This is a genomic window from Vibrio sp. 10N.286.51.B11, from assembly GCF_041469245.1.
GTDB lineage: Bacteria > Pseudomonadota > Gammaproteobacteria > Enterobacterales > Vibrionaceae > Vibrio > Vibrio crassostreae_C.
This window is the reverse complement of the sequence record NZ_JBFRKI010000021.1, coordinates 1-115,343: the sequence shown is the minus strand read 5'-3', so window position 1 is coordinate 115,343 and position 115,343 is coordinate 1. Positions and strand designations below refer to the sequence as shown.

At 44.4% G+C, this 115,343-nt stretch carries 112 protein-coding genes, 4 pseudogenes and 1 riboswitch (1 of these 117 running past the window's edge); of the genes and pseudogenes, 40 read left to right on the top strand and 76 right to left on the bottom strand.

Translation table 11 applies throughout. The annotated features are described in order from the left end of the window. From AB4154_RS11620 to AB4154_RS11575, 10 genes are all read right to left on the bottom strand, one after another. Positions 1-178: the 5' portion of a phage tail assembly protein gene (locus AB4154_RS11620; RefSeq protein ID WP_102550667.1), read on the bottom strand. 107 nt of this gene lie to the left of the window's left edge; only the first 178 of its 285 coding nucleotides appear in the window; its start codon is at positions 176-178; its stop codon lies beyond the left edge, outside the window. After that, the gene (gene gpM, locus AB4154_RS11615; protein WP_372123095.1) at positions 162-878 is read right to left on the bottom strand and encodes a phage terminase small subunit; all 717 of its coding nucleotides are present in this window, start codon (positions 876-878) and stop codon (positions 162-164) included. Before gpM ends, AB4154_RS11620 begins: the two co-directional genes overlap by 17 nt. Positions 879-889: 11 nt before the next feature. Further along, entirely contained in the window at positions 890-1,255 is a 366-nt protein-coding gene (locus AB4154_RS11610; RefSeq protein ID WP_061016063.1) for a phage tail tube protein, read from the bottom strand. 3 nt (positions 1,256-1,258) lie between these two features. Further along, positions 1,259-2,395, bottom strand: coding sequence for a phage tail sheath subtilisin-like domain-containing protein (locus AB4154_RS11605; protein WP_102312161.1), 1,137 nt, complete (start codon positions 2,393-2,395; stop codon positions 1,259-1,261). Beyond that, positions 2,395-2,613, bottom strand: a complete 219-nt coding sequence (locus AB4154_RS11600; protein WP_017109408.1) for a DUF2635 domain-containing protein — start codon at positions 2,611-2,613, stop codon at positions 2,395-2,397. Before AB4154_RS11600 ends, AB4154_RS11605 begins: the two co-directional genes overlap by 1 nt. Beyond that, positions 2,613-3,152, bottom strand: a complete 540-nt coding sequence (locus AB4154_RS11595) for a phage virion morphogenesis protein (RefSeq protein WP_017109409.1) — start codon at positions 3,150-3,152, stop codon at positions 2,613-2,615. The genes AB4154_RS11600 and AB4154_RS11595 overlap by 1 nt, the downstream gene beginning before the upstream one ends. After that, on the bottom strand, positions 3,149-3,613 hold the full coding sequence (locus tag AB4154_RS11590; protein WP_102312160.1) for a phage tail protein: 465 nt from the start codon (positions 3,611-3,613) through the stop codon (positions 3,149-3,151). The genes AB4154_RS11595 and AB4154_RS11590 overlap by 4 nt, the downstream gene beginning before the upstream one ends. Next, positions 3,613-4,062, bottom strand: a complete 450-nt coding sequence (locus AB4154_RS11585) for a head completion/stabilization protein (protein ID WP_372123092.1) — start codon at positions 4,060-4,062, stop codon at positions 3,613-3,615. The genes AB4154_RS11590 and AB4154_RS11585 overlap by 1 nt, the downstream gene beginning before the upstream one ends. 121 nt (positions 4,063-4,183) lie before the next feature. Further along, positions 4,184-5,221 carry a phage major capsid protein, P2 family gene (locus AB4154_RS11580; RefSeq protein ID WP_372123090.1) on the bottom strand — a complete coding sequence of 346 codons (1,038 nt, stop codon included), beginning with the start codon at positions 5,219-5,221 and terminating at the stop codon, positions 4,184-4,186. Positions 5,222-5,267: 46 nt separating this feature from the next. Then, positions 5,268-6,101, bottom strand: coding sequence for a GPO family capsid scaffolding protein (locus AB4154_RS11575; RefSeq protein WP_372123088.1), 834 nt, complete (start codon positions 6,099-6,101; stop codon positions 5,268-5,270). Between the two features lie 134 nt (positions 6,102-6,235). Between AB4154_RS11575 and AB4154_RS11570 the strand changes: the two genes are divergently transcribed. Then, positions 6,236-7,987 (top strand): terminase large subunit domain-containing protein, encoded by a 1,752-nt coding sequence (locus AB4154_RS11570; RefSeq protein WP_372123085.1) that lies wholly within the window; start codon positions 6,236-6,238, stop codon positions 7,985-7,987. A 20-nt stretch (positions 7,988-8,007) separates the two neighbouring features. Beyond that, positions 8,008-8,976: a phage portal protein gene (locus AB4154_RS11565; RefSeq protein WP_108110994.1), complete on the top strand. Its 969-nt coding sequence runs from the start codon at positions 8,008-8,010 to the stop codon at positions 8,974-8,976. Positions 8,977-9,000: 24 nt separating this feature from the next. Here the strand turns inward: AB4154_RS11565 and AB4154_RS11560 are convergent, their stop codons facing one another. The 22 genes from AB4154_RS11560 to AB4154_RS11455 all read right to left on the bottom strand — a co-directional run bounded on the left by AB4154_RS11560 (position 9,001) and on the right by AB4154_RS11455 (position 23,465). Beyond that, entirely contained in the window at positions 9,001-9,522 is a 522-nt protein-coding gene (locus tag AB4154_RS11560; protein WP_108110993.1) for a hypothetical protein, read from the bottom strand. A 2-nt stretch (positions 9,523-9,524) separates the two neighbouring features. Continuing rightward, entirely contained in the window at positions 9,525-10,061 is a 537-nt protein-coding gene (locus AB4154_RS11555) for a lysozyme (RefSeq protein WP_372123083.1), read from the bottom strand. After that, positions 10,058-10,300, bottom strand: a complete 243-nt coding sequence (locus AB4154_RS11550) for a hypothetical protein (RefSeq protein ID WP_017109419.1) — start codon at positions 10,298-10,300, stop codon at positions 10,058-10,060. The genes AB4154_RS11555 and AB4154_RS11550 overlap by 4 nt, the downstream gene beginning before the upstream one ends. 151 nt (positions 10,301-10,451) lie before the next feature. Then, a complete protein-coding gene (locus tag AB4154_RS11545) occupies positions 10,452-11,009 on the bottom strand; it encodes a hypothetical protein (RefSeq protein ID WP_372123081.1) in 558 nt (185 codons plus the stop codon). Between the two features lie 9 nt (positions 11,010-11,018). Then, positions 11,019-12,197, bottom strand: a complete 1,179-nt coding sequence (locus AB4154_RS11540; RefSeq protein WP_372123079.1) for a hypothetical protein — start codon at positions 12,195-12,197, stop codon at positions 11,019-11,021. Next, positions 12,194-12,673, bottom strand: coding sequence for a hypothetical protein (locus AB4154_RS11535; protein WP_372123077.1), 480 nt, complete (start codon positions 12,671-12,673; stop codon positions 12,194-12,196). The genes AB4154_RS11540 and AB4154_RS11535 overlap by 4 nt, the downstream gene beginning before the upstream one ends. Beyond that, positions 12,655-13,698 carry a baseplate J/gp47 family protein gene (locus AB4154_RS11530; RefSeq protein WP_372123075.1) on the bottom strand — a complete coding sequence of 348 codons (1,044 nt, stop codon included), beginning with the start codon at positions 13,696-13,698 and terminating at the stop codon, positions 12,655-12,657. The genes AB4154_RS11535 and AB4154_RS11530 overlap by 19 nt, the downstream gene beginning before the upstream one ends. Further along, a complete protein-coding gene (locus AB4154_RS11525; RefSeq protein ID WP_372123073.1) occupies positions 13,695-14,096 on the bottom strand; it encodes a phage GP46 family protein in 402 nt (133 codons plus the stop codon). The genes AB4154_RS11530 and AB4154_RS11525 overlap by 4 nt, the downstream gene beginning before the upstream one ends. Continuing rightward, complete coding sequence (locus AB4154_RS11520; RefSeq protein ID WP_372123071.1) at positions 14,093-14,692, bottom strand: phage baseplate assembly protein V; 600 nt, start codon at positions 14,690-14,692, stop codon at positions 14,093-14,095. Before AB4154_RS11520 ends, AB4154_RS11525 begins: the two co-directional genes overlap by 4 nt. Continuing rightward, positions 14,685-15,623, bottom strand: coding sequence for a phage tail protein (locus AB4154_RS11515; protein ID WP_372123069.1), 939 nt, complete (start codon positions 15,621-15,623; stop codon positions 14,685-14,687). Before AB4154_RS11515 ends, AB4154_RS11520 begins: the two co-directional genes overlap by 8 nt. Further along, positions 15,620-16,810, bottom strand: coding sequence for a DNA circularization N-terminal domain-containing protein (locus tag AB4154_RS11510; protein WP_102371035.1), 1,191 nt, complete (start codon positions 16,808-16,810; stop codon positions 15,620-15,622). The genes AB4154_RS11515 and AB4154_RS11510 overlap by 4 nt, the downstream gene beginning before the upstream one ends. A 277-nt stretch (positions 16,811-17,087) precedes the next feature. After that, positions 17,088-17,768 (bottom strand): DUF6710 family protein, encoded by a 681-nt coding sequence (locus tag AB4154_RS11505; RefSeq protein WP_102312881.1) that lies wholly within the window; start codon positions 17,766-17,768, stop codon positions 17,088-17,090. 26 nt (positions 17,769-17,794) lie between these two features. Next, entirely contained in the window at positions 17,795-18,025 is a 231-nt protein-coding gene (locus AB4154_RS11500; protein WP_102312880.1) for a hypothetical protein, read from the bottom strand. 33 nt (positions 18,026-18,058) lie between these two features. Beyond that, a complete protein-coding gene (locus AB4154_RS11495) occupies positions 18,059-18,310 on the bottom strand; it encodes an ogr/Delta-like zinc finger family protein (protein ID WP_102312879.1) in 252 nt (83 codons plus the stop codon). Between the two features lie 77 nt (positions 18,311-18,387). Beyond that, on the bottom strand, positions 18,388-18,603 hold the full coding sequence (locus tag AB4154_RS11490) for a hypothetical protein (protein WP_102312878.1): 216 nt from the start codon (positions 18,601-18,603) through the stop codon (positions 18,388-18,390). Between the two features lie 110 nt (positions 18,604-18,713). Further along, entirely contained in the window at positions 18,714-21,365 is a 2,652-nt protein-coding gene (locus AB4154_RS11485; protein ID WP_372123066.1) for a replication endonuclease, read from the bottom strand. Continuing rightward, a complete protein-coding gene (locus tag AB4154_RS11480) occupies positions 21,365-21,550 on the bottom strand; it encodes a hypothetical protein (RefSeq protein ID WP_248391747.1) in 186 nt (61 codons plus the stop codon). Before AB4154_RS11480 ends, AB4154_RS11485 begins: the two co-directional genes overlap by 1 nt. Next, the gene (locus AB4154_RS11475) at positions 21,547-21,777 is read right to left on the bottom strand and encodes a hypothetical protein (protein WP_372123064.1); all 231 of its coding nucleotides are present in this window, start codon (positions 21,775-21,777) and stop codon (positions 21,547-21,549) included. The genes AB4154_RS11480 and AB4154_RS11475 overlap by 4 nt, the downstream gene beginning before the upstream one ends. After that, positions 21,777-22,184, bottom strand: a complete 408-nt coding sequence (locus tag AB4154_RS11470; RefSeq protein WP_372123062.1) for a hypothetical protein — start codon at positions 22,182-22,184, stop codon at positions 21,777-21,779. Before AB4154_RS11470 ends, AB4154_RS11475 begins: the two co-directional genes overlap by 1 nt. A gap of 109 nt (positions 22,185-22,293) precedes the next feature. After that, a complete protein-coding gene (locus tag AB4154_RS11465; protein ID WP_017079692.1) occupies positions 22,294-22,587 on the bottom strand; it encodes a hypothetical protein in 294 nt (97 codons plus the stop codon). Positions 22,588-22,598: 11 nt separating this feature from the next. After that, positions 22,599-23,138 (bottom strand): phage regulatory CII family protein, encoded by a 540-nt coding sequence (locus AB4154_RS11460; RefSeq protein WP_372123060.1) that lies wholly within the window; start codon positions 23,136-23,138, stop codon positions 22,599-22,601. Between the two features lie 114 nt (positions 23,139-23,252). Next, positions 23,253-23,465 carry a hypothetical protein gene (locus AB4154_RS11455; RefSeq protein ID WP_004742462.1) on the bottom strand — a complete coding sequence of 71 codons (213 nt, stop codon included), beginning with the start codon at positions 23,463-23,465 and terminating at the stop codon, positions 23,253-23,255. A 97-nt stretch (positions 23,466-23,562) separates the two neighbouring features. Between AB4154_RS11455 and AB4154_RS11450 the strand changes: the two genes are divergently transcribed. Further along, positions 23,563-24,189: a phage repressor protein CI gene (locus AB4154_RS11450; protein ID WP_372123058.1), complete on the top strand. Its 627-nt coding sequence runs from the start codon at positions 23,563-23,565 to the stop codon at positions 24,187-24,189. Next, positions 24,189-25,745: a hypothetical protein gene (locus AB4154_RS11445; RefSeq protein WP_372123057.1), complete on the top strand. Its 1,557-nt coding sequence runs from the start codon at positions 24,189-24,191 to the stop codon at positions 25,743-25,745. Before AB4154_RS11450 ends, AB4154_RS11445 begins: the two co-directional genes overlap by 1 nt. 145 nt (positions 25,746-25,890) lie before the next feature. On the opposite strand, the gene dcm is transcribed toward AB4154_RS11445, so the two are convergent. After that, positions 25,891-27,186, bottom strand: coding sequence for a DNA (cytosine-5-)-methyltransferase (gene dcm / locus AB4154_RS11440; protein ID WP_372123116.1), 1,296 nt, complete (start codon positions 27,184-27,186; stop codon positions 25,891-25,893). A gap of 77 nt (positions 27,187-27,263) precedes the next feature. Here dcm and AB4154_RS11435 point away from each other — a divergent pair, with 77 nt between their 5' ends. Together AB4154_RS11435 and AB4154_RS11430 are read left to right on the top strand one after the other, a co-directional pair. Then, a complete protein-coding gene (locus AB4154_RS11435; RefSeq protein ID WP_372123055.1) occupies positions 27,264-28,694 on the top strand; it encodes an McrB family protein in 1,431 nt (476 codons plus the stop codon). Between the two features lie 8 nt (positions 28,695-28,702). Next, on the top strand, positions 28,703-29,962 hold the full coding sequence (locus AB4154_RS11430; RefSeq protein WP_372123053.1) for an LlaJI family restriction endonuclease: 1,260 nt from the start codon (positions 28,703-28,705) through the stop codon (positions 29,960-29,962). Between the two features lie 77 nt (positions 29,963-30,039). Here AB4154_RS11430 and AB4154_RS11425 read toward each other — a convergent pair whose 3' ends face one another. Continuing rightward, positions 30,040-30,420 (bottom strand): hypothetical protein, encoded by a 381-nt coding sequence (locus AB4154_RS11425; RefSeq protein WP_171732842.1) that lies wholly within the window; start codon positions 30,418-30,420, stop codon positions 30,040-30,042. A gap of 131 nt (positions 30,421-30,551) precedes the next feature. On the opposite strand from AB4154_RS11425, the gene AB4154_RS11420 reads away from it, so the two are divergent. After that, on the top strand, positions 30,552-31,622 hold the full coding sequence (locus tag AB4154_RS11420; protein ID WP_171732829.1) for a tyrosine-type recombinase/integrase: 1,071 nt from the start codon (positions 30,552-30,554) through the stop codon (positions 31,620-31,622). A gap of 30 nt (positions 31,623-31,652) precedes the next feature. On the opposite strand, the gene AB4154_RS11415 is transcribed toward AB4154_RS11420, so the two are convergent. Further along, positions 31,653-32,171, bottom strand: coding sequence for an NUDIX hydrolase (locus AB4154_RS11415; RefSeq protein WP_017079685.1), 519 nt, complete (start codon positions 32,169-32,171; stop codon positions 31,653-31,655). A gap of 302 nt (positions 32,172-32,473) precedes the next feature. Between AB4154_RS11415 and AB4154_RS11410 the strand changes: the two genes are divergently transcribed. Both AB4154_RS11410 and AB4154_RS11405 read left to right on the top strand, forming a co-directional pair. After that, positions 32,474-32,734, top strand: coding sequence for a DUF333 domain-containing protein (locus tag AB4154_RS11410; protein ID WP_017059521.1), 261 nt, complete (start codon positions 32,474-32,476; stop codon positions 32,732-32,734). A 38-nt stretch (positions 32,735-32,772) separates the two neighbouring features. Then, entirely contained in the window at positions 32,773-32,895 is a 123-nt protein-coding gene (locus tag AB4154_RS11405) for a hypothetical protein (RefSeq protein ID WP_017059520.1), read from the top strand. Positions 32,896-32,899: 4 nt separating this feature from the next. Here the strand turns inward: AB4154_RS11405 and AB4154_RS11400 are convergent, their stop codons facing one another. Next, positions 32,900-33,778 carry a YdcF family protein gene (locus AB4154_RS11400; protein WP_372123051.1) on the bottom strand — a complete coding sequence of 293 codons (879 nt, stop codon included), beginning with the start codon at positions 33,776-33,778 and terminating at the stop codon, positions 32,900-32,902. A 356-nt stretch (positions 33,779-34,134) separates the two neighbouring features. On the opposite strand from AB4154_RS11400, the gene AB4154_RS11395 reads away from it, so the two are divergent. The 3 genes from AB4154_RS11395 (at position 34,135) to AB4154_RS11385 (ending at position 38,382) form a co-directional block, all read left to right on the top strand. Beyond that, positions 34,135-35,505, top strand: a complete 1,371-nt coding sequence (locus AB4154_RS11395) for an L-serine ammonia-lyase (RefSeq protein ID WP_017068616.1) — start codon at positions 34,135-34,137, stop codon at positions 35,503-35,505. 415 nt (positions 35,506-35,920) lie between these two features. Beyond that, complete coding sequence (locus AB4154_RS11390) at positions 35,921-37,399, top strand: peptide MFS transporter (RefSeq protein ID WP_080582209.1); 1,479 nt, start codon at positions 35,921-35,923, stop codon at positions 37,397-37,399. Between the two features lie 200 nt (positions 37,400-37,599). Further along, complete coding sequence (locus AB4154_RS11385) at positions 37,600-38,382, top strand: siderophore-interacting protein (RefSeq protein WP_017070633.1); 783 nt, start codon at positions 37,600-37,602, stop codon at positions 38,380-38,382. Between the two features lie 133 nt (positions 38,383-38,515). Here AB4154_RS11385 and AB4154_RS11380 read toward each other — a convergent pair whose 3' ends face one another. From AB4154_RS11380 to AB4154_RS11355, 6 genes are all read right to left on the bottom strand, one after another. Further along, positions 38,516-39,418, bottom strand: a complete 903-nt coding sequence (locus tag AB4154_RS11380; RefSeq protein WP_372123049.1) for a multidrug transporter — start codon at positions 39,416-39,418, stop codon at positions 38,516-38,518. 138 nt (positions 39,419-39,556) lie between these two features. Continuing rightward, positions 39,557-40,261, bottom strand: coding sequence for a phosphonate utilization transcriptional regulator PhnR (phnR, locus tag AB4154_RS11375; RefSeq protein ID WP_372123047.1), 705 nt, complete (start codon positions 40,259-40,261; stop codon positions 39,557-39,559). Positions 40,262-40,329: 68 nt separating this feature from the next. Beyond that, the gene (locus AB4154_RS11370; protein ID WP_371714586.1) at positions 40,330-42,039 is read right to left on the bottom strand and encodes a putative 2-aminoethylphosphonate ABC transporter permease subunit; all 1,710 of its coding nucleotides are present in this window, start codon (positions 42,037-42,039) and stop codon (positions 40,330-40,332) included. Positions 42,040-42,060: 21 nt separating this feature from the next. After that, on the bottom strand, positions 42,061-43,170 hold the full coding sequence (locus AB4154_RS11365) for a putative 2-aminoethylphosphonate ABC transporter ATP-binding protein (protein ID WP_372123045.1): 1,110 nt from the start codon (positions 43,168-43,170) through the stop codon (positions 42,061-42,063). Positions 43,171-43,397: 227 nt separating this feature from the next. Continuing rightward, a complete protein-coding gene (locus AB4154_RS11360; RefSeq protein WP_372123043.1) occupies positions 43,398-44,819 on the bottom strand; it encodes an FAD-dependent oxidoreductase in 1,422 nt (473 codons plus the stop codon). Positions 44,820-45,019: 200 nt separating this feature from the next. Then, a complete protein-coding gene (locus AB4154_RS11355) occupies positions 45,020-46,030 on the bottom strand; it encodes a putative 2-aminoethylphosphonate ABC transporter substrate-binding protein (RefSeq protein ID WP_017094998.1) in 1,011 nt (336 codons plus the stop codon). A gap of 350 nt (positions 46,031-46,380) precedes the next feature. Between AB4154_RS11355 and phnW the strand changes: the two genes are divergently transcribed. The 4 genes from phnW (at position 46,381) to AB4154_RS11335 (ending at position 51,324) form a co-directional block, all read left to right on the top strand. Further along, a complete protein-coding gene (phnW, locus tag AB4154_RS11350) occupies positions 46,381-47,484 on the top strand; it encodes a 2-aminoethylphosphonate--pyruvate transaminase (RefSeq protein ID WP_102428797.1) in 1,104 nt (367 codons plus the stop codon). Then, the gene (locus tag AB4154_RS11345) at positions 47,484-48,905 is read left to right on the top strand and encodes an aspartate aminotransferase family protein (protein ID WP_372123041.1); all 1,422 of its coding nucleotides are present in this window, start codon (positions 47,484-47,486) and stop codon (positions 48,903-48,905) included. Before phnW ends, AB4154_RS11345 begins: the two co-directional genes overlap by 1 nt. Before the next feature lie 92 nt (positions 48,906-48,997). Further along, positions 48,998-49,816, top strand: a complete 819-nt coding sequence (phnX, locus tag AB4154_RS11340; RefSeq protein ID WP_136973801.1) for a phosphonoacetaldehyde hydrolase — start codon at positions 48,998-49,000, stop codon at positions 49,814-49,816. A gap of 437 nt (positions 49,817-50,253) precedes the next feature. Further along, positions 50,254-51,324: an OmpA family protein gene (locus AB4154_RS11335; RefSeq protein ID WP_372123039.1), complete on the top strand. Its 1,071-nt coding sequence runs from the start codon at positions 50,254-50,256 to the stop codon at positions 51,322-51,324. Between the two features lie 131 nt (positions 51,325-51,455). Here AB4154_RS11335 and AB4154_RS11330 read toward each other — a convergent pair whose 3' ends face one another. Next, positions 51,456-51,854 (bottom strand): OsmC family protein, encoded by a 399-nt coding sequence (locus tag AB4154_RS11330; protein WP_017068628.1) that lies wholly within the window; start codon positions 51,852-51,854, stop codon positions 51,456-51,458. Positions 51,855-52,054: 200 nt separating this feature from the next. Between AB4154_RS11330 and msrB the strand changes: the two genes are divergently transcribed. Then, on the top strand, positions 52,055-53,197 hold the full coding sequence (gene msrB / locus AB4154_RS11325) for a peptide-methionine (R)-S-oxide reductase MsrB (RefSeq protein WP_017068629.1): 1,143 nt from the start codon (positions 52,055-52,057) through the stop codon (positions 53,195-53,197). A 98-nt stretch (positions 53,198-53,295) separates the two neighbouring features. On the opposite strand, the gene AB4154_RS11320 is transcribed toward msrB, so the two are convergent. Continuing rightward, positions 53,296-54,663, bottom strand: a complete 1,368-nt coding sequence (locus tag AB4154_RS11320) for a TrkH family potassium uptake protein (RefSeq protein ID WP_017065604.1) — start codon at positions 54,661-54,663, stop codon at positions 53,296-53,298. A 19-nt stretch (positions 54,664-54,682) separates the two neighbouring features. Further along, a complete protein-coding gene (locus AB4154_RS11315; RefSeq protein WP_017064826.1) occupies positions 54,683-55,339 on the bottom strand; it encodes a TrkA family potassium uptake protein in 657 nt (218 codons plus the stop codon). A 186-nt stretch (positions 55,340-55,525) separates the two neighbouring features. Between AB4154_RS11315 and AB4154_RS11310 the strand changes: the two genes are divergently transcribed. From AB4154_RS11310 to AB4154_RS11300, 3 genes are all read left to right on the top strand, one after another. Then, positions 55,526-56,695 (top strand): mechanosensitive ion channel family protein, encoded by a 1,170-nt coding sequence (locus tag AB4154_RS11310; RefSeq protein WP_017061743.1) that lies wholly within the window; start codon positions 55,526-55,528, stop codon positions 56,693-56,695. Positions 56,696-56,781: 86 nt separating this feature from the next. Next, positions 56,782-58,317, top strand: coding sequence for a mannose-1-phosphate guanylyltransferase/mannose-6-phosphate isomerase (locus AB4154_RS11305; RefSeq protein ID WP_136973804.1), 1,536 nt, complete (start codon positions 56,782-56,784; stop codon positions 58,315-58,317). A gap of 15 nt (positions 58,318-58,332) precedes the next feature. After that, positions 58,333-59,757 carry a phosphomannomutase CpsG gene (locus tag AB4154_RS11300; RefSeq protein ID WP_372123037.1) on the top strand — a complete coding sequence of 475 codons (1,425 nt, stop codon included), beginning with the start codon at positions 58,333-58,335 and terminating at the stop codon, positions 59,755-59,757. A gap of 110 nt (positions 59,758-59,867) precedes the next feature. Here AB4154_RS11300 and aroG read toward each other — a convergent pair whose 3' ends face one another. The 4 genes and pseudogenes from aroG to AB4154_RS11280 all read right to left on the bottom strand — a co-directional run bounded on the left by aroG (position 59,868) and on the right by AB4154_RS11280 (position 62,588). Beyond that, complete coding sequence (gene aroG, locus AB4154_RS11295) at positions 59,868-60,920, bottom strand: 3-deoxy-7-phosphoheptulonate synthase AroG (protein WP_017061746.1); 1,053 nt, start codon at positions 60,918-60,920, stop codon at positions 59,868-59,870. Between the two features lie 313 nt (positions 60,921-61,233). Continuing rightward, the gene (locus AB4154_RS11290; protein ID WP_004730103.1) at positions 61,234-61,449 is read right to left on the bottom strand and encodes a DUF3820 family protein; all 216 of its coding nucleotides are present in this window, start codon (positions 61,447-61,449) and stop codon (positions 61,234-61,236) included. A gap of 13 nt (positions 61,450-61,462) precedes the next feature. After that, positions 61,463-62,134: pseudogene (locus AB4154_RS11285) on the bottom strand (DUF3313 domain-containing protein). 100 nt (positions 62,135-62,234) lie between these two features. Beyond that, entirely contained in the window at positions 62,235-62,588 is a 354-nt protein-coding gene (locus AB4154_RS11280) for a hypothetical protein (RefSeq protein ID WP_017061749.1), read from the bottom strand. Between the two features lie 323 nt (positions 62,589-62,911). Further along, positions 62,912-63,001: riboswitch (cyclic di-GMP riboswitch) on the top strand. Between the two features lie 72 nt (positions 63,002-63,073). On the opposite strand from AB4154_RS11280, the pseudogene gbpA reads away from it, so the two are divergent. Continuing rightward, positions 63,074-64,540: pseudogene (gene gbpA, locus AB4154_RS11275) on the top strand (N-acetylglucosamine-binding protein GbpA). A 110-nt stretch (positions 64,541-64,650) separates the two neighbouring features. Here the strand turns inward: gbpA and cyoE are convergent. Genes cyoE through AB4154_RS11255 form a run of 4 tightly spaced genes read right to left on the bottom strand, consistent with a single transcriptional unit; the run spans position 64,651 to position 68,279 of the window. Continuing rightward, positions 64,651-65,625, bottom strand: coding sequence for a heme o synthase (cyoE, locus tag AB4154_RS11270; RefSeq protein ID WP_017066082.1), 975 nt, complete (start codon positions 65,623-65,625; stop codon positions 64,651-64,653). Beyond that, positions 65,615-66,670 (bottom strand): heme A synthase, encoded by a 1,056-nt coding sequence (locus AB4154_RS11265; RefSeq protein WP_136973807.1) that lies wholly within the window; start codon positions 66,668-66,670, stop codon positions 65,615-65,617. The genes cyoE and AB4154_RS11265 overlap by 11 nt, the downstream gene beginning before the upstream one ends. Before the next feature lie 60 nt (positions 66,671-66,730). After that, positions 66,731-67,339, bottom strand: a complete 609-nt coding sequence (locus AB4154_RS11260; RefSeq protein ID WP_017061753.1) for a hypothetical protein — start codon at positions 67,337-67,339, stop codon at positions 66,731-66,733. Next, complete coding sequence (locus AB4154_RS11255; protein WP_032545810.1) at positions 67,332-68,279, bottom strand: SURF1 family protein; 948 nt, start codon at positions 68,277-68,279, stop codon at positions 67,332-67,334. Before AB4154_RS11255 ends, AB4154_RS11260 begins: the two co-directional genes overlap by 8 nt. Here AB4154_RS11255 and AB4154_RS11250 point away from each other — a divergent pair. After that, positions 68,167-68,397, top strand: coding sequence for a DUF2909 family protein (locus tag AB4154_RS11250; RefSeq protein ID WP_017066085.1), 231 nt, complete (start codon positions 68,167-68,169; stop codon positions 68,395-68,397). The two genes, AB4154_RS11255 and AB4154_RS11250, sit on opposite strands and share 113 nt — an antisense overlap. 19 nt (positions 68,398-68,416) lie before the next feature. Here the strand turns inward: AB4154_RS11250 and AB4154_RS11245 are convergent, their stop codons facing one another. The 4 genes and pseudogenes from AB4154_RS11245 to coxB form a co-directional block, all read right to left on the bottom strand. Next, complete coding sequence (locus tag AB4154_RS11245) at positions 68,417-69,301, bottom strand: cytochrome c oxidase subunit 3 (protein WP_009845661.1); 885 nt, start codon at positions 69,299-69,301, stop codon at positions 68,417-68,419. Positions 69,302-69,339: 38 nt separating this feature from the next. Further along, positions 69,340-70,010 (bottom strand): annotated as a pseudogene (locus AB4154_RS11240) (cytochrome c oxidase assembly protein). A gap of 11 nt (positions 70,011-70,021) precedes the next feature. Beyond that, a complete protein-coding gene (ctaD, locus tag AB4154_RS11235; RefSeq protein WP_048612910.1) occupies positions 70,022-71,683 on the bottom strand; it encodes a cytochrome c oxidase subunit I in 1,662 nt (553 codons plus the stop codon). Further along, positions 71,680-72,882, bottom strand: a complete 1,203-nt coding sequence (gene coxB, locus AB4154_RS11230) for a cytochrome c oxidase subunit II (protein ID WP_372123035.1) — start codon at positions 72,880-72,882, stop codon at positions 71,680-71,682. The genes ctaD and coxB overlap by 4 nt, the downstream gene beginning before the upstream one ends. A 454-nt stretch (positions 72,883-73,336) precedes the next feature. Between coxB and AB4154_RS11225 the strand changes: the two genes are divergently transcribed. Next, positions 73,337-75,043 carry a phospho-sugar mutase gene (locus AB4154_RS11225; protein ID WP_372123033.1) on the top strand — a complete coding sequence of 569 codons (1,707 nt, stop codon included), beginning with the start codon at positions 73,337-73,339 and terminating at the stop codon, positions 75,041-75,043. A 107-nt stretch (positions 75,044-75,150) separates the two neighbouring features. Here AB4154_RS11225 and AB4154_RS11220 read toward each other — a convergent pair whose 3' ends face one another. The 4 genes from AB4154_RS11220 to yegD form a co-directional block, all read right to left on the bottom strand. Further along, positions 75,151-75,783 (bottom strand): LysE family translocator, encoded by a 633-nt coding sequence (locus AB4154_RS11220; RefSeq protein WP_017068640.1) that lies wholly within the window; start codon positions 75,781-75,783, stop codon positions 75,151-75,153. A gap of 150 nt (positions 75,784-75,933) precedes the next feature. Then, the gene (locus AB4154_RS11215; protein WP_017061760.1) at positions 75,934-76,566 is read right to left on the bottom strand and encodes a fumarylacetoacetate hydrolase family protein; all 633 of its coding nucleotides are present in this window, start codon (positions 76,564-76,566) and stop codon (positions 75,934-75,936) included. A 290-nt stretch (positions 76,567-76,856) separates the two neighbouring features. Next, complete coding sequence (locus AB4154_RS11210; protein ID WP_017061761.1) at positions 76,857-77,894, bottom strand: porin; 1,038 nt, start codon at positions 77,892-77,894, stop codon at positions 76,857-76,859. 490 nt (positions 77,895-78,384) lie between these two features. Then, the gene (yegD, locus tag AB4154_RS11205) at positions 78,385-79,737 is read right to left on the bottom strand and encodes a molecular chaperone (protein WP_017064846.1); all 1,353 of its coding nucleotides are present in this window, start codon (positions 79,735-79,737) and stop codon (positions 78,385-78,387) included. Positions 79,738-79,897: 160 nt separating this feature from the next. On the opposite strand from yegD, the gene AB4154_RS11200 reads away from it, so the two are divergent. Continuing rightward, entirely contained in the window at positions 79,898-80,206 is a 309-nt protein-coding gene (locus AB4154_RS11200; protein WP_080582242.1) for a DUF1289 domain-containing protein, read from the top strand. A 134-nt stretch (positions 80,207-80,340) separates the two neighbouring features. Here the strand turns inward: AB4154_RS11200 and AB4154_RS11195 are convergent, their stop codons facing one another. After that, positions 80,341-80,691 (bottom strand): HopJ type III effector protein, encoded by a 351-nt coding sequence (locus tag AB4154_RS11195; protein WP_102397945.1) that lies wholly within the window; start codon positions 80,689-80,691, stop codon positions 80,341-80,343. Between the two features lie 194 nt (positions 80,692-80,885). On the opposite strand from AB4154_RS11195, the gene AB4154_RS11190 reads away from it, so the two are divergent. Next, positions 80,886-81,545, top strand: a complete 660-nt coding sequence (locus AB4154_RS11190; RefSeq protein WP_017064847.1) for a PilZ domain-containing protein — start codon at positions 80,886-80,888, stop codon at positions 81,543-81,545. A gap of 59 nt (positions 81,546-81,604) precedes the next feature. Here AB4154_RS11190 and luxQ read toward each other — a convergent pair whose 3' ends face one another. From luxQ to AB4154_RS11165, 5 genes are all read right to left on the bottom strand, one after another. Further along, entirely contained in the window at positions 81,605-84,178 is a 2,574-nt protein-coding gene (gene luxQ / locus AB4154_RS11185) for a quorum-sensing autoinducer 2 sensor kinase/phosphatase LuxQ (RefSeq protein WP_372123031.1), read from the bottom strand. Continuing rightward, positions 84,178-85,272: an autoinducer 2-binding periplasmic protein LuxP gene (locus AB4154_RS11180; protein WP_029235787.1), complete on the bottom strand. Its 1,095-nt coding sequence runs from the start codon at positions 85,270-85,272 to the stop codon at positions 84,178-84,180. The genes luxQ and AB4154_RS11180 overlap by 1 nt, the downstream gene beginning before the upstream one ends. Before the next feature lie 308 nt (positions 85,273-85,580). Further along, positions 85,581-85,895 carry a GIY-YIG nuclease family protein gene (locus tag AB4154_RS11175; RefSeq protein WP_017061768.1) on the bottom strand — a complete coding sequence of 105 codons (315 nt, stop codon included), beginning with the start codon at positions 85,893-85,895 and terminating at the stop codon, positions 85,581-85,583. Beyond that, positions 85,896-86,552, bottom strand: a complete 657-nt coding sequence (locus AB4154_RS11170) for a YceH family protein (protein ID WP_017061769.1) — start codon at positions 86,550-86,552, stop codon at positions 85,896-85,898. It abuts the gene before it with no gap. Between the two features lie 56 nt (positions 86,553-86,608). Further along, positions 86,609-86,809, bottom strand: coding sequence for a hypothetical protein (locus AB4154_RS11165; RefSeq protein WP_017061770.1), 201 nt, complete (start codon positions 86,807-86,809; stop codon positions 86,609-86,611). A 195-nt stretch (positions 86,810-87,004) separates the two neighbouring features. Between AB4154_RS11165 and AB4154_RS11160 the strand changes: the two genes are divergently transcribed. The 3 genes from AB4154_RS11160 to AB4154_RS11150 all read left to right on the top strand — a co-directional run bounded on the left by AB4154_RS11160 (position 87,005) and on the right by AB4154_RS11150 (position 88,546). Then, on the top strand, positions 87,005-87,319 hold the full coding sequence (locus AB4154_RS11160; RefSeq protein WP_004742367.1) for a DUF496 family protein: 315 nt from the start codon (positions 87,005-87,007) through the stop codon (positions 87,317-87,319). A gap of 197 nt (positions 87,320-87,516) precedes the next feature. Further along, positions 87,517-88,143 (top strand): D-Ala-D-Ala carboxypeptidase family metallohydrolase, encoded by a 627-nt coding sequence (locus tag AB4154_RS11155; protein ID WP_017064850.1) that lies wholly within the window; start codon positions 87,517-87,519, stop codon positions 88,141-88,143. Between the two features lie 166 nt (positions 88,144-88,309). Then, on the top strand, positions 88,310-88,546 hold the full coding sequence (locus AB4154_RS11150) for a hypothetical protein (protein WP_017061772.1): 237 nt from the start codon (positions 88,310-88,312) through the stop codon (positions 88,544-88,546). 31 nt (positions 88,547-88,577) lie between these two features. Here the strand turns inward: AB4154_RS11150 and AB4154_RS11145 are convergent, their stop codons facing one another. After that, positions 88,578-91,142 (bottom strand): ATP-binding protein, encoded by a 2,565-nt coding sequence (locus AB4154_RS11145; protein ID WP_372123114.1) that lies wholly within the window; start codon positions 91,140-91,142, stop codon positions 88,578-88,580. 966 nt (positions 91,143-92,108) lie between these two features. Between AB4154_RS11145 and AB4154_RS11140 the strand changes: the two genes are divergently transcribed. Then, positions 92,109-93,545: a glyceraldehyde-3-phosphate dehydrogenase gene (locus tag AB4154_RS11140; RefSeq protein WP_017061774.1), complete on the top strand. Its 1,437-nt coding sequence runs from the start codon at positions 92,109-92,111 to the stop codon at positions 93,543-93,545. Positions 93,546-93,784: 239 nt separating this feature from the next. Here the strand turns inward: AB4154_RS11140 and AB4154_RS11135 are convergent, their stop codons facing one another. After that, positions 93,785-94,846: a 2Fe-2S iron-sulfur cluster-binding protein gene (locus tag AB4154_RS11135; RefSeq protein ID WP_372123029.1), complete on the bottom strand. Its 1,062-nt coding sequence runs from the start codon at positions 94,844-94,846 to the stop codon at positions 93,785-93,787. Between the two features lie 101 nt (positions 94,847-94,947). Next, positions 94,948-96,609, bottom strand: a complete 1,662-nt coding sequence (hcp, locus tag AB4154_RS11130) for a hydroxylamine reductase (RefSeq protein ID WP_372123027.1) — start codon at positions 96,607-96,609, stop codon at positions 94,948-94,950. Between the two features lie 273 nt (positions 96,610-96,882). Here hcp and AB4154_RS11125 point away from each other — a divergent pair, with 273 nt between their 5' ends. Both AB4154_RS11125 and AB4154_RS11120 read left to right on the top strand, forming a co-directional pair. Next, entirely contained in the window at positions 96,883-97,113 is a 231-nt protein-coding gene (locus tag AB4154_RS11125; RefSeq protein WP_017061777.1) for a hypothetical protein, read from the top strand. 53 nt (positions 97,114-97,166) lie between these two features. Continuing rightward, complete coding sequence (locus AB4154_RS11120) at positions 97,167-98,330, top strand: carboxylesterase (protein WP_017061778.1); 1,164 nt, start codon at positions 97,167-97,169, stop codon at positions 98,328-98,330. 109 nt (positions 98,331-98,439) lie between these two features. On the opposite strand, the gene AB4154_RS11115 is transcribed toward AB4154_RS11120, so the two are convergent. From AB4154_RS11115 to AB4154_RS11105, 3 genes are all read right to left on the bottom strand, one after another. After that, positions 98,440-99,054 (bottom strand): LysE family translocator, encoded by a 615-nt coding sequence (locus AB4154_RS11115; protein ID WP_017061779.1) that lies wholly within the window; start codon positions 99,052-99,054, stop codon positions 98,440-98,442. A gap of 127 nt (positions 99,055-99,181) precedes the next feature. Further along, positions 99,182-100,102 (bottom strand): LysR family transcriptional regulator, encoded by a 921-nt coding sequence (locus AB4154_RS11110; RefSeq protein ID WP_017061780.1) that lies wholly within the window; start codon positions 100,100-100,102, stop codon positions 99,182-99,184. Continuing rightward, on the bottom strand, positions 100,096-100,557 hold the full coding sequence (locus AB4154_RS11105) for an Lrp/AsnC family transcriptional regulator (RefSeq protein WP_017061781.1): 462 nt from the start codon (positions 100,555-100,557) through the stop codon (positions 100,096-100,098). The genes AB4154_RS11110 and AB4154_RS11105 overlap by 7 nt, the downstream gene beginning before the upstream one ends. Positions 100,558-100,811: 254 nt before the next feature. Here AB4154_RS11105 and yjeH point away from each other — a divergent pair, with 254 nt between their 5' ends. After that, positions 100,812-102,077: an L-methionine/branched-chain amino acid transporter gene (gene yjeH / locus AB4154_RS11100; RefSeq protein ID WP_372123025.1), complete on the top strand. Its 1,266-nt coding sequence runs from the start codon at positions 100,812-100,814 to the stop codon at positions 102,075-102,077. 46 nt (positions 102,078-102,123) lie between these two features. Here the strand turns inward: yjeH and AB4154_RS11095 are convergent, their stop codons facing one another. Beyond that, the gene (locus AB4154_RS11095; protein WP_372103333.1) at positions 102,124-103,581 is read right to left on the bottom strand and encodes a PLP-dependent aminotransferase family protein; all 1,458 of its coding nucleotides are present in this window, start codon (positions 103,579-103,581) and stop codon (positions 102,124-102,126) included. Positions 103,582-103,671: 90 nt separating this feature from the next. On the opposite strand from AB4154_RS11095, the gene AB4154_RS11090 reads away from it, so the two are divergent. Both AB4154_RS11090 and AB4154_RS11085 read left to right on the top strand, forming a co-directional pair. After that, complete coding sequence (locus tag AB4154_RS11090) at positions 103,672-104,331, top strand: pyridoxamine 5'-phosphate oxidase family protein (RefSeq protein WP_372123023.1); 660 nt, start codon at positions 103,672-103,674, stop codon at positions 104,329-104,331. An 82-nt stretch (positions 104,332-104,413) separates the two neighbouring features. Further along, positions 104,414-105,358, top strand: coding sequence for an urea transporter (locus AB4154_RS11085; protein ID WP_372123021.1), 945 nt, complete (start codon positions 104,414-104,416; stop codon positions 105,356-105,358). Between the two features lie 10 nt (positions 105,359-105,368). Here the strand turns inward: AB4154_RS11085 and AB4154_RS11080 are convergent. Further along, positions 105,369-106,199 (bottom strand): annotated as a pseudogene (locus tag AB4154_RS11080) (helix-turn-helix domain-containing protein); the annotation flags it as partial. Here AB4154_RS11080 and AB4154_RS11075 point away from each other — a divergent pair. The 5 genes from AB4154_RS11075 to AB4154_RS11055 all read left to right on the top strand — a co-directional run bounded on the left by AB4154_RS11075 (position 106,198) and on the right by AB4154_RS11055 (position 112,501). After that, positions 106,198-107,250 carry an HlyD family secretion protein gene (locus AB4154_RS11075; RefSeq protein WP_372123020.1) on the top strand — a complete coding sequence of 351 codons (1,053 nt, stop codon included), beginning with the start codon at positions 106,198-106,200 and terminating at the stop codon, positions 107,248-107,250. The pseudogene AB4154_RS11080 and the gene AB4154_RS11075 sit on opposite strands and share 2 nt — an antisense overlap. 680 nt (positions 107,251-107,930) lie before the next feature. Beyond that, positions 107,931-109,169: a cytosine permease gene (gene codB, locus AB4154_RS11070; protein WP_032545811.1), complete on the top strand. Its 1,239-nt coding sequence runs from the start codon at positions 107,931-107,933 to the stop codon at positions 109,167-109,169. 9 nt (positions 109,170-109,178) lie between these two features. Beyond that, positions 109,179-110,456: a cytosine deaminase gene (locus AB4154_RS11065; RefSeq protein WP_017068656.1), complete on the top strand. Its 1,278-nt coding sequence runs from the start codon at positions 109,179-109,181 to the stop codon at positions 110,454-110,456. A gap of 358 nt (positions 110,457-110,814) precedes the next feature. Next, entirely contained in the window at positions 110,815-111,027 is a 213-nt protein-coding gene (locus AB4154_RS11060) for a cold-shock protein (RefSeq protein ID WP_004740083.1), read from the top strand. A 457-nt stretch (positions 111,028-111,484) separates the two neighbouring features. After that, complete coding sequence (locus AB4154_RS11055; RefSeq protein ID WP_017060611.1) at positions 111,485-112,501, top strand: GGDEF domain-containing protein; 1,017 nt, start codon at positions 111,485-111,487, stop codon at positions 112,499-112,501. A gap of 127 nt (positions 112,502-112,628) precedes the next feature. Here the strand turns inward: AB4154_RS11055 and AB4154_RS11050 are convergent, their stop codons facing one another. Next, on the bottom strand, positions 112,629-113,225 hold the full coding sequence (locus tag AB4154_RS11050) for a malate synthase (protein ID WP_017060610.1): 597 nt from the start codon (positions 113,223-113,225) through the stop codon (positions 112,629-112,631). Positions 113,226-113,394: 169 nt separating this feature from the next. Between AB4154_RS11050 and AB4154_RS11045 the strand changes: the two genes are divergently transcribed. Beyond that, complete coding sequence (locus AB4154_RS11045; protein ID WP_372123018.1) at positions 113,395-114,924, top strand: DUF3612 domain-containing protein; 1,530 nt, start codon at positions 113,395-113,397, stop codon at positions 114,922-114,924. The last annotated feature ends 419 nt before the right edge of the window (positions 114,925-115,343 follow it).

Genomic DNA, 115,343 nt, shown 5'->3' with positions numbered 1-115,343 from the left:
ATAGGGTTTGTCCCGCGTCAAACTTCATTCCGCACACATCTATCAAGCTTAACCCGCGCAAATGCCCAGAGTGTGGCTTGCTGATATCAATATGCGTCAACGCTTTGCCGTCTTTTTCAATTGGCGAGGCCAGTTCAGCGACCTTGACTTGTGACTCGTCTTTAATGGGGTTGGTCATAACCAAGCTCCTTTTGTAATGCTTCTAGTTTCTTCTTCACGCCGCCTTTTTGTGGATCTAGCTTCATCACTAGCTCAAACAGGTTGTGCGCCTTTTCTTTGTCGCCTGCTTCAAAGTGCCAATCACCGACTAGGCGGAACATCTTCACTTTGAGTGGGGCGTTAGTAGCAAGTTCGCCAGCTAGTAAGTCACTCACGGCTTTGAGTAGGTATTCACGCTTGTACGCTTTCTTTTCGGTATGCGCTTTGTGCGTGTACTTAAAGACGTAATCACAAAACCCTGTTTGACCATTCACTTTGAAATTAGCCGGTGTTTCTAATCCGCCATCGATGGCCGCTCGAAAGTCATCGTGAATTTTTTCAAACTGGCCAAGGTCAAAGTGCCACATATAAAAGCACCACATCACGTCAAGGTTGTCGTAGTTGCCTTTGTGGGTATCCAGTAGCTTTTCAACCAATGGTCGGTACTTGTTAATAAGCTCTTGCTTGTACGGGTCTTTCTCTTTCGAGCCAGACAAAGTGCGTAGGTAGCTTTGGTCTTGCTTAAACACGAGTTGCGTTTCTTCCCAGGGCTTATCAGCAAAAGCGGTGCGAACGGCTTGGCTTACTGTTGACTCGTTCATTACGTCAACACTGTCGATAGCTTCAACCGGTTCTGGCTTTGCCTTCTGAGCCTCTCGTTTCATCAGTATGGATAACATGTTCTTTCTCCTTACTGCGGGATGAGTTCGTCACCGTTGAAGAGCACTTCAAGCTGACCATCTTTTATCGCAACCGTAAGCGGGTCGACTGTCCATGCGCCTTTCAAGGTGTAAGCGCGGTTTGTGTTCGTTTCTAAGGTGATGTCTTCACCCACAAAATCAGCAATGGCTTTCTCATCGGTGTCTTGAGCGTGAATGATGGTGCATTTAATAAAAGGCGCATCCGAGAATTGTTCAGAGAAACCCAAAGGGCCATCGTCACCCATTATGGTTTCGCGCTTCATGTTGCCGAGGCCATATTCCGCCCCTTCTTTGATGGGAAGGCGTCCCAATGAACCGGCGTTAAGGACAGCACGGCTAGTAATTTTTGTTCCCATGACTTACTTCCTAAATTGAATTTTGCCTGCAACGATAATCAAACCGTTCACGAACTGCGGTGAATCTTGGTAGTTGACGCGCTGCTTGTTGGTTTCATCGAGCTCGACAATGAGCGACTTTTTATAGCCATCGAAATCTTGCACGATGCCTTGGTATTCCAAATCTCGATACAAGGTCAACAGCTTGGCTTTGAACATGGTCGGCGTCACAATCGGCTGACCTTTGGCGAACTTGGTACCGTCTTTCGCTACCTTGTGGCGAGGGTAGACACTTAAGATCAACGAACGTTGTTTCTGACGAAAATACATGGCGGTTGCCGGTGTCATGACATCGAGGTAACTGTTGTCCGTTACGCCAGCTGCGTTTTCTGTGTAAGCAGTAACGGCGCGCTCGACTAACACTTCATTCGCTGAGTTCACCGTGTACGTACTCAACCCTTCATACAAAAAGAGGTTACGTTCAGCCCAGTCCCATTCTTGTGCTGCCAGTGAGTAAACACCGTTTAACTTGAGCGTTTGCAGGGGTCTGCAAGGGTCAATGGCCAATGATGGGGCGATTTGACCAACCCATGCGCCAATCGCTGCCGCGTCAGACAGTGGCGCTTCTGCAGAATCACCCAAGTTATTGATGGGCAGAAAGTTGATTAACGCGCAGTTGCTTGTTGGTGCAAAGGTGATGAGCTCTGCGTGTGTGCCTTTCTTGGGTAGATACGCAATACCTGGTACTTGCTCTAATGCGCCATATCGCTCTTCAAGAAAAGTCCCTAACTCACGAATGGTGGTGCTGTCGTTCAATGAACACATGATGTGGTGATATTGAACGTCACCCAATGCGGCTAAGGCGCTTGCGGTATCACTATCTTCAACACTGACCGCAAAGATAGGCATGGTTTTATCTTGCTTACGGAAATAGGTGATCATTTCTACTATGTCGCTATTGGCACCAAACGAAGCTGCAGCAATCGTCTCATCCATACAAAGCGTGACTTTGTTTGGTGCGACTGTGGCATCACTGACCGCATTACCGATCGCCAAGATAACTTGCAGGTCTTCTGCGCTGTTTGCCAGGCTATTATCAATTTCAATGTAGACTCCGGGAACGCGAGCGGTGCTTGGTACTTCAGCAAAACCAATACTCATTATTTAGTTTCCTTCTTGGCTGTGGGCTTGGCTGTTTTATCGATGACCACGATACTTTTTTCAGCGAGTCGACGTAGCCAGTAAGCGTTACGAGGTTTATCTTCACCTGCCGCTTTCAGTGGCTCTCGGGTTGTTGGGTCTTTCACGATTAAGCTTGTTTTCGCTGGCTTAATCTTGAAAGTGGGTAGCGCCGTTTTCTCGACTTCTTGTTTATTCATTACGCTGCATCCTCTAGTGCAAAGTGTTCCGCTGCCATGGCGAGTAACTCTCGCTCTAGAGCAGGCGTCCAACCAATGAAGGTTCGTTTGGGCATTTGGTAATTGCGTTTGGCTTTCACGCCACCTGTCCATTGACCTGTTTTACTGTTGTAGTGACCATTAACACGAGTCGTAAATGACACTTGAGCGCCTTGGTTGTGCTCTTGGCCAATGCGACCTGCGACGCCTTTTAGACCAACCTCAAAGCTCTCTTCTGTAACGTGAGTTCTTAACGCCTGGCCAAAACCAAGCAACATGTTTTTATTGTTCACGGTGTTCTGCGCTTGAGTGCCATCCCATAGTTGGGTTGTTTTTCTCCGCGTTCGGCTTTGGTACGGGTTGTTGTCTATATCTCGCTGAGCTCGAATTTGCTGACGAAAGAACTGCCTTGCGCGGTTGGCCATGCGTTTATTCAGCTCAAACTTATCACTGGCCGTCAGCACTAAGCTTTCCACAACTTGAGTCAGTTGCTCAGGCGTCGCGAGGGTTAATTCACTCATGGCAAATCATTTAAGTGGCCGACAAAGTAGACCAATTCACCAAGTTGGTCTTCATCGGCTCGCGCTTCAAAACCACTGATACATTCATAACGGGTATCACCTTGCTTCCAATTGCCTTGTTCGTTTTCTTGAAGGTCGAACTCTTCACGAATATCAACTTTCAGCTTGAGATCAAATGCACCTTTATCGAGAGGCTCTAGCGCGAACGTCGGCATGGGTAAGCCTTTTTCCGCTCGCTCTGGGTCGTACTTATTGAGCCAGCTGACTAAATGCATAAACAACACTTGCGGCTCTAACTTGGCGCTTTGCAAGAAAACGATGGCGGTATATTCAATTTCAAACCCATCGACATCGGCACCCTGACCACAAAATAAGGCGCCATCCTCCGCCCATACATCCATTTTGGCCGCGTCAGTGACATGGCTTTTGAATAGGTCAGTTAAGCTTTGCAGCGCTTTCATTACACCCTCTCAAAGCAGTAGGTTTCTTCTGCGTGAATCAACATGTCTATGGCTTGGCGGTACTGCACTTCGCACTCTTCTTTCTTACTGGTGAGCGCTTCTTGTCTGTCTGCCGCTTCGGCGGTGGTGTCACCACTCATTTGCACACTGATTAGTTGAGCGGCGGTTAGTGCGAATACGGCCTGCTTATAAAGTGTTTCGGCCGAGTCATCATTACCAAAGCGTTCTTGCGATAACTCCGTCAAACTAGCAAAAGGCACTAAGGTGTCTTTAAGTTCAGAATGCACTTTGATGCGTGACACCGTAGCGTGATGCAGAATACCTGCCTCTGTTTCATTACTTTGGAAATGGAACAGAGACTGAAACTCTGAAATCTTTAGTACTGGATATTTAGCCGTGGCTGGCAACTCAGATTCATAGCGCTCGTTTTTATCACCGACAAATTCCATGATGTATCCTTACAGGGTTAGGGAATGCAGGCCGACAATCGCGAATAACAGTTAGCACCAAAGCGCATCTGAAACAGCAATAGAGCCTGCATTGAGGGGGTGTTAGTTTCTAGCGGTTGGCTTAATGCCAAGCACCGTTAATCCAAAGCTTCACGTTTTTGAATTCAATGGCTGCGGCTTTGCCAACTTCTTCGATCACGTAAGCCATGTTCATCGACTCAAAGTTTTCAATTTGGTCTTTTTCGTCGTTCTTCTTACCTGTAGAGCGGCGAACTGAACCTTCTTGAATGTAGATGGATAAGTTGTCGTAACTGGTCACCATGATGCCCGTCGAAGGGAAGCCTGGTACTTTCACTGCAGGCAGACCGCCATAAGTACCGATGACTTGCAGCTCTTGGATTTTGCCTTTTTCGCTTGGCGTATTACCGTGCGCTTCGTAGAACTTGGCTTTGTCATAGGCAAGCAAGTCAGAGCCGATGATGGCCACAAGGTTTGAATCATTTTCACAGGCGTCATGCAGTAGGTTTTTCGTTTCAAGCACGGCTAAGTCTAGGTTAATGAAGTCACCACCTTCACCGATACGAATTTCACCATCCGCTTTTTGCCCCGTGGTGATTAAGCGCTCTGCGTTATGGTCACGCATGGCTTGGAACCAGCCTTTGTTCACGTCTTCACCGTTTGGGTTGGCGCTAGCATCGGTATTTTTAGCGACACTTACGCCATACCAACCAATCGTGATTTTATTGGCGTCAATCTGCTCTCGGGTTGCTTTACTTATCAAGGCATTGAAGTTCTTATGATGCGCCCACGCGTCCAGTTTTGCGTAACGAAGCGCGGTATCAAAGTTCGTTTGCTCACACATGTAAGGCATCGCCCCCATGCTTGAATGATCTTTCGGTGTACGTTTGCCCGAGCCCGATGTATCGGTACGACTGGCAATCATGCCTGTAGCGCCAAGACCAATGGATTCACCTTTTTGGTTTTTCACTGAGATGATGTTGATTTTGCCTAGGAACCAGTTGCTTTCACGGATAGCCGCGATAATGCGCTGAGTACCATTCGGGCTCACGTTAAACTTCTCGGTTGCATCATCTACATCGTTTTGCGCTGCCACGGCTTTCACGTAGGCGCTGAGTTTTATTTTGGTCTGCTTTTGCATGTTCTTACCTAATTCAATTCGTTATGGGTTGAGGGCGTGTCGAAGCCTACAAGTAGCGCTCTTCGTCATTACCTTCGCCGGCTAACTTGCGCTGCTCTTCATCGGTTAACTTACTGAACTTTTCAATTTGACCTGTTAGGTTTTCTACCTGTGAAGACAGAGTCTCTACCTGGTCTTTTAGTTCGGTGACATCCGTACTTTCTTCAGCTTCAGCAGGTTGCTCCGGCGGCTTACCATTGGTGTTCAACTTTTCAACTTGTTCATTTAACTGGCTGAGTTGTTGCTGATTTTCTTTACCTTGCTCAATGCTTTGCTTGAGTAGCTCTTCAAGTTCTTTACTCATGTCGTCTTCTTCCTGTTGTTGTGAGAGCTGCTCAAGTTCACCTTCGCCCTTAAGCCAGCGTTTAAATGTATGGAACATCGAGGCTTCTTCCTCGGTGTCTTTCGAGAGTTGTTCTGGAGTAATTTGAAAGTTCGTTGGGACGCACGCTTTATCTTTGCTGTTGGCCGACAATTGAATCTGCGTCGTACCTAACGATGCTGGCTCATCAGTCAGAGCCAATCCGGTCAGGTAGGCTTTCCCTGTATCTGCAAACTTTTCATAGAACTCACATGAGGTATGTAAAAGCTGTCCTTGCTCAGCCATACGCAAAAGCATTGAATTTGGTTTCAGTACTGCGAATAGCTTGTCTTCTTTCTTTTCGACAGAGAGGACAGAGCCGTACTTGTTGCTCCATGGGTAATGGTCTGCATTAATTCGAGCTGTATAAACGTCTGGGCTGTAAGTTTCTGCAATCTCATCAATGATTTTTTGCTCAATGACTCGGCCATCAATGGTTGCTCCTGCCTGTAAAATACAAATTAGCTCTGATTGGAACATGCCTAAACTCTCCTAAATTCGATGATTCCAATTTACCCAATGCCTCTGCCTTTTTGTATTTGTCCTAGTTCTAAACACTTGATATAGAAATCGTTCAAGCTGAGTAATCACAGGCGCTGTAGCACTATGCAAACATGGAAAATAATGTTGTTAGCGAACCGCTCTATACCGCCGACCAAACGAAAGCTTTGGGACTGTTTTTACGCCAACGTAAGCCTGCTGAAATTGCAGAATCGGTTAGTGTGGCCACTCGCACGGTTCAAAAATGGATAACTCAGTTTGATTGGAAAACGCTGAGGGATGACGCGCCCGTCGAATTAATGATGAGACAGCGCATTGCTTACTTGATGTGGGTTGACCAAAAGCTTGAGAGCCAAGAGCGTGAGCTCAAAATGTTGCTCGAACAGCAATTCAAACGCGATGAAGCTGAGCAAAGGCGCAACCGACCAGCTGGCCGAAACGATGGCGAGCAAAAGCGGGGTCGTAAGCCAAATAAGACGAAGAACGATGTATCCCACATCACCAAAGAGATGTTGGACGAGTATCGAGAGAAAACCTTCTTCGAATACCAAAAGGACATTCATGGCCATAAGCAAAACGATGAGATCAATGAAGTGCGCTTTTATCTTAAGTCGCGTCAAATTGGTCTTACGTTCTATTTTGCCTTTGAAGCGTTTGAAGATGCGGTGCTGACTGGCGACAACCAGGTGTTTATCTCTGCGTCGAAAAAGCAGTCTTACATCTTCAAGAACTACATTCGTAAGTTCGCGCTAGAGATTGGCGAAGTTGACCTAAAAGGTAAGGACGACATCGAGCTCAGCAACGGCGCAAACCTTGGTTTTATGTCAACCAACGTGGCGACCTCTCAAGGCTTTAACGGCCACATGTATTGGGATGAGGTGTTCTGGATCCCAGGCTTTGCGGATTTAGATAATTACGCGGGCGGTATGTCGATGCAATCGCAGTTCCGCACCACTTACATTTCAACACCTTCCACCATGGCCCATGAAGCCTACCCAAAATGGCAAGGCAAGAAAGAGCACGGCATTGATATTGGCCACAAGGCGCTAAAAGCCGGCGCTTTGGGTGTTGATTTTATCTTCCGTCAAATGATCACTGTGGATGATGCGATTAAGAAAGGCGCGACCTTCTTCAACATGGATAAGCTCAAGCGTAAATATCCAGTTAAAGAGATTTTCGACAATCTATTGCGTTGTAAGTTTTTGGACGACAGCGCTTCATTCTTCTCACTGAAAGCACTACTGGCGTGTAAGGCAGACAGTTCACTTTGGAAAGATGTCGACCACGAGAAAGCAAGGCCAGTGGGTAACGCAGAAGTTTTGGTCGGTTATGACCCACGAGGTGGCGGTACGGGTGAAAGCTCGGATGATGCGGGCTTAGTGGTGGCGTTGAAGCCAAAGCGCAAAGGTGGGATTTTCCGATTCATCGAGCGGGTTCGCCTTAAAGGCTCCAGCTATGAGCAACAAGCCGACACCATTCGCGGCATTACTGAGAAATACAATGTGGTGTACATGGCCATGGACACCAGTGGCGTAGGCTCGGCTACCGCTGAGCTGGTTCGTAAATTTTACCCAGCTCTGGTCGAGCTGGATTACTCACCTGAAGTGAAACGACTGATGGCCTATAAGTCGAGAGAAATCATTAACAGTGGCCGCTTACAGTTTGAAGCGGAATGGGATGATCTCGTTCACTCGTTCTTAATGATTCGCCAGCAAACCACTAAGGTGAGTAACCAAATTACCTTTGTTTCTAACCGCAGCAAAATTGGCTCTCATGCCGATTTAGCTTGGGCTTCGATGCATGTAATGCGTTGGGAGCCGATTGATATAAACAATGACACCAACACCAGTGTCGAGTTCTTCTAGCCTAATTTTGGAGAGGCCAAGTGATAGAGATTGAATTTTCTAACCCCGTGAGCGTGATGAACAGCGACATTCTGAGCTATTTAGAAGTGGCGTTGGTTGATGGTTTATACGAACCACCGATTGCGCTCGATACCTTAGCCAAGGCACTGCGCACGAACCCGATGCATTCGAGTGCGATTGAGTTTAAGCGCAATACGTTAATGCATGCCATTGCGCTGAGTGGATTACTTTCACGACAAGATGCAAAGCGCTTTATTCAAGACTACTTAACCTTTGGCAATGCCTACTTACAGGTCATTCGAGGCTATGGAGGGCTGGGTGAGCCTATTAAGCTCAAACACATACCTGCTTTGTATATGCGTAGACGTGAAGACTTAGGTTGGACGTACAAGCCAAGAGCTTACGATGATGATGGGCGCATCGACTACAAGAAAGGCCAAGTGTTTCATTTGGGCGATTACGATGTAGCGCAAGAGCTGTATGGTTTGCCGAGTCACATTAGCTCTTTGACCTCTATCTGGCTAAACGATGATGCCACCTTGTTTCGTCGTCAGTACTACCGTAACGGTAACCATGCCGGTTACTTGCTGTATATGAATGAGCCAACCATGACAGAGAAACAAGAAAAGGCCATCAAAAAACAACTGCAGGCTCAAGAAGGCATGGCGTTTAAAAACCTGTTTGTGAATGCCAAAGGTAAAGACACCAAAGCCCCAGAGCTTAAACCAATTGGTCAGGTGGAAGCCAAAGACTCATACAAAGAAGTAAAGAACCAAACCATGAACGAGGTGCTTTCGGTTCACCGTGTGCCAATCGAGTTGATGAGCATTCGACGCGAGAGTATTACGTCACTCGACTTGAACAAGGTCGATTGGCTGTTCCACAAGAACGAACTACTGCCACTGATTGATATGATGCAAGAATTGAATGATGTTGTGGGGCAACCGGTCATCACCCCTAAAGAATACAAACGTTTGGATGCGGCTTAGTATCGAGTACTGATAGGTTTATCTTTACTGCGGCTCGTGTTGAAGCTGCGCTCTTATCCAAGTTTGTAGCGATAAGAGCTTCTGAGCATTTTCAGCACAGGTTTGCAGGTTCGCCACATCTTCCGCTAAGACTTCGGCGTCTCGCTCGTAACCTGTAGCGGTTTTGGCGGCACCATCAGGGACGGTGGAGGGTTGCTGAATACCGATTGCTCGATTATGCGCTTGCACTGATTGGGCGCGGATGTGCATCCAGTCAGGATCGTTAACAACGCACTGCTTATCACTGTTCTGTTGAGCATACTTGATCACCTCTTTTTCTATCTCTCGAAACTCAATTCGAATATCTGGCTTTTGGTTCGCGAGCTTTACGGCGAGCTGAAAAGCCTCGTTTTGTTTTTGCTCTACTTTGTCCCATAGGGCATTTTGCGCTTTTAAGGCTTTGACCTCAGTGGTGGTTACGCCGTAGTCATACGAACAATAAGCGACACCGCTAAGAGCAGCAGCAAAGGCGATGGCTTTAAACAAAGTTAGATATTGGTTTAGCATGATCACCACCCATTCAAACAAACTTGTTGTTCTTTGGTTCGGCGTTTAGGAATACCGGCACAGTTGCTTTGCTTGAATCGGCAGTCTTTACCATTCACAAACACCCATCTTGGGTACTCGTTACAAGCGCCTTGATGATCACCTTGGTTAAACTTCTTCAGTAAGGTAGAGCGCGTGAAATTACCGGCGCCAAGGTTAAAGACAAAGCTCACCATCATGTCGTATTCGCCCTGGCTAGCGGTTTGGTTGATGTGTTTGTTTACCACTTGTTCGGCAGCTGAGATATCTTCAACAAAATACACAGCCGCTTGTTGCTCGGTGAAGACCATCTCGGGTGTAACGCTTTTTGTATGTCCAAGCCCTGCAGTCCACACATCGGCACTGCATTGGTAGGGTTTGAGTCTACAACCTTCTTCATTCGCGACATGGCTGAGGCCTTGCTCACTGGTAGTAAGCTCTGAATCAATGGTAAAAACAATGGCAAGAACGGAGGCAACAGAGCACACCACAGTCTGTACTGCTTTGGTTTTTATGCTCATGCTGAACCCTCTTTTTTTGAGTTCAACTTGTCCAGCTGCGCTTGGCTGAGTTTAGTTGCAATAGCGTAGTGGCGAATAGCCATGATGCCTGCGCCAATACCGACCGCAACAGACAAAATTTGGAGTGCGTCATTTACGCCAAAACTGATTAGGGTTGCACTAATAGAAGCGAAGATTTTCTTTAGGCCAGTGACATCGAGTAGCGATACGACGAGTGCCTTTGCCTCTGATTCATTCATGGATTTCTCTCTTGTGGCTAGTTGATTCGTTCCCCCATAAGCAGTGTATCTCGTTGAGTTTTAAAGGGGACTGATGGCATTTCTAGTGTCGAGATATAGAAGTTCAGAGAGCAGGAAGAGAAAACCTAGCATGGAGCTGGGTTTGATAAGGTTAAGTCGCAAGTCCTGATAGCGTTGGCCGCTCACAAAACGGGAAACCTTCGACATTCGGGTAGTCACTGAGTAACTTGCGGTCTAAGAGCAATAAATTGTATTGCTCGATAGTAAATGGGGACGTTCGTAACCCCGATGGGTAACTCTGGTCTTTCTCGTATTGGTCTATACGATCGAGCACCTTTACCAACAGTGAATTTCTCCAATCCAATTCACTCTCTGTTTTGTTTGGCCGCTGGAGCGCCTCACTGTATTGCCAAGAGTTAGTCTCATCGCGCCAAGTATCGTAAGGGCCCGGCTTAATAAACGTATGAGAGCTTGGAATTGGTGCCAACTCATGGGTCCAAAAGTCAGGGCGAATTCTGTCTTTCGCATAGGCTTTGCATTCAGGTATTTGATGCCATGTACTACCAATGAGAACTCGATGAAATCCCTCAATACCAAAAGGAGGCTCACTAAAAGTGTGCTCACTTGGCAGTAAAAAGGCTTCATCCTGGACAATGAACTCATTGCACTCGTGGTCCCAGTAAGGGGTGTTAATCTTGGTGACGGTCATATGGATACTCTACTTAAAACGTGGACTTTGGAGGGTAACTTCCCCGTATAAAATCATGCTGGTAACCTTAGGGTAATTATTATTCACATCTCGAAAATCCAATTGAGGGCTGTAAAGTTGTAATGCTTTATTGGTTCCATTAGGAATGATACGAAAAGGTATCGCCGTTTGGTCTGAGTCTCCATTCGAGGTATAAGCCATTCCCGTCCCTCTGGTGCTGTAACCCCACCCTTCAACTCCCGCAGCGGAAAAAGCTGAATTCAAGGCCTGCCATTCAACTTCAATATTCATACCAGAATCATGGTTACCTAATTGACTGAATGACGACAGCCTTAACTCAAAAGTGACGGTAATAGCGGAAGGGGTTGTGGTTACCCATACATACCAATAACCATATTCAATAGAGGTATCCGCACCAACATTGCCATTAAACCAAGAGTTGCTCACGTTCGTATTGGAGTAACGTCCTGTCTTGAACTTATTTTGGTGCCCTGTTAACAGGTCTTTTACTGTTTTGATGGCTTTAGCGCTGGCGTAAATCGTTGAACTTGTTGAGGTCGTGCTACTACTGATGTTCCGGTTATTGGGGCTGAATACTCGTCCACCTTTTTCTTTGAGCTCACCTGTAAAGTTCCACACACCTGAAATAGTTTGAGCTAACGACGTGATTTTGTCCCACCACTTACCGACTTTTAGCGGTGTCATTATCTTTTCATCATCGGAACCACTTTCAGCATCGGACTGTGTTGCAATCATTGCAACTCCCGAACGCTCCTCAGTCGCACTGTATGCCTCAAGCAATGCCACGGTGATGTTATCAATGGTTGATGCAGCAAGATTAAGTTCACAGGCCTCAATAACAACCGTATCTTTTCGCTTATAAGTAATGACTTCGCCATCACGGCTATCAACGGCAAATAGGGTTCCGTCATCAAGCCAATAACCGAGCTCCTTACCTTCAAAAGCTTCAGCTCCATCCCACACGGTTTCGAAATGTAGACGGCCTAACGCCGTAACCTCTCCGCGAGTAATGGCTTTGCGTTGCACTTCATTACGTAAGTCAGTTTGGTCTGCCGTAGGCGTATAACCCTCGGTGCCAATACTGATTTCTGCTATTTTGTAACTAATACCAAGCTCGCCAGCTCGAATTGAAGCCGCGATACCCGCATCAGTAATCAATAAACTCATTGTGTTACCTCGTATTTGTGCAGGTTTCTAATATGTCGATAGTTCGCCATTTGGTGGTGAGCAATAAAAGCTGAGTGATACACCCAAGACACTTCAGTGTGTGGTAAGCGGTACTTTTCAAAAGCTTGCCACGCTTGAATGCTCAAGTGCCTAAATGAATCGTACAAAGAGCCATAAATAAGATTGGGTTCGCTGACCTCATCAAACACCAGCCCACTTTGTTGGCCAGCCGTGGTGTTTAACAAACTTTGATAGTCTGAAATCTTCCAACCAAATTGTTGCTCTTCAAACTCAGTCAATAGAGACAGTTCAATCTCGTCATGGGTTTGCTTGAAGTCTTTGGCAATACCTTTAATAGTGCTGGCAAGCTCTAGGCTCTCGGTGTCTTGCCAATAATCGCCTTTGGGTAATAACCCTTGATAGGCGCCTTCAAAATCACCGGCACTGTATTCAATAATTAAGTCGGAGGTGTCCACGTCACACCTCCTAATACATGTATTTGATTGTTGTTAATGGCGACTTCTCCAACCGGAGAGCGAACAATAAAGTTGTTGGTCACGGTAGAAATAGTTAAAACAATTTCAGTGTTGGTGATGGACTCCGGCTTTTGGGTTGTCGGGTCGATGTTGCCCATTTTCTCTTTCACTAAGTTTTCGAGTGCAGTGACCACATCGTCTCGCACTACTTGGTCTTCAATACCTTGGATTTCGATATTGATTGGGACTTGCTCTGGTAGGTGAGCTAATGGGTGGCAACCTGCGAGTCGATTTTGTTCAAACGTGTTTTGCACCAACTTGACCACTTCGGCGCTTAACGTTGGATTGTTTTCTCGCGCACCGATATACACTTCAACCATGCCTCGCTGTGGGGTGTTATCAAGCGCCCAAGCAAAATCCACATCTGAGTGAGCAGATACGGCCCACACTTCGTAATCCGACGCTTTGCCAATCAGTTCGTTCTTTTCAAATGCAACGATGACACGTACCCGCCAATGTTCTAACTCTTCAATATTGGCGCCTCCGCCAATGCCAAGTGAAAGCACACGATTTGGGTCAATACCGCTTAGTCCTTCGCTTAACGTAAGCACCGCGCCTTCGGGGAGATTACTCTCCACGCCAGATTCAAGCGCAATGACGTCAACGGGGACGTTACTGTATTGTTCTTTGGTGGTTTCGTACTCGTGATTAGCATGCGTTAACCGAGTCCCTTTTTTAATCACAACCGCTGCGCCAAGCTCAATGAACTGTACTCGGCCCGTTGCGAACGTGGGCAGTAATCTAGGGGCTTTATGACGATTGGCGTGTAGGTATAACCACTCTTCAGAGCAAGTTTCAGGATGCAGTTGCCTGAAGAGCAAATCTTGATAACCATATTGCCCATAGCTGACGCCAGCAATGGCCGCGGCTATCGCTTTGGTTGCGGGGTTATTTTGCCCCGTTTCAGATACCAAATTGGCTTCTGCGCGAGCAATTAAACTGTCTAAGCTTCGTTGTGTACTCATTGGTTAACCTTTGAAAGTGGAACATCAAACTGAGAGCCATCGGCTAAGGTGATCATCACATTACGACCCATTTGGTTTGGCTTCTCTCGCCATACTGAGACTTCAACTGCTTTGGCGTGGCCGTCGGTAATGAGCCAAGCGAGCGACTCTTCACAAAACCGTTTAGCGAGGCTTAACGTTTCGTCTGTTAGCTTTGCTCGCTTGAGCGTCCAATCACGAGAGCCGACCACGTTTACCAACTCATTGCTCCAAGTGCCGCCGCGCTCATTGCTTGCCATGCGGGCGCGATCGTTTTGAGTCGATTCGGCGTAGTTATAAACACTCTGCAGAACAGCGTGGGTTAATCCCTCTTTAGAGCTGAGCGGCGCTGTCAGGGCGGTTAAGTTGAAATGACTCATCCTTTGTTTGGCCCCTTGGTAGTTCTTGTCGTCCCATCGTCTGTATAGTCGTGGTCATGCTTTTCAACTTTGACACCGCCGAACGTACCAGATGCGCCACCCACAGCACCGGTTACATCAACGTTCTTTGTGACTTTCAGGTTGCCGCCTATTTCTACGTCACCGGAAAACGTGGATTTAGGTGCTGTAACGTTCACAGCTGTTGCGTTCACCGTGGTTTCTTGCGCGGATATCACTTCTAACTTTGCGCAGGCGTTTATCTTGATGCCTTGCTGCGTGAAATGAACAAGATTGCCTTTGTCATCGAGTATCGCGACTTCACCAGGCTGCAAATCTATTTGGTGGCGTTCGTCTTCTACGTTCACGGTGATGCCGCGTGACGTGGTTCCACCAATGAACAGGTTGTAAGTTTTCGCCCCTGGTAATGGACGGCTCATAAACCCGTAGTTGTGCACGCGTTTTATCTTGTCGTTGGTTCGACCTGTTGCGGTTTTAATTTGTAATCGGCCTGTGGTGGCACCTGTGACTGTGCCGGTGCCAATCACGTTTTTGATTCTGGCCATTAATCGCTGTTGTTGCTGCAGAGCACTAGACATAGCTTTGCTCCTTAAACGGTCTAAACAACTCAATCGAAGTTTCCGTAGAGCTTTCAGACACTGATAGGCCAAGCGACTTGATCACCAACATCTCACTGAAGCTTTGCTCTTGGTCAGCGACTCGAATCACTCGGTTTAATCCATCAATGGCCAACTCAGGGAATATGTCGGCAATTGTGCTTGATGCTGTCAGGCTTTGAGCAATGGCGAGGTTGCGCTCGTATTTAGCACGAGACAGGCAAGCTTCTCGGTTTTGTAATTGGTCACAGGTGATCACAATGGTGCGTGAGCTATCGACGTTTGGATTGACGACCTGTGAGCTTGCGTCATCCCACTGGCCTTGCACATCAATGGTGTGAAATTGCTGATTGAAGGTGCGCTTGATGTTCAGGCTGTCGATGTTGTTGCCCGTTTCTAGGCCAATGTTGCTGATAGTTGCATGCGCGGTGTTTTCAATGAACAACATGCCATTGCGCTCAACCAACATAAAGCCTTGCTCTCGAATGAGCTGCGCCACGTTCTCTACCGGTGATTCGGCATTTATCTGAAACTCGGGGATGACCGGCATACTCTTCACCAGGCTTTTCACTTTCAAACCATATGGCTTGGCGACATGGCGAAGTAGCTCTTCCACGTTCAAGTTATAAAGTGCATCCATCGTGATGCGTGAATCAATCATGTTGGCACTCTTCGAGCGGCCAGAAATGGAAACAGCGTGAGCGCTTGGATCGGTATTGGGATACACACCATCAATCTGACCAATCAGAATCGACTTGTCGTTAAGGAAGAACTCGACCGATAACGGGCTTTCAATACTCATAGGCTCAATTGAGCAGCTGAACGTGTGGGCCAGCTGTTCAATGGAGTAGTTGATATTCGCTTGATAGAAGGTGCGCGGCTTGCCATCAATGTGCATCGTTAGCGTATTCATGACACATCCCTCACGGCAATGTCACCACGAATGAAGAGCGGGTGCTGCAGCGCATTCATTTTGGTGATGATTTTTTCTTGAGTGAACTCATCGTGCGCAATCGTCAGCGCGGATTGAAAGCGTGGTGATTGCACCGTTCTATGAGGCGCAGTGCCGCTGACCACCTTATCCTGCTGAACCTTTACATTACTTTTTAATGTCGTGACTGCGTCGAACAACTCAATGCTTTCAAGCGTCGATACTTGGGTGGTCTCTTTGATGCGCTCATCGATACCGACAATCAACGTAGATAGATCATTATTGATGGTTTCAGGCTGCTTAGCCGACTGCGTAATATCAAAACGGTCGCCTTTCTCTAGGTGTGTGATGTCTTTGTTCATCTTCACTGCGCCCGTCACCATTTGTACATTGTGGTGCTGAGTTGGCGTGTCCGGTTTCACTTCACCTAGTAGTAAAGCTTGAGCACTGCGTGAATTATCTACCGCTTCATTACTTGAATTAGGCTCAGCTTGAACACCATCGGCCACCGCATTCACTGACGCAGAAAATAGGTCAGCGAACTCAGTTGGGTTGGTGCTGAGGCTACTCACTGCCGAAAATGCTTTATTGATGGCGTAGTTAATGTCTTGAAGGTTTTCATCTTCAAGGTTCAAACGGTTGGTGATGTCGACCAAAACGTTCAATGCGCTTGTGACATCACTTTGAACCCTGTGAATGTCCGATACATCCAAGCCGTTTACTTCTTTTACGAAAGAACGTTTCGACAAGCTCTCGACTATGTTGGCCTGTGTTTTTGTACGAACTGAAGTAGGAGCAGTGATTGAAGGGGAAGAGCCAGCGCGAGCAAACTTCAGGCTCAGCGTGACTAAGCCTTTTTTGGTACTGATGCTTTGAGATATGTCTTCAAAGACAAGCGGCAATTCACCCAACCAAGGGTGTTCGAGCTCGCCTGTTGGTTTTGCTTCTAGGTTTTCAATGAGCGAATTGGCATCGGCCAGAGAACTGGAGCCAACGAACACCGCTTCAATTGTGTAGGTACGGGCTTTTGTTCCCATGACTTTGATGTGTGGTAGGTCCGCGTAGGGGATTTCGCTCACTTGCAAGCGCTTACCACCATCAAAGGCGGTCGAAAGGATGTTGAGCTTAAGCCCATTCCATCTAGCGTGCTCGTACTGTCGTTCCCACATCAAAAAGCCACCAACTACAGAAGAAAATCAGAATTAGGCAGCGAGAATAAAATGAGTGATGGAGTTGGACGCTCAGGCCCTGTTCGGACTCACCCTCCCCTCCACACCAAAATTCCACACTGCAATTATGCGATCTTAGAACCGCATTTTATTTCGGTAGTTGTATTGGAACACAGCCCCCAGTGTATCGACACCGAGGGCTGTTTTAGATTGGGTATTTAGAGATCCTTCGAGATCGTTTTTGTACGTTTTTTAGAACAAGGGGATCCTATTCAAATTAGAAGTCTTCTTGAGTATTTACTTGAAAATGAGACTCTCCCATTGCCATGATAAATCGACTAACTTCCCAGGCCATTCCGAGTTCAATACAGTCACAATAGGTAACGACTCTATTCTCACTCAAATCAATCCAATTTTTTCCATCACATTTATAACGATTCACTAAAGATGTTAAGTCGTAATAGCTTTCAATCTGAACTCGACCTTCGCCACGAATAATACCTTGAGCAATTGAATGATTGCCTCCAGTAACCTTGGCTAGCATGATTGGCCAATAGTAATTCACAGAGTGATTGTTTGATGGTGTGAACTTTCCTTTGTTCATACCTTCGCCTATCGTCCCTAGGTTATTAAGAATCCTATCAGGGTGCCAAGGGAAGGTGATTACCGCTTCAGACAAAGATATGTAGCGATTAATTTCTCCTTGATAACAATCATGTATTTGACTGAAATCGCAAAAATTAAAGACTATATCGCCACCCGCGGCATGATCAGCTTTGATATATGGCTCTAGCATTAATTTCGCTTGGAGTGATCTCCAAATTGTTTTTTGTAAATCCTTTAAACCATCAAAGTTATTTGACTTAAAAAGCTTATCAGCTCTTGATACAAGAAACTCCATCTCATCTGTATTTTCAATGGTTAAGGCTGTGCTTCTACGCTTTCCTATCTTGAACATTAGAATCCCTTTCTAAATAGATACTGCTAATTTATATCAAATCGATAGGCTCTTAACAAAAGTTCATCTTTCAAAATTAACTTACGGACGGCCAGTGATACTCGCTTGCTGGATACGCCAGTTCTTAGTGAGGCCAACTCGTAAGAATAACCAGACTCAAACACTAACTTCACTGCTTTACGAGTTTGTTCTGGCATCTCTCTTTTTGCGGTCACTTCAAACAAAGCATCAAGGCGCTTTTTAGGGATAACGTTCATTTATTCAAAATATCCGTAGTCTAGACTTCTGATTTAAGTGCTTGAATTTTCCGCTTCAAAGATATCTATCTGGTTCAATTCACCTTTACATAACTCTGGCTGCAGTTCTGGATCTGGCTTTCTCCCTGTAGACTCTATTACATGTGAAAACGAAAGATGCGAAACAAATGCACTTCCACAATGTAAATTTAAGCACTGGCAATAAAGCTCTCTCGTTTCTGAACTGATGGATCGCGATGTTGCAATGCGAGTTTTGCTTCCACACTTCGGACATGTCACTAACATATGACGACTCCTAACTTAGTTAACGTTATCAACTTTGCAGCGCCAACTTGATGTAAGGAACCTCTGTTAACTTAAAGCTAAGACTCAGAGCCCCTTACATCATCAGCCATTTCAATTAACTGCTTCAACGCAGCTAACTTATCTGGCTTCAATTCTCCTCTTTGGTCTGCAACCAATAGACTCATTAAATAAATACCTACATCAGCTCTGCTTTCACCTTCAGTGCTGAGTGCTACAGCATCAATAATGAACTCCATCGCATGTAAAAATATGTCCCGTTGTTTTAATGACATAGCTCTACTCCAAACCAAAAGACTGTATGAATATACAGTACTTTTGTAAGTATTCATACCGTGTTTTTATGAACCGAGATCCCCCGTCACTCTGATAATTAATTTGAACCTTATATCAACGGCCACTCGTTGGTTTCAGGAAAGAACGATAAATTAGGCTGTTCATATTCATAATCGTCATCTTCTCCGGTTAGTGGTCCAGAGGGTTTTACCTCCAATTTATCTAACCAGCATAAATCTGGCTTGGGTTGGTACTCTTCAACGAGCTGGGCTGGGCGAACCGTGCCACATGGCAGGTGCTCCGCAGGACGGATTCTTATACTCGTTTCATCATCTATTCGAATTGAGCTACCTTGTTGCAGCGCGATTAGAGCGGAACCATCAATGTTTGGCGGTAATCCACCACCTACAGAGTAAGGTTCTAATAATCGCTTAAGCTGATCGCTGACCTGTACTTTCTGCGATCGCGTACAGTTATTGACAGAACTCCGAGAGGAATCGGAGATTCCAGAAAGAGCAAGATCAAAAGCCCCCGCTTCAGCGTCATCGCTCTTTTCAGTTTTGGTTACTATCTGCCAGGTCTTAAGGCGAGTCTTAACCAACTCACCTGCAGCAACAAAACCTTCTATTTTACGAACGTCTTCGCCATGCGCAGAAGCAAACGGCAACACTTCATAAGAGTTCGTGATCAGCAAATCCTCACGCTTAACGAACGGGCCACCCTGCCCCATGATGTAGCCTTGCCAGTTACCGTGATCAGCCGCTTTCATTGTTCCTGCGACATTCACTTGGTTAGTATCAGCCCTCGCCTCATAGTTCTCAGCAATCACAGCCACTAGCTCTGCATTCGTCATAGCATGAGCGGGTTTAAACGGACCAACTAAACGGTACATAGACATGAGGTAAATAGAAGCCAACTCTTCACGTTCTTGCTTGAAAACGTATTCCATAAAGGCTTTTTTGTTTTGGCTAGCTAGGCGGCGCAGTTCACGGTAAGTGGTAACCGGCGCCCCACCAAAGAATTGAAATTGACGAATACCCCAACGGCTCTTCCATGCGTTGACGTTTTTGGCCATAGCTTGCACAGATTGCCCGGTCTCTTTCGAAACCTCTTCACCCATGGCATAGCCATCAATATTTTTAGAAATGTACTTAGCAATGTAGCCTGTTGCTGTCCCTTTTTCTGGGTCGATGTACCCAAAGTCACAACGAGGCTGATAATTGAATGGGCCTTGAATAGATTGCTTCTTCGCTACTCGCTTTTCGTTGCGATCGAAGAACGGGTAAAGCTCTTCTTTGTCTTCATCAACCGCATATCGAATAAACACATCACGCACCTTGGCCACATACTCAGGCTTAACCCAAATCAGCAAATGCCAGTGCGGAGTACCATCATGATGTGGCTCAGCAACCCGAATACCAAACCAACGAATTTCATCACGACCTAGCTTGGCACGAATGCGCTGCCAAACCTTATTCAAATAGGTTTGCGCTTCACGTGGGCTTGCCCCATTCCAGTGTGGAATGAAGCCGCCTTTCTTATAGCTATTATGATATTTCGATGGTGTTGTCAGCGTTAAGAACAAACCTTGTAGCCCAAGTTCATTGCCGATATCTTCACAGCCACGACAACGAACCATTAACTCATGACGACGAATGGCAGGGTTCGAGATGCTTTTCAACACCATGTCTTCCATTTCAACTTCTTCGCCAGTGGTTTCTTCTTGAAGTAAGTGGCCTTGAATAAAGTCCCAGCTCTTCTTTTGCTGAACTTGGTGTTCTTGAATGCAATCCCATGAAGCATAAGGTGACGCCTTCGCCGATACTTGCCCCATAGCAATGGCTAAGTGTTCACGCATAATCTTGCGAATGCGCTTTAAGCGTCTAAACCACCACTTTTCACAACTCAACTTAGAGATAAACGACATGATATTTTCAGGCATGATTTTCTTATCATCACTTGGCGTTTTTACCCCAAAGCTACGCACCAAAGAAACGCACTGCTTATAAACCATTAATGCCGCTATGTTCTCACCGTTCTCGGTTTCACATTCAATTGTCTGAGTCAGTGCCGTTTGATAGCGAATCAAGATAGACACAATTTTAAATGCCATCTCTCGAAGTTCGTCTTCAACTAGCTCGGCAATGATTTTGCTTCTAACAGGTTTACGATTTTTCTCGGCTTGTTCGAAGTCGAAACAGGCTTGCTGATTCGCTTGTTCAAAGCTGTTTTGCTGAGGCTTGCTATCGTCGTCGACAGCATCACTCAGCAAAGCAACCTTAGAAGTAGTAGGTAGTTGTTTGTATTGCTCTAGCACCAACAGAACACGCCTATGCGCAGGTACCATTTTTTCACGAATAAAAGTGTTTGCGGCAAAGCGGCCTTGCTTCTTAAAAATCGAAACATAGCGATTGGCGAAATACTTAGTCAGATAATGGGGAAGGCCAGAAAAGTGTCCAGAAAGCCAGTCTTTGTCTGCAGGGTTTACTTCATATAGCTTGCGTTCAACAACAGAAAGGTTTTCAGGCTCACGCTCGAGCATGGAGCGTGAAGACAAAACGATGTCATTAGGGATTGGAGTAACAGTCTGATCACCGCCAACCCATTCAAGGAAAGCTTTATGTGATCGCTCTTGTTGCTGTTCATTAAATTCAATGCTGCTGATATCAACATCCTGATACCACGAAATAAGGCGCTCACCAGAAGTTTGAACCTTCTGTTGTGAACGCCTATTTTTTTTGGATGCGTAGGTCGGTACCATCAACACTCATCCAAAAAGTCTGTGGGGTTGCGTGTGATTTTCAATTGAACCTGGATAGACTCATCACCAGATAGCAAAGTACCTAACAGCACTTCATTATCTGGGTGATCACCTTGGAGCATTTCTATGATTAAGGTTTCGATATAGTCAGGTGCTTCAGCCGCCATTTTCAGAGCTTCACTCATAACGCAGCTAGCTCCTGTGTATCCATAATCATGTGGCCACCCGTATGGTTGCCTTTGATAATCACCCCGTTCAAAACGAGCTGGCAGTTGAACAGTTCGCAAGCCGTATCAATCGCTGGTTCTGGTGAGTCAAACTCACCCAGCAACACGTTCTTTACTTCATTGGTTTCATCATGGCGAACGACGCCGCCACCGCTATTCAGGGCAACTGCTACATAACTAAGCATCAGCAAGCCTCCACAGCCGATAAACAGAACTGCTCGAATTGATATAACGCTTCATCATCAAAGTGGCCTAAGTCACGGAGGCCAAGCATTTCAAGAAACAAGTGGCGGTTGCTCATATCTAAGTTCGCCCAATGGTGAAGCTGTGAAACTTGTTCAATCGAACCGTTGCGGTACCAGCTTGGGAATGAACAACCAAAGAACACACGAGCTCGATCGCTTTCCATTGCTTCTTTGATATCGGCCAACACGTCTTCTTGTGGGCGGTGGGTAGCGATAGGCTCTTGCTTCTTCGCGATAGCATCGAGCTGAATCAAAACTTGGTGTTGCTGCTCTTGATTGCTTGAATTAAAACGCTCAGCGATTTGGTTAAAAGACTGACTAAATAGGTGCTCTTCAATGTTACTCATCATCATTTCCTCAAATTTTGGATATAAAAAACCCTCCCTCTTAAATCAAAGTGGGATAAAAGGTGTAGGCGTAACGCCTAGTGGCTAGATTTGCTTAGGTGTAACTGGGTTATGACCAGCGCGAAAGTACATCCTGCGCGTTGGCATCAATTCGGTTAATTTCCCGTGAAAGGCGCATTTGTTCAGCACGGCAATCACTCTTGGAAAACTGAGCTTGTAACTCTTCACGCTTTGAGCGAAGCGGCTTTAGTTTGCGCTCGCCAAGTTCTCTTCGCGTGCGCTGTAATGCTGAAAGGCCACGTTCTTTTTGCTCACGGTTCAAAGACCAACAAGGCAAATCAGGGCATGGATTTTCTAGCGGTGGTACATCTAGGTTTGAATGTTCGACTGTTGCAACTGACATACTATTTTCCTCTAACTTAAGCTGGGAATAGCCGAACCATTGGTGACCAAATCCACACTCATAGCTAAGAATGGGGAAACGCCTTTTGTGCGGCTTTCTATATCGTTGATAAGAAGCACAAGGTTGCTAATACCCGCTTGTGCCTTTTGGATAATGACGTGTTTGTTAGTGCGGCTAAGGCGATCATTTCCTGCATGTTCTAAAGCCATGCGAGATAAATCACCGGAGTGCATCGCGTTTTCTAATGCGCGTTTAATGAAAGTTTCTTCACTTGCATCGTTGGGGATTTGTGCGGTCACCACACCGAGGCCAAGCAAAAGGCTATTAAGAATGGTGAAGTTGCCACTCGCCTTGGTGATCATCACAAGTTCTACACTGGTAAGAATGTGCGGCTGCTCTGGGTTGAGCTTATTGCGCAGCATAGTGGCATTCATATCTACGGCCTTTGCTAACTTGGTCATGTTCTCCGAGTTCGCAAATGCACAACACGCTTCGTTAAATGCCTTTTGTTTAGAGCCACGGAATTCGCACATTGAGTCAATTTCGTTCATAACCAATACTCAATTGAGGACAAACGGGACGAAAACGAAGCCCCAACCAAGAGCATTGAGCCATAAGGGGCAATACTCTTTGGTTGGAATTAGGGAAGATAAACGCATGACGGCCTACCCCAACTTTTCCATGGCTTCACGAGTCGCCATTTCAACTAAGGCGATCATATTGATGAGAGGGGTTTCTTTACCTTTTGCTTTAGTTTTAATAGGTAAGCGGCCATCGGCTACCCAATCCATGATGGTGCGCTTAGGCATTCCAGAGAACTGAGAGTATTGGTCGTACGTCATGAAAGGCGTATTTAGGACTACTTGATATGAGAGCATAGTGATATCCTGTTGTGTTATTGAGTGTTTCATTTCGGACAATAGGGTCGCACCCCGCACTGTCCAGTCATCATTTGAGTGAAAATATAGTCTTCCTATGAGTGAATTACAAGAGCAAATACCACCTTTTGAATACATTGGCGGCCGAGAAGTTACAGAAAGGATGAAGGAAGTCACGAAAACGAGAGACTTCAAGTCCCTTGGAGACGTACTTGGCATTTCAAAAGGGACAATATCTACGTGGCACCAGCGAGAGTTAACTCCCTTTGAAGTGATTTTGAGACTTCATTTGAAGACTGGCGCATCAATCAAATATCTGGCTTTAGGAGAAGGCGAAGCTTTCCCTGATCAAGTAGTCCAAGAACATACGTCTAAAAAAAATGAAGCTAAGACACTTTTTGATGTCGATTACTTCACTCTGGCGAATGGAAAGCTTGTGGGAAATGAAACGTTAGCTTTTGATAAGAGCTACTTAGACAAACTTGGGGTTCTGAATGTAATGGGCATCGAGCACGATGGGACTACATTCATTGTCGACAAAGAAGTTCACCAAGCAGTAAGCGGCACTTACCTAGTGGATATGGACGGCCTACTGTCTCTAAACGATATTCAGCGTTTACCAGGCAAGAAACTAGCGATCAGCTTTAACGGCTCGACACTAACAGTCGAAGAAGATGAAGTGAGGGTTGTGGGTAGAGTTGCTTTGGTGATGGAGAAGAGGTGATGGGAGTTAGAGAACTAACCAATGTTACAATAAACCTAGATGACCCTAACCTCGGCACTTTAAGCTCTTTCGAAATAGAGCAGTTAATTCAATCTAATGTTGTAACAGTACAAGCTCCTATTCGCAGATGTTGGTCCTATCTTGATATGATTTCAGACTACTTGGATGCTTCATTTGCTTTTGAAACATTATCTAAACTAGGAAAGACATCCGAACTACGACATATTCGTCTCCTTCCCTACGCATACGTGTTCGAAATAGATATCTCCGATTTTTCTCACAGTTGCCTTTCTACCACTCTAAAGGAGCTTGCTTTAGCTGTCCGTTACCCTGAAGATGATGAAATAGCAAATTCAGATTCGTTCAACCAAGTCAGAGACAATGTTCTTCGTCATGAATTTGAGATGATGAATAAACCACTGCGTTATCCAAGTATTCTTGAAGACTATTTTTCCAACCTAATAAACGGTGCTTATTACGAATGTGGAAGAACCACTTTCGGCTCAGATTTAAATGACCACCCAGAACGAGAATACGGTTTTTGGGAGAGTGCCTACTGTACGGGCATGGATCATAAAGTTCTGATTTCTAGAAATACTTGGATAATTCCAGAGTTCTTACAAGTATCAACTGCACTTGAACTTTTTGGTTATTCGAAAGATACGCTCCTCTTAGAGGGGGAGTTTATTCATTGTAAAAATACCTCATATGTTCTAGCTGAAGACAAAGTCATTGAAATACCCCTTGGGTCTGTAATACAGGCTCTTGCTTGTTACTCCGAATACTCTTCTGATAAGGATGACTTCCAAGAAAGATTAGGAAACCTACATTCAGAATTGTTCGTATCGACTCCTGAGTTTAAAAACTATGGTGCTAATGCCCAAAAGATCGAGGGTGATGAAGCAGACTTTTCGAACTTGGAGCAAAGAGCATCGGTTCTAGTATCTGAGTTTGCTGACTTCGTTGTATTTAATTTTTCAACTTGCAGTGTTGTGCTGTTTGACATTCAGCCTCAAACCAAGAAACAGTCTGAAAACGTTGGGTCAGTGCTTACAACTCTCTCTAGTGGTATTTACGACGAACTTCAGATTAGCAAAGAACATTATATTGATTGGTTAAGTATTGATGAGGAGATTTTTGAGCAATTATGCTGGAACGTAATTTACCATCACAGTCGATTTGATAGGAATACAATTCGTAAAATGGGCAAATCAAAGTCCAGAGATGGTGGGAGAGATATAGAGATTTGGACTAAAGAATCCGTTGGTTCTCCACCTAAAAAATATATATTCCAATGCAAATTTAGTAAGAATACTAACCGTTCGGTCACAGCTATTAATGTTGGCAGCATATCTGATGTTATCGGACAATACGGCGCAAAAGGGTACGGTCTGATGTGTAACTGCTATATAGATGCAACATTATTCGACAGATTAGATGGAATATCATCGAACCAATCAATTGCTACGGAAACATGGGACAGATTTCAAATTGAAAAGTTTTTATCTAGGCATCCGACTTTATCAAAGAAATTTTTTGAGCATAATGGCATCTAAAAATTTCTCGAAACGTTTATCATTCTCCAATCAATGGATAAAAACGAACCTAAGTGTTATAGTGCTTGAGCCAAATTAAAGAAGAGCAATCTCGGTTGCTCAATAAAAAAGCCACTAACGTGGCTTTTTTTGTGTCAAATCAACTCTACTTCGTCGATGCGTTATTCGTCATCGTCTTCGTAATTTCTTCAGCTAATGCTTCAATAACAGTCATACAAACAGAGTTGCCAAACTGTTTATAAATTTGCCCATGTGACACAGCATCTACAATGAAGTTCTTAGGGAAGCCTTGTAAATTTGCACACTCTCTTGGTGTTAACTTCCTAGGGTTCTCACCTTCACCTTGATCAATCAAAATCTCAGAGCCATCTTTATAATATCTAGCACTAATGGTGTTGGTGTAAGCATCTTCAGCCTTGAACAGAGAGTAACCAAAACCGTTACCTTTAGTTTTATGATCTTCCTTACGCTTTTTATGACCAGCCCAAAGCTTGTCTGAAATGGTGTACTTATCTTCAAGAGCTGCAAATTCTTCTGGCTTCAAAAGAATATCACCTACTCTAGTTTTTTCCTTACTACCTACTGGCCAATTGAAGATATCTTCAAGTTTAACCGATTGCTCTAAACCATAGTGATCTCTATCGAAACCAATAATGAATACACGTTCACGGTTTTGAGGAATACCAAAGTCACCTGCTCGAAGTACTTTAACATCAACACAATAATTCAGATTTTGAGACAATGCATTACGAGCATCTTCACTCATAGGGACATCTTCAGGGATCTCTTGCTCGAATTCTCCTCGGAGGATTGAAAGGATCGTTTTTAACGTTTCGCCTTTATTATGCCCTTGAAGCTGCTTAACGTTTTCAAGTAGAAAAGCTTTTGGTCGTTTTTCAGCTAAAATACGCTGAATCTCGAAAAACATTGTACCGCGAGTATCACTGAAACCCTGCCTCAAGCCAGCTTGAGAGAATGCTTGGCAAGGAAAGCCACCAAGTAACACATCATGGGGCGGGATATTTTTCGAAGGAATCTGAGTTATGTCCCCATTAGGCATTTCACCGTAATTGGCAAGATATGTCTTTTGGGCAAACTTATCCCACTCAGAAGTAAATACACACTTACCACCAAGGTTTTGAAAAGGTAGACGGATGCCACCGATACCCGCAAATAAATCTATAAACTCAAATTTAGTTGGAATGTTTTCATCATGGCGAAACGGCGCATTCTCATAACTCTCACGTAATGTCTCTTCCAATTGTGAAATAGATTTTAGTTTTAGTGGAGACGGATGATGTTCGCCTTCTTCCCAACCTCTGATGGTTCTTTCGCCTGTAGAGTTCATTCCTAGCAAATTTGCGAACTCTGTTCGCCCTAAGCCAAGGTTTTCACGCGTTTTTTTGATATATTCAGCTTTCGATTCAGTCACAACAGTCATTAAATACACAACTTATCCGGTTTTAGTCCGGGCATGCTAGCACTGTGTATATAAACAGTCAAGAAAGAGGTTTTATTTTGAGTATTAGAATTGATGATTTCATAACGAGCTGTTCGTCACTTACCAGTGAAATGACGCTATCATACCAGGAACTAGCTCCTTCCATCGAGTTTTCAAATACTGGCCGTAGAGGTGGTTACAAATACTTCTCTATTACACTCCGACAACTATCAGAAACATTGACTGATATTTTGACCAACTTTGCCGAATTTGAACAAAAGTCCGACTACGTTGAAGGTACATGGCGTACACTTTTCTCAACTCATATTTCTAATAATGTTGTTAATGCCTTATCAACAGTACAGACGTTACCTCTGTATGCTCTAATAAACAAAGTACTCACTGTAGCTAATCAGCTAGACGATTATAGAGAAAAGTCGATGCCTCTCACAGAGGAGAACCTTGCTACAGCAATTACTTACTTAGATAGTCAGCTTCCAAATGACCAGACTTATCTACAGATACTTGGCCCTCAAGAAATAGTTGAAGCTCAAAGAGTAAAAACTGGCTTCAATAAAATATACTATGGTGCTCCTGGTACGGGGAAAAGCCATACCATTGACAAAATCACAAACGAACAATATTCGATGAGAACCGTTTTTCATCCCGACACTCAATACAACGATTTTGTCGGAAGCTTAAAACCTATAATGTTCGAAGACAAAGTTAGGTATGAGTTTCGACCTGGAAGCTTTACTAACGCGTTACTAATGGCTGTCAATAACCCAGAGCATACTTGTACATTAATCATAGAAGAGATTAACCGCGCATCTGCCGCAGCAGCTTTTGGTGAAGTTTTCCAACTCTTAGATAGAACTAAAACATGTGAAAGTAAATACAGTATAGATATCTCGGACCCCGACTGGTTAGAATATCTAAACAAGAACTCTCGTAATTACTTTCCGTCTAAGAAACTAAAAATTCCGTCTAATTTGACGATTTTAGCAACGATGAACAGTAGTGACCAAGCAGTCATGCCTTTAGATACAGCCTTCAAGAGGAGGTGGGTATTCGAATACTTACCTCTTGACTATAGCAATGCCGCAAATGGCACCCTCCCCTTACCACTTGACACCCCCACTGGTGAAGTTGAGACGAAACAAGTTAAATGGAAAGATTTCGCTAAAACAATTAATGAAGCTTTGGCTGAAGATCATATCCCTGAGGACAAATTACTTGGCCACCGATTCCTTGATGACTTAGAGCTTAATGAAAACGGCAAAAATGCTCTAAAAGGCAAACTATTCATGTACCTCTGGGATGATGTTCTTCGTCACGGTCAGCGAGGGACTGTTTTCGCCGACTATATTGAAGTTGATGGCTATGAAGTAGAGCTCACTACATATGGTCAGTTAATCAAAGCGTATGACGCAGGTAATAGCATTTTAAGAGAAAGCATCTCTGAGACACTATATCAGCTTACTTCAGTTCAAGAAGAGCAAGCATAAGGCTATCTATGACGTTAAGTTTAGCTCTACACAACGATAGAGCACCTCTTAGAACTTTAGACAAAGAGCTACAGATTGAACTTAAACAAAGAGGTTTAGTCACGAGTGGCGGTAAAAATGTGTCTTTCTGCGGATTGGTCTACTCCGAAGGAGAGATTAATGCTTTTTTGCCTCGAGCTACACGTATCTCTGCATCTAACGAAGAAATAAAGATCAAAATAGCATCGGAAATGATGGCAGCTATTCATCGTTACTCCACAACTAAGAAAAATCAAGTCAACGCCGATGACGAAGGTAGCGAGTTTTCTGGTTTAAGTCGGCTTAGCGCTATTGTGTGGCTACTGAATGACTTTCGAATTAACGGTTTATTTTGTAAACGTAAACAAAGGATGATTGTAAATAGTGGTAAACCCAACTGGAGAAAGACCATAAGCAAGCGGACAGCCTTCCTATGTGACAATGGCCCTATTTACTTAGATATCGATGGGGAATTGAACTATCGATTTATAGGGGATGAGATTTCGAAAATCCATGCTGATGTTATCCGTAAGTTAGATGACCAGTTCAGTTGGCTTATTTCCTCTAAGAAATCTCATATATCAAGCTCTCTTCAATCTATTCCTGCACCATCTGGAAAAACTTTTTCTCAAATTTTACATCTGAAGGCTCAGCGTCATTCCCACTATGCTACTCGAGATATTGAACTGATTAACCATTTGGTCGATTTCCTTGAAGAAACTAGAGGACAAAACCACAATAGTTTTGTTATGGGGATGAAGCACTTCCACGGTATGTGGGAGAACATGCTACATAATACTTTAAATTGGACAGTCAAAGTTAACAACGAACTACCAATTCCAGCTTATAAGTTAAATGACGGAAGCATAGTTGAAGCACCATCGAAAGGACAAAGAACTGACATAGTACTACGAAGACCAAATACAGACCAATTCGCGGTTGCGGATGCAAAGTACTACGAAACAAGAAAAAGTACCAAGAGTGCACCTGGTTGGCCCGATCTAGTGAAGCAGTTTTTTTATGCTAAAGCATTAGGTGTTTATAGCGATTCAGCGCAAGTAAGTAATGCTTTTATTTTCCCTGGTGAAAGTGGAGTAATAACGAGCGCACATATGAAAAATAGACAAACTGGCACTCTTGAAGACACTGAATACCCAGCTATCAAATGCTTATATGTTTGCCCAAGACAAGTAATTCAGCACTACATCAAAGGCAAAAAGCTCACTCAACTCAGTGAAGATTTGTTTTAAAAATCATCAAACTACCCATATAAAGCCTAGTAATAAACTAGGCTTTATTCTTATGAGACGACACTCAAAGCTACAGTTCAAAACAACCCAAACACATTGTTTTTCCCATCTTGTTCAAGGCCTTTGATCTGATGGTGCTTTGGCTCCCCACCAAACAACAAAATGTATAACTTCCGGTCTTGATACGTCCCCACTACATAGTGGTCTTTTTGTATCACGTATTCGATAGTTTCGGCTTCCTCATCTGTGCACAGATACTTAATATCGACCAGTTTCACCCACTTCAAGCCGATCACGTTTTCGGCTTCTATAAACCCACCAAATGGCGCCGTAAAACGGTTACCAAGCTTCAAAAGCGCATCAATCACTCCTTGGTTCTTCTTACTAATCCCAATTGGACCATCACTGTTGATTTTTAAATGACTGTAACCAGCAGTCACATGAATTGATTGATACATAGCAAACCTATTAACTTTCTTAGCACTTTGAGAAAGGTGTCTAACCTGTGCCTTTTGTCCGATATAAAACATTGTTCTACGTTTTAGCTCGGATTATACTGTTTTTATATACAGTTACTTTAGGCTTTATTATGACTATCCGCAATTTAAAAGATGCCTCAACCAAACCTTGGATCTGCGAATGTTACCCAAACGGGCGATCGGGGAAGCGTGTTCGTAAAAAGTTCGCAACTAAGGGTGAAGCCAAGGCTTTTGAGCTTCACACAATGAAGGAGATTGACGATAAGCCCTGGATGGGTGACAAGCCGGATCATCGCAGGCTTTCTCAACTTATTGAGCTTTGGTACCAACTACATGGTGTAAACACCAAATCAGGACTTAGGGCGAAGCGAAGAATGGAAATCGTATGCGAAGCTTTAAATGACCCTATCGCGAATCAGCTGAATGAACGAATGCTTGCTCATTACCGCGCAAAACGCATCTATAAAGGTCGTAACAAAGATAAACTCGCAACAAATCAACCTATCTCTATTGCCACACATAACCATGACCTTATCTGGCTTAAAAGTATGTTTAGCGAACTTATTCGCTTGAAGGAGTGGAAAGGCCTAAACCCTATTGCTGATCTCCGAAAACTTAAAACTTCAGAGCCGGAATTAGCGTTTCTAACCGTCGATCAGATCAATCACCTACTTGATGAAGTAAAAAGTAGCCCAATGAGTGAAGATCTCACTGCCATAATAAAACTGTGCCTAGCAACAGGGGCGAGGATTCGAGAAGCTATCGAGATAAAAGGAGCTCAACTCTCTAAATTCAAAGTGACCTACATCAACACCAAGGGAAAACGAAATAGAACAGTGCCTATATCAGAAGAACTTTATCAACTGATTCACAAAGACACATCAGGTCGTTTATTTAGCTGTGCATATAGCACTGTCTATAAATGGCTTACTCGAGCATTGCCTAATTTACCCAAAGGGCAAGGAACGCATGTTTTACGCCATACCTTTGCAAGTCATTTTATGATGAATGGAGGGAATATTTTGGTATTGCAGAACATTTTAGGTCACACCGATATTTCAATGACGATGCGTTATTCTCATTTTGCACCGAGCCATCTGAGCGATGCTATTCACTTTAATCCTCTGAATTCTTTGCCGCCCAAAAGTGGCGACAAAGTGGCGACAGAGAATGTTATTTAGCGTTTAAAAGGGCTTTCAAACGTTTTTAGCCTACAGCATTTCCTTCGCTACTAAATGCAGCAGAAACGTTTCCCGCTCAATGCTCATGCCCTTTTTAGGGCTCTCGGCCATAGTCTTCTCGTTATGAGCAATTGCGTCATGAATGTTAATCCACACCGGTTTCATCCCGTTTTTCACTTCATAATCTTCGTAAGCCGTTTCACCAAGCTCACGATCGATCTTGCATGAGTAGCAGTAAGAAATCATGTGCATCATGTCTGCATCATCTTTGTACCAAGGACGAAACTCTTCAAAAATGCCGAACGGCTTGATGCTATGGATATTCTTCGCGCCAGTCTCTTCTTCGAGTTCACGAACCATACCTGCGATCACATCTTCCCCTTCATCCAAACCACCACCAGGAATGGTGTAGTCGTGATAACGCTCTGTATACAGCATCAGAATGTCTTCACCATCTAACACAATGGCACGGGCAGCGTTGCGCTTATAGACCGTTTTATTGTCTAGATGGTCGATATCAGGATGGATGGTTGTTTTTAGGTGTCTCATGATTCTGACTGCTCTACTGAATTTGGCGGCATCATATCATAATCATCAATAGATTCGAGGTTCACAACCGCTAACCAGAACGGATCGGACGGGGATATTCCTACGGTAACTTGAATCCACTTAGCTTGATCTAACACTCAAAAAGTCGTTAAACATGAAGAAATATCAACCTATTTCAATATCTTGACCAAATTAGGACAACCTTTTCTGAAATCTAAAATATACTAATTTCATAGAGCTTCTCATTTGGTTCTGTAGAACTTAACGCATTCGATTATAGAGTTATCACGTAGGAGATAGACATGAAGAAAATTGGTTTGATGGCTGTATGTGCCGTTGTATTAGGCGGTTGTGCAAACGACTATGCAGAATATAGCGAGGGCCAACGTGTTTCAGTCGCTAACCCAGCAGCGGTTTATTGTGTTCAACAAGACGGTGAATTAGACACGGTTACTGAAAACAATCAGCGTACAACTTACTGTGTATTCGATGACGGCGAGCGCATTGAACAGTGGGAGTACTACCGCAATAACCATGAGCAAGATTCAGAAAACCAAAGTTAATCACTGTAAAAAACACATGAGCCTTCTGGCACAATGTTATGGGCGATGATTACGTTCGAGCGGTTAAAAACATCGCTGAAGAAGGCACTGAGCTTCTAGCTTACTGTCTGATTGCCTTTGCGAGTTTAAAGACCGTTATTGGCATCACGAGAAAGAAATAATCACCTATCGCCACCAGCGATGTGTGTGATCCGATTCCGGATCTAAATAACGATTCAATAAAGTCAGGTTAGTATCTAGTAGAGCTAGGTATTCCCTGACTTTTTTTACATCGGTACCCACTGAAGTCTGCTGGATACAGCGCTCCAATGCTGGGAGTAAACTCTCCACAATGTCAAAGTCAGATGAACGTCCAACGAGCTCTTTGGCAGTGATCAATGCTTCCAAAGACAGTCTTTCTGGCTCTCGTCTAACCAACTCTAAATCTCGCTTAAATGCGCCCGCACAAACACCTTCAAGATAAACTCGGTAGGTCGTCAGTACGTCCATCAACAGAAACAATTGCCCCTGAGCACTTTGATGTGGGTATGGCACCGCAACATGAGCCTCCAACCTGCGATCTATTTGCTGCTCTACCCCAAGTGCGGAACACTTCTCGATGAGAACTTTAAGCAAACCTTGCTCGCCCATGATCGATTGAATCTCGAATATACGTTGTAAATGGTAGTCATTCGAAACGAATGTCACTTGCACACTTTGCCCGCGAGTAAACAGCCCGCTTGCAATCATCTCTGAGGCCAAGTTCTGTATATTCTCGACAGTGTTGGTCGAGTGCTGCTCGAGCAAAATCGCCCCTAAAGAAAACGGATGTTCACGCTGCTTTTCAAGCTTTCTAAAGTACTGGTGCATCGCGTCGGCTTCAGACAGTGTTTGCCCTTTTGTTAGCCCACCACAAAATGCTACCGCAGTTTGCTGATTCGACTCTTCTACCAAAGGCTCCGCCAGATACTCAACCAAAGCATCAACTCGACTGATTCCTTCATCAGTCAATTTATTCTCATTAAGTCGCTTACCCAGCACAATAAGGAGGTGATTAATGCTCATTTTATGTTCAAGTCTCGTTTTGGGGATTAGATGGAGTGAATTATGTATACAATACTTGTTAACAAAAGTATTTTGAAATTCTTATATGTTGCTCGCAATAATGCTCACTATTGATAGCGACATCTTAGGTAATACAAGAATAAACGTGTCGCTTTACAGCAAACATAGCACGCTCTTGTATTTCATCGCTCTATGCTTGTTAGCACTAGTCGATAAAAGAGCCCTTTCAATCAATGAATACGCTCTATCGCATAACTGTTTCACCCACAGAACAGGTTCACTCAAAGAAGTGCAACTAACCAAATACAAATTTTACACAGAGTTCGTCCATCGAACCGTCTTCACAGGAAGTTACTATGCTGTCTATTTTTGATATCTACAAAATTGGGGTTGGACCATCCAGCTCCCACACAAATGGACCAATGATCGCTGGGTTTAACTTTACCCAAAAAATTGATGCTCAGCTTAAGCAAGTGAAGCGTATTCAAATCGACTTATACGGCTCGTTATCATTGACGGGTATTGGTCACCACACAGACAGAGCGACCTTGTTAGGTTTGCTAGGTAACCGCCCCGACACCATTAAAATCACCAGTGCTAACCAAGCAATGCGTAAGGCGATTGAAGATAAATCTCTATTGGTTAGCGGTAACCATGAAATTTATTTCGATGTAGAAAGCGATCTGCTCTTCCACAAAACTAACCTTCCGTTGCATGAAAATGGCATGACTATCTCTGCCTTTGACGAAAGCGGCAGCCTTCTGGATATGGAAACCTACTACTCGATTGGTGGTGGCTTTATCGCAACCGCTGATGAGCTACAAAACGGCAAACAGGAAGCAGAAACACAAGTTGAGTTCCCTTTCTCTTCCGCTGATCAGTTACTTGAACTATCCGAACAACAAGGACTGAGCCTTGGTGGCTTAATTCTGCGTAACGAAGTGTCTTTCCAAGGTATGGATGTGATTGACCAGAAAGCCGACCAAATTTGGAAGGTGATGTCTCTGTGTATGCAGCGTGGCTTTGACACGGAAGGCATTCTTGATGGCGGTCTAGAAGTCACTCGTCGAGCACCTGCTCTGCTTAAAAAGCTGGAAGCAAATGCCTCGATTGAAAACGATCCAATGGAGATCATGGATTGGATTAACCTATTTGCCTTTGCTGTAAGTGAAGAAAACGCAGCGGGCGGTCAGGTCGTGACATCACCGACCAACGGTGCGGCTGGGGTTATTCCTGCGGTATTAATGTACTACCATCGCTTCATCAAAGAGCTAGACACTAAGCAGCTTAAAGACTTCTTGGCTGTCTCTGGTGCAATCGGCATCTTATACAAAACCAACGCTTCGATTTCTGGCGCAGAGGTAGGTTGTCAGGGTGAAGTCGGCGTTTCTTCATCAATGGCCGCAGCAGGCCTAACTGCCCTACGTGGTGGTAGCAACGAACAGATTTGTATTGCCGCTGAGATCGCGATGGAACACTCACTGGGCATGACATGCGATCCGATCGGTGGCCTTGTTCAGGTGCCATGTATCGAACGTAACGCAATGGGTGCAATGAAAGCCATCAATGCATCGCGCATGGCATTGAAACGTACCAGCAAGTGTCTTATCTCGTTAGACAAGGTTATCGAGACCATGTACCAAACAGGTAAAGACATGAACAAGAAGTACCGTGAAACTTCTCTAGGCGGCCTAGCCGTGATCCACATGGCACCACCTTGTGAATAAAAGACAGGAACACGAGTGGAGAAAGCCTCTATAGAGACAGCATTCTTGTAAACTTAGTTTTCAATATCTCAACAAAGCCAGCCACCAAGCTGGCTTTTTTATTGGCTAAAGCCCAACAGCTAATTGAAAGTGATACTCACTCAAAATAACTTACAGAATGACTACCTCTAACTTTCCCTTTATTAGTTCATTACTTAGCCACAAATGATGATGGCTAAATTTCATACCGCCATGCATCCACTTGCAAAATCTAACGTTGCAAATCTCATTCATGAGAAATATGAATGCACTCATAAGAAAAGATATATCGAGTAAAGTTCTGCTTGGGACAGATGTTTAAGTTTATGTATTACTACTAATGATATTATAATCGGGCAATTACACTACATATTAATACAAACGTGAGAATAAAATAATGTGGAATAGATTAAACAAATCAATGATGTTCTGCCAAATGATGTTCGGACTTTCGTTCTATGGCGTCATGGTGATCTTGACTCGTTTCTTCCTTGAAGATCTGAACTACAATGAAGCCGACACCATGATGGTTGTTGGTGCTTTCTCTGCAATCGGACCGCTATTTGCTATCGCAGGTGGCTTTATCGCCGACAAGTTTTTAGGCGCCTACCGATCTTTAACCATTGCCTTCCTAGGGTTCGCAAGTGGTTACGTTCTACTGGTACTTGGTGCAGCAGCAACCAATGTTCCGATGGCATTATGTGGTATTGCGTTAGCAAGTTATGCACGTGGTTTGATGTCCCCTTCTTACCCAAGTCTTTACAAACGCACGTTCAAAACTCAAGAAGATTTTGAGAACTGCTACCCAATCAACTACTCAGTAAACAATATTGGTGCTCTGTTAGGTCAATACCTGTTCCCAATGCTAGTACTTGTTGTTGGTTTCCACGGTGGTTTCCTTCTTTCAGCGGTGCTAGCCGGTGCTGCGCTTCTGATGATGATCTTTGTTCGCAAAGGCCTTGTTGAAGCAAGTGCTGAAATCGACCAAAAACCAGTAAGCACTAAAAACTGGGCAGCGTTCCTTGGTCTTTCTGCAGCAATGATCGGCTTGGTATTCTTCATGTTCTCTAACATGGATATTGGCCAAAACATCGTGTACGCAATCGGTGGTGCAGCGATCATCTACTTTGTCTCTTTGATGATGAAATCGAAGAAATCAGACATGCTAAAAATGGGGACTATCTTAATCATCACATTCCTGACGACATGTTTCTTCGTGTACTACGGTCAGATGATGACTTCGATGACAATGGTAGCGATCAACACAATGCGTGGCGATCTATTTGGTTTCATCCCTGTCGCACCTGAAGCTTCAATGGCAATGAACCCACTATGGTGTATGGTTGCTGGCCCTATCATCGCGGGTATCTTCTCTAACCTAGAAAAGAAAAACATTAACTTCTCAACTGCAACCAAAGTCGGTTTCTCTTTCATCCTTACGGCTATCGCTTTCGGTATCCTTACGATGGCAGTAACGACAGTTGGTGACGATATTCTGATCCGCCCAGAAGTCTTCCTAGCGATTCACTTCTTCCTAGCATTCGGTGAAGTGATTGTAGGTTCAATGGTTGTAGCCTTCATCCTGTCTGTTGCACCTAAGCACATTGAAAACTTCTCAGTAAGCTTGTTCTCTGTTGCTATCGCACTATCAGGCATTGTTGGCGCGGTATTCTCAACGTCTATTGCACTAGAGAAAGGTCAAGAGATCACACAAGAGATCGTGCAAACGGTTTACGGTGATTACTTCCAAATGCTGACTGTTCTTGCCGTCGTGATGGTAGGTATCGCAATGGCAGCATCGTTCATTATTCGTAAGATGCTAGAAGCTGCGAAAGCCGCTGAAGAAACGATTGAACTAGAGCAAGCAAACAGCTAATTCTGTTCGCTGAGTCAAACCAATCCTAAGAGCCCTTTAGTTTTCTAAAGGGCTCTTTTTTGTAGGATCCGTTTCTCAATAGGATCTGTCGTATAAGTTAGGTAGTACATGTGTAAATCAAAGTAAATGATAACTATTAGTATTGAGTGTTTTTTAGTTCAGGATTATGATGTGGAAATCCAAATCTAAGAGAGCCTTATATGAGCAAGCCTAGCCCTATCACATTAACCGTTACTCAAACCTCAACAATTACTCCAAACATGCAGCGCATAACGCTTAGCGGTGAGGGATTAAGTAAATACCCAACAGAATGTGCCGGCGGCTACATCAAGCTTTTATTCTCGCCACTTGGCACGACTGATTTAAGCCAGCTAAACGAAGGTGAGCGCCCAACCATGCGCACTTACACCATTCGTCAGTACAATCCTGTAGAGCAGTGGATTGAAGTTGATTTTGTTCGCCATATCACTACAGATTTGCAATGTGGTTTTGCGGCTCGATGGGCAATGAACGCAAAAGTGGGTGACACGGTTTCAGTGGCTGGCCCTGGTTTAATTCAGGGGCTTAACCTAGAGTCAGACTGGTTCTTCTTAGTTGCAGACATGACGTCCCTACCTGCGCTTTCTGCAAAAGTAAAAACGCTCCCAGAAACAGCGACTGGTCACGCTATCATTCAGATCAACTCAGCAGCAGATAAGCAGGTACTTGAGACTCCTCAAGGTATCAAAGTAACCTGGTTGATTGAAGATGAAACCTCAGAGTCACTTTCACAAACCGTGCGCAACACAGAATGGTTAGAAGGTCAGGTTTCAATATGGACAGCGTGTGAATTTGAAAGCATGCGTGAGCTAAGACAATACTTCCGCAACGAAAAAGAAGTCGCGAAAGAGAACATCTACATCAGCAGCTACTGGAAACGTGGTGTCACTGAAGATGGCCACAAAGTGTTGAAACAGCAAGATGCTCAAGATTTAGCGGGGTAAGTCTTTTACTACCTACAGCTTCTTACTAGATAAAGAGAAAACGCCCTTGACGAAGTTTGTATCGCTAAGGGCGTTTTTGATTTAGCTTAATATAGATGCCTCTGCACAAATATCCAATCGTTCCGGCGAGCTTTTAAGTCAATGAGATAACTAAGCCAGCAATAATTAGAGAGACGCCTACACCGCGAGTCGCGTGCCACTTTTCCTTTAAAAAGTAGAACCCCATCACTACGCCGAAGATGATACTTACTTGCCTAAGTGCCACAACCAAGCTGACGTTCTCTGTCATAGTCATCGCAAATAACACCAAACCATAAGTCGAAGCCATCATAATGCCTGCAAGCGTGGCTTTCTTTCGCAGTATCCAAGCATTAGTAAACTCGATTCTTTGGTTGGTTACGAATAACCAAACACTCAACGGAATCACAATTGCCCAGAACTGGATACCTAGGTAGAAAATCGCGGTGTGCTTGTTAGTTATAACTGGTGTGCTCAAAGGATCGAGTAACAGAAGCGCTTCTTTATCAATGATGGCATAGCCCGTGGTACCAATGGCCGCGATTAACGCCCACAGTACGCCAAGGTTGAGATACGCTTTTAACCTAAGATCTGAAAACTTCTTAAGTGGTACAAACAAACAACCCAAGGTAATCAAGGTGAAGCCAAACCATTGATTAGGTGACAGCTCATAGCCTATCAACACCGTGCCTAAACCCACCATCAACACGGGCAGCGCTCGTGCCATCGGGTAAATCACCCCAATATCGGCCTGTTTATATGCAGCACCTAGCCCAATTAGATAAACAATTTGGCAAATCCCACTCAACAAAACCAATTGCCAAAATAGAAATGAGATGTTTGAAAATCCAACGTTATCAACATACCAAATTAGGTAAGGAGTCAAGATCGCGGCAGCGGCAAAGCCAGAAGCAAGGAAAAAAGACGACCCCGAACCTTGATTAGATTTACCTAGAACATTCCAACCCGCATGAAGCAGAGCCGAAATTATCACGATGACGATGGCAGAGAATTCCATTTCATTCCTAAATTATAGATGAATTAGCACAACGGCTGACAACAGGTGATAAAAAAAGGCCTCCGAATAAGAGACCTTTGAACTTTTCAATTGGGCAATCCTGCATAATTGCAGATATGCTAACGTTCTAACGTATGACTAGCGCTCTAGCTGCGCGATTGACTCAATACTGATCGCGTCATGACGCCAATACTCAATATCACAGTCAATCAGATCGCCGTTTTGATTGTAGTTAACACGCTCAACAACCATTGCAGGTGAGCCAGAAGTCGCACGCAGGGCTTGCGCTGTCTCGCCAAGTAAAGACGTTGTGCTCACTCGGTAACGGATCTTCTGATACACCACACCAAAGTGTTCGCGGTAGATGTCCGTCAACGATTTAGACAAGTCATAATCAAGCAAGTTAGGGAACAACTCTGGTCGAATGTAGTTGGTCACATACACAACCGGCCTATCTTCAAGATAACGAACTCTGTCTACTCGATAAACGTCCGAAAAAGGTTGCAGCTCAAGAAGCCTAGTTGCTTCCTTGGTCGCTAACATCCCTTTTGCTGCCACTAACTCAGTTTTCGGTTGACGATTTTGCGCCAGAGCCATATTAGTGAAGTTCAGTGTTTGGGTTGGATCGTAACGAAGCGGCTCGGGAGAGATAAACCAACCGCGGCGATCTTCTCGGTAAATACGCCCTTCAGCTTCAAGCGAAGACAAAGCTTCACGTAAGGTAACTCGTGTTGTATCAAACGATTCAGCCAGCTTACGTTCTGCAGGCAACTTCTGTCGTGGCGTTAACATCCCCGACTCTATCTGCTCTACAATGACATCTTTGATTTTTACGTACTGCACTTAATTTCCTTTCATTCTTGTTCTTGTCGTCAGCCACTCCTTGGCCAACTGCAATATAAAATGGTTCGCTAGCGTTTGCGCCAAGCTTGGGTGCGCTTCTCGAAAAACTTGTTGATTAGCATATGAATCAACTTCGCACTCGCTGCAGATATCATGATCATTACCGCCATGGCTGCTGCTGCACCGGTTTGCCCCGCATCGTCCATATTCAACACTGAAACTGACGCAGGTATCGTATCGGTAGAATACAAGAATACTACCGCAGATGTCGTGGTAAGTGCATTAATAAACAGGTATGTCGCAATATCTAAAATCGCAGGCAAACAAACGGGCACCGTCACCTTAAAAAACAGCTTGTATTGCGGTAGGTTAACCGAGGCCGCCGTGGCTTCAATTTCCGAAGGTAGCTGTTTCAATGCCGTTAACGCCGTCATGTGCCCTACTGTGTAGTAGTGAACCACCGTATTAATCACCAAGAACGCCATCGTGCCATACAGGAAGTTAAGTGGGTTACTCAAGTCATTGAAGTAGAAGATATACCCCAAACCCAGAACCATACCCGGAACGGCCATCGGCACAACACTGAGCATCTGCATCGCCTGACGAACGGGACCAAATGCTCTGCCCTTCTCAATACAATACGCACCTAAGAAAATCAATACGGTACCGATAATGGCAGTCCATGCACCAAGCGTCAGAGAGTTGAAGAACGGTGTCCAACCATAGGTACTCATCTCAGCAAAGTTGTAGTTATTCAGGGTGAGCGCTTTGTTCCAAGGCCAGAAGGTGACCATAGAACCGTATATCGCCATGCCCAACACGATAACGACAGCAGCCGAAATGACCGTGCAGTAAAGGAAACACAATCCATCACGCATGGTATTTGGCTCTGGTTGGTACGCGACAGAACGAGTATCAAACAAGCTCTTCTGTTTCTTTTGAACCCAGCGGTCAACGGTAAACGCAAGCAACGCAGGCAATAGCAGCAAGATACTGGTTACCGCACCCATAGAGAAGTTCTGTTGACCAACCACCTGCTTAAAGATGTCAGTCGATAGCACGTTGTAGCTACCACCTATCACCTTTGGCACACCAAAGTCACAAACCACCAGCGTAAACACAACGATCAGAGTGCTGATCAAGCCGTATTTTGCCGCAGGTAACGTCACCATAAAGAAAGTTTTTAACGATGAAGTATTGAGTGCTCGTGCTGCCTCATAAAGGCGAGCGTCAGAGGTTCTTAATGAGGTGGTCAGAATCATCAAAGCGTGTGGAAACGTCCAGAATATCAAACCCAGTGAGATACCAATCAAGCCATAAACCGAGTTGCCACCCAAGACTTCTTTAGCGATACCTTGGTTACCAAATAAGAAGATAAGACTGATTGCTGGAAGCAGCGACGGAGCAAGAATAGGCGCAGAACCCAGTACTTGAAAAAGCCCCTTAAAAGGCATGCATGAACGAGTTAGCGCATAGGCATAACCAAACGCCAAGACACCCACGACAACGGTCACTAACAACCCGAGCGTGAAGGTATTGCCCACCGACTGCCACAGGCTTTGAGACGCAAAATACGTAGCGAAATTCTGTAAGCCTACAAATTCACCATCTGCGTTCTGAACACTCTTTTTCAACATTGCCCACAGTGGCATCAGGATAAACAACGTCATGACCACAGACAAAAAGGCCAACAGCCCAAACAGAATTACGTTGTCTTTGCTTAACCGAGCCAGAAAAGGTTGTACTCGTCGTTGAATTAGCAGCTTAGATTGCATCATTTGAGTCGATTCCATGATTGTTTACGCCGCCTCGTCTTTCATCACTTGCAAGCTTTTCGATGGGTAAGCTCTCAGGCCTTCTTGATCGAATGCAACGTAACGAATATCACTGCGACGCAGCTTCAATCGGTTGAACTCTTTGACGGGTACATCCACGATGATCTCTTTCGCCGTTGAGTCATGTTGCAACTCGCACTCCACGCGATAAAACGCCCCTAAGAATTCGCTTGATACGATTCTCACTGGCAAGGATTCACTAAAACGATCAACAAACTGGATTTGCTCAGGACGAACCGCGATATCAAACATATCACCCTGCTTTGGTGTCAGGTTGTCTAACCCAGGCAATGGCAACATAGACTCAGCAATACGCATCTTGCCTTGAGCTGCTACAGAAGCTTGAATAAAGTTCATACTGCCGACAAACTCAGCCACGAAACGACTGACGGGTTTTTGGTAGATCTCTTGTGGAGCGCCCACTTGCTCGATAATACCGTGATTCATTACCACAATGCGGTCAGCCATGGTCAAAGCTTCATCTTGATCGTGCGTCACCATAATCGTGGTGATGCCCAATTTACGCTGCAATTGACAGATCTCGTCGCGCAGGTGTGTTCTTACTTTTGCATCCAATGCAGAAAGCGGTTCATCAAGGAGTAGCAAACCTGGAGACAAAGCCAAAGCACGAGCCAAAGCCACACGCTGCTGCTGCCCACCAGACAATTGATTTGGGAATTTCTGACCAGACGTCGGTAAGCCGATGGTCTCTAACCAAGACTCAACCGTCTCAAGAGCTTCTTTGGTCGACATGCCTTGGTTTTTCAGACCAATCGCAATGTTTTCTTCTACAGTGAGATTTGGAAACAAAGCGTAAGATTGGAACACGATGCCAAAGTCGCGCTTTTCTGGTGGCAAGAAGGTCGTATCATTACCGTTCTGCTCAATGGAACCTGACGTTGGTAAGTCTAGGCCTGCAATCGCACGTAATAAGGTGGTTTTTCCACAGCCAGATGGGCCAAGGAAGCAGACGAACTCGCCTTTATCTATCGATAGGGAGATGTCTTTTAACGCTGTAAATTGGCCAAATTGCTTTACAACGTTTTCAATATTCAAATAAGTTTGGTTGCTCATACTACAGCACTCTCTATATGGTATATACCAAATTTATACTGAGAATATTGCAGTTGAGTGACAAATTTATAGAAGCTAAATGACAGTTATATTGCAGATATAATAAGCATTAAAAATTGCTATTTGTTCAGCATTAAAAGTTCGTTCAACGTTGAAAGCCCTCAGTGACTTGCCCATAAATCACTGAGAGCCTAAATGTAAACTTCTAATTTAAACGCTAGATTAATCTATGATTCAACCTTGTCGGCTTTGCCCGCCGCACCTGCGAGTTTGGATAACTGTTTATCTAGCCACAATGGCTTGCTACCCGAATCTTCCGCGTTCTCTTTTCTTCGTACCGCATCACGCACCATCATCGCACCTACCCAACGAAATGGCTCTGGCGGGAAGTGTCCTAATGGGCCTTTGGTTAAACCACTTCGTGTCCATGCATTGTCGATATCGAGTACCATTGCTGACAAAATTTTTCCGCCCATACGGGTTTGAGCAACGCCATTGCCTGAATAACCAAGCCCATAATAGATGTTGCCTTGGCCTTTTAGATTACCGAAAAATGGCAGACCGGTGACCGAACGATCTGAGCCTCCTGACCAGTTGTAATCGAATTCACTTTGTTCCAATTTAGGGAACAGTTTTTGAAACGATTGATTGAGAATCGGCAGGTAGTTGGTCGTTTGGTTAAACATGCTTTCAACTTGATTGGCAAACGAGAACTTATTACCGCCTTTGCCCAACATGAGTCGTCCGTCCTGGGAATCTCGGTAATAGTGGACAAAGATACGCGAATCTACCACCGCTGCCCCTTTCTCTGGACCAAACGGCTTGAGCTTTTCAGGAATAGGCTTGGTCACCACCATATCGGAAGAGACAACCACTATGCTGCGTTTGAACTCTTTAAAGTGATCGAGCATCCACGCATTGAGCGCTAAGATCACTTTATCGGAAGTTATCGTCCCACCCTTAGTTTGGACGCGAACTGGTGAGCCGTAATCAAGAGAAGTCATTTCTGTATTTTCGTAAATTTCGACACCCAATTCGATCGCAACGCGGCGTAAGCCTCTCGCCAATAACGCTGGCTGCACACTACCCGCAGCTTCTGAGTAGTAACCCTCAATGTGGCGATCAGATCCCGCTTTATCAGCCAAAGAATTGTCGCACTTCTTCCAGCTATTGATACCCTGCTTAACCAGCTCATTAACAACAGGCTCCATTCCACCCTTTTGCGCTTCATTGGTCGCCGTGTAGTAAGTACCGCTTCGATATAGATGCGCGTCAATCTTGTGTTCGTTACAGAAGGCTTCAATCTCGTATATAACCTTTTCCGATTCCTTAACCAACCATTTCGCTTGTTCTTTTCCGTAGAGCTTTTTCAGCGTCGGATACTTAGTTGACCACGTCAGCATGCAACCGCCGTTCGCACCAGAAGCACCGCTACCACATAGACCTTTTTCAATCACGACAACATGCTTTTCGGGTTGCTGTTGTTTGATTAAAATCGCCGTCCATAAACCCGTATAGCCACCGCCAACAATGGCGATATCACAGTTGACGTCTTTTTGGAGCGACTTCGCCGAATCTAGCCCCTCATTGATGTTGCCAAACTCTTGTTCTAACGCTTGCTTGAACCAATATGAGTAGTGCTTTGTCATTTGTTGTACCTTACTTAAAACCTAAAGGCGTAAAACTAAAAAAGGAAGACCGAAGCCTTCCTTTACTGATCTCTAACTTCTAATGAGCTGCATATCTAATGGACTACGTGTCTAATAAGCCATATATCTAATAAACCATGTGTCTAATAAGCTCGGTAGATAATTAACCAAGGAGCTCATGAACTAAAAAGCTCAGCAGATTAAGATTTTGGCTCTGATTTAGCGTCAAACTTCTCAGACCATGTTTTAAGAACGTCTGCACGTTCACTGCCCATGCGAGCGAAGTCCATTTTTGCCATGTTCTTTTCTACATTAGGGAAGTTCTCTGCTTTGCCTGTCACATCTTGGTGACCAACAACTGGGTACATTTCGATGTAAAGCTCATTTGCCGCTTTAGAAATAGACCAATCGATAACACGTTGTGCTGCATCAGAAGGCTTAACAAGGCCTACCGCTTCAGATTCCCAGCCGATGCCTTCAGGTGTAATCACTGAAAGTGGAGCGCCTTGAGTTTTCAGCTTAGCGCCACGGCTCGCCATAGAAATACCGATAGCGACTTCACCCATGCCCGCTTGAACACATGGCTTAGAACCTGAGTGCGTGTAGTGAGCAATATTTTGGTCTAGCTTCTGCATGTAGTTCCAACCTTGGTCTTCACCCATGTTTTGTAACCAAGCCGAAACCTGCATGTAGCCCGTACCAGAAGATGCTGGGTTTGGCATAGCAATGTGGCCTTTATAGATAGGCTTCGTTAGGTCATCCCAAGATTTAGGTGCAGGTAAGTTAAGTTGCTTAGCCACCACTTCGTTGAAACAAACTGCATTGAAGAATGCATCATTACCGTACCAAGCTTGAGTAGATTGCGGATCGTTGAGGTTTGAGCGCAGCGCTTCTACACCTTGAGGAGTGTAAGGCTTAAGAATGCCCTCCTCCTTAAGTAGAGCCATTGAAGAACCAGCAAGTCCCCAAACTACCTCTGCACGCGGGTTGTTTTTTTCGGCCAATAATTTTGCCGTCATGATCCCAGTTGAATCACGTACCCACTTGATGTTGATGTCTGGGTTTTCACTTTCAAATGCGTTTTTGTACTTCGCTAAAATGTCAGTTTCAAAAGCGGTGTAAACCGTCACTTCCTGTGCTGCATAAGCATTACCAGCCAATAGAGTAACTAAAGCTGCAAGTGATCCTTTCATAAAACGGTTTTTCATCATTTTCTCCAGTCAGGCCCGATGCCAAGGTTAGGAATTGCCAAGGTTAAAGTTGTTAAGGCTAGAAGTTCCATCTAGAGGCTTCTATATCCATAAATTCATTTAGGTTGTTAACACACACCTTTGCATTGGTATGTACCAGATTTCGAGTATTAAGCTAACTGGCTTTTATGACGATTAAATGAACAAAAAATGGCAATTTAAAGATCGGAAAATTTCTCAACAAAAGTGACAAATTTGAATATGAAGCTTTTGTGAAAATAACGTTTGGGCTATTTACGACCGTTTAAATTGGTTGTTAAAGTAACCGCAAATATTGGTATAGTCCAAAATACAAATCGCGAGAATTGAACATGAGAAACGAATACTTACTGCTGACACCGGGTCCTCTATCTACTTCTGAAACCGTTCGCCAAGCGATGCTAAAAGACTGGTGTACTTGGGATGATGAATACAACAAAGACGTTGTTGAAGTGATTCGTAGCAAGCTTGTTACTTTGGCGACTAAGCAGGCGGGATATACAAGTGTATTAATGCAAGGCAGCGGCACTGCTTCAGTTGAAGCAACAATCGGTAGCGTTATCTCTAACAGCGATAAGCTTCTTGTGGTCGATAACGGTGCGTATGGTGCTCGTATTGCTCAAATCGCAGAATATTTAAACATTCCATGCCATGTCGTTTCCCCAGGTGAAACATCACAGCCTGACTTGAACAAAATGGAAACGGCATTGGCTATGGATTCAGATATTACTCACGTTGCGATTGTGCACTGTGAGACCACTACAGGTATGTTGAATCCAATCGAAGAGATTGCCAAATTGGCAAAACAGCACAACAAAACCGTCATTCTTGATGCGATGTCGAGCTTTGGTGGCATCCCTATGGATATTGCTGACTTAGGTATTGATTACATGATCAGCTCGGCAAACAAGTGTATTCAAGGTGTACCTGGATTCGGCTTTGTTATTGCGAAGCAATCGGAACTGGAAAAATGCAAAGGCCAAGCTCGCTCATTAAGCCTTGATCTGTTTGACCAATGGCACTGCATGGAAAGCAACCATGGTAAATGGCGCTTCACCTCTCCGACTCATACAGTGCGCGCTTTCTACCAAGCTCTACTTGAATTGGAACAAGAAGGCGGCATCGAAGCTCGTCATAATCGTTACCAAACCAACCAAACCACATTGGTTGCAGGTATGCGTTCTCTTGGTTTTGAACCACTGCTTAATGATGACCTTCATTCACCTATCATCACCTCTTTCTATTCTCCAACTCATAGCGATTACCAATTCAAGGAATTCTATGACCGTTTGAAAGAGCAAGGGTTTGTGATTTACCCGGGCAAGGTTTCAAACGCAGACTGCTTCCGAATCGGTAACATTGGTGAAGTGTATCCGTCAGACATTGAAGCTCTCATTAGCGCAGTGAAAAACGCTATGTACTGGGACATCAAATAATGACGACGACCAATCCAGAGCCAGTTCTAAAGGCCACACACTTTCGAAGCGAAGGCGATGTGAACACCACGCCAGCACGCGAAAAATGGAACGAGTCGCTAAACGATGATGCGACTCAAGTAATGTTAAAGCGTGATGCTGACGTGTTTCTTCATCAAGCCATGTCAACGCCTTGCCTAGACACACTTGAAGCAGCCGAAGGCATCTACATTCAAGATGCGACGGGCAAGAAGTACATGGACTTTCACGGCAATAATGTTCACCAGCTAGGTTATGGTCACCCACACATCATCAATAAAGTGACTCAGCAAATGGCGTCATTGCCGTTTTCACCGCGTCGCTTTACCAATGAAACAGCCGTTCAATGCGCTGAAAAGCTGACACAGATCTGCGGTGGTGAGTTGAACCGCGTGTTGTTTGCACCGGGTGGTACTTCGGTTATCGGCATGGCACTCAAACTGGCTCGACATGTCACCAACAACTTCAAGGTCGTTTCACTGTGGGACTCATTCCATGGCGCGTCACTGGACGCAATTTCAGTGGGTGGTGAAGCTTGTTTCCGCGAAGGCATGGGCCCGTTAATGGCTGGCGTAGAACGCATTCCACCAGCCGTCTCTTATCGTGGCGCTTTCCCGTTTAACGAGAATAGCGCAGTCAATGCAAACGAAACTGCATGCGACGTTCACTATGCCGACTATTTAGAGTATGTGATTGAAAAAGAAGGTGGCATTGGAGCCTTCATTGCCGAAGCAGTGCGTAACACAGACGTTCAGGTTCCAAGCAAAGCTTACTGGAAGCGCATCCGTGAGATCTGCGATAAGCATAACGTCATGTTGATCATCGACGACATTCCAAACGGTATGGGTCGTAGTGGCGAATGGTTCACTCACCAGGCCTTTGATATCGAACCTGACATTCTTTGTATCGGTAAAGGTTTTGGCGGGGGCTTGGTTCCAATTGCAGCCATGGTCACTAAAGACAAATACAACACGGCAGCGCAAGTATCACTTGGTCACTACACCCACGAGAAAAGTCCTATTGGCTGCGCAGCGGCACTGGCTACGATGGAAGTGATTGAGCAAGAAAATCTACTTGAAAAAGTACAAGCGGACAGCGCATTCGTGCGTGAACAACTGCTTCAAATGAAAGAGAAATACCCAGTCATTGGTGACGTTCGCGGCATCGGTCTGCTTTGGGGAGTGGAATTGGTCACTGACCATATCACCAAAAACCGAGCGTTCGATGAAGCAGAAGCAGTACTTTACCAATGTCTGAACGATGGCCTGAGCTTTAAGGTTTCACAAGATAACGTGATTCAATTGAGCCCACCATTGATCATCAGCCGTAGCGAGCTAGAAGTCGCTCTGTCTGTATTCGAAAAAGCGATAGCCAAAGTCTGCAAAGATTTTGAATACCTTTAATTCTCGAAATCAACATTTAAACCAATAACCTTAAACAACCATTTGTTTCCCAGAACTTTGAACTGGGAGTGACACAAAAATAGGACACTATTATGAACACGACATCACCTATCCAAGCGGTTATCTTTGACTGGGCCGGCACTATCGTTGATTTTGGGTCGTTTGCTCCAACTAGCATCTTCGTTGAAGCATTCAAACAAGGTTTCGACTTTGACATCGACTTAGCTGAAGCTCGTGAACCTATGGGTATCGGTAAATGGGATCACATCCAAGCGGTGGGTCGAATCCCTGCTGTTGATGCTCGTTGGAATGCCCAGTTCGGACGTTCGATGACCAGTGAAGACGTTGATGCGATCTACGCGGCATTCATGCCTCTTCAAAAAGCGAAAGTAGCCGACCACGCAGCGCCAATTTTAAACGCGATTGAAGTAGTAAATAACCTTAAAGAGAAGAACGTAAAAATTGGTTCTTGTTCAGGTTACCCACGAGAAGTGATGGACGTACTGATTCCAGCAGCCGCAGATTATGGTTATCTTCCTGACAACGTAGTAGCGACTGATGACTTACCGCAAGGCGGTCGCCCAGCTCCATTCATGGCACTTAAAAACGTCATTGACCTAGGCGTGACGAGCGTTGCAGCGTGTGTGAAAGTGGATGACGCAGCACCCGGCATTGATGAAGGTCACAACGCAGGCATGTGGACGGTAGGCCTTGTTCTATCAGGTAACGAAGCAGGCTTAACGTATCAAGAATACTTAGACGCAGACGAAGCAACTCTGGCAACGGCGCGTGAAAAAGCAAGCGTGAAGCTGAACAAATCAAACCCTCATTACCTGATCGATACCATTGCAGACTTACCTAGCGTAATTGCAGATATCGAGAAGCGTTTATTGGCGGGTGAGCGTCCGTAAACAAAGTCGAGCTATTACGTGATGTAAAACGTGAAAATACCGCTATAGCTTCAATTCAAATCCCTATCTAATCATGTACTCAACCGAGTTAGACATGGTGGATGGGGATTTTGCGTTTAATAAGCATGATAAAGCGCAAGTTTTTTACTTATTCCCCTCAGAGTCACTGGAAAATACACGAGGCTAGGCTATAGCTTTAAATATAGGCATTCCAACAAATGATAAAACTAATAATAAAAGCCATCTAAATATATAATATCTAACAATTCCATTGACTCCAATACGCAATCAGATTAACAATATAAGTACTGAGAAAGAAATAGGTTCAGCTGAACCAACACCTTGATTTACTTATTATAAGCAGTGTCGTAACCCAATAAGTGATCGTTTTACTGGTAAGTTCAGATAACAATAAGAGTTAATCCAAGGATAAGATTATGAAAAAACTGTCGAAAATCATGTGTGCTGTTGTTGCCGCTTCAGGCCTAGCAGCAGAGCCTTCTATCGCTGCTACAACTTATGTTGGTGCTAAAGTGGGCGTGGGCTGGTTAGATAGCGCATGCGTAAGCGGTGAAAAATGTGATGATGATGCAATCGGTGCTGGCATCTACTCTGGCTACAATTTTAATGACAAGTTTGGTATTGAGCTAAGCTCTGATTTCCTTGGTGATTACAAGACAAGCTTTTCAAAGAACGGCACAACCGCTGCGTTCAGCGATCCACTAATCGCAATCTCACTAACGCCAATGTACCGCCTTCCAGTACAGCAAGAGTTTGACGTATTCTTCAAAGCAGGTCCTGCTTACATCTCGCACGGTGGTGAAGATGACGTTGTACTTTCTGCTGGTATCGGTGTAGAGAAGCAACTTTCTTCTGATTGGGCACTACGCGTTGAGTACCAATACTTTGATGACTTCGACGACAACTACGTTCAAGACCTAAACTCAAACCTACTGTCTGTTGGTGTTAGCTACAACTTCGGTACTGGTAACACAACTGCATCAGCGGCGGCAGCAGCAGCTTCTGCGGCAGCAGTGACACAAGCACCATCTGAGCCAATCACAGAGCCTGCAGTTGTTGTTGAAGAGAAAAGTACTGTTGTTGTGACTAAAGCACAAACAGAGAGCTACTCTCAAGAAATGTTCGCAACTAACAGCACAGAATTGTCTACAGACGGTAAGATTGCACTACAACCTCTAGTTGAAGTTCTTAAAGCTCACCCTCAATCGACTGTTGTTGTTGTTGGTCACACTGACTCAACAGGCGCTGCTGAATACAACATGATGATCTCTAAGAAACGTGCTGCTGCAGTTGCTGCACACATCGAAGAGCAAGGTATCGAAGCTGAGCGTATCACTGCTACTGGCGAAGGTGAAGAGAACCCAGTTGCATCAAATGATACAGCTGAAGGTCGTGCTCAAAACCGTCGTGTTGACGCAACGATCCCTGGTTTCGAATACCAAGAAGAAGTACAAGTTGAAGAAGTTATCGTAGAAACTGCTGAATAACAGCACTCTACCTTAGCCGAAATAATAAGGGCGGAGCACTCAAAGTGCTCCGCCCTTTTCTGTATCTGTCTTTACTAATAAGCCGTAAGCCGAAAAGTACCGGCCCCAAGCTAGGCTGTACAAACCGAAAACTAAACGATTTCCCAGCTGTGAGTCATTTCTACGCCAGCACCTAACATTAGACATACTGAACAGTATTTTTCTAACGAATCAGCACATACTTTAGCCACTAACTCAGGATCTAGGTTGTCACCAGACACTTCAAAGTGAATGTTAATCACAGTAAAGATTTTTGGTGCTGTTTCACGACGTGTCGTTTCAAGTTTTGCATTACAGCCTGTGATGTTCTGGCCTGCAGATTTCAAACCATCGACGACATCAACAGAGCTACAACCACCAGCGGCCATAAGGACCATTTCCATTGGGCTTGGCGCGGTTGCACCACCACTGCCATCCATTACTACAGAGTGGCCAGATTGAGATTGACCTAGGAATTTAAAGCCTTCGACCCATTTAACTTCTGCTTGCATGTTGTTCCTTAGATGTACGATAACCGCCATCGCTGTCTATTATTGGATATCAATACTGACACCCTACTACTGGCGGCATTTATGAGCAAGATTTTCTCGGCGACATATTTTTTTGTGAATGATGCAATTTTTTCCATCTAAAACCTGTCTCTATTCGTACATTCAAAATCGAATGAGAAGAACGTCAAGATGAGGTATCTATGAATAAATTATCTAAAATATTGGTATCACTCGTGGTTGCGCTACCACTGATTTCGCTGTTTGTAAGCCAGACTGGCACTGCCAATACAATGGATAAAACGGCTAATTCAGGTAAAAGTGAAATCGCGACACTGGCTGGTGGCTGTTTTTGGTGTACGGAGTCCGATCTAGAGAAGCTAAAAGGTGTAACCGACGTTATCTCTGGATACTCTGGTGGTGAACTGGAAAACCCAACCTACAAACAGGTCTCTTCGGGTAAGTCAGGTCACATCGAAGTGATCAACGTGACCTATAACCCTGATGTGGTTAGCTACGAACAGGTTCTTGACCAATTCTTCCGACACATCGACCCAACCGATGACAAAGGTTCTTTTGTAGACCGAGGCCGTCATTATCGACCAGCTATTTTCTATCATAACCAAGCACAAAAAGATGTTGCTCAGAACTTCATGATGGAAATCGACAAAGCTAATATCTTTGGTGAACCACTAAAAACAGAACTGATTGAATTTGAAAAATTCTGGCCAGCGGAAGACTATCACCAAGACTATTACAAGAAGAGTAAAGTTCGTTATAACTACTACCGCTATGCTTCTGGCCGCGATCAGTACCTAGATAAAATCTTCGGTGATGATAGAAAGGACAACCCTAAAACACTACGTCAGATCATCGACAGTAAGAATGCGACAGCGAATGCTAAAACATACGTAAAACCGTCTGATGCAGAGATCAAAGCGAAGCTTACAGCACTTCAATACGATGTAACGCAAGAAGACGCTACTGAGCGCCCATTTGACAACAAATACTGGGATAACAAAGAGGAAGGTATTTATGTTGATATCGTTACCGGTGAGCCTTTGTTCTCATCAAAAGACAAATACAAATCAGGTACGGGTTGGCCGAGCTTCACCCAACCAATCAGCGAAGCTTATGTCGTTACAACTACTGACTACAAGCTGCTTTACCCAAGAACAGAGGTTCGAAGTAAGTTTGGCGATTCCCACCTAGGGCATGTATTCAAAGATGGTCCAAAACCAACAGGGTTACGTTACTGCATGAACTCAGCCGCAATGCGCTTTATCCCTGCGGATAAATTAGCAGAAGAAGGCTATGAGGAATACGTTGAGATGTTTGAGGGATAGGCATTCAGCAATTAACGATCAGCCTATGACAACAAAGCCAGCATATCGCTGGCTTTGTTTTTATTTACAGAGCTTTATTTATCAGCCCATGGACCTAATTAACCCGTTAACACCGTGTCTTCAGGGTATTTCAACAAGGAAGGTTCTGGGCGAGCTAGCATATAAGCCAAGGTCAGGGGGCCGATACGTCCAATCACCATAACCACAATCATGATGTATTTACCTGGCTCAGTCAGGTTTGCGGTTAAGCCAGCTGTTAAACCAACCGTTGCAAAGGCAGAAATCACCTCAAACATGACTCGATCAAACGCTGCCTTTTCAGTAAGCATTAACAAAAACATCGCGGTGGTTAATAACGCCCCACTTACCACAATAATGGCCAATGACTTTGTTACCGCTTGCCAAGTCACAGTGCGCTTAAACATCACCACGTGCTTTTTCTGACGGAGGAAGGTCCACGTTGCGACAAAGGCTACTGCAAAGGTCGAAACCTTAATACCACCACCTGTTGAGGTAGAACCTGCACCAATCAACATCAGTACAATCATTACCAGCAACGCAGGCTGTGTGTACTGAGACAAATCCACACTATTAAAGCCAGCAGTACGAGCACTTGCCGACTGAAAAAATGCGGCTAGCCACTGTCCTTGAGTCGATAACCCTTCCATGGTTGCTGAGTTATTTCTTTCTAGCAGCCAGAACAATACCGTACCTACCAATAATAGAGTCGGAGTGGCGGTTAGCATAATCTTGGTGTGTAAATGAAGATGTCGAAAACCTTTACGCCAGTTACTCGATAGGTCGCCGACGACTGTGAAGCCTAGCCCACCGAAAATAAACAAGCCAGCTAAGGTGAAGATCACCAGCGGATCATCAACAAAACTCATCATACTGTCTGAAAACAGTGCAAAACCTGCGTTATTGAATGCAGATATCGCATGAAATAGAGCATAAAAACTGCCCGTTGACCATCCCATCTCAGGTACCCAGCGGAAGCAGAGCAATACAAAACCGATAAATTCAGCCACTAATGCAAAGATGATGATCTTCTTAACCAATTTACGAAGGTTAATCTTACGATCTTGGCCAAGCGCTTCTTTCGCGAGTGCTTGTTGTTTAAGGCTTAACCTAACACCGAACATGTAAAGCAGTACCGCAGATAGAGTCATCTGCCCTAACCCGCCGACTTGCATCAAGAACATCAGTAAGATTTTACCCGCCAAGGTGAAATGCTCACCGGTATCGACAACACCTAATCCTGTCACACTGATCGCCGAGGTTGCTGTAAACAGTGCATCCGTAAAACTTAGGCCTGTCACAGAGAATACAGGCATCGTCAACAATATTGCAGAGGGGATAAGTACGCCTAAGAAGCTCGTAAGGATAATCTTAGGTTCAGAGCCTTTACGTGGCTTTTTATCACTCTTAAGCGTGTAGAAAGTACCTTTTCGTTTTAACGAATTCATACTGTTACCTTATTGCCAATTACCAATTGCGTAGCTTTCTAGATAAGGTCTCTTTCGGCCCAGCGATGATCACCACATCCCCAATTTCTAAACTCACATCCAATTCTGGTGCTTTAGTGAGGTTCGGCCCTCGCTTGAAGCCAAGTACCTCAACACCATTTTCTTTACACAGCTTAAGATCGCCAAGTTTCTTACCCAACAGTTTAGAACCAATAACAATCTCCGTCATCGCTAAGCCACTGCCAAGGTCGATAAATTCGAGAACGCGTCTGTCCAGTATCTTACGAGCAACACGAATACCCATATCGCGCTCGGGCATGATGATATGGTCAGCACCAATCTTAGAGAGGATCTTGCCGTGGAACTTATCATTCGCCTTAACCCAGACTGCTTTTGCTCCAGATTCTTTCACCACCAAAGTCGTTAGAATGCTTGAGTTAACGTCAGAGCCTATCGACACCATCACCATATCGTAATCATCGAGTCTTAACTCTTTAACTGTCTCCTCGCTTGTACAGTTCGCAACAATCGCTTGTGAAACAAAAGCCGCCGCTTCTTTCACTCGCTCTTCATCAATATCGACGGCCAGTACCTGTGCCCCTGAACTTTGTAGCTCTTTGCAAACAGACAGACCAAATCGCCCTAAACCGATAACTGCATATTGTTTGTCGCTCATTTGAAATCCTGTTTAGAAATTTTAATTACACGGGATAGCCAAACCTACATTAGTTTCTATCTCAAAAAAAGTTAGTTCTGCAAGAATAAGGTTATACTATTGTCATAATCGCTTGATTTATAAAGGTAGAGAACAACTCGAGTTTCTGCTAATTTCCAATTCATAATTTCTGCGGCAGCACACACAATGAATGAATTCATAACCCAAGTACAAACCTACATCAACCAGAGCCATAGTGATTGGGCAAACAGCGTCCTATTCATCACTATTGCGAGTTTTCTCGCTTGGGTAGCTTGGCGAATTATCCATAATCGCTTAGAAATTCTGGTTCAGAAAACCCCATTCCACTGGGACGATCTACTGCTAGAAGCACTAAAAACCCCTGTCAGCACATTACTTTGGTGTTGGCCTGCTACAGTCTCTATCGGGCTAATACTTCAAGACCAGTTTGGCAATGAAATCAATTGGTTAAAAACGCTTAAACACATATTGATTATCTGTACATTCGTTTGGTTTACCTTACGAATGATCACTAACACTGAAGCCTATGTCTTAGAGCAAAAAACCAGAGACGAAACCACTGTACAAGCGATAGCGAAAGTCGCTCGCTTGTTCTTTATGGTGATGGGCGGCCTAACCATTATGCAGGCATTTGGGCTCAGTCTTTCCGGCTTACTCACCTTTGGTGGTGTTGGTGGCTTGATCGTCGGTTTAGCGGCTAAGGACTTACTGTCGAATTTCTTCGGTGGCATGATGATTTACTTCGACCGCCCTTTTAAAGTCGGTGATTGGATACGTTCTCCCGATCGTCAAATCGAAGGCACTGTCGAACGCATTGGTTGGCGCATGACGATCATCCGCACTTTTGATAAGCGTCCTTTGTACGTGCCAAATTCGGTGTTCAGTAGTATTGTGGTAGAGAATCCATCGAGAATGTTGAATCGTAGAATCAATGAAACCTTTGGTCTTCGTTATCAAGATGCAGACAAATTGGCGCTCATTGTTGATGATGTAAGAACCATGCTCGAGACCCACCCAGATATTGATGCCAAACAGACGTTGATCGTTAACTTTGACAAATTTGGGCCATCAACGCTCAACTTCTTTATCTATACCTTCACAAAAACAGTCAACTGGATCAGGTACCACAAAGTGAAGCAAGACGTTCTGTTACAGGTTCTGGCGATTATTCATAAACACAATGCAGACATCGCGTTCCCAACACAGACACTCAAGATTGACCCTCAAGACTTTTCTAATGTTCAAGATCATAACAGCGTTCAAAGCCTAGGTGATAATCAGAATATTAGCGATCCCAAAGACATGTTGAACTCCCCTACGGAAGGTCATCGATAGTCATATCCTTCTTGGTTATCGATAAGTAATAAGCGTGAAGCGTGGTAATATGATGGCAGTATTCTAATGCACCTAATTACCACGCTATGATTTTACCTGTCATTCTAGCCGGCGGCTCCGGAAGTCGTCTCTGGCCACTGTCTCGCGAGCTTTACCCTAAGCAATTTCTCAATATTGCCGGCGACCAGTCAATGCTTCAGCACACACTTCAACGCCTGCAAGGCCTTGAAGAGCACTTGATGGATAGTAAATGCGATGCCCCATTCATTATCTGTAATGAAGAGCATCGCTTTATTGCCGCTGAACAAGCTCGATCAGCTAACATTCAACATAGTGGTATTCTGCTAGAGCCAGTCGGTAGAAATACAGCCCCAGCCATTGCGCTTGCCGCCCTAAAGGCTTTAAGTAAACCACCGCTTAATGAACAAAGCGCATCCGACCCTATCTTGTTAGTGCTGGCTGCTGATCATCACATCGCGAAAACCTCTGAATTCCAACAAGCGATTAGTCGTGGTGTTGATTATGCAAAACAAGGCAAGCTGGTGACATTCGGTATAACACCTAGCTCCCCAGAGACTGGCTATGGCTATATCAAGCAGGGAGAGCCTCTTTCCTCCAGTGCTCAAACTGATACTAATGGAACAGAGCAGCCAATCAATCACGCCTTCGCCATAGAATGCTTTGTAGAAAAGCCAGACACAGCAACAGCAGAAGAGTACATCCGCTCAGAACAATACTTATGGAACAGTGGCATGTTCATGTTTAAGGCATCACGCTATGTTAAAGAACTCGCCGAACACCACCCTGAGATAGTAGCGGCTTGTAAACTCGCTCTTGCAACGCAAAATACCGACCTCGACTTTATCCGTATAGACGCTGAAGCATTCAAAAGCAGTCCAAGTGATTCAATCGATTACGCCGTGATGGAAAAGACCTCGCACGCCGCGGTGATCCCGATGGATGTCGGCTGGAACGATATTGGCTCATGGTCCGCGATCTGGGATGTAAGCGAAAAAGATCAGCACAATAACGTCATTGAAGGTGATGTGTTAACCGTCGACTCTCAACACAACTACATCCATGCTGAAAATAAGCTGGTTGCGACGGTAGGTGTCGACAACCTGATTATTGTCGAAACCAAAGACGCTATATTGGTTGCAAATAAAGACAGGGTTCAGGGTGTTAAATCGATTGTCAGTCAACTAAATCAAGCGGGTCGCACAGAACATGTGCATCATCGTGAGGTGTTTAGACCTTGGGGTAAATACGATGTTATCGACCTAGGCAAGCGCGACAAAGTTAAACGTATCACCGTTAAACCCGGTCACAAGTTGTCGTTACAAATGCACCACCATAGAGCGGAACATTGGGTAGTCGTGGCGGGTACTGCGAAAGTGACCAACAATGAGAAAACCTATCTGGTTGAAGAAGATCAATCCACTTACATCCCTTTAGGTCATATTCACAGCCTAGAGAACCCAGGGGATCTCCCACTCGAGATGATTGAAGTACAAACAGGCAGTCATTTAAGTGAAGGCGACATCATTCGATATCAAGACAGTTATGGGCGAGACGTGCGCAAGCAACAAGTCCACTCATCAAAGCACAACCAAACGAAATAAAGCAGCGACAAATCGATGAAACCAACATTAGACCTAAACTGCTTTAAGAACAACGATATCCGCGGCGTCATTGGTAAACAAATCAATGAGCCACTCGCCTACCTGCTCGGTAAGGCATTTGGCGAATACGTCCTATCCGCTAAGCCTGAAACCTCACTCGATGGTTTGGCGCAGGTAGTGATTGGTCGTGATAACCGCAAAACCTCCCTGTCATTACAAGAAGCCATGACCAAAGGCTTAATCGAGTCAGGGATTACCGTCATTGATCTAGGTATGACTGGCACTGAAGAGGTCTACTTTGCGACTCGTTACCTAAAAGCGATTGGCGGAATACAAATCACAGCCAGCCACAACCCAATCAATTACAACGGCATGAAAATGGTCGGTGTAGACGCTAGCCCTATCAGTAAAAACAGTGGTTTAGATGAAATCAAACGACGCATTGAAGAACTTAATCAAGAGCTGAACTGCAATTTACCGTTCGTTCATGCACAACCAAGTAACTCTAGTAGATCGAACAGTATTCTTGCTCCGTACGTCGAGCACCTACTCTCGTACATAACCCCATCAAAGCTGTCACCGATGAAGATTGTGGTTAATGCTGGGAACGGTGTTGCAGGACATATCATTGATGCTTTAGATAATAAATTTAACGAACTCGGTGTCCCTATCACCTTCATCAAAGTTCATCATAACCCTGATGGAAACTTCCCAAATGGTATTCCAAACCCTTTGATTAGAGAGAACCAAGCAGCCACTCGAGATGCCGTTTTAGAGCATTCTGCCAACCTTGGAATTGCTTGGGATGGAGACTTCGACCGATGCTTTTTCTTTGATGAGCAAGGCGATTACATCGAGGGTTATTACATTGTAGGGTTGCTTGCTGAAGCATTCTTGGTCAAACAGCCTAACACGACTGTATTGCACGATATGCGCATGACCTGGAACACAATTGAAATCGCAAAAACGCATGGTGGAAAAGCGATTGGAATTAAAGCAGGACACGCACTGATCAAAGAGAAGATGCGTGAAACGAATGCCGTCTATGGGGGCGAAATGAGCGCACACCATTATTTTCGTGATTTTGGATATTGCGATTCAGGCATGATTCCTTGGCTATTGGTTATCGAGCTGATGTCGAAAACTCAACAATCTCTTCACCAATTAACGAGTACTAGTATAGATAGATTCCCCTCTTCCGGGGAGATCAATCGAAGAGTCTCAGACCCAGAGCAGGTCATGGCTTGCGTGTTATCGCACTACCAAGATCATGCCGTTGAGATCGATCACACAGACGGAATCAGCATGAATATGGGCTCATGGCGCTTCAACTTAAGAAAGTCCAATACCGAGCCATTAATACGCCTTAACGTTGAAACCAAACAAGATAAAGCTTTACTGTCACTTAAAGTCGACGAGTTACTGTCTTTTCTCATTTAAGAATACAGACACTTCCAGTTTTCAACTAAGATCCACAAAAAAGCCCTTATTAGCTGTTGCTAACTAAGGGCTTTGAATTTTCAGTAGCTTAATCGCTGACTGTAATTAGTCTATTTGTTACGACGAGCTTCAACAGCGTCTGCCAGCTGGCGAAGTACTGTTTCAGTGTCTTCCCAACCAATACACGCATCAGTAACAGATTGGCCGTACGTTGCAGCTTTGCCCTCAACCAGGTCTTGGCGACCTTCAACAAGATGAGATTCAATCATCACACCAAAGATAGCTTTGTCGCCACCAGAAATTTGTGCGCTTACGTCATCAGATACGTTCATTTGACGCTTAAACTGCTTAGAGCTGTTTGCGTGGCTGAAATCAATCATCACTTTTTGTGGAAGACCAGAAGCTGCTAGCTCTTCTTTAATCTTACCAACGTGTTCTGCGCTGTAATTTGGCTCCTTGCCACCACGTAGGATGATATGACAATCAGGGTTACCTGCTGTTTCAACGATAGCTGAGTGACCGTACTTAGTTACTGATAAGAAGTGGTGAGAAGCGCTAGCAGAGCGAATAGCATCTGTTGCAATCTTGATGTTGCCATCAGTACCATTCTTAAATCCAACTGGGCAAGATAGGCCAGAAGCCAGTTCGCGGTGAACTTGAGATTCTGTAGTACGTGCGCCGATTGCACCCCAGCTGATTAGGTCAGCAACGTATTGAGGCGTGATCATGTCTAGGAATTCGCTTGCCGTTGGCATGCCCATGTCAGTTAGGTCCAGCAGTAGCTTACGTCCTAGACGAAGGCCATCATTTAGCTTGAACGTATCGTTCATGTACGGGTCATTTATTAGACCTTTCCAACCAACAGTTGTACGTGGTTTTTCAAAGTAAACACGCATTACGATTTCAAGGTTATCACCAAGTTCGTCGCGCAACACTTTCAAACGTTTACCGTACTCAAGAGCAGCTTCTGTGTCATGAATAGAACATGGGCCGACAATAACAAGCAAGCGATCATCGCTCTCTTCTAAAATATTGTGGATCGCTTTGCGGCTTTCAAAGGTTGTAGAAGAAGCAACTTCTGTCGCTGGAAACTTTTCTAAAACAGCAACAGGGGGTAATAACTCTTTTACTTTGTTAATTCTTACATCATCAGTCTGGAACATTGCTTACTTCTTCCTTTTTTCTATCCTTGAGCTGAATGTACGTTGTCTCACGTCACTTTCTATCAGCACTAATCTTCTTGTTCCCTGTAACTTAACTAGTAAAAACTCTAGTTTCAATCACTAATTAAAAATAAACGCAATTTTTTTTGTGTTTTATATTTAAAACACCCTGTATACCATTATTTACACGCTATCGATTGCGTATTTTATAGCAAGGTAAGAAGAGCCATTCTTCAAGCTACATCATGCATGTAAAATTGTGTCGAACTCAAAAACAAAAAAGCTCACGTGATCAGCGTGAGCTTTTATTTAATTACATTCTTTTCAATGGCTTGACGACACTATCAAGCCCTTCAATTTTCAGAGCAAGGCACAGTTTCAATAAATCGCCGAGTTCGCCAGACGGGAATCCCTTTTTATCAAACCACAGCAAATATTCTTCAGGTAAGTCAATCAGTGTACGACCCGCGTACTTTCCAAATGGCATCTGCATTCGAGCCAACTTAATCAGGTTCTCTTTCTCTAGCATTATTCGGTCTTTACTATGCGTCATCTATGTTGTGTAGAGTATCACCTAAACGTTCAACCCAATAGTTGATCGCGTCTTTGGCATCATCCAGCGAATCAATCATGGTTGAAAAATCTTTGTTACCCGCTTCACGGTCGATGGCTGCAAACAGTGGTGTGCCCTCTTGAGCATCACTGACCAATAACTCTACACTCGCACTCCCAACATTGGTGTGCTCACCAGTCGTGACCTTAGATATGGTTGACATCGCAAGACCAAACGGCAGAACGCTGCTCGTTACAGCTAAGAGCGGATTGGGCGTTTCAACGTTACTCAGAGCGATACTCAAGCGGAGCGTTTTTCCTGTCGGTTCATCGACGATCGTTTTATGAGGCGATATTTTATCTTCCAAGCGCGCAACCATGTGCTCAGTGAGTTCCTGAATCTCTTCCTGATCCAACGAACCTTCTTCTGCTAAAACAAAAATTTGGTCGATCACTACAGAGTCGTAATCATCTAACTTGGATTTCAAACGCTGTGCGTCACGTAGCCCAACCCTTGCCCAAACCTAGTCGACGCCTCCGTCAGGCCCAGCCTGAAAATCTTCGTAGCTGGTAAATTTAGTAGCGGTTCTAATTGGGCCGCCTGCACAACCAAACAAGAAAATGCTGGTTGCAACAAGCAAAAGGACTTTTAAAGAGTTCATACCGCACTTAGCTAAAATTAAGGAATCTAACTAAGTATACCATACCCTATGTGAAAAGGTTGTAGAAAAAGGGGGGTAAAAATCAGAGCTAACTCTAAAATTAATCATGTTGAACAGTGTGTGCGTACTCTACAATTACCTGATTTCCTTCGATATAAGCATTTTGGATCTCACCATCAACACTCATTCTACTTTTCAGGTAGACCACTTTAGGCCCAGACTCATTGCCCTCTTTCAGCGAGGGGAATACATTCCTTGGTTCCAAATGAAGTAAACGACAAAAGTGACTAATGAAAGACATGGTTAATGGCGTCTCCCCTCTTAGCACTCTTGAGAAATCAAGCTGGTTCATGCCTAGCTTTTTTGAAAACTCCATCTGCGTAATTCGCATTCTCGATTTTTGTGACATCCACGTTTGATACAACGCGTCTCTGTCTAGTTCTGTGAATTCCATACCGGCTCCTTTATATAATTCATACCAATCAATTGTCCGGTTTTTCATACATGGCGTGTCAGGGTTCGGTTAGTGGAAACCAAAGGTTTGGTTTTGATATGTGCACAATTGTTGTACAGAGCGAAGCGAAACAACCCAAAGTCATTCACTAAAACGATTAGAGCAAATGCTTTCTTTATTTATATCAATAATTTATACGTTAACGAACTAAACATATAGCAAGTTAATTTGTATCAAGAATTAAAAGTTCGAGATTGGCATTCCACATTTCAATCGATTGATTCGCATTTATAAAACTGGTTGGCTACATTTCGATTGCTCAAACGCACTTCTGGCAAACTATTTGAAAGAATAAGACGCAAAGCCACCGGTCTGTCGACAAATATTCTGTCTATGATAGCGGGGCCGCCACTTAATAGAATTTAAGTGTAAATGCATGCCGGGGTGTTCTCTTTTTTGTCGGCCAAATACAGTAAGGACAAATAATGAAACAACTCCAAAAAAAATCACTCATCGCGCTATCGCTTCTTAGCGTAAGCGGTGCAAGCTTCGGTCACGGTTATGTCTCGGCATACAACAATGGCGTAGCTGAGAGCCGTGTTGCTCTATGTAAGTTCCCTGCGAGCGATACGCAAGAGAAAAACACCAACTGTGGGGGTATCCAATACGAACCACAAAGTGCAGAAGGCCCTGAAGGCTTCCCAGAAGTTGGCCCTGCTGATGGGAAAATCGCCAGTGCGCAATCTTCTTTAGCAGCAGCACTAGACGAACAAAAGGCAGACCGCTGGGTTAAACGCCCTATCAAGTCTGGTTCTCAATACTTCGAGTGGACATTCACAGCTAACCACAAGACTCGCGATTGGAAATATTACATTACTCAACCCGACTGAAATCCAAACCAGCCGTTGGCTCGCAGCTCTTTTGACTTAACGCCATTCTGTGTTGTTGAAGGCAATATGGAACAGCCACCGATGCAAGTCAGTCACTTGTGTAATGTGCCAGAGCGTGAAGGTTATCAAGTGATCCTTGCCGTATGGGATGTAGGTGACACTGCAGCGGCTTTCTACAACGTTATCGACGTGAAATTTGATGGTGACGGCCCTATCATTCCTGATTGGGATCAAGGTGGTCAAATCAACCCGACACAAGACCTGAATGTTGGTGACGCTGTTTATACGCGTGTATTCGACCAGTCTGGTGAGAACGCTTCATACAGCACTGAGCTTGTGATTGAAACTTCTGAACAAGGCAAAGCCAATAACTGGTCTTACGCGCTTGCTTCTAAGATCAACCAAGAGCAGACGCAAATCAAAGCAGGTCAATTGAATGACCAAGGCGATTTCGCACCCGTTTACGGCACGAATCCTGTTTATCTAAAAGCAGGCTCTGGCTTTAACAGTGTCGAAATCGGCTACAAGATTGATACTCCAGAACCCGAGCATGATCTTGAAGTCTCGGGCTTAGAATCAGAGTACATTATCGATGAGAGCCAACCTACTCAGCTTGATCTTACGTTAGCGGCAACAGGCGATATCCAAGCTGAGCTTACCGTGTACAACCATCACCGTGAAGCACTTGCATCTCAGAAATCGGATCTAACAGACGGACAAGTTGAAGATGTTCAACTGACTCTTTCTAAGTCTGAAGCTGGCCACCACATGCTTGTGGTTGTGACGAAAGATGACCAAGGTAACTTAGTGGATCAGAACACGCTTGATTTTCATCTAATGGACGAGCAAACGCCGCCACCAGCGGGCGATTACGACTTTGTGTTCCCAGAAAGCATTGAATCTTACACTGCAGGAACAAAGGTTCTGAGCAGCGATGGTGGTGTTTATCAGTGTAAAGAGTTCCCATACTCAGGTTACTGTGTTCAATGGGCTCCAACAGCAACTCAGTACGAACCAGGTGTAGGTTCACACTGGCAAGATGCTTGGAACAAAGTGGACTAATTGTTAGCGAGTTACTTATTTTCAAGTATGTGAGCTTGTGTAATTAGCCAAACAAAAGCGGATGCCCAGAGCATCCGTTTTCTTATTCAGCAACAGCAGAAATGCGGTTATCAAAGTAGATAGTGGTCTGCCAACAGAGCCACAAACAAGATCATGAGATGATAGATGGAGAACTTAAAGGTCTTCATGGCCATATTGGGTTCATCACGATATTTCAGTACCCAAGCGTGATAAACAAACCCGCCGTTGAGCACCAATGAAGCGCTCAGATATATCCAGCTGCTCATGCCAACCAATACAGGCAATATACACACGATGCTAAGCAAAAAGGTATACAGAAGAATAGACGTCTTGGTGTATTCGATTCCGTGAGTCACAGGCAACATGGGGATGTTCACTTTGGCATACTCATCACGACGATGAATTGCCAACGCCCAGAAATGAGGAGGCGTCCAAATAAAGATGATCATCACCAACAACCAAGCATTTGAATGCAGCTCGTTAGTGACTGCCGTCCAGCCCAATAACGGTGGCATTGCGCCAGCTATCCCTGCAATTACGATGTTCTGTGGCGTCGCTCGCTTCAAGTACATGGTATAGATGACCGCATAGCCCAATAAACTTGCAAAGGTTAGCCAAGCCGTGAGTTGATTGACCCACACCACTAACGTAGCGAACCCAAATAAGCCGATACCTGCTGCAAAGCTAAACACACGCACACTACTCAGCTCACCGGATGGTAAAGGGCGTCGATTTGTTCGAGTCATCTGGCCGTCGATCTTTTTATCGATCAAATGGTTAAACGCAGCCGCTGAACCTGCCATTAACCCTATCCCAATCATTCCGAACAGAGTTTGTTGCAAAGGCAATCCATTCGGCACGGCCAAACACATCCCAACCAATGCTGTCAGCAACATCAAAGCCACCACTTTAGGCTTAGTCAGCGTTAAATAAACTTTCCAAGTGGCTTTGTTTTTTTCAGCCTTTTCGTTACTTAAAGTTATGTCATTATTGGCTGTTATCTTATGAGTTAAGGCTGCGTCTTGAGCCACCACTTCATACTGTGTTGACGTTCTACTGACCATGATTACCTCCTTGTAATACACTGTTCTTCACCAAGCTCTCACTCGGTTTGCGTTGCCACACCACAAAATTGGTTACAACCATGCTGATGAGCAACATTGCTGCGACTAGGTTATGCAAAACCGCAACTGAGATTGGCAGGTGAAACCATACATTACTGATCCCAAGGCTGATTTGAGTAAACAACACTATTGCGACAATCATGCTCAGCTTTTGGTGAGGCACTTGGCCAAACTTCCATAACTGGTACACGACCATCAGCACCGTTAATGTCGCCACAATAGCCCCGAACCTGTGCATGACATGTATGGTAAGCCTCGCGGGATACTCCAACACACCAAACTCATAGTTATCGTGTCCGTGTTGAGCAAAATCGAACGCATTTTTGAAATCGAGGTAGCTCATCCAGTTACCTTCACAAATAGGCAATTGGGTACACACCAAAGCGGCATAGTTTGACGATGTCCAACCACCAAGCAGTATCTGCCCAACCACAATGAGTAACCCAAACAACGCCCAAAATTTAAGTGTTGGAGAATAAGAAGCCTCGCCAAAACGGCTTTGGAATTGAGACAAACGGCAGTAGAGCAGACACAACAGTGACAGCAACGTGAAGCCCCCCATCAAATGCGCCATAACCACAACGGGCATCAACTTAAGAGTCACCGTCCACATTCCAAGCAAAGCCTGAAAAATCACAGTGGCAGAGATAAGTAATGGAAGACCAACTGGTGTGATGTTCTTTTTAATACACCAAGCTACAACGACAAAGATAAGCAACCCTAATGTTCCTGCAAAGTAGCGATGGATCATCTCTATCCACGCTTTGTCTGCTTCAAGAGCTCGCTCTGGAAATTGCAGATTGGCTTGACTCACCGCTTGGGCATCAGACGGAACGGTGATCTTACCGTAACAACCCGGCCAGTCAGGACAGCCAAGGCCAGCATCAGACAGGCGTGTATAAGCTCCGAGAACAATCACGGTAAGGGTTAACAAGATAGTTAATCTCATCACAAGCATCAGTAAATCAGGGGCTTTATTCTGCATCACTTATCTCCCTATACTTATTCCCTTTCGCTGCTTAAGCTCAAGCATTTGCGCCATCAACTACCCAACTCGTGACAGCTTAAGTAGCTTTCTTAAATCATGAATCATACCTTTGGATTGCCCGACTAACTGCGACGGTTCCGACACGCTTTTGTACTCCATAACCAACTGTCCTAGCGGGTCAATAATGACAATGGAAGCCGGCGAAAACTCGGTGCTTAACTGATCACCACCAGCTAACAAAGATAAATCAGGCTTGTTGAGCGAACCCGACAACGAGTTACCTTCTGAGACGAAAACAACGGCGGTCACTCGCTCTTTGTTTTTCCCTAACGCTAAGTAGCTTTGATTCAAATAATGAAGCTGTTGTTCACACAAGCTTTCGCACTCCATCGGTGCGATATACCCCACAACCCAACCCTCTCCTGCCATGGGTACCGTTACGCCAAAATCCGCTAGTGTAATTCTTGGTTCTACCAATTCGCCTGAGTTAGTGACACCTGACGTATACCAATTCTGATCCAACACAGTTTTGGCGATAATGGCTGGCAAAGCGAAAATTAAAACGAGTCCGATTAATACCAAGCGTCCTTTAGTACGACGGCTTCTGAGCTCAGCCATGTTTGCCTCGGTAATTTCCCTGTTCACTTGTGCTTGAGATTTATCCATCCTTATTCCTCGTGATAGGTGTTGCTTTTAGGTACCGATAGCCAATCAACAACATCAAAAACAAAAGTACCGCAGCCATAACAAACCATTGAAATGAGTAACCAAAATGCTTCTCAGACCTCATCGCCGTTGGACGCCATAACATTTCATAGGGCCATGAATCTAAACTCTGAGGTTGGAAGACAAAGGGCAGCACTTCTTTTCCTGTATACTGTGATAACGCTGCTATGTTTAGGTTTTGGATTCTATTCGGTGTCGTATTTTCTAAACCCAACTCATGACTTAAAGGATTAATTGAGCGTGTATACAAGCGCCCTGACATTTTGGTTGGTACAGTGATACTTCCTAATTGCGGTAGTTCTCTTCTGTCATTACTTGCCGGAACAAACCCAAGATCGATCAACAACTGTTTTTCAGCCACTAAGGACTGGTTTCCATCTTCAAAGCGAACCTCACCCAACATGTAAATCACATACCCTACCGTTCCTTGGCTTATCTGGTTGTCTAACAAGAGCATCAAGCCGCTCGTATTGACTAATTCAACATCAGCCTTTAACCCGTTTAGGGTTTGAGGATTTAATGACTCTTGACCAGATAAATCCAGCTCTCGCAACTCAGAAATAACGACACCTAAAGGTTGTGACGAGAGATGTGCTCTCTCAGCTAATTGCTGTTCATAACGTAATTTCTCGTTACCACGATCGAGTTGCCACAAACCTAACTTGATTAAAGCGCCGACTGAAACCACAGTTAAAACAACCGCTATCCAAAAACCTTTACTGCGGAACTTGTGTTCATCATCAATCAATCGGTTTGGAGTTATCACTATGGCGTCATCTACCTTTGTTCTGTTATTTAAAGTCGTCTTGGTCGCTTTGCTGTTTTTTATCGCTTTCAATTTGATGAAAGGCCTAATCCAAATCGCCTCGGGCAAACACAATGGAAAAAGACTCAGTTACTTCTTGGGGCGTCGTGTCATGTGGTCAGCCGTTGTCGTGCTACTTTTATTACTTGCTCTGGGATCAGGAGTGATAACTCCCAACCCTCGCCCCTATTAATCCCCTATAGGCTCAATCGTTAAAGTACATAAACAAACACAAACAGGCCCAACCAAACCACATCAACAAAGTGCCAATACCAACTGCCCGCTTGGAACGCAAAGTGGTCTTTCGGAGTGAAGTGGTCTTTCGCAACCCTTGCCAGCAACACAATCAAAAAGATCGTCCCTAAACAGACATGTAAGCCATGAAACCCAGTCAGCAAAAAGAAGGTATTACCGTAGATGCCAGACTGAAGTGTCAGCCCCATCTCTTGATAAGCGTGAAGATACTCTTCAACTTGGAAGAACAGGAAGAAGCCAGCCAGAACAATGGTTATCTCCAACCACACGATCAAAGCCATACGCTTATTTTGTTCAAGACTGATATGTGCCATGTGCAGCGTCACAGAGGAAAGCAGCAGAATAATGGTGTTCTTAAGCGGGATACCTTGCCAAGGCATGGCTTGTGTCGTTACGCCATCAGGGGTCGTCGTTAGTGGCCAAATTGATTGGAACATCGGCCACAATACTTCATGGGTCATTTCATTATTGCCCGCACCACCAATCCAAGGCACAGAAATCATTCGAGCATAGAAAAGCGCGCCAAAGAAAGCGCCAAAGAACATGATTTCGGAAAAGATGAACCAACTCATTCCTTGTCTAAAAGAACGAGAAATCTGCTCAGAATAGAGACCACTCAATGATTCTGTGATCACATTGCTAAACCAACCTGCGAGCATGTAAAGCAGCACAGCAAACCCGACTAACAACACCGCTTTGCCAAACACACCACCTGCGGCGTCGGTACCCATGTTTTGCACCGTCAAGCCAGCGCCAACCGCGACCAAAAACAGTGCTACAGCACCCACCAATGGCCAGTGGCTTTGATGTGGAACGAAATAAACTTCCTTTTTAGAACTCATCGCTCAACTCCTTATGTTGATACTGGTTCTGTAAATCCCTAGTTACTTGCGAGTGTGCTCGCTTTTGGTGAGCCAGATGTGTACTCAATGTTGATGTGCTCACTTCAGGCTTACTTGCCTCTACACTCACCTGACTCGTGATGTTAAATAGCGTATAAGAGAGCGTAAGCGTATGTATCGATTCTGGAATATCTGGCTCAATGTAAAATATCAAACCCATTTCTGCGCTCTTGTGCCCGTCCAATGGCTGCTGATTAAAGCAAAAGCATTCCATCTTATTGAAGTAGGTTGCCCCCATACCTGGAGAAACCGACGGTACGGCTTGGCCAACCAATGAGGCTCCAGAAAGGTTTTTGGCAATGTAGTTAGTTTGAACCACCTCACCAGGATGAACCTCTAACACTCGAACTTCAGGCGAAAACTGCCATGGCATATCTGGCTTGATGTGGGACATGAATTCGACTCGAACCGTACGAGAGTAGTCTGGCTGCATTCCCTGAGGTTGCACCGCTGAAACAGTATTAGTTTTGCCATTGATGCCTAAGGCCTCACACATGACATCGTAGAGCGGCACCAAAGCGAAACCGAAGCAAAACATCGCAACCACGCTCAACACCAAGTAGCCCGTCAGCTTTTTGGTCGATCGCTTATTAGACAGGCGCTTAGGTTGTTTTTTATCTTGATTGGGATCGCTTTGCTTATCACTCATGGTTCTGCCCTCTAATCCACTTTCGGCGGATGGGTAAAGGTGTGGTGAGGCGCAGGGCTTGGTACTGTCCATTCAAGACCTTCAGCTCTATCCCAAGGCTTACTTGGCGCAGGCTCTCCCCCTCTTACGCACTTAATCGCTAGCCATAAGAAAATTAGCTGAGACAACCCAAACGCAAAACCACCAATCGACACGACTTGGTTAACGTCAGCAAACTGAATCGCATAATCAGGAATACGACGCGGCATACCCGCTAACCCTAAAAAGTGCATCGGGAAAAACAGTACATTAACTGAAATCACCGACGTCCAGAAATGCCACAGGCTGAGCTTGTGGTCGTACATATGTCCGGTCCACTTAGGCAGCCAATAATAGGCAGCAGCCATAATCGAGAACACGGCACCGGTTACCAGAACATAATGGAAGTGAGCCACAACAAAATAAGTATCGTGGTATTGGAAATCAGCTGGCACGATAGCGAGCATCAATCCAGATAACCCGCCAATCGTAAACAAAACAATGAAGGCAATCGCAAACAGCATTGGTGTTTCAAAGGTCAAAGCACCGCGCCACATGGTCGCCACCCAGTTGAAGACTTTCACACCGGTCGGCACCGCTATCAACATGGTGCAATACATGAAGAACAGTTCGGCAAATACTGGCATACCCGTGGTGAACATGTGGTGTGCCCAAACCAAAAATGACAACAGTGCGATACTACAGGTCGCATAAACCATCGAGTGATAACCAAACAGGCGCTTACCACTGAATGCAGGGATGATGGCTGAGACAATACCAAAAGACGGCAAGATCATGATGTACACTTCGGGGTGCCCAAAGAACCAGAATATGTGCTGGAACATGACGGGATCACCACCACCAGCGGCATCAAAGAAACTAGTCCCAAAATATTTGTCAGTCAGTACCATGGTCACCGCACCCGCGAGCACGGGCATCACGGCTATCAGCAAGAAAGCGGTAATTAACCAAGTCCATACGAACATCGGTAGCTTGAACCAAGTCATGCCCGGTGCGCGCATGTTCACTATGGTTACGATCACGTTAATCGCCCCCATGATCGAACTGATCCCCATAATATGAACTGAGAATACGAATAGCGCGGTACTGTCTGGCCCATAAGTTGTCGAGAGTGGCGCATAAAAGGTCCAACCAAAGCTCGGGCCGCCCCCTTCTGTAAACAAAGATCCGATTAAGATTAGAAACGCAAAAGGCAAGATCCAGAAACTGAGGTTGTTCATTCTCGGCAGTGCCATATCTGGTGCACCGATCATCATCGGAATCATCCAGTTAGCCAAACCCGTAAATGCAGGCATTACGGCACCAAATACCATGATTAAACCATGGACTGTAGTCATCTGATTGAAGAAATCTGGCTCAACAAGTTGTAAACCCGGTTGGAACAGCTCCGCACGGATCACCATCGCCATGGCGCCGCCCGTTAAGAACATTGCAAAGCTGAACCACAAATAAAGTGTACCAATGTCTTTATGATTGGTTGAATACAGCCAACGAGCCCAGCCTTTAGGTGCCGCATGTGAATCGTGATCATCAACAGGCAAATCATTATTGCCCAAGGTGCCTTCCACAGAATGGCTCAGTACTTGATCTTCTGCTGGAGCCGATTTCACCGGCTTATTGATTGGTGAACTCATAACTGATCCTTAGCATCATTTTGTGCATCATCCGTTGAGCTTTCAGAACTGCCTTCTTGCTTCGCCTTATAAGCGTTAATATCTGAGGCCTGAACAATATCGCCGGTATCATTACCCCAAGCGTTTCGTTGATAAGTTACTACCGCTGCGATCTCTTTCTCGGTTAACTGATTATCGAATGCTTGCATCGCCGTACCGCCACGACCATAAACAATTGTGTCGATATGAACATCCACATCACCAAGGGCAATAGGACTTCCTTTGATGGCAGGGAATGCTCCAGGAATGCCCTCACCGTTTGCTTGGTGACAAACCGCACATCGAGTTTTGTAAACCTCTTCACCGATGGTATTCAACTCCGCCAAGGAAAGTGACGCACCTAATGCATCTTTTGCGGCTTGTTGTTCGGCTATCGCTAACTCTTTCTGCTCCGCTAGCCATGCGTCAAACTCATCTTCTTCCACGGCATGCACCACGATCGGCATGAAACCATGGGCACGACCACACAACTCTGCACACTGCCCTCGGTAAACACCAGGCTCATCTATCTTAGTCCAAGCCTCATTAATAAAGCCCGGAATGGTATCTTTCTTAACGGCGAATGCTGGCACCCACCATGAGTGAATCACATCATCGGAAGTCATCAAGAAACGGACTTTACGGTCAACAGGCAGTACCAGCGGCTTATCAACTTCTAGCAGGTAATGCGCGCCTTTCACTTCGAGGCCTTCAATCTCTTTGTCACTGGTCGCTAGAAGGCTGTAAAACTCGACGTCTTCACCAAAATAGCTGTAATGCCATTTCCATTGTGACCCGGTGATTTTAACGGTCAGATCTGATTGGGAGGTATCTTCCATCGCTATTAAGGTTTTGGTGGCGGGTATCGCCATAGCGATGAGAATGATGATAGGGATGATGGTCCAAAGAATTTCGACTTTCGTGCTTTCGTGAAAATGGGCAGCAACTGCGCCCTTCGATTTCCTGTGCCTCAAAATCGAATAAAACATCACACCAAAAACAACAAAGGCAATCGCACAACAGATGTAGAAGATCAGCATATGAAGTTCATACACCTTACCACTGATCTCAGTGACGCCTTGAGTCATGTTGTAATCACTGCTAGCGTGCACTAAAGGCGATACTAAAAGCACAACAAAACTCTTCAAAAGCCACACTAGCCTAACCAGTAATCTTTTCAAAAGATCTCTCCTTGTCCTTCCTAATTGGATACTTGCGACCTAAATGTCGTTGCGAACTGGACAACATTCATTGTTATTCCGGCTACACATGAAAAGGCTGAATCTCAATCTACAACTCACATGGAACTAGCCTGTGAGCAGGCTACTGACCTCATATAAACCCAAGAACTAATACGGTTCAAAAGCGTTGGAGGTTTCCATGAAAGATTCAAAAACGGCGAATTTGTTAAATTTTGTTATATTTATGTAAAAGGCTAGTTAGTGATATCCAATTATTCAAGGTAAGTTTACTTACTAAACAGTCAATTATTTGAAGTGGCTTAATCTACGTGCCCTCTTGCCGTTGGAATTTATTTTATATCGAGTTTTACGATTGCCTCCATGGAAATGAGAATCAATATCACTTAAATTAAATCAACGGTAAGTCATACAGACATTAATAGGTTTAGTGATTATGCAAGATGCAATGAATTGGTTAGCGAGAGACCCAGATCCAAGAACTCGTGAAGAACTTCAACACCTCATCGATGAGGGAATGCACGACGAACTTGAAGACCGCTTTACTCAACGATTAGAGTTCGGAACGGCAGGACTTAGAGGCAAAGTTGGATGCGGCCCAAATCGAATGAACCGTTTAGTCATACAGGAAACAGCAACCGGGCTCGGCCACTACTTAATCGAACATGTCGCTAATGCGACCATTCGCGGTGTGGTCGTCGGTTATGACGGCCGTTTAGATTCAAAGCAGTTCGCGATTGATACCGCTTCCGTACTCACGGCTTTAGGCATTAAGGTTTATCTAACCTCGAACGTCGCGGCGACCCCTATCGTTGCCTTTGGTATTGAGCACTTCAACGCCGCAGCTGCCGTTGTGGTGACGGCCAGCCACAACCCACCGGAATACAATGGTTTCAAAGTGTACTGGGAGAATGGCGCTCAAATCATTCCTCCTCACGATGCGGGTATTGCCGCTGAAATCGATATCGCATCGACCAAGCCGCTCCCTTTAATGAGCCTAAGTGACGCTGAATCGCAAGGAAAGTTGGTGTGGTTAACTGAAGGCTATTATCAAACCTACCGCGCTGCGATCAATCAGAGCCCATACGTGAGTGACGAGATCGAATCGGCGAACACCACTATCACCTATACCGCAATGCATGGTGTCGGCGCACAAATGGCCGAGGATCTACTTCACGATTCTGGTTTCCATAAGGTATTCAGCGTCGCAGAACAAAGAGAGCCCGATGGTAACTTCCCGACCGTCAACTTCCCGAATCCGGAAGAAAAAGGCGCGATGGATCTGGTGGTTAACCTAGCCAAAAGTGTCGATGCCGACATTGCTTGTGCCAACGATCCAGATGCAGACCGATTTGCGGTTGCAGTGAGAACATATGATGGCTCTTACAAAATGCTAACAGGTGACCAAGTTGGTGTGCTATTCGCGCATTACTTGTTATCAAAACCTCATACCAAAAACCAGTTAGTTGGTAACAGTATCGTATCTTCAACATTGCTTGAAAAAGTAGCTCAATCCCACGGGGCGACTTATTTCCAAACGCTGACAGGCTTTAAATGGTTAGCCAATATCGGCATGCAATTAGAAGACGAAAGCAATGAGTTCTTATTCGCCTATGAAGAAGCGCTAGGCTATACGATTGGTACTCAGGTTCGAGATAAGGATGGGCTGTCTGCCATCGTTGTTTTCGCTCAACTGGTTGAGGAGCTGAAATCTCAAGGCCGAACAGTTTGGGATCTTCTTGCTCAGATATCGTTGGAACATGGTGTCCACACCAACGCACAACGCAGTATCGCGCTTGACCCAGATTCACCATCGTTAGGTTCTAAGCTCCGCTCGGCACAGCCTAAAGCAATCAACGGTGTCGCTATCTCTGTAATTGAAGATTTGCAGTCTTCTTTACGCTTCGTCATTGGAGGCAATACTGAAGCCATTAACCTGCCTGCAAGTGACGTACTCATCTATCATCTCGAAGATGGTTCACGCATTATCGTAAGACCTTCCGGTACTGAGCCAAAAGTTAAGGTCTACTATGAGACTGTGACAAAATTTGAAGGGACAGAAACCTACGAAGACACTCGCCTGCGCGGTGAGAAGTACATGGAGAAACTGATTGAACAACACCAACAAGAGTTGAATTCATAGCGATTTAGCGCGTTCAACATGTAACGGTTAAATATAAAAAATGGACGCTCGTAGCGTCCATTTTTGTCTCAGCGGCTAACCACGAGAAGATGTCTGATTTGATTCGTCTACGAAGTAAAGAAAGAAGACAACATCCAGATAGCTAACACGATGAAAACTCCGCCCATGACTTTCTGTTGATAGGTACGAAACTTCGCGTTTTCTACGAGAGATTTACCAATCGTACCCACTAACGCCACCAGCAAAAAGTTAAACGTTAAGCCGAGAACATTCAGTAATAAACCCAGAACAAGCATCTGCTGACCGGAAGTCGCTTCAATATTCGTCGACACAAACTGAGGCAGAAACATCACAAAGAAAACCAACGCTTTAGGATTAAGCAGGTTACTGATTAGCGCTCTTTGATAGTAGGCTTTTGCTGCAAAGTTATCGCTTAACTCAGGCGCGTTACCCTGCTCTGTTCGCAGGCAGTCCCATCCCATCTTCAACAAGTACGCGCCGCCTAACAAATGTAGAGCTTTAAGCGCTATTGGGCTCATTGCGATCAACGCTGATACACCCATAGCCGCTAATACTGTCAGAATGATTCCAGAAGTCGCATTACCTAGGCTTGCAAACACGCCGACCTTACGGCCATAGCTCATGCTTGAACTCGCAATCAGTAACATATCAGGGCCAGGTAAAAGAAGAAGTGCAACAACGGCAGTCAGGTAGACAGGTAAAATGGTTAAGTCGATCATGAGGGTCAGCATTGATAAAAACGGAGGCGGATTTTATATCAATTACCAACACCCTTCCAGATGCAATCAGTTGATCGACGTTTATTTAATCGAATTAAAAACCAACATTAAGCGACAAAGCCAATTTATTAACTAAATAGAAAAGACTAATTAACTTGCTACCCATTCGATCTCAATCAATGTCGTATCGCCACACTTTAGGCGACCAAGGAAGATATCGCCTCGATGTACGGCCCCAACACCTTTTGGCGTACCTGTCATCACAACATCGCCGTCTAGTAAGGTGGTATAAGAAGACAGCTCTTCTAGGATAGTTTTTGGAGAGTAAAGCATCTGCTCAACATGTCCTTTCTGAACACGAACACAGTTAATAAACAACTCTAGGTTTAAGTCTGCAAGGTCTAAGTTATCAATTGGAACAAAGCGACTCAAGACAGCGGAACCATCAAACGCCTTGGCGCGCTCCCAAGGTAGGCCTTTCGCTTTTAAGCTACTTTGTAATTCACGTTTGGTGAGATCTAGTCCTAAACCCACAGCGGAGTACTGGCCATTTTCAACAATAAAACAGATTTCTGCTTCGTAGTGCAGCGCTTCTTGATGAAAAGAAGACAGGGATGACGTAACGCTGGTACTTGGTTTATTGAAAACCACCATAGAGTCTGGGATTGCGTTATTGAGTTCTTCGATGTGATCGACATAGTTACGCCCAACACACAGCACCTTAGTTGGGGTTGCTGTTCGTCTCGAATTCATCAGCTGTTCCTGATCGACAACACTGCTCATAGTTTATCCCTGAACTATTTTTTTTGAGTGGAGAGTTTAACGCATCATAAAATGAGAGTCTTCGACAAGATGGTTACCAATATCTAAATTCTGATCTTTAGCTCAATTCGATGATTTGAAAGCGTTTATACGAAGGTCGCAATAGTGCGAAATCACCATTCAAGACAAAAGCCCAAAACGAAAAAAGCCCTCTCTAACCAAAAGGTTTGAGAGGGCTTAGCATGGTGTCTAGGACAGTATCCTAAAAGGTAAACCTAAGGAGTAAACACTATGCTAAATCAGTCTGCGACTTATAGGTAGTAACGAGCACCAAGTAGCCATTGGTCGTCAGCTTTCTCTTTGTACTCACCAGAACCTTGTAGGTCGAATTGGTAACCAGCGAAGCCTACGAACTGAGATGTGAAGTTGTATTCAGCTTGTAGAGCTGTTGTAGAGAATACTGTTTCGCTCTTCTTATCGTCTTCTACCGCTTCGTAGTTAACGCTTAGGTTAAGGCTGTTAGAAAGCGCGTAAGATGCAAGCAATTCAACTGCAACTGACTCTTCAAGAATCTGGCCGTTACCTGAGTTCATGTAGTTGTTCATTGCGTATACACCAGCAAGGTATAAACCTTCAGCGCCGTATGAACCGTAAGTTGCACTTACTACATGTGAATCAGCAGTTTGTGAACCAGCAAGAGCGTAAGTTACGTCACCTGTGTTGTATGCGTAGTTTGCAGTGAAATCAGCGATCGCGTAGTTCAACGCGATTTGAGCACGGTTGCCGTATTCGTTCGCACCATCAGCTTTGCGACCTTGCCATGCAACAGCTGCGTTTAGAGAACCAGCGTTACCGAAGTCGATAGCGTTGCCGTAGCTAACCATCTCTTCGCCACGACCAGTACCTAGATTACCGTGATCTTCGTAGATGAAGTCATTCGCAAATGCGATTGGCATATCTGCTACACCAGCAACGTTGTAGTAAGGTGCCCATTGAGTACCTACTGCTGCACGACCGTAATCATCGTGAGAAAGGCCAACGTAACCAAGACGAGTTGTGAATGACTGATCACCACCGTCTAGCATGTTTAGCGCCCATTCACCTTTAGCATCAGCAGTAAAGCCGTTACCAAGTTCATGAGTTGCACCGAAGTTGATACGTGGAGAAACAGTTTCTACACCGATGTCGTCGCTGTTAAGGCGGTCATCGCTGTTTACATCACCAACTGCAACTGAAACGTGGCCGCCAACAGAGAATGTTGTGCCGTCTTCGTTGTAAAGTTCTACTGCAACTGCCTGTGTACCAAATACTGCACCAGAAATTGCTAGCGCTAAAAGTTTCTTATTCATTGTCATATCCATTATGTAACTGGGTGAGTTATTCACTAACAACCTCGTGCTTACGGAGAAGTTGTTACCTGCATTTAACAAGTAGCCAAACCCTAATATACGAATGACAAGAAAGTTGCATTAAAATATATAAAATAAAAAAAATCGCACTATAAAAAACAAAAATACCCTTTAAAACAGTTGATTAACACGACAATTGCTGGGATCTCCTTTCATTCTTTGAGATAAATACTTTGATTATTTTTGATTTTATAATCACTAAAAAAGCATTAAAAATCTAAACCCAAGGTAACTCATCAGACCATCGAGAGGCTCGCCTTTGCCTTTGAAACATTTTGTAACACGTAGAGCTCAGCTGAAATATTTAGCTTTGTGAAACAAATCCCAATATGAGCTAGGAAAAATCGTTCAATAGAAAGTTCATTAGAGAAAAACAAAAAAGGGCAACCAATCAGCGACTGGTTGCCCTTCATAACTCATCATTGAACTCTTATTTGAAGCAAACCTCAGCCCAACGAGCTAAACCTGCAGTTACTGAACCGAAGTAATTACCACTCACAATCGGTACATTCGGCACAGCTTGTTGTACGGCTTCACGAAGTATCGGTGAACGAGCGGAACCACCCGTCATGTAGATTACGTCTGGCTTTTTCTGGCCTTGTTGAATCGCTTCTTTAACCAACTCAATCATCTTAGACTTTGGTGTTTCAATCGCTTCAACCATCTGTTCGACTGAGATATCTACCTCGACCAGTTCAGAGGCAACATTAATCGCAGCACGATATTGAGGGGATTCTGCCAGCGCAATCTTGGCCTCTTCCGCTCTACGCACAATACCGTAACCCAAAGTGTCGTGATAAACCTTCATCAAACGTTCTAGCTTTTGAGGCTCTGACGCTTCTTTACGAAGTAATTTTAATGCCGCTAGGTTTTCTCTTGAATAGAAGTTCTTTTGAGCTTCAACATTATTAATCGCAATTGGGTTCCAGAATTGAGTCAGTGGCATATCAATACCCGAAATGCCTTTGCTGCCCATACCAAAAGGTGACATCAGTTGTTTGAATGCAAGATAGATATCGAGGTCATTCCCCCCTACCCTTTGCCCACTGTGTGCCAACAAGCTCTGGGTACGATCCGCTTTACCAGACCACGTTGGTCCCATTTCTAATAATGAGCAATCGGTGGTACCACCGCCAATATCAACAACCAATACTGTTTGGTTTTCAGTTAATGTGCTTTCGTAATCAAGGCCTGCGGCTACGGGCTCAAATTGAAAAGCAATATCAAGGAAACCGGCACGCTTAGCTGCGCGAGACAGTATGTCTTCAGCTTGTCTGTTCGCCTCTTCACCACCTCGACCGTGGAAGTTAATTGGTCGGCCGATAACAGCTTGCTTGATCTGCTCTTGAGTCGTGAGTTCGGCTTGATTCTTGATATTTGCCATCATGGCGCACACTAAATCTTCGAAAAAGCTCACCTGCACATCATGCAGTCCACTCGCGCCAAGGAAAGATTTAGGGGACTTAACATAATAAACATCGCGAGGGTCTTCTAAATATAAGTCCAACGCAGCCTGACCAAATGCCATGTCTTCTGGCACTAAGTCGATACTCTCTTCTCTGTTCAGCGCAATCGCACGTCGTAATACTTGCTCACCGATCGCATCACTCGGCTTGATATTCAAGTGGCGGAATAGATGTTCAGAAACACTCTCACGAGTAGGCGCAAACACGGTTGAGGGAATATAGTGGTTGTTACCTTCTAGCGGTAACAGGCTTGGCTCTCCATTAACCATCGCCGCGACAGAACAGTTCGCTGTTCCATAATCAAATCCAATAAACATAATATCCCCCCACTCAACAAAAGGGGCGAGATGCTACATGAAAAGCCTAAAAATTACGAGGTCATTTCTAAATTTAACTGAGTAATTTCTTAGCTTAACGGCTCTTCAAGAAGAAACAAATATGCTACATTTCAGCCCCAATGAATCACAGGTTAGAGAAATGAAAACACCTTGCCGAGCGGCTTGTAAAAATAATGGCGGAATGTGTAGTGGCTGCTTTCGAACAATGGATGAAATTATAGGTTGGAAAGGCTTATCTGAAGAAGAGCAAACGTCGGTTATGGATAATCTTAGTGGCGCGAGTTCGACTCACCAATGTCCACAGTGTAATGAGCCAGCTCAATGCGATATCAGTGCGGGCAAAGAGACGTGTTGGTGTTTTGAGTTAGAAAAACGAGATACTAGCGATATTCCAAAGGCTGGAGTTTGTATGTGTCGTAAGTGCTTGTCTGCCCTGCCCGTTCAGTAGTTTAGAGCCCATTTAGTAAGTTACTGGATAGCAAGTTACTAGCCAGTTCAACATAGACAAAAAAAGCGAGAGGTTGTTTTCTCGCTTCAAAATACTGAGATCAAATTTCGACCTAATCGTTACCTGGTTAGTGTCTACTTCGCTTTTGCAACCAGCGCAGGCTGAGAAAACTGGATACCATTCCAGCCATGAACCATAAAGTTACGAATATTTTGATGGTCGCTGTTCTCAGGAAAACCTAGCACGTCGTTACGATAAAATTGACCAAAACAAGCAAGTGTTTGCTCTGCTGATAGGCCTTGCTCTAAACCAAAAGCAAAAATCTTACACGAACCATTATTCTGCCCTGCAGCGTTCACTACCTCACCATTGCGAAATTCGCGCTCAGAAAAATCATAGTGAGCTTCGATCACTTGCATTGTATCTTCAAATTGCACGGCCTCTGGGGTTTCAGCCAGAGTATTCAATAAGGTTTCCAGTTCCATTTACTATTTCTCCATCAAGTATATATCTGTCAGCAGTGTATCTTGTTTTACGACAAGAGTAAGCCGTTGTTTACTTGAGATAGCGATTCACTTTTTTGTTGTACGCTGCTAATTACTTCAATGAAACTAATGACATAGTTTTATCAGGGCGTTATATTATTTTATCAAACGATTAACATTGTTCAGTAACGAATATGCATAAAGATAAAAACTTAGAACTGTTCAGATACCTAAAGCCAGGTACAAAAACAGCAGGTGTATTGGAATTTGGCCCAGACGACTCAATCCAGATCAGTACACTTTATATCGGACACAAAGAAGATCAGTACCTCATCCTAGAGCTTACGCAAAAAGCGACAGAAGCACTGACGCTGAGAAAGCTCACAAACGTTGATATTATTGTTCGTGCGATTACCGACACCGAACTTGGGCACATTGTCGCGTTCAAAACCAATGTACTGGCTCATATCACCTCTCCAGCACATCTAATCTTCCTTCGCCCACCCTCAAACTTTGCAAGCAAGCCTATTCGTGAACACGAAAGGTATAAAGTACGTCTCAGCTGTGAAGTCACTTTTGATACCTTGTCGCTGGATGCCACACTAGTCGACTTTTCAGCGTCAGGGTGCGGTATCTATCTTACCCAGCAATCAGATATTGATGTCGGCTGGAAGATAAAAGTTAATTCTGACTTAAATGAGTACTTAGATGACGATCTTGTCTACAAGGTGGTAAGTAAGAAAAGGCAAAGACAAGGCTGGCTGCTAGGTATCCAATTCCCTGAACACCTAGATATGAGTGATGAGTTGAAAACGCTGCTATTGGAACAAGCCTTTGTCGCTGGCTCGATATAAAGGCAGAAAATTAGTTACTTCTCTTCAACAGACTCCATTAAAGAGCACTAAGTTAAAGCCTAGTGCTCTGTGTCATTCCAGTATGAGTTTTTGAAATGAACAAACGCTTGGTGGAGCGACTCTTCTTTAATCGGCTTTACAATCACGTAATTCGCCCCTGCGGCCATAAAGCTGTCTCTAGTTGACTCTTGAGCATCAGCGGTACACGCATAAATAGGGGCTGACACACCAATCTCACCTCTTAGCTGCTGAGTGGTTTCAACACCACCGAGATTAGGGAGTTGGTTATCCATCAAGATCAAGTCATAGGTAATCGTCTTAGCCATCTCAATCGCTTCTAAGCCATCTTTTACCCAGGTGACGACCATGCCATATTTCTTACAGAAAGCCTGAGCAATAAAGGCGTTGGTGTGATTGTCTTCCACCAGCAACACATTCAAAGGTCGACTAAACAACGCCTCTGGCTCAACCTCAGCTTGTTTCTTAGCATCGACTAATAGCGGCTTGGCGTGTACGACTACAGGAATTTCTATCGTGAACTCTGAGCCTTGACCTATCACGCTGCGGACTTGAATGTCCCCTTCCAGCATATCGACCAGATTTTTTACAATTGTAAGTCCTAAACCAGTGCCACCATATTCACGAGTGGTGGTCTCTTCGGCTTGAACAAAGGGTTCAAAAACAGCATCAATTTTGCTTTCATCAATACCAATGCCAGAATCTTTCACTCGAACGATCAAGCTGGCGTGATCGGAGTTAAAGATACTCTCGAGCTCAAAGCTGACGGAGATACCGCCTTGATGAGTGAATTTAAAAGCATTACTCAACAGATTAAACATGATCTGATTGAGGCGTACTTGGTCGGTATTGATTTCAATGTCATCAACTAAGTGATTCACAATGGTAAATTCGACGGATTTATCTTCACACAGCGGTCGATAGATGCTGTCTAAGGTATTAACTAACTCCCCTAAACGGAAGTCTTTCTTTTGAATATTAAACTGCCCTTGCTCAATCTTTGAGAAGTCCAAGATATCGTTAAGTACCGCCAGTAAATGTTCCGCACTATTACACAGTACATCCACCTGCTCGCGATTATCTTCATTGTGCATAGAGCGCTTGAGCAGCTGAGACACACCGAGAATACCGTTGAGCGGCGTGCGAATCTCATGACTCATCTTAGCTAAGAAGTCTGCTCGCACATTCGCAAGATGCTCAGCTTCTTCTCTTGCTCGATCAGCCTGTCTTTCCGCCTCGATTAGCTTAGTAATATCTTGCCCTTGTACCACCACTCCTGTGATGCCGTGTTCCACGCGAATAGCAGACATGTTCCAACGAAACACCTTTTCACCAATGGGTACGTTAATACCCGTCAGTTTAGAACCCTGAACCACCATTTGAATATTAGGCAGCATTCGCTGCTCAAACTCTTGGGCAATTGGACCATAATTGTCATCAGCATCGAACAACGCCATGCGAGCGGCGGGGTTCATCTGAATCAAATCGCCTTTTTCAGACCAAACTAAGATAGGCGAATGAGCAAAGTTAAAGAGATCTTGGAATTTTTGATTCTGTTCAGATAAGCGCTCAAAGGTGTCTTCAAGAGTACAACCAATATGATGAAATTCGAAAATGTTAGAGCCATCGAACTTGTTGTACTTTTCGCTAGCACTTGCCGAACGAGTAAAGTCCATTAGCTTATCAAGCTCGGCTGAGACTCTCTTTTGAATCCAAGTTCGAGCAAAAAAAGACATCAATATGATCACCACAATCACCACGATGATCGCACGCTGATAATTCTCTTCTAACGCAATGAAATTATTATTTTTTTGAACAGCTCGAATGATTAAAGGAGTTTCAACAGCATTAATCTTAATGGTTGCGATGGTAACGAAATGACGCGGCAACTGTTCGTACATTTGGTAATTGAGGATGTCAGTAATGGTGTAGCTTTCATCACCACTGAATGTCGATGTCACCGGTGTACCGTGCGCTTCAATCACGATATTTTCGCTATTACTGCCCTGTTGGATTGACTCAGCCAAAGAGAAGTTGTTGTCAAGCACAATGGCGATATAGAGTTGACCAAGGACTTCCCCAGTAGCGTTATCAACAATAGGGGTACGGCGAGCCAACAAGTGACGCTTACCTATATCTGTCCTCAGTTTAATAAAATGCCAATTACTGCTGAACGAAACCTCATCAGAAATATGCTTTAAGTTGGACTCATCCAAACCATAAAATTGACTGTTGCCGTCTTCCCAAGCCAAACCATCGTGGGTTGAGACAAAGCGTAAATCTGGTGCATGATCCGGTTCACGTTGGTCAACACCAAAGAAAAAGTAGCTCAGAGTCTCGTCATTACCCGTATCAAAGTACTCTCTGAGAGTTTCACTGTGTGAGCTACTGTCTTGATGGATTTGCAGCACCGACAAACGATAATCAAACATGTTTTGGATCAGGCTTGAGGTTTGCTGTACCGTTCGATTCGTCTCTTGCTGTACGATATTACTGCTGGTTTCATAATTATGAATAAGCACGCCAAGTGCCATCACGCCTATCACCAAAATAACGATACGCGTAATGAGTCTAGCTAAAGTGTTTCTAGGTGTACTGGCGTAACTTTTCTTCATTAGTGACCTGAGTACCTAAATGCTCGCTGTTTAAGTTCTGAAATACGTTCTGGGGAATCTTCCTTGGTGACAATTTCAAATTCACCAGAGTAAACGGTAGGCACTTCCAAACCGGCTAGATCCCACTTGATCGCCTCTGCCATTGCAATGCCTGTATCGTCGTTCATACGCATGACAGTAACATCTAGGTCGCCCCTTGCAATGGCTTCAAGTTCAGCAGAGCCGCCTCCCCAACCATTCACTAAGATGTCTTGGCCCGATTCACGAATCGCTTCCATTGCACCGAGAGCGACATCCGTTGAACATGCATAGATAAAGTCTAGATCCTTATCGTTCTCTATGCTGATTTTAGCCGCTTGGTAGCCACTGTCTTTGTTTGATTTTGTGTAAAACGAAGACTTAAGGGTAAAGTTGGTAACCGTATTCACTTCATGGATAAAAGTATCTCCACGCGCATCACTGATATAGCCTTGTGAGTAATACAAAACAGAATACTTACTGTCTGGCGGACTTACTTGTTTAAAATAGTCCGCCAGTTTTAAGCTGCCTGTCGCATGGTCAAAACCCACATACATAAATGGCTGTCTATCTGCCCAAGCTCGCACTGGCGTCGTGATATTTTGAAGAATCAGTTTGGTGTCTGTAGAGGTCAACACGTGCTCGATAAACTTGCGGTGGCGCGTGGTATCTAGCGTGAAAATCAAATAATCCGTCTTGTTTTCAATCGCTTCTTGCAACGAAATACTCTGCTGCGCGAGATCGGCATTAATACGGGTAAATACTTGATTTATTTGGTAGCGGATCTTCAGCCTATCGAGACGCTTCTCAAAAGCTTGAATATTACGAACCCAGTAATCCGAGATCTGTTGGCCCGGATACACCACGGAAATCGTAATTGGTTCGTCTTGGATTCTTCTCAGTGGCACAGGGTGATTTTGTACAGCCTCGACCATTTTATCGGTCAATGCTCTTTGTTCTGGAAAAGTGGAAAGATAATCTTGGTATTCCCAGTACCTATTGAGGACATGAGTACCATGGGAGAGAGCGGACGCAGAAAATACGGCAAGTCCAAACAACATCAGTAAACGTTTCATATTTTTCTCGTTTTATATGAGCTACTTTGGCTCATTTTTTAACCTAGCATGACACCATCTCTTTGTATGGCTAATGGATATTATGTAGGACAACGATGATAAATGATAGCGTCTAACACTAATTAGAACGACATTCTAAATGAGCAATATGTTAATTTGGAATGGAGATTAAGAACAACGAGTTAAATTATGATTTCAGCCCATTCACGGTAAGAGTAATTACCATTTAAATTCATAAGCTTAGCTAGAGCCGATATAGCTCCTTACACTATTAAGATTTAATCAATAACAAACATTTTAGCTATGAATTATGAGACTTCGATATATTGAATTTTGTCTTTTTGCCACTCAATAATCAGTTTGAGTGATACCAGTTTTTCTTTGCGGGATTTGGGCAACTGCTTGATCGCGTATTCGGTTTTCAACGCCTCACTTTTTGAGCCAACACCAAAGCTCCAAACCAGCTTAAGTGGGCCTTTACCTTTTAAAGCTTTGGCGCCTTTACCGGTTTGATGTTGTTCAAATCGACGTTCTAGATTGTTCGTCACGCCACAATAAAGGGCATTGTGACGATTGCGGATCAAGTACACGACCCAATCCGCATTTTTATCAGCATCTGACATTTAAAGCAGTGATTCAACCAGAGCCTTAAGCTCTGCCACTTCTGCTCGTAGGCTTGCAACTTCAGACTCAAGCTCTTCAAACTTTTCACTCGTTGCAGAGGGGGCAGCCGCGCTTACTGATGCCATCGCAAACGCTTCAACGTCCACTTCACCGCTCAACAAATGCTGGTAGCGTGATTCACGTTTACCCGCTTCGCGTGGCAGCTTCACAACCAAGGCACCTGCTTCTCTTGCAGCGAGTTTGTCTAATGTTGCTTCTACTTCTTTCACATCACTAAAGTTTGCAAGGCGACCCGTTCGAGTACGAAGTTCACCGGGTGTTTGCGCACCGCGCAGTAACATACAGCAGATGATTGCACGCTCTTGCTCTGTAAATTGCAGATCGCCGAACTCAGTGTTGCAGAAACGATGCTGATACTTATTAACACGGCTATTGAAGCTGCTCTCATCACTCACCATGCGACGTCCGATTAAACCATCAACTGCATCTAAAACATCTGACTCAGAAAGAGAGAGAACAGGTTCACGGTTACTCTTTTGATTACATGCCGTGGTTAAACTGTTCAGTGTCAGTGGGTAATGATCGGGAGTAGTGACTTCTTTCTCGATCAAACAACCGATAATTCTCGCTTCAATTGGGGAAAGTACTGTGTTCATCGTTTTTCCTTTTTATTATTTTGATAATTCCATCTCAACACCTAACAATGCAGTAACTAGTGTTCAGACAAAATTGGTACTCGTTTCTTTCTGCCCTGTTCATCAATCATTATGATCTTAGAACGGTTTAGCTCTATTTCCACGACTTCCAAATAAGTACGCTCTTGTACATACGCATCACGAAGCTTGTTTTGTTCTGCTGAAGATTCAGTGACATTCTCGTCCAATTCTTCGTTTTCCAATTGTTGTTGATTCATTTCACATTTCGTATCAATGCAGTATCTACATGGGATACTAACTTGAACGGTAAGATAAAAACAATCACACATCAGCGAGAGTGACGAATAATTAAACAACCTTACTTTTGCTTTGATCTAAAGACTGTTACATCATCAATTGATGTGCTTTAATCAGAAGCAGACAACGTATTTGACGAATAGGAAAAGGAATCTATGAGCAGCGTATTTGAAATTGTTAACCAAGCACGACGTAAGAACAAACTTAAGCGTGAACTTTTAGACAACGAAAAGAAAGTTCGTGACAACCGTAAGCGTGTCGACCTTCTTGATAACCTACTTGATTACATCAAGCCAGAGATGACCCACGACGAGATCCTAGGCATTATCAAAAATATGAAAGCTGACTACGAAGACCGTGTTGATGACCACATCATCAAGAGCGCTGAGATTTCTAAAGCTCGCCGTGACATCAGCCGTCGCATTCGTGAACTGACAGAAGAAGACAAGCAAATCCAAGGTAAGAAGTAATCTAACCTCGCTAATTTACTTGTAACAATGTTAGTAACCCACTCTTAGTAGTGGGTTTTTTTTACCTAAACTCCAGCGTCTATACTTAAGCATCTAAACCTAACCGTCTAGGCTTAAGCGTACCTAAGCAAAATGAATGAAACTCAACAGCAGTATCAAACTAAATAACGAGTGTACACTAGCGATGGAGAGACTTTATGTACGGAAGTATTCTGATAACCTTGGCGTTATCAACGACACAACCTTACCCTGAAAAATTTGAGAAACTTTATACCGAAGAAACCGAAATCACTTATGACGATCTCGTGGTCGATGTTCATGGCTACAAGGTTCCGACCCGATCAGCATTTCGAGGTTGGATGCTCCTCAATCACGCTCAAGACCAAGTGAGAGCAATCGGACAACAACTCAAGGACAATGGCGTTACTCAGAGCATGCCTCTGCATCTCGTTCTATTGCAAGGGACGGATTGGGCAATGAGTAATACAACCTTGTTTACCCTCCCAAATAAGAAACATGTGCCAAACATGATCAATACCCTGAAGTACATACAACAATATATTGAGCCTGAAATCGGTGTTGTTATACCAGTATCTGGAGAGCGAACCGATATCTACAATCAACAAGCTGGTGGTGCACTGCGAAGTAAGCACTTAGAGTTTTGTGCCTTAGACCTAGTGCCTGCAAATGACATTACTCGCGAAGATCTACACGTGAAACTTAAAAATATTCATTCGGAATTCGGGCAAAAAAATAATGTTGGGCTTGGTTTATATTCAGGTGTTCGATTCCACATCGATACTTGTGGGTTTAGACAATGGTAAAGAAACACGATCAAGTCATAAAGACCTGCAATTCGCACGTGTCACTTAGACTCTAAAAACAAGCGAAATTACATAAGATTATGATTTTAAATGTAAATTAAAACTGGAACGCTAATTGATATTAATAACAAGTATCATAATTATTAATAGCAATTAGGAATTCAATATGAAGACGATGACTCAACGCTTTCAAACTCTGCTTTCTGTTTCAAACTTCAGTCTAGCTATCACAACCTTGCTTATGCTTCTCAGTATTATTGTTGCTTATCCAATGGCCGATCACTTCTCACTGCCAATTCAAATCGTCGCCCACATCAGCACCATCTTAGTCGCAGCCTTGCTGAACATCAGCTATGTCGGTCGTTGCCTTGCACAATACAACCTTGGATTGGAAGTTCGTTAAGTAGCGCCGCGCTAGCCTTGATACGGGAGCCCTAGACAATATCAAGGCTACTGAAAAGATCGTACAGCTGGTGAGATTTATAGGGTTTAGGTAAGTAGGCGTTCATACCGGCTTCAAAACAATCTTTGATGTCTTCTTCTAGAACACTGGCGGTTAAAGCTATGATGGGTAATGGTGTGACTTGTTGATCGGCTTCCCACTGACGTATCGCACGAGTCGCCGTTATGCCATCCATAACAGGCATCATGCAGTCCATTAAGACTGCATCAAACTGAGCACCCTGGGTGATGACATCCACCGCTTCTTGGCCATTACTGGCAATCAAATATTCATAACCCGCTTGCTCAAGGAAGAAGCTCGCTATTTTTTGATTCATCAGATTGTCTTCAACGATCAAAATGCGTCGATTCAGAGAGCGAACTTCTTCATCTTTTGCTTCCACTTGAGGCGTTTGCTCTTCGCCCACATCGAGAGATTGTAAGCTGGTTAAGAAACGTCGGCCCAAGAATGGCAAGGTATGAGTCGAGTGGACCGTTTCTCTGATTAGGTTGGTTTTAAATAGGTGATGCTGACAAACGATGACGCGAGCAAGAGGATATATCACCTTCAACGTCGCAAGATCTTTTTCCATAGAGTGGTGCAAGGTATGACAATAAAGTATGAAGTCACTTTCTTTTACACTTTCACTAAGGGCAGCAATGGATGACACCACATTGGCTCGAACATTCAAACGCTCACACTCTTTAACGAGCTGATCGAGGTAATTGAAAGAGTTCGAGATGATGGTCGCTCGGCTCAGGTTATCGAAAGTTTGAACAGGCGCTTCTACAACATCGACATACAAACAAAAAGTGAATGTAGAGCCCTCTCCTTTCACTGAACGCGCGGTAATGTAACCACCCATCAAATCAACAAGCTGTCGACAAATCGCAAGCCCTAACCCCGTACCGCCAAATTGACGGGTAATGCTGCCATCTTCTTGAGTGAAAGGTTCAAATATGGACTCTAACTTCTCGGGCTCAATCCCAATCCCGGTATCAGACACGCTGCATTCAAGCTTGCCCCTGCCCATAGACATAGGTGTATAAGCAATGTCAGTTGTAATTGTGCCCTTAGACGTAAATTTGATGGCATTAGAAAGCAGATTGGTCAGCACCTGTCTCACGCGGTACTCATCGAAAAACAGTTGTGACGGCGTTTGATAATCGATATTGATGTCGAGCTCAATATCCTTACTTATCGCTTTCGACTGAATCACACTCACAGAGTCATAAACCGCTTCTCGCAAATCAGCATTGTGTGGTGACAACATCAAGTTACCCGACTCGATTTTAGACAGGTCGAGTATGTCATTCAGCAGCACCAGTAAAGAGTGAGAGGACGATTCGATATCCCCCAGTACTTCTTGTTGATTTGGGCTCAGTTGGCTTTGAGATAAGATCTCAGCCATGCCAATGATCCCGTTAAGTGGCGTGCGTATTTCATGTGACATATTTGCTAAGAATGCGCTTTTGGCTTTGTTAGCCGAAATCGCGTCTTCTTTTGCTGTTATCAACTCTTTGTTGTGCACATAGTTGCGTTCCATCACTCGATTTAGGGTTTCAGTGAACTCGGCAAGCTCATCGTTCCCTTGGATACGAATCACCTTTGGCTGGCCGTAGCTATCAGCGCATTCCGACACACCTTTCAAAATAATCGACAGGTTTTTGTTTAAGCGCAGAGATGTCGCAACCCCAAGCCACATCAAAACACCAGAAGCGATGAGTATAAGCAACGTCATGACCAAGGTTTGCCTTTTCTGCAACGCGATATTCTTGGTCAGTTCAAACTGTATTTGATTGGTGTAAGCGCCAATCGCGTTTGAAATAGCCCGTTTTTTAACCTCTAAGCTTTTCAAGTGTTGATATATTTCGGGTGATGAAAAGTCCCCTTTGAGGATTCGAGATGTAAATTTGTCTTGGAATTCATCTTTGGCGACAGCGTTTAGCAACTGTCTAATGTTTGGAGAACGCGTATCCGAACGGAAAAATGTATCTAATAGCTGTTGCTGCCTCTCTAGAGCAGCGACATAGCTAAGCAAGTATTGGTTTTTAAACTCTGGGGAGCGATTCAAACTGAAGCTTAACCACGCTTCTCTCTGAGTCCAAAACACATAATGCGTAAGATTGATAAACATCGCTTCAGCTTGACCGATATTTTCATCGACTAAGGCCATACGATATTCAGACAGCTCCATCAGCACGTCTTTTAACAAGTCGAAAGCACGCTCTGTCAATTGTCTGCTGTCTCTGGTTTCAGATGTACTAGCTAGGGTCATCAACAGCTTTTTCAATTCAGCTAACTGAGGATCAATACTCCAATTGCTGTCGAACTGTTGAAGTCGCGTTCCATACTGAGTCAGTCTATCCAGTTCTGATTGCAGTGTTAAAAGCAACTGACCTTTCTCAGGGGAGTCATTAGACAGCACCAACCATCGATAAGCATCACTTGAAACCGTATTAAAAGATTGAAGCGCTTCGACCTTAATACGCGTTGTTTCAAGGTGATTCATCTTCTCATCGTTCTTAAGCACTTCATTCACTGTAAACCCGAACATAATGAGTACAGAAACCGTGGAAAGAAAAATAAGACGCCATCTAATTGACATGTTTATCATTTTTATAACTACTCCCTTCCCGAAAGTAATTTACCTAACCCAAATTAAGAATAGGACATTAACAGGGGGTTATTGATCAAATTGGATATGAACAAATGATACTCTGAGCCCAGAACGAAAAATTAGAATCAACAGGCATCCAAAACAGGGCTTTAAAGCGGAGGAGTCTGCTTTACTAAGTGAGATTGAGACAAGCCGATTTTAGACAAGTGAACGTTACGTGAGAGAGGTCTACTCGAGGAGGTTTCTACAAATGAGATGTAAGCAAGCGAGGTTTCAGTGAGCAAAAGGTAAACAAAAGACGTTTTCTCCAGTTATTATCACCGGCATAACAAGTACACATCCACATTCTGCGGCTCAACTAGACTGTGAATAATGACTCTGCGTGCTAACAAAGTGGATAGTTAGGTTAAAATTGTGACATCCAATCGTTTACGTGATGCACTTTTCACACTCAAGCTAGGCTTATTCAAAGGTCAAACATCAATACTCGTTAATTCCCTTATTTATCGTTTACTGTTTACGTGTAACTTGAGTTAGCGATCACACCTTTAATGTTCAATATGACCTGTATTACATATTATCCTTTGAATTGAGTATTTTTTGACGAAAAATAAGTGCTACAGATTATTAAAGTCAATAGTCTTTATCTACGTTCAAATCTTGATTTATGGCTAATATAAAGCCAATTTACAGATATTTTGTCTGCATTTATTTTTCCTAGCAGAATAACCCGTCGCACCTTACAATCCTGCCACATAAAAATTACAAGTTACACACAAGGTATATCAGCACATTTAAGTGGCAATAGAGACCACAGACTGATGCCTCAAATCCCCTATGCTGATTGGCTTCCCTACAACCGCCATGAATGCAGAAACTTAACGTGAAAGGTCCCGAGTAAAGATGAGTCCCGAAAAGCACCTCCTAGATTGGCAAACTAGTCAAACCATTGCTGAATCCATCGCTCCAACTTTAGGTCAGTTATACCGTCAAAAAGGCGTAGAAGTTATCCTCTTTGGTAAGACCTTAGTTAACGCGACAACTATCGACATCATCAAAGCTCACCGCATCGCAAAACGTTACACTGGTTCTCCTCTTACAGCAGAACAGACTCAACCTATCATTCAACACCTTCTCTCTATGGACTTATCTCCATGTCGTATTGATGTTGGTCGCCTTGCGCATTCATTCTGGCAAGATCGCGAACACACACATGGGTTGGATGATTTCCTACAAACTGCACTTATCGAATCGCTTGAAGGCGATGCAATGACAGAACCTCGTGACGTTGTATTGTACGGTTTTGGTCGTATTGGCCGACTGCTAACTCGTCTGTTGATCGAGAAAAGTGGCCCGGGGTACCCACTGCGTTTACGTGCAATCGTTGTACGCGGCGGCAAAGATGGCGACCTAGAAAAACGTGCAAGCCTGCTTCGTCGTGACTCTGTACACGGCCAATTCAACGGCAGCATTGTTGTAGACCAAGAACGCAAAGCGATCATCGTTAACGGTAACTTCATCCAAGTTATCTACGCAAACAAACCAGAAGAAGTGGATTACACGGCTTACGGTGTTGAAAATGCACTTGTGGTTGATAACACAGGCGTATGGCGTGACGCGGAAGGCCTGAGCCAACACGTTGCGTGTAACGGTGCGAAGAAAGTGCTACTGACTGCACCTGGTAAAGGCGACATCAAGAACGTGGTATTTGGTGTGAATGAAAATGTTATTCAGCCAGAAGACACCATCATCTCTGCAGCAAGCTGTACTACTAACGCAATCACGCCAGTATTGAAAGCGGTTCACGACAAGTTTGGCGTGCTGTCTGGTCACATCGAAACGGTGCACTCATTTACCAATGATCAAAACCTAATCGATAACTTCCACTCGGGTGATCGTCGTGGTCGTGCTGCATCATTGAACATGGTACTGACATCGACTGGCGCTGCTAAAGCAGTATCAAAAGCGATGCCGGAAATGGAAGGTAAGCTAACAGGTAATGCGATTCGCGTTCCTACGCCAAACGTTTCAATGGCAGTTGCGAACCTAAACCTTGAGAAAGGCACAAACAAAGAAGAGTTGAACGAGTACCTGCGTGAAATGGCGCTGTCTTCTGCTTTGTCTGCACAAATTGATTACACAGACTCGACTGAGATTGTATCTACCGACTTGGTTGGCTCTCGTCACCCAGGTGTGGTTGACGGTGTGGCGACTATCGCACAAGACAACCGTGCCGTGCTGTACATTTGGTACGATAACGAGTTTGGCTACAGCTGCCAAGTTGTTCACTGTATGGAACAGATGATGGGTGTACGCTACAAGACATACCCAGAAGTTTAATTAACTTCGCTCTTGTAGATACGTCCATCGCAACAAGCTCCACAACATAATAACTATATCTGCGAAGTCTGTATGGACTTCGCAACCCCTTTTGTTTTACTCCCCCGTATAAACAAGAGGGTTGCCACTTAGATCTGCTCTCTCTAACTGATCTAGGTGGCCTTTTTACATCTGGCAAGCTAACTTTTATCGCTATAATAAGATCTTGTCTTCATCACTCTTGCACAGCTTTACGTCTGTTATAACTCAACCTCAACATCTGACTGAATCGAGCTTGAACATGCAAGCACGTAGCCCTGTTCAATCTGCTCTGGCGTCAATGTTTCTTGGCTGCTTGATTCCACAGATCCTTTGGTCACTTTGCATTTACACGAACCACAAATCCCACTACGACAAGCGATAATAATTGGAACGCCTGCTTTTTCTAATGAATCCGCCAATGGTGTGCCAGTTTCCGCTTCAACTTCAGCGCCGAACGCAGGCACAAATACCTTAACAGCACTATTCGTATCGTCAGCAATTTCGGCGTTTGACGCTTCTGATTGAGCATCCTGAGTAGCAGGAGTAAAGCTTTCTTGATAGAAGTTATCCATGTTGAACTCAAGCTCTTTCAGATAACTCTCAATATCTTGCATGAAGCCGACAGGCCCACACAGGTAAACCGTTCTATCTAAGATATCTGGGCTCAGTTTCACCAACCAGTTTTTATCTAAACGACCTTGAGGGGCGGTTGTTCCTTCGTTGTCTTTTAACAGCAGTTTTAAGTTGAAATTCGCATGTGATTCATCGAGCTGATGAAGTTCTTGAAAGTAGATAGTCTCAAGCTTGTTGCGTGCCATGTGGACGAAATCAATCTCAATGTCACTGTCACTGTCTTGAGACAGCCAATATTTTACCATCGCTATGACTGGTGTAATGCCACAGCCAGCACTCACTAGCGTTACTTTCTTTGTCGCCGTTGGCATGCAATCAATACAGTTAAACGCGCCTGCCGGCTTCAACACAGAAACCTCGTCACCTTCATCAAGCTCATCGACAATAAAGTTCGAAACCAAGCCACCTTCCACACGCTTGACTGTCAACTTCAGGCGGTTATCTTCGGGGCAAGAAGCCACGGAATAAGCACGGTAATCCGTTTTCGTCGGCATATCTAAACCCAAGGTGATGAACTGACCGGGCTTAAAATTGAAATGTAAATCTTGTGGAATACTGCCAAGCTCAAAGCTGACCGTATCTGCCGTCTCGTGCCATTTCTTTAAACACACTAAATTGATTGAATCGCTATCCGACCATGCATACATAGTTCACACACCTCACTGATACTAAAGAATTAAATCTAAAAAGCCCCGCCGCTGCACGTTCCTAGAGAACAGCAACAACGGGGCTTGGGAGTGGGCTTAGATTAAGCCGCTAAGATTGTTTTAAGATCTTGCTCTGGCGTTGAGATAGAACGCATATCGAACTCGTCTTGAATAATCTTTAGTAGGTTTTCAGTTAGGAATGCAGGCGCTGTTGGGCCTGTGTAGATACCTTTCACACCCAGTGCGAACAGAGTAAGCAGGATAACGATCGCTTTTTGCTCGAACCAAGAAAGAACAAGTGTTAGTGGTAGTTCGTTGATGCCACAATCAAACTCTTGAGACAGCGCAAGAGCAAGCTGAATCGCTGAGTATGCATCGTTACATTGGCCAGCATCGAGCAGACGTGGAATACCGTTAATGTCGCCGAATTGGTTTTTGTTGAAACGGAATTTACCACATGCCAATGTCAGGATTACTGAATCTTCTGGCGCTTGAGCTGTGAAATCTGTGTAGTAGCTACGTTCAGATTTGTCGCCGTCACAACCACCCACTAGGAAGAAGTGTTTGATGTTGCCTTCTTTCACTTGTTCAACAACCGCAGGCGCTGCTTCCATCAAGGCGTTACGACCAAAACCGACAGTGATCATTTGCTCGATCTCGTCATGCTTAAAGCCTTCTTGCGCAAGAGCACAATCGATCACTGCACTGAAATCGTCACCTTCAAGGTGAGCAACACCCGGCCAGCCTACGATGCTACGCGTAAATAGGCGGTCAGCGTACGAGCCCACATCTGGGTTAAGCAGACAATTAGATGTCATTACGATCGCACCTGGGAAGTTCGCAAATTCTTTTTGCTGGTTCTGCCAAGCGCTGCCGTAGTTACCCGCAAGGTGTGGGTACTTGTTTAGTTCAGGGTAACCGTGTGCAGGTAGCATCTCACCGTTGGTGTAAACGTTGATGCCCTTGCCTTCAGTTTGTTGAAGGATCTTTTCTAGATCATGCAGGTCGTGACCAGAAACAAGAATACAGTGGCCTTTCTTAGTTTTCACGTTCACGGTTGTTGGTTGAGGGTGACCGAAGGTATCTGTCTCGCCTTTATCCAACATTTCCATGACCTTGTAGTTCATTAAGCCGATCTGCATAGACGTATCTAACAGTTGTTTTAGGTCTGATGGATCTGTACCTAGGAACGCCATGATTTCATGGTATTCAGCGAAAATAGCATTATCAGTTTGACCAAGAACACGTGCGTGCTCCATGTAAGCTGCTGCACCTTTTAGACCGTATAGGCAAAGAAGGCGAAGACCAATCACATCTTCGTGTTGAGAGTCGTGACCACGGTTTACCGCCGCTTGAGGGGCAAGCGCCAATAGCTCTGAAGAGTCCGTTGGAAGGTCGAATTGAGCAGCAGCAGAAAGCGCTGGGATCTCAAAACCAATCAATGTCGCTGCCGCGCGAACCTGTTGCTCTAAACGCTGCTTGAATTCATGGGACTGTTGTGCGAATTCGATGATACGAGCAGGGTCGAAGTTAACGTTGGTTAGTGTTGCGAAAAACGCTTTTGGCGCCCACTCGTCGATTTCAGTATCAATAACATCACACGCACGGCCCAAATTGGCCCAAAAAGAAACACCTTGAAGAGAATGCACCAACACGTCTTGAAGGTCGGATACTTCCGAAGTTTTACCACACATACCTTGTGCGAAAGAACAGCCTTTTACGGTTGGGGTTTGAATTGTTTGTTCACATTGAATACAGAACATATAAGGGCTCCAGTAATTTTTATTAACTGTAAGTACTTTGCTTACAGTGACTTATTCCAACCCCTATAGAGCATCAAGCGTGCCAACTTTTAACATATTGATTTTATTAAACTTAGTTTTATTCCATGTTTTTAGTGCGTGATTATGACTACATATAAACTCCCTAACAGCACACATCCGTGTCATAGTGACTCTCAGAGATTTATTAACGGCGTTCATGTTTCGTTCAGAATAGAAGCGATAAAGTAACAACATAGAAAAAGAGGAATGAATATGAAAAATATATTAGTTACGATTGTTGCATTGTTTACTGGCCTTTTGGCGTTATTCACAAGCTTGATCCTTGCTATTCCTTTAGCTATTGCAGCTTTAATTACTGGCAAGCGCATTCAGAATCAAATGAAGAAACAAGGTTTCGCAGCTCATATGAACACTCGTCAGTCATCAACCAATGATGCCGGTGTTATTGAAGGTGAATACGAAGACCTTTCAAGCAAAAAGTAACCTAAACTTTAGTTTCAGACATAGTGAAAGCACAACAGAGACAAGATTACATAATGCAAAGAAAGCCCCTCCTAGCACTGCTGGCCTTAACGACTTTAAGTCTCGTTGGTTGTTCCAACGAGACACCGATACCCGCTTACGAAACATCTCCAGACTTGCCTAGCTATCAGCAAGACAGCTTTGATGCCTACGTCAATGACACACAAGATTGGTTATTGAAAAACCGCGTGTTCATGACGGAAGACAAGCAACTCGAGATCCAACTCAATTCACCAACCGAGTATCAACCAACCTCGCCAAACGGCAAGGCGGTATTATTGGTTCATGGATTAGGCGACTCACCTTACTCATTTAAAGACATCGCTACCCATTTGGCAGAGCAAGGTTACTTAGTGAGAACCGTATTACTTCCGGGTCACGGCAGTCGCGTGGGTGATTTAATGCAGCCGAGCCTAGAAGATTGGCAAGGTGTGGTGGCTCATCATACGAAGTTACTTGAGCAAGAGTATGATTCTGTTTGGCTAGGCGGCTATTCAACCGGCGCGAACCTCGTGACTTCACAGGCGATGAACGATCCAAAGATTTCTGGGTTACTGCTGTTCTCACCTGCGTTTCAACCGAGCTCGTCTGCCGTTCAATACGCGGGACTAGCAAGCTACTTTGTCACTTGGGCGGATCAAGATCCTGAAGACAATGTGTTGCGTTACAACTCGTTGCCAATGAATGGTGCATCGGTTTACTACGAGACATCAGAAGTCGTACGTGGTGACTTACAAGATAAACACTTCGATAAACCAGTTTTTATTATGATGAGTGAAGGCGACAGCGTGATTGACACCAACTACGTTCAGCAAGCCTTTACTGAATCTATGCCGAATCCAAACAATGTGTTGGTTTGGCAAGGAGAGACGACTCTCGAGGATCCTCGCGCTGTTCAGTACAGCATGAAGATCCCAGAGCAACGCATCTCGAACGGCTCTCACATGGGCTTACTGTTCTCACCAAACAACCCTTATTACGGAATCAATGGTAGCGAGAAGATTTGCTCCAATGGTCAGGCAGAAGGGTTTGAAGAACAATGCAATGCAACCAGTGAGGTTTGGTACTCAGCTTGGGGCTATCGTGAAGAAGGGAAGAACCATGCGCGTTTGACCTACAACCCCTACTTCTCAGACTCGATGGCGAAGCTAGATGCCGTACTGAACTCTGAAGGCTAATAAGCTCAAGTCTTCCAAAAGCTAATCCAGAGAAATCAAAAAGGCTCACTAGATAACGTCTAGTGAGCCTTTTTAATAGAAACCTGTTATCGCGAGAAATGACTTACTTCTAAATCGTCCACACCACACGAACAGCAAGCAGGATCAGCACCACGCCAGATAGTCGATCAATCAACTGAGCTTTCGAGCGAATACGCTCAACAATCAATGGGCTAGACAACACCAATGTGATAAAGGTGTACCAAAGGCCGTCGACAATCAGCGGCGTTGAGACAATAATCACTTGATTGGTCAGTTCATTACCTAGCGCTACAAATTGGCTAAACAGAGCGATGAAGAACAATGCGATCTTTGGGCTCAAGATAGAGATCAAGAAAGCCTCACGAGCAGACTGCATGTAACTCATCTTTTCACCCGCTTCTAATTTCGCGGCAACACCCCCTTTCGAACGTAACGCATTAACGCCAAGATAAAGCAGATAAGCAGCCCCCGCTAAGCTAATACCTTTAAATAACATTGGGGATTGCTCAAGCACAACGGCTAAACCAACAATGGTTGCGAACGCATAAATACCGATACCAGCAGCGTGTGACCAAGCTGCGATAAGCCCGTTCATACGGCCACCAGCCAAACTGTGTTTAGCGATCATCGCCAAGCTTGGGCCCGGAGACATTGCACCCAACAAGCAAATCGCTAATAAAGAAAACCAAATTGTTACTGTCATCATTCCATTCCTAATAAAATAAAGCGTTCCAGCTGAACGCTCTACGCTTAATACTCAATACTTGGCACTTACCATAATTCGCAGGAGGTATTATTTGAAATCAAAGATTATCATCACACCTATGATTTCAAGTCATACTGATATTGTAACTCGACTTTTGCATGGCTTGGAATGCTTTTTCTCGCGCCCATTTGTGGGCAGAGTCGTTGTCATATTTAGGATGCCACATTAACCAATAGGTATGCATTTCCGTATCAAATGGCAACGAAAAGTAGGTAGTATCGAGGTGTCGACCTAGGTTATAGGCGATATGTTCTGGCACGATCATCAGATAGTCGTCTTGCAATAACACAGTACCAGCAGATGAAAAGAACGGAACCTGTAAAGCCACTCTTCGCTTCAGCCCTTGCTTCTTCAATGCTATGTCCGCGTAACTGTCTTTATCTCCACCACCCGTCACTTTGATGTGAGAGTAGTGAACAATATCTTCTGCACTCAAAACCGCTTGTTGAGCCAGCGGGTGCGACTTTCGCATCAAACACACCGACTTATCTTCACCAAGTTTGATACTTGAGACATGTTCTGGCTTTGTGGGAAACATACTGGAAGCCAAATGAATCCCAGACTCGTTCAGTGCTTCAAGGTAGTTTGGCTGCCACAATCGATAAGCCAAATTAATGTTCGGCGCTTCAGCAGACACCTCTGCCACAATCACAGGAAGAATATACTGAGCGACATAATCACTCGAAGACAACACCAATTCACCCTGCCAGTCTTGCGGCTCGAAGGGTTTATCATCTAACAGGTGGTCAAACTCGCCAAGCAGGTCGTCGAGTTTACCTTTGAGTAGCAATGCACGGTTGGTCGGCACCAGTTTGTTGCCGTCACGGACCAGCAAAGGGTCGCCACACAAATCACGTAACTGGCTGAGCTGACGGCTCACCGCGGATTGTGTGATATGCAAACGTTGGGCGGCACGGCTCACATGACACTCTTCAAGAAGTACATGCAGTGAACGCAGTAGGTTTAAGTTGATATTGCCTAACATGAATGCACCGTCGCATTCTGTTTGTTGAAAAACTCGGTCAAAACCGTATGAGTCATTAAGTGGCGAAGATCCGGGTAACTTTGCAGCTGATCGCGAACTCGGTTCAAGCTCTCCATGCTTTCCACTTCCACGTACAACATCATATCTGTCTCACCGCTAATAGAGTGGCACCATTGCACCTCATCAATACTCTGGATTTGTTTCGCGTAAGACTCACAACTATGGTCACTACTCGACATGTCGAACTTCAACAAGATATAAGCGCACACATTCTTCGTTTGGTTGGGTTCTGCCACTTGAGCGCAGTAGCCCGTAATCACTTTGTCGCTTTCCAGTTTCTTGATTCTGGCGTTCACCGCTGAGCGCGAGAGGCTGACATCTCGGGCGATATCGCTCACTGAGCATCGTGCATTGGTTTTGAGAATATCCAAAATCTGGCGATCAAATTTATCCATGCTTCTGATTCTTTTCATTTATTGTTCTATTTATAACGCCTAATTTGACACAACTTTCCTACTTATAACAGCCATTCTGACAGCCGACACTTTCACACTGAATCGGATTAATACCGTTAAAATGACGGTGTCTTACGACGTTTCGCTAGCTGTATTATTGATGTCAACAATGTATGCTCTCAATCATAACTTCTCACACACCAGAAGAAAGTTACTGGAAGACCGTGACCAGAATCAAATAGCTAGGAGAGCGAATGACACAACTCAAACAAGAAATCACGCTTATTTCAGGAATCGGACAACTCTCGACGACCTTGCTAGGCACTGGATTATTTATGATCCCTGCGATCGCAGCAGGCATTGCAGGACAGTTGTCTCTTCTCGCTTGGTTAATCCTGTTTATCGCTATTTGCCCGATTGCACTGACCTTCGCATCATTAGGAAAACGCTACCCGAATGCAGGTGGTACTGCCTATTTTGTGCGCCAGGCGTTTAGCGAGCGATTAGAAACAAGCGTGGCGTGGTTGTTTGTGAGTGTTATTCCTGTCGGTATTCCAGCGGCCATTGCACTGGCTGGTGGTTTTGCTCAACAATTGTTACCCGCACCTCTCGACACTCCTCTGGGTGCTCAATCCTTTACCGTCGCCCTGCTTATTGCCATCAATTTGATGGGCAGTAAATCTTCTGGCCGACTGCAAACCGTGATCGCATTGTCGATTTTTGCCTTAGTCAGCGCTTTTGTTTGGAAAGCCGACATCACGGCAACCGATGTTGCTCTTCCTGCCATCTCATCCAATTCAATGTGGTCTATCGGCGCTGCTTTGGCTGTCATGTTTTGGTGCTTTGTCGGAATAGAAGCTTTTGCTCACATGGGAGAGGAATTCAAAAATCCACAACGTGACTTCCCAATCGCCATCATTGCAGGCTGTTTTGTTGCGGGGTTAGTGTACTGGGCTTGTTCAGTAGTGATTCTTAAACTGGGTGCTTACGGTTCACCTGAATTCGACGCCACATCCATCCCTTGGGTAACAGAACAACTGTTTGGCAATGGCTTCAAAACTGTCATCAGCGTACTGGGGTTCTTTGCTTGCTTTGCCAGCCTAAACCTTTACACACAAAGCCTATCACGAATGATCTGGGCTCAAGCTCGCCAACACAGCCCTACAAGTCGAATGGCTCAACTGAACAGCCACGGCGTACCGCTTTACCCAACGTTAGCAATTGGCTTTGTCGTGCTTATTTCGTGTGTGATTGGTGAACTCTCTAACTTGGACCTGGAGTTCTTTCTCAAGCTCGCCAACGGTATTTTTGTTCTGGTTTATCTGCTCGCGATGTTAGCCGCTTGCCGATTACTGACAGGCGCATCTAGATACACAGCCATGCTTTCATTGGTCATCTGTACCTTGGTGTTTATCTGTTTAAGTTGGTCGATGCTCTATGCCGTGACTATTTTTGTGACATTGTCACTCCCTTGGCGAAAGTGGTTGGGTAAACCCACCGTTTCTGTCGACAAGCTATAACTCGATAAATGATGAATCGACAAGCTGTAAACGATACCTACCAATATCACTGATAAAAAAGCCGAGCGATCTGTTTGATCTTCGGCTTTATCTCAGCCAGACGGATATTTCCAAACCCTAGCACCGCCCCACTCCAATCACGAGCATCACTCGAACCGTACTCATAAAAATCAAACGGACGAATGATGATATTTTGAAGATCAGCTCGTCGGCTCCACTCATGTTCAGATATACCTTGATACCACTTCACGGTCACATGTAGCCCTGCCGCCTGACTGATCACTTCAAGATCACCGTTAAACTCGCTTTCAATCGCTTCTATCATCGCTTCATACTTGAGTTTGTATGACCGACGCATCTTTCTAATATGACGCAGCAAGTCGCCTTCTCGAACAAAATCCGCCAAAGCTTCCTGTGTGTGGGACGCCGTGTCTCCAGTGAGCGCGTCTTTGATCTCAAGACACTTCGCCACCAGACTTTCTGGCACCACTAAGTAACCTAAGCGGAGTCCGTTGAACATGACTTTACTCAGCGAACCAACATAAATGATTCGTTCATCAAACCCGAGTTTACCCGCTAAGCCTTGCATACTGGTGTAAGGGCGATGAGCAAACTGGAACTCACTGTCATAGTCATCTTCAATGATCCATGACTGATGTTGATTGGCCCAATCGATCAGTTTAAGGCGCTGCTCAGTATTTAAAGTCGTGCCCATTGGGTATTGGTTACTCGGTGTGACATACAGAGCCTTAGCATTACTGGCCAACACTTTCTCAATATCCAACCCCACCTTTTCACGCACACTTACACCTTCTAACTCTAGTCTCAACAGATCGATAATTTTATGTACTTGTCGATAACCGGGTTCCTCCACGAGGATTTTGTCGCCCATCGCTAACGTTGCCATTAATCCGATTGAGATGGCTTGCTGCGCACCTGCGGTGATGATGATTCTGTCGGCATTACAATGAACGGAACGACTGCTTGCAAGATACCCACTCAACGCTTCCCTCAAGGCTGAGCTTCCCTGAACCTCTTGATTGCCCGCAATGTTCTGACGTGTAGAGTGACGTTGCAGCAACCTCTGCCATTTCGCAAAAGGGAACGCATCTAAGTCAGGAACTCCTGGGGCAAAGCTGCGGTTAATGTCGTTAGGTGTCGCTATGTTTGTACTCGGTTTACTGACTGTTTGTTTGACCTTCGGATCCTGAACACTGTTTGGCTTAGACAAACTTAGAAAGTGTTCTGGTTGTTCAACCGAGACATAAAACCCTGAGCCTTGCTTACTCTCGATATAGCCTTCAGTAACCAGTTGTTCGTACGCATAAATCACCGTATTTCGACTCACCGATAACTCGACAGCCAACTTACGTGTTGAAGGTAACTTACTGCCCTTGCTCCATAAATCTTGAACGATCTTCTCTCTTATCGCGTGGAACAAGGCGGTTTGACGCGTGCCGTGTTGTTCGTCTAACTGTAGATCACCGACATCGATAGGCTGCATAACTGGATCCAAATAGTGTTTAAAAGTGGCTCTATTTAATAGACCAGTTAATCGCTACATTAATCAAAAGGCAATGATTAAGGAGCGATTATGTTATCTAACACGAAAAGAACCACGATTAAAAAAGGGGCTCACAAAGCCGTATTTGAACAAGAGAAACTGCACCAAATTATTGATGAGAGCTTAATCGCACACATTGCATTGCAGGGCGAACAAGGACCAGTGGTCATCCCGATGCTCGCGTGGCGAGTGGGTGATATAGTCTACATTCATGGAGCTAAAAACAGTCGCCTACTAAAAGGACTAAAAAAGGGAGAACCAACCTGTTTAACGTTCACCTTGTTCGATGGTTGGGTGCTGGCTCGTTCGGCATTTCATCATAGTGCGCATTATCGTTCTGCTGTGGTATTGGGGTCATTTTCAGTCATCGATGACTATCAAGAAAAGGATCGCTTGTTGAATATCTTTATTGAGCAAATCGCACCGGGCAGAACCGATGAAGTGAGGCTCAGTAATGAAAAAGAACTCACTGCGACCGAGTTGTTGGCGATACCTTTAACAGAAGCTTCCGTGAAGATTGGTAAACATGGAGTGAATGATGATAAAGCCGATATGGACATTCCAGTTTGGGCTGGCGTATTACCCTATAGAACTGTTGTTGGGCCGTTAGAAACCGTTCCAGAACAAGAAGGCATCATTGAAACACCAGATTACCAACAAGCTTATGGTGAACGCTGGTATCAGAATTAACACTCGAAGATGGTGAACTTGATAAAATTGTATACAATCTGAATTACAAAAATTTAACATGACTCAATAATGTAATCAGACGATGAAAACGAACAAGGATATTCTGCCGTTTCAAGGCTTGCTCAATGGCATTGGGCAAGTCTATTTCACACCGTCTATCATGACGTCGACTTTGCTGTTGCTTGCCATTTCTATTGAGTCACTGGCGCTGGCTTTTCTTACCTTACTTGGCGCCAGTTGCAGCTATGCATTAGCTTTCTATGGCTATATGTACACCAACACCAACACCAACACCAACACCAACACCAACAAGTCAGTTGACGACATTGATAGTGGAATGTACGCGCTAAATGGCGCTTTGATTGGTTTATTTATCGGTAACTTTTTTGGTGTGACACCATTATTGGCTTTAGTGACTGCGTTAGGTGCATTACTCACGGTGCCGATTGCCCACATCGTATTCAGTTTTGAGAAATATCGCGGTTACACTAGCGCCTTTATCCTCACCACTTGGCTGATTTATATTATCCAATCAACCTTTGAGCTGTCAGCGTTTTCTGCACCTGATTCCGCACTGATGCCACTCATCAGTATTGAGGCTAACTCGTGGTTCAACCTGCCGACAGTGGTGATCCCGTTGTTAAAAGGGATAAGCCAAGTCAGCTTCATCGAAAATGCGTTGTCGGGGCTCGTTATCTTAGTCGCCATCGCACTCAACAATATCAAGCATGCCATTTGGGTTATGCTCGCAGTAATAATTAGCACCGTATTTAGCGGGTTGATTGGCGCTTCTAACGAATTGGTAGCCCAAGGTCTTTACGGGTACAACGCCATTCTTGCCACTTTAGCACTTGTGCCCTATCCGCGAATCCGTTGGCCGTTAATCCTATTAGGCATGCTGTTAAGCTGTCTCATCACACTTGGTTTTCATGAACTGTCACTGTTACCACTCACCGCCCCTTTCATTTTGAGTACTTGGGGGATGGTTTACTTGTCCAGCCTGATCCATAAACGAACCATAAGTTAGCTCTGAATAGTTACAGGCCAGTTTTTAGGCGCTCAACATATTGCTTGGGTGTCAAACCTCGATGTTTCTTAAACATCCGATTAAAGCTCGCGACATTGGTATAGCCGAGCCTCGTCGCGACTTTATCTATTGGCACTGAATACATCAACAACTCCACCGCCACATTACTTAACGCATAGCCCATAATGGTAGAAAAGTTGATGCCTAAGTTATGCAATCGACGTTGAAATTGCTGTTCAGATAACCCAAGCAAACTCGACACTTTATGCAGTGTTGGCAGGCCGAAATGGCGACTGTAATTGATCATCTCATAGGTCACCTTATGCTCATCCGCGGCATCAGGCAAGTTGAGGTAATTATCTAAGTCATGAAAGTTCATTGCCAAGCTCATCTTGCCGCTAGAAGGGGCTTGATTGCTCGATAACCTCGACTGGCTTGGTATCCAGATTTCAGTTCGTGGCTGGCCCCACTGAATATTGCACCCAAAATACTCTTGATAGAGTTGAGTGTTCTCGCGATAACCTGCGATAGAGACGGCTGCGGGAGTAAAGTCGTCTCCCAAGTAACGCCTTAATATCTTCATCATAAAGATGGCAACTCGAATTGAGTCATGAACTTTACCCACCTCAGTATAAGCAGGATTGTCGTAGCACCATTTGATGAAATTACCGACTTGAGCGCCATATAGAAAAGCCCCGGACTGCAAACAGTGCAACCCGATGTTAACTCGGCGTATAGACGACGCCAGATCGTGCCCCGAGAAAAACCAGTTAGAGAGAGGACCTAGCCTTTCAATATCCACTCTATCAGCCAGCTTCAAGATAATATCGGGAGGCTCAGTGGCTCAGTCTCCACATATTCAGCTGCGTCCCGATTCAACTAATGTGTCGGGAAAAACTTCCAAAGTCCACATCGACCCAAACCAGGATGTGACTGAAGGACAGCTAATTTACGAAATTGATGACACTAAATATGTCATCGCAAGAGACAAAGCCAGCGTTCAACTTGAATCTGCAGAGGTCGCTTTAGACACAGCTCGTCAAGAAGTGAGCATTGCAAAAGTCAGCTATCAATCGGCGCTTGAAGACATCAAAGCTTCAGTCGCACAAATAGATTCGGCTAAAACAGACTTAGTACTGCAGTCAAAGACGCTTGATCGTTACCAGAAGCAAAACAAAGTGGTAGAACATACGATCACTGAAACTGACATCGACCAACAAACAGCAAAGGTAGACTTAGCGACGTATAACGTTACGACATTGGAATCTCAGCTTAGCAAGAAAGAAATCGATGCCGAGAATGCGAAGTTGAACATCCACAAAGCTGAAACCAATGTGAGCAAGAAGCAAACTGAAGTCGATTCAGCAAAGGCAACACTGGCACAAGCACAATGGGACTTGAACAGCACCAAAGTCACGGCACCGACTGACGGCTTTGTAACGAACTTTATTCTTCGTGAAGGTCAGCGTGTTTCAATGATGCCTCGTATCCAGATGTATACCGAAGAGAAGTACGTGCTGATGCGAGTTAACCACCAAGCGATTCGTAATATTAAGGTCGGTCAACCTGCGGAATTTGCGACAGCGGTATACCCAGGAAAAGTGTTCTCTGCAACCGTAGAAGGCATTGTAGAGGCCACTGGTGAAGCGCAAGCAAGTTTGCTGGGTATCGATGAGCAGGTTCGTGTTACCACAGGCAAAAACCTTCAGAACAAGCACCACTTTGTTCGTTTAAAAATTGATGAGGCAGAGGGTTACGATATTCCTGTTGGCTCTGTCGGATTAGCGTGGGTAAGCGGTGAGAAGCCTATCAGCTTTATGGCGTTCCTAGACGTAATACGCGGGATCATCATTAGAATGAAGTCTCAACTGTACTTCTTCTACTCCATCTAATACTTCCTATTGGTGAAACAATACCCAAGCCCGTGCGCTCTTAGATCGCACGGGCTTTTTGTTTATTTCACCATTCGTCGCCAGAAAGAACACAAACCCGAAAAACGAATAAACACTCTAAAGTTGCAAATCGCAATTGCATTTTGCAATTGGGTATTTCAAAAACGCAAATTAAGCGCTCAAATACGCACCAGATTGCTATAAAACTGCCGTTTTACGTGGTTTTAAAAGTTGGCACACTAACTGCAATGTATATATTGACCCTTCTTAAGCCGAGGGTCACCTAGCCAACTGACGTTGTTAGTGAACCTATTCTTGTTCACAAAATATATAGGCCAATTGCGATTATTGCGATTGGCTATTTTTTTGCCTGCAGTTTGGCCAACCGCCCTCTTTTTCGATACAGACACCCATTCAGACGTATAATAATAAGCATTCATAGCCAACCAAGAACAGCAGATAACCAACGCATTATAGAAAACGTTTTCTATTTGTTTTTTTTAAATAAAGACAGAAAATAACCCTATGTTTTACAAGATAATTACTGCAACAACTGGTTTTTATGGGCAATCATTGACAAAATTAGCATTGACTATGTGATTTATATCACCATAATGCGCACGTTTGCCTGCAATACGGCGACCGTTAATTTTAATTTTGATCATTTGCGGAGGTAAAAAATGGCTGCTGATAATAACTACAGTCTAGGGCCGGTTCCTACATCGGCTAGGAAAGGAGTCGCTTCACTCACCATGGTAATGCTTGGACTCACTTTCTTCTCTGCAAGTATGTGGACAGGTGGTTCACTCGGGACAGGTCTTTCATTCAACGATTTCTTCCTCGCCGTTCTCATCGGTAACCTAATCCTCGGTATTTACACTTCTTTTCTTGGCTACATCGGCTCATCTACTGGCCTCTCTACCCACCTCCTTGCTCGTTTCTCTTTCGGTACTAAAGGCTCATGGCTTCCTTCTGCTTTACTTGGTGGTACACAAGTCGGTTGGTTTGGTGTGGGTGTTGCGATGTTTGCTATTCCAGTACAAAAAGCAACGGGCATTGATACCAACACCTTGATTATCGTATCTGGCTTATTGATGACGGGGACAGTGTACTTCGGCATTCAAGCGCTAATGGTGCTTTCAGCGATTGCAGTGCCTGCGATTGCGATTCTGGGTGGTTACTCAGTACTGACTGCGGTAGACAGTGTTGGTGGACTAGAGCAATTGCAACTTATTAAACCAGAGACGCCAATGGACTTTTCAATGGCTCTTGCAATGGTTGTAGGTTCGTTCGTAAGTGCGGGTACGTTAACGGCCGATTTCGTTCGCTTTGGTAAAAAGCCAGCAAGCGCAGTATTAATTACTATGGTTGCGTTCTTCATCGGTAACTCGCTGATGTTTATCTTCGGCGCAGCAGGAGCAGCAGCAACCGGTCAGGCTGATATTTCAGATGTGATGATCGCGCAAGGTCTGCTGCTTCCAGCCATCATCGTGCTTGGCTTGAATATCTGGACAACCAATGAAAATGCACTTTATGCATCCGGTTTGGGTTTATCTAACATCACTGGTCGCTCAAGTACTACAATGTCAATCATTAACGGCATTATCGGTACGATTTTCGCACTTTGGTTATACAACAACTTCGTTGGTTGGTTAACCTTCCTTTCGCTGGCGATTCCACCAATTGGTGGCGTAATCATCGCCGACTTCTTCGCGAACCGTAAACGTTACAAAGATTTTGCAAATGCAGAGTTCCAAACCGTTAACTGGGCTGGCATTATCGCGGTAGCAACAGGCGTAGCCGCTGGTCACTTCCTACCTGGCGTTGTTCCTTTGAACGCAGTGTTAGGTGGTGCAATCAGTTACCTCGTGCTTAATCCTCTATTGAACAAAAAAGCTCTGAAATCTCAGGCCGCTTAAGGACACACTATGACAACCTTATTAATCAAGAACGCGAAACTTCAAGACCAAGAAGGCTTGAAACAGATTCTGATTGAAAATGGTCAATTTTCTCGCATTCTCGATAATGGCGCGCAAATCAATCATCAAGGCGACATCCTTGATGCTGAAGGTGGCATTGCAGTTACTCCTTTCTGTGAACCGCACATCCACCTAGATACTACTCAAACTGCTGGTGAGCCTAACTGGAACATCTCTGGCACTTTGTTTGAAGGTATTGAGCGTTGGGCTGAGCGCAAAGAACTGCTATCAATCGAAGACGTAAAGTCTCGTGCCAAGCAAACACTGAAATGGCAGATAGCTAACGGTGTTCAACACGTTCGTACACACGTTGATGTGTCTGACCCAACACTCGTTGCGTTAAGAGCGATGGTTGAAGTTCGTGAAGAGATGAAAGAGTGGGTCGACATCCAGATCGTTGCATTCCCTCAAGAAGGTATTCTTTCATACCCTAACGGCAAAGAGTTGCTTGAAGAAGCAGTGAAGATCGGCGCTGACGTTATCGGTGCTATCCCTCACTTCGAATTCACTCGTGAATACGGGGTTGAATCTTTGCATTATGTGTTTGAGCTTGCACGCAAGTACGACTGTCTGATCGACGTTCACTGTGATGAAATCGACGACGAACAGTCTCGCTTTGTGGAAACATTAGCAGCCCTTGCTCATAAGTTTGAAATGGGCGAGAAAGTAACTGCTAGCCACACCACTGCAATGGGTTCGTACAACGGTGCTTACACATCTCGCCTGTTCCGTCTATTGAAGATGTCAGGTATCAACTTCGTGGCAAACCCGCTAGTGAACATTCACTTACAGGGCCGTTTCGACGATTACCCGAAACGCCGCGGTGTAACGCGCGTTAAAGAGATGCTAGCAGCAGACATCAACGTTTGTTTTGGCCACGATGATGTGTTTGACCCATGGTACCCACTGGGCACAGCGAACATGCTTCAAGTTCTGCACATGGGACTGCATGTAACACAGGTTATGGGCTACGACCAAATCAACAACTCACTTGATTTGATCAGCAAGAACTCTGCTCGCACATTGAACATTCAAGACAACTTCGGTATCGAAGAAGGTAAGCCAGGTAGCTTGCTGATTCTTCCTGCTGACAATGGCTTTGATGCAGTACGCCGCCAAGTACCAGTGCAGTACTCAATACGCCACGGTAAGGTGATTGCAGAGACTCAACCAGCGAAAACAAAAATAAATTTAGATCAAACTGAAGATATCAACTTTAAGCGTTAATATCGTCTATACTAATGATCAAAAGGAAGCTGAGATGCTTCCTTTTGTTGTGTTGGACGAAGCGACAAAACTATCACTAAATCAGTGTAAATCTTGTACATTCGCACGGTATGACAAAAAAAGCACAAATTTCTTAAGCAATGCGTGTACATCTCAAAAGACTGTGTTAACATGCTCTCGCTCTGTTAGCCGGAGTTATTTAAGTTAGATGAATAGTAAAAAATTGACATGTAAAATCGTTACCCGTTTTTGTAAGTAGTTTTTCCTTATTTCTTAGCAATATTAAATAATTCAATTATCAGCGCATTGCATTAAATGCAATCAACAACTTAGAAAATTTATGAATAAGGGACAAATTATGTCTAACACAAATACTGGCACTGTAAAATGGTTTAACGAAGAGAAAGGTTTCGGTTTCATTTCTCAAGACAACGGCGGCGCTGACGTATTCGTACACTTCCGTGCAATCGTTTCTGAAGGCTTCAAAACTCTGAAAGAAGGCCAAAAGGTTTCTTTCGAAGTTGAAAACGGTCAAAAAGGCCTACAAGCAGCAAACGTTGTTGCTCAATAATTAGCTCTTATAGCTAAAAAGAATTTTAAAGCGCTGATTTTTATCGGCGCTTTTTTATGCCTGCTTATAAACATTTCCCCTCTCGATACAGGCTTTCCCCCGTAAACTCTGAACAAATGCAAATCACCAGCCAAGCGTCCTCAACCTAGACTTTCTCAGTTAAAGCTCAACGATCAATTTACGTCACTTTTTGTATGCACTTCCCTAGACAACACTTAATTCTCAGCAATCTTTTGATACTAACTCACGCTACGCCGAAAGTTTGATAAGCCCAAATATGGTTAAAGAACAATCCATTAGATTACGCTTATGAATACGCAATCGATATTCATAATAAAAATGAGTTATTTATCCAACCCTCATCCACTAATCATATAATTTTTAAAGCAAAGACCTTCGAAATCCGCTAACCTTGTTCGCAAGTGGCTTAGTTGTTTTGGTATCTGCAGTAAAAATAATGAACAAAGACGAATTTCAGAAATCCACCGCAAATCTAAAAAAAGCGGTGCCTCTTATGATGAAGAACAGGGTGTCAACGACACCTGCAAATTACGCACTTTGGTACACCTATGTCGATAACGCTATTCCCCAGCTGACTCAAGACATGGATGGTGTTTTAGAACACTACGGTATTTGTCCTCCTGCCGTTGGTGAGCAGCTATACAACAATTATGTTGCCAGCAAATCCGAAACCAATATCAATGACCTTCGCGCTAATTTGGAACTGTTAGTTTCTGAAGTTTCCAATTCAATGAATGACACCCTGACCGACACCTCCGCTTTTTCTGACATGATCGATAAAAGCTTCGAGGACTTGGCTCGTGTTGATAATGAAAGCCTATCTATTGATGAAGTCATGTCCTTAGTTCGACAGCTGGTGTCTGAATCCCGTCATATTCGTCACTCTACTCAGTTTTTAAACTCTCAGCTAAACTCTGCAACCTCAGAGATCACCAAGCTAAAAACCCAGTTAGTAGAAGTTCAGAAAGATGCGCTTTTCGATAGTACAACCACACTCTATAACCGTCGCTCTTTCGACCGTGACATAGAAACCCTGTGTGAAGCACAACAATCTTTGTGTCTGATTCTTCTCGATATCGACCACTTTAAAAATTTCAACGACACCTATGGCCACTTGTTTGGCGATATGGTGCTTAAAGCGATCGCTCGCAAGCTGAAGTTAAGTTGCCGTGAAGGTATTTCTGCCTATCGATTTGGTGGTGAAGAGTTCGCGCTGATTGTGCCTAACAAGTCTTTGCGTATTGCTCGTCAACTCGCTGATACCAATCGTCGCTCTCTAGAAAAGCTGTCGATTAAAGATCGCCGCAGTGGTCAACAAGTCGGCAGTATCACTGCATCGTTTGGTGTCGCTGAACTTGAACCCGGCGAATCAGCTCAATCGCTGATTGAACGTGCTGATAAGCTACTTTATGAAGCGAAATCACTTGGCCGTAACCGAGTCATGCCTTTGTAAAACACACCAACAATGCTCTTATCGACATATTAGTCGGCTCGTATTGAGACTAGAAAGCCCCAAAGACATTATCTTCGGGGCTTTTTCTTTAGTTGTATAAATTACTTTAGCTAACTAGGATTCACCGTTAGATCTGGAAGCAATAATTCAAGCAGTAGTCTTCACCACTCTTTGCTCTGAACTCTTTATCTTCACTGCATGCCTTTGGTTTACCCTTTGCGTCACCTTGAATCAAACTGATCCAGTGGCGCATCGCTGCAATGGTCTCTTCACGCATTGTGGTTGTTGCTTCCATTGGTGATTGGCCAAACGTGGTGCATGATTCCAACTGAATATCATCAATTTCTACTAGCTCAATACAACCTGTCCCTTTGTGGCAACCAAACATCACCTCTAGGTGGCTGCCACTGCCATCTCGAAACAAGATAGAGTCTGGGTCGTTCTTCTCACCCATGTACGCTACAAACTGCTTAGGGTGCTTCAGACCGCTGTGCTGACCGTCTTTAAAGTAAGCCATAATATGGCGGTAATCGACTACGTAGCTAGTTACGTCTTGATGTGAGCCATTCTCTAGTGGGAATAGTCGATCAAGCAGCTGCTTTGCTTTCACTTGCTTTTCAGTTTGCTGATTAGCATTGATTGTCTCCACGGCAAAGACAGCTTCAGCGATAAATGGCTTTGATTGTTTTTGGATTTCTGTTTTATCGAATGTAAGCATATTCATAGTCTTTCCCTCTTGACCAGTCCGGTGATAACCACCGATTTCTACAGCAAAAATGTGTCCTAGAGCAATTATTCCAAACTAACGTTTAATTTATTTGTCATTTTGTGAATTGCTTAGTTTGTAGATTAGCGCTTTTTTACATACAATTTCACAACAAAAATTTTACAATGTGAATTTTACAAATATGGCCTTGTCAAAAAGTTTAGTTCGTCAGTCACATTTCCTAGGTACGAAAATACGTAACCTAAGAAAACGTAACCATTTAACGATGGAAGACCTGTCTGCGCGTTGTATTAGAATCGACCCAGAATGTGCTCCTTCCGTTTCTTACCTTTCAATGATTGAACGTGGAAAGCGGGTTCCGAGCATCGATATGCTGGAAGTGATTGCACAGGTCTTTCAGAAGAATCCGACGTGGTTCCTCGACGACGAATCTGAACAACAAGCCATTGCTCCTGATAAGGGGAATCGTGGTGGGATAAGTGGCATGGCGCTCGAGCCGAGCTTCCTATTCTCAAACGACATCCTGCAAATTGCGATTCCTGAGATGCTGTCACAAACGGGCATTTCAGGCCGCCAGTTTGCGCACCTCTTGATTCGAGCACACCAAGAGAGCAACCAGAACCACTTCCCTGACCTTGAGCGCGCTGCGGAAGAGGTAGGCTTAAAACGTCTTAACCTCAGCGTAGAAGACCTGATAGACATCGCTAGAAGCCTAGGAATCAACATCCGCTGGGTGACGCGCACGCCGCAAGACGTCGTCGATGAGCTCGGAATTAACGCTAAGCAGTTAGTGACCTCCTTCTTTGAGCCTCCCGGTACTATCTTCTTAAACGAGATTCTTAAAGAGTATCCAACTCGTCTGAAATACGACCTTTCGGTTTATATCGGTCATTGCATTCTGCACAGCAAAGAAGGCCTAAAGAGTGTGTTGTCGGTCGGTAACAACAACACGTGGGACGACAACCAGGTATCAGGCTCTTCACAGCTCAACTCCCAAGATATTCTTCAAGCATGGCGAGACTTTGAATCCAGCTTCTTTGCTGGCGCACTTCTGTGCCCGAAAGTCCCGTTTAGGCAGCTACTTGACCGCGCTGGTTACGAAATCGACGTTCACAAAAGAGCAGGGGTTTCCCCCTCTGTTGCGATGCGTCGAATGACTGTAGTATCGCCCTACCCTCACTGGCACTACTTTGATGCTTATGGGCCGGGGAAACTCAAGGCGGTATATCGCGGGAACGGGATTCCGCTACCTTGGGGAAATATGAGAACGGTCGCTGACCCATGTCAACATTGGGCTGTGTTCCGTCGATTATCAGAACCTCGAGCGGGAAGCTCGGCTCAAATCTCCATTTTGAACGTGGGTGATGAGCCAAGAATCTACTGCTGTGAATCCATCAATATGACGGATCCTGCGGGTAACAATCGTGTGTTGTGTGCTGGTATAGATCTCAACCCTGCAATTGATGCTCAAGGCGGTAATTCAAGAGACATAGCAGAGCAGCTTAAAGCGTCATGCGTTAACAATGGTGGCTCTGTGGCAATTCCGCGTAACATCAAAAAAGATCTCACGACAATAGCCAAGATTCTAAATATAAATTGGATTGAACGTGGGATTGAGACAGAGGCGAGGCTTATCTGCTCCAGAGGTGGAGAATGCCCACGCCAACCAAGCTGTTACTCTAAGTGTGGTGAGTAAAAAAGTAATAACAAAAAATAGAACCTAAATTTCAGGCAAAAAAAACCAATCACAATAAGGGTGATTGGTCATATATTTTGTGTGAACAAAAAAGGTTCACTAACAACGTCAGTTGGCTAGGTGACCCTCGGCTTAAGAAGGGTCACCATTACTAATGCAGCATGCGTGCCAACTTTTAAAACACGTATTTACTACGCATCTGGACACGTATTGGCCGGATATCCTTGTTTGTTTTGCAAACTGGAATTGCAAATTGCAAAATCCAACAAAAACGCTAGTGATTATGTTATTATTAATGAATAATTAAAGATTCATTACCCTTCCCAAAAATGTCATATTTCCCTTAGATTCAATCACTTTAAACAGCAATAAACCTCCCCTAGCTTACTCAAGCTATACGGTTATACCAATTAAAGTAA

Bases quoted from the DNA above. Each gene is read 5' to 3' on its own strand.
- gpM (WP_372123095.1), bottom strand. From the start codon at position 878: ATGTTATCCATACTGATGAAACGAGAGGCTCAGAAGGCAAAGCCAGAA.
- AB4154_RS11610 (WP_061016063.1), bottom strand. From the start codon at position 1,255: ATGGGAACAAAAATTACTAGCCGTGCTGTCCTTAACGCCGGTTCATTG.
- AB4154_RS11605 (WP_102312161.1), bottom strand. From the start codon at position 2,395: ATGAGTATTGGTTTTGCTGAAGTACCAAGCACCGCTCGCGTTCCCGGA.
- AB4154_RS11600 (WP_017109408.1), bottom strand. From the start codon at position 2,613: ATGAATAAACAAGAAGTCGAGAAAACGGCGCTACCCACTTTCAAGATT.
- AB4154_RS11595 (WP_017109409.1), bottom strand. From the start codon at position 3,152: ATGAGTGAATTAACCCTCGCGACGCCTGAGCAACTGACTCAAGTTGTG.
- AB4154_RS11590 (WP_102312160.1), bottom strand. From the start codon at position 3,613: ATGAAAGCGCTGCAAAGCTTAACTGACCTATTCAAAAGCCATGTCACT.
- AB4154_RS11585 (WP_372123092.1), bottom strand. From the start codon at position 4,062: ATGGAATTTGTCGGTGATAAAAACGAGCGCTATGAATCTGAGTTGCCA.
- AB4154_RS11580 (WP_372123090.1), bottom strand. From the start codon at position 5,221: ATGCAAAAGCAGACCAAAATAAAACTCAGCGCCTACGTGAAAGCCGTG.
- AB4154_RS11575 (WP_372123088.1), bottom strand. From the start codon at position 6,101: ATGTTCCAATCAGAGCTAATTTGTATTTTACAGGCAGGAGCAACCATT.
- AB4154_RS11570 (WP_372123085.1), top strand. From the start codon at position 6,236: ATGGAAAATAATGTTGTTAGCGAACCGCTCTATACCGCCGACCAAACG.
- AB4154_RS11560 (WP_108110993.1), bottom strand. From the start codon at position 9,522: ATGCTAAACCAATATCTAACTTTGTTTAAAGCCATCGCCTTTGCTGCT.
- AB4154_RS11555 (WP_372123083.1), bottom strand. From the start codon at position 10,061: ATGAGCATAAAAACCAAAGCAGTACAGACTGTGGTGTGCTCTGTTGCC.
- AB4154_RS11550 (WP_017109419.1), bottom strand. From the start codon at position 10,300: ATGAATGAATCAGAGGCAAAGGCACTCGTCGTATCGCTACTCGATGTC.
- AB4154_RS11545 (WP_372123081.1), bottom strand. From the start codon at position 11,009: ATGACCGTCACCAAGATTAACACCCCTTACTGGGACCACGAGTGCAAT.
- AB4154_RS11540 (WP_372123079.1), bottom strand. From the start codon at position 12,197: ATGAGTTTATTGATTACTGATGCGGGTATCGCGGCTTCAATTCGAGCT.
- AB4154_RS11530 (WP_372123075.1), bottom strand. From the start codon at position 13,698: ATGAGTACACAACGAAGCTTAGACAGTTTAATTGCTCGCGCAGAAGCC.
- AB4154_RS11525 (WP_372123073.1), bottom strand. From the start codon at position 14,096: ATGAGTCATTTCAACTTAACCGCCCTGACAGCGCCGCTCAGCTCTAAA.
- AB4154_RS11520 (WP_372123071.1), bottom strand. From the start codon at position 14,692: ATGTCTAGTGCTCTGCAGCAACAACAGCGATTAATGGCCAGAATCAAA.
- AB4154_RS11515 (WP_372123069.1), bottom strand. From the start codon at position 15,623: ATGAATACGCTAACGATGCACATTGATGGCAAGCCGCGCACCTTCTAT.
- AB4154_RS11510 (WP_102371035.1), bottom strand. From the start codon at position 16,810: ATGTGGGAACGACAGTACGAGCACGCTAGATGGAATGGGCTTAAGCTC.
- AB4154_RS11505 (WP_102312881.1), bottom strand. From the start codon at position 17,768: ATGTTCAAGATAGGAAAGCGTAGAAGCACAGCCTTAACCATTGAAAAT.
- AB4154_RS11500 (WP_102312880.1), bottom strand. From the start codon at position 18,025: ATGAACGTTATCCCTAAAAAGCGCCTTGATGCTTTGTTTGAAGTGACC.
- AB4154_RS11495 (WP_102312879.1), bottom strand. From the start codon at position 18,310: ATGTTAGTGACATGTCCGAAGTGTGGAAGCAAAACTCGCATTGCAACA.
- AB4154_RS11490 (WP_102312878.1), bottom strand. From the start codon at position 18,603: ATGTCATTAAAACAACGGGACATATTTTTACATGCGATGGAGTTCATT.
- AB4154_RS11485 (WP_372123066.1), bottom strand. From the start codon at position 21,365: ATGGTACCGACCTACGCATCCAAAAAAAATAGGCGTTCACAACAGAAG.
- AB4154_RS11480 (WP_248391747.1), bottom strand. From the start codon at position 21,550: ATGAGTGAAGCTCTGAAAATGGCGGCTGAAGCACCTGACTATATCGAA.
- AB4154_RS11475 (WP_372123064.1), bottom strand. From the start codon at position 21,777: ATGCTTAGTTATGTAGCAGTTGCCCTGAATAGCGGTGGCGGCGTCGTT.
- AB4154_RS11470 (WP_372123062.1), bottom strand. From the start codon at position 22,184: ATGAGTAACATTGAAGAGCACCTATTTAGTCAGTCTTTTAACCAAATC.
- AB4154_RS11465 (WP_017079692.1), bottom strand. From the start codon at position 22,587: ATGTCAGTTGCAACAGTCGAACATTCAAACCTAGATGTACCACCGCTA.
- AB4154_RS11460 (WP_372123060.1), bottom strand. From the start codon at position 23,138: ATGAACGAAATTGACTCAATGTGCGAATTCCGTGGCTCTAAACAAAAG.
- AB4154_RS11455 (WP_004742462.1), bottom strand. From the start codon at position 23,465: ATGCTCTCATATCAAGTAGTCCTAAATACGCCTTTCATGACGTACGAC.
- AB4154_RS11450 (WP_372123058.1), top strand. From the start codon at position 23,563: ATGAGTGAATTACAAGAGCAAATACCACCTTTTGAATACATTGGCGGC.
- AB4154_RS11445 (WP_372123057.1), top strand. From the start codon at position 24,189: ATGGGAGTTAGAGAACTAACCAATGTTACAATAAACCTAGATGACCCT.
- dcm (WP_372123116.1), bottom strand. From the start codon at position 27,186: ATGACTGTTGTGACTGAATCGAAAGCTGAATATATCAAAAAAACGCGT.
- AB4154_RS11430 (WP_372123053.1), top strand. From the start codon at position 28,703: ATGACGTTAAGTTTAGCTCTACACAACGATAGAGCACCTCTTAGAACT.
- AB4154_RS11425 (WP_171732842.1), bottom strand. From the start codon at position 30,420: ATGTATCAATCAATTCATGTGACTGCTGGTTACAGTCATTTAAAAATC.
- AB4154_RS11420 (WP_171732829.1), top strand. From the start codon at position 30,552: ATGACTATCCGCAATTTAAAAGATGCCTCAACCAAACCTTGGATCTGC.
- AB4154_RS11415 (WP_017079685.1), bottom strand. From the start codon at position 32,171: ATGAGACACCTAAAAACAACCATCCATCCTGATATCGACCATCTAGAC.
- AB4154_RS11410 (WP_017059521.1), top strand. From the start codon at position 32,474: ATGAAGAAAATTGGTTTGATGGCTGTATGTGCCGTTGTATTAGGCGGT.
- AB4154_RS11405 (WP_017059520.1), top strand. From the start codon at position 32,773: ATGGGCGATGATTACGTTCGAGCGGTTAAAAACATCGCTGAAGAAGGC.
- AB4154_RS11400 (WP_372123051.1), bottom strand. From the start codon at position 33,778: ATGAGCATTAATCACCTCCTTATTGTGCTGGGTAAGCGACTTAATGAG.
- AB4154_RS11395 (WP_017068616.1), top strand. From the start codon at position 34,135: ATGCTGTCTATTTTTGATATCTACAAAATTGGGGTTGGACCATCCAGC.
- AB4154_RS11390 (WP_080582209.1), top strand. From the start codon at position 35,921: ATGTGGAATAGATTAAACAAATCAATGATGTTCTGCCAAATGATGTTC.
- AB4154_RS11385 (WP_017070633.1), top strand. From the start codon at position 37,600: ATGAGCAAGCCTAGCCCTATCACATTAACCGTTACTCAAACCTCAACA.
- AB4154_RS11380 (WP_372123049.1), bottom strand. From the start codon at position 39,418: ATGGAATTCTCTGCCATCGTCATCGTGATAATTTCGGCTCTGCTTCAT.
- AB4154_RS11370 (WP_371714586.1), bottom strand. From the start codon at position 42,039: ATGATGCAATCTAAGCTGCTAATTCAACGACGAGTACAACCTTTTCTG.
- AB4154_RS11365 (WP_372123045.1), bottom strand. From the start codon at position 43,170: ATGAGCAACCAAACTTATTTGAATATTGAAAACGTTGTAAAGCAATTT.
- AB4154_RS11360 (WP_372123043.1), bottom strand. From the start codon at position 44,819: ATGACAAAGCACTACTCATATTGGTTCAAGCAAGCGTTAGAACAAGAG.
- AB4154_RS11355 (WP_017094998.1), bottom strand. From the start codon at position 46,030: ATGATGAAAAACCGTTTTATGAAAGGATCACTTGCAGCTTTAGTTACT.
- phnW (WP_102428797.1), top strand. From the start codon at position 46,381: ATGAGAAACGAATACTTACTGCTGACACCGGGTCCTCTATCTACTTCT.
- AB4154_RS11345 (WP_372123041.1), top strand. From the start codon at position 47,484: ATGACGACGACCAATCCAGAGCCAGTTCTAAAGGCCACACACTTTCGA.
- phnX (WP_136973801.1), top strand. From the start codon at position 48,998: ATGAACACGACATCACCTATCCAAGCGGTTATCTTTGACTGGGCCGGC.
- AB4154_RS11335 (WP_372123039.1), top strand. From the start codon at position 50,254: ATGAAAAAACTGTCGAAAATCATGTGTGCTGTTGTTGCCGCTTCAGGC.
- AB4154_RS11330 (WP_017068628.1), bottom strand. From the start codon at position 51,854: ATGCAAGCAGAAGTTAAATGGGTCGAAGGCTTTAAATTCCTAGGTCAA.
- msrB (WP_017068629.1), top strand. From the start codon at position 52,055: ATGAATAAATTATCTAAAATATTGGTATCACTCGTGGTTGCGCTACCA.
- AB4154_RS11320 (WP_017065604.1), bottom strand. From the start codon at position 54,663: ATGAATTCGTTAAAACGAAAAGGTACTTTCTACACGCTTAAGAGTGAT.
- AB4154_RS11315 (WP_017064826.1), bottom strand. From the start codon at position 55,339: ATGAGCGACAAACAATATGCAGTTATCGGTTTAGGGCGATTTGGTCTG.
- AB4154_RS11310 (WP_017061743.1), top strand. From the start codon at position 55,526: ATGAATGAATTCATAACCCAAGTACAAACCTACATCAACCAGAGCCAT.
- AB4154_RS11305 (WP_136973804.1), top strand. From the start codon at position 56,782: ATGATTTTACCTGTCATTCTAGCCGGCGGCTCCGGAAGTCGTCTCTGG.
- AB4154_RS11300 (WP_372123037.1), top strand. From the start codon at position 58,333: ATGAAACCAACATTAGACCTAAACTGCTTTAAGAACAACGATATCCGC.
- aroG (WP_017061746.1), bottom strand. From the start codon at position 60,920: ATGTTCCAGACTGATGATGTAAGAATTAACAAAGTAAAAGAGTTATTA.
- AB4154_RS11290 (WP_004730103.1), bottom strand. From the start codon at position 61,449: ATGCTAGAGAAAGAGAACCTGATTAAGTTGGCTCGAATGCAGATGCCA.
- AB4154_RS11280 (WP_017061749.1), bottom strand. From the start codon at position 62,588: ATGGAATTCACAGAACTAGACAGAGACGCGTTGTATCAAACGTGGATG.
- cyoE (WP_017066082.1), bottom strand. From the start codon at position 65,625: ATGGTCAGTAGAACGTCAACACAGTATGAAGTGGTGGCTCAAGACGCA.
- AB4154_RS11265 (WP_136973807.1), bottom strand. From the start codon at position 66,670: ATGCAGAATAAAGCCCCTGATTTACTGATGCTTGTGATGAGATTAACT.
- AB4154_RS11260 (WP_017061753.1), bottom strand. From the start codon at position 67,339: ATGGATAAATCTCAAGCACAAGTGAACAGGGAAATTACCGAGGCAAAC.
- AB4154_RS11250 (WP_017066085.1), top strand. From the start codon at position 68,167: ATGGCGTCATCTACCTTTGTTCTGTTATTTAAAGTCGTCTTGGTCGCT.
- AB4154_RS11245 (WP_009845661.1), bottom strand. From the start codon at position 69,301: ATGAGTTCTAAAAAGGAAGTTTATTTCGTTCCACATCAAAGCCACTGG.
- ctaD (WP_048612910.1), bottom strand. From the start codon at position 71,683: ATGAGTTCACCAATCAATAAGCCGGTGAAATCGGCTCCAGCAGAAGAT.
- AB4154_RS11225 (WP_372123033.1), top strand. From the start codon at position 73,337: ATGCAAGATGCAATGAATTGGTTAGCGAGAGACCCAGATCCAAGAACT.
- AB4154_RS11220 (WP_017068640.1), bottom strand. From the start codon at position 75,783: ATGATCGACTTAACCATTTTACCTGTCTACCTGACTGCCGTTGTTGCA.
- AB4154_RS11215 (WP_017061760.1), bottom strand. From the start codon at position 76,566: ATGAGCAGTGTTGTCGATCAGGAACAGCTGATGAATTCGAGACGAACA.
- AB4154_RS11210 (WP_017061761.1), bottom strand. From the start codon at position 77,894: ATGAATAAGAAACTTTTAGCGCTAGCAATTTCTGGTGCAGTATTTGGT.
- yegD (WP_017064846.1), bottom strand. From the start codon at position 79,737: ATGTTTATTGGATTTGATTATGGAACAGCGAACTGTTCTGTCGCGGCG.
- AB4154_RS11200 (WP_080582242.1), top strand. From the start codon at position 79,898: ATGAAAACACCTTGCCGAGCGGCTTGTAAAAATAATGGCGGAATGTGT.
- AB4154_RS11195 (WP_102397945.1), bottom strand. From the start codon at position 80,691: ATGGAACTGGAAACCTTATTGAATACTCTGGCTGAAACCCCAGAGGCC.
- AB4154_RS11190 (WP_017064847.1), top strand. From the start codon at position 80,886: ATGCATAAAGATAAAAACTTAGAACTGTTCAGATACCTAAAGCCAGGT.
- luxQ (WP_372123031.1), bottom strand. From the start codon at position 84,178: ATGAAGAAAAGTTACGCCAGTACACCTAGAAACACTTTAGCTAGACTC.
- AB4154_RS11180 (WP_029235787.1), bottom strand. From the start codon at position 85,272: ATGAAACGTTTACTGATGTTGTTTGGACTTGCCGTATTTTCTGCGTCC.
- AB4154_RS11175 (WP_017061768.1), bottom strand. From the start codon at position 85,895: ATGTCAGATGCTGATAAAAATGCGGATTGGGTCGTGTACTTGATCCGC.
- AB4154_RS11170 (WP_017061769.1), bottom strand. From the start codon at position 86,552: ATGAACACAGTACTTTCCCCAATTGAAGCGAGAATTATCGGTTGTTTG.
- AB4154_RS11165 (WP_017061770.1), bottom strand. From the start codon at position 86,809: ATGAATCAACAACAATTGGAAAACGAAGAATTGGACGAGAATGTCACT.
- AB4154_RS11160 (WP_004742367.1), top strand. From the start codon at position 87,005: ATGAGCAGCGTATTTGAAATTGTTAACCAAGCACGACGTAAGAACAAA.
- AB4154_RS11155 (WP_017064850.1), top strand. From the start codon at position 87,517: ATGTACGGAAGTATTCTGATAACCTTGGCGTTATCAACGACACAACCT.
- AB4154_RS11150 (WP_017061772.1), top strand. From the start codon at position 88,310: ATGAAGACGATGACTCAACGCTTTCAAACTCTGCTTTCTGTTTCAAAC.
- AB4154_RS11145 (WP_372123114.1), bottom strand. From the start codon at position 91,142: ATGTTCGGGTTTACAGTGAATGAAGTGCTTAAGAACGATGAGAAGATG.
- AB4154_RS11140 (WP_017061774.1), top strand. From the start codon at position 92,109: ATGAGTCCCGAAAAGCACCTCCTAGATTGGCAAACTAGTCAAACCATT.
- AB4154_RS11135 (WP_372123029.1), bottom strand. From the start codon at position 94,846: ATGTATGCATGGTCGGATAGCGATTCAATCAATTTAGTGTGTTTAAAG.
- hcp (WP_372123027.1), bottom strand. From the start codon at position 96,609: ATGTTCTGTATTCAATGTGAACAAACAATTCAAACCCCAACCGTAAAA.
- AB4154_RS11125 (WP_017061777.1), top strand. From the start codon at position 96,883: ATGAAAAATATATTAGTTACGATTGTTGCATTGTTTACTGGCCTTTTG.
- AB4154_RS11120 (WP_017061778.1), top strand. From the start codon at position 97,167: ATGCAAAGAAAGCCCCTCCTAGCACTGCTGGCCTTAACGACTTTAAGT.
- AB4154_RS11115 (WP_017061779.1), bottom strand. From the start codon at position 99,054: ATGACAGTAACAATTTGGTTTTCTTTATTAGCGATTTGCTTGTTGGGT.
- AB4154_RS11110 (WP_017061780.1), bottom strand. From the start codon at position 100,102: ATGTTAGGCAATATCAACTTAAACCTACTGCGTTCACTGCATGTACTT.
- AB4154_RS11105 (WP_017061781.1), bottom strand. From the start codon at position 100,557: ATGGATAAATTTGATCGCCAGATTTTGGATATTCTCAAAACCAATGCA.
- yjeH (WP_372123025.1), top strand. From the start codon at position 100,812: ATGACACAACTCAAACAAGAAATCACGCTTATTTCAGGAATCGGACAA.
- AB4154_RS11095 (WP_372103333.1), bottom strand. From the start codon at position 103,581: ATGCAGCCTATCGATGTCGGTGATCTACAGTTAGACGAACAACACGGC.
- AB4154_RS11090 (WP_372123023.1), top strand. From the start codon at position 103,672: ATGTTATCTAACACGAAAAGAACCACGATTAAAAAAGGGGCTCACAAA.
- AB4154_RS11085 (WP_372123021.1), top strand. From the start codon at position 104,414: ATGAAAACGAACAAGGATATTCTGCCGTTTCAAGGCTTGCTCAATGGC.
- codB (WP_032545811.1), top strand. From the start codon at position 107,931: ATGGCTGCTGATAATAACTACAGTCTAGGGCCGGTTCCTACATCGGCT.
- AB4154_RS11065 (WP_017068656.1), top strand. From the start codon at position 109,179: ATGACAACCTTATTAATCAAGAACGCGAAACTTCAAGACCAAGAAGGC.
- AB4154_RS11060 (WP_004740083.1), top strand. From the start codon at position 110,815: ATGTCTAACACAAATACTGGCACTGTAAAATGGTTTAACGAAGAGAAA.
- AB4154_RS11055 (WP_017060611.1), top strand. From the start codon at position 111,485: ATGAACAAAGACGAATTTCAGAAATCCACCGCAAATCTAAAAAAAGCG.
- AB4154_RS11050 (WP_017060610.1), bottom strand. From the start codon at position 113,225: ATGAATATGCTTACATTCGATAAAACAGAAATCCAAAAACAATCAAAG.